At 67.9% G+C, this 115,343-nt stretch carries 98 protein-coding genes and 2 pseudogenes (2 of these 100 cut by a window edge); 86 read left to right on the top strand and 14 right to left on the bottom strand.

Translation table 11 applies throughout. The features are described from left to right. The 4 genes from IB227_RS00500 to infA all read left to right on the top strand — a co-directional run. Window positions 1-425 carry the 3' portion of a metallophosphoesterase gene (locus IB227_RS00500; RefSeq protein WP_192285777.1) on the top strand. The gene continues 469 nt to the left of window position 1, outside the view, so 425 of the gene's 894 nt are visible here — the last part of the coding sequence; the start codon falls outside the window, past its left edge; its stop codon occupies window positions 423-425. Continuing rightward, window positions 422-1,558, top strand: coding sequence for a GNAT family N-acetyltransferase (locus tag IB227_RS00505; RefSeq protein ID WP_192285779.1), 1,137 nt, complete (start codon window positions 422-424; stop codon window positions 1,556-1,558). The genes IB227_RS00500 and IB227_RS00505 overlap by 4 nt, the downstream gene beginning before the upstream one ends. After that, window positions 1,555-2,304, top strand: coding sequence for a leucyl/phenylalanyl-tRNA--protein transferase (aat, locus tag IB227_RS00510; protein WP_192285781.1), 750 nt, complete (start codon window positions 1,555-1,557; stop codon window positions 2,302-2,304). Before IB227_RS00505 ends, aat begins: the two co-directional genes overlap by 4 nt. A gap of 85 nt (window positions 2,305-2,389) precedes the next feature. Beyond that, window positions 2,390-2,608 (top strand): translation initiation factor IF-1, encoded by a 219-nt coding sequence (infA, locus tag IB227_RS00515; RefSeq protein WP_005409596.1) that lies wholly within the window; start codon window positions 2,390-2,392, stop codon window positions 2,606-2,608. A gap of 263 nt (window positions 2,609-2,871) precedes the next feature. Here the strand turns inward: infA and clpA are convergent, their stop codons facing one another. Then, complete coding sequence (gene clpA / locus IB227_RS00520; RefSeq protein ID WP_192285783.1) at window positions 2,872-5,154, bottom strand: ATP-dependent Clp protease ATP-binding subunit ClpA; 2,283 nt, start codon at window positions 5,152-5,154, stop codon at window positions 2,872-2,874. Between the two features lie 277 nt (window positions 5,155-5,431). Further along, entirely contained in the window at window positions 5,432-5,752 is a 321-nt protein-coding gene (gene clpS / locus IB227_RS00525) for an ATP-dependent Clp protease adapter ClpS (protein ID WP_132863519.1), read from the bottom strand. A gap of 103 nt (window positions 5,753-5,855) precedes the next feature. On the opposite strand from clpS, the gene IB227_RS00530 reads away from it, so the two are divergent. From IB227_RS00530 to IB227_RS00555, 6 genes are all read left to right on the top strand, one after another. Next, a complete protein-coding gene (locus tag IB227_RS00530) occupies window positions 5,856-6,332 on the top strand; it encodes a YbjN domain-containing protein (RefSeq protein WP_192285785.1) in 477 nt (158 codons plus the stop codon). Next, window positions 6,329-6,796: an NUDIX hydrolase gene (locus IB227_RS00535; protein WP_132866088.1), complete on the top strand. Its 468-nt coding sequence runs from the start codon at window positions 6,329-6,331 to the stop codon at window positions 6,794-6,796. The genes IB227_RS00530 and IB227_RS00535 overlap by 4 nt, the downstream gene beginning before the upstream one ends. After that, window positions 6,793-7,914, top strand: a complete 1,122-nt coding sequence (mnmA, locus tag IB227_RS00540) for a tRNA 2-thiouridine(34) synthase MnmA (RefSeq protein WP_192285787.1) — start codon at window positions 6,793-6,795, stop codon at window positions 7,912-7,914. The genes IB227_RS00535 and mnmA overlap by 4 nt, the downstream gene beginning before the upstream one ends. Window positions 7,915-7,923: 9 nt before the next feature. After that, window positions 7,924-8,538 carry a high frequency lysogenization protein HflD gene (gene hflD / locus IB227_RS00545; RefSeq protein ID WP_132863515.1) on the top strand — a complete coding sequence of 205 codons (615 nt, stop codon included), beginning with the start codon at window positions 7,924-7,926 and terminating at the stop codon, window positions 8,536-8,538. Between the two features lie 124 nt (window positions 8,539-8,662). Beyond that, complete coding sequence (locus IB227_RS00550; protein WP_132863514.1) at window positions 8,663-9,853, top strand: methyl-accepting chemotaxis protein; 1,191 nt, start codon at window positions 8,663-8,665, stop codon at window positions 9,851-9,853. 85 nt (window positions 9,854-9,938) lie between these two features. Beyond that, on the top strand, window positions 9,939-10,130 hold the full coding sequence (locus IB227_RS00555) for a hypothetical protein (RefSeq protein ID WP_192285791.1): 192 nt from the start codon (window positions 9,939-9,941) through the stop codon (window positions 10,128-10,130). 397 nt (window positions 10,131-10,527) lie between these two features. On the opposite strand, the gene IB227_RS00560 is transcribed toward IB227_RS00555, so the two are convergent. Then, entirely contained in the window at window positions 10,528-13,287 is a 2,760-nt protein-coding gene (locus IB227_RS00560; protein ID WP_192285793.1) for an EAL domain-containing protein, read from the bottom strand. A gap of 404 nt (window positions 13,288-13,691) precedes the next feature. On the opposite strand from IB227_RS00560, the pseudogene IB227_RS00565 reads away from it, so the two are divergent. After that, window positions 13,692-14,657, top strand: a pseudogene (locus IB227_RS00565) (sensor histidine kinase); the annotation flags it as partial. A 24-nt stretch (window positions 14,658-14,681) separates the two neighbouring features. Further along, entirely contained in the window at window positions 14,682-16,412 is a 1,731-nt protein-coding gene (locus IB227_RS00570; RefSeq protein ID WP_132863507.1) for an EAL domain-containing protein, read from the top strand. Window positions 16,413-16,456: 44 nt separating this feature from the next. Here the strand turns inward: IB227_RS00570 and IB227_RS00575 are convergent, their stop codons facing one another. The 4 genes from IB227_RS00575 to flgA all read right to left on the bottom strand — a co-directional run bounded on the left by IB227_RS00575 (window position 16,457) and on the right by flgA (window position 19,135). Next, window positions 16,457-17,677, bottom strand: a complete 1,221-nt coding sequence (locus IB227_RS00575) for an ATP-binding protein (RefSeq protein ID WP_192285797.1) — start codon at window positions 17,675-17,677, stop codon at window positions 16,457-16,459. A gap of 110 nt (window positions 17,678-17,787) precedes the next feature. Beyond that, window positions 17,788-18,126, bottom strand: a complete 339-nt coding sequence (locus IB227_RS00580) for a flagellar protein FlgN (RefSeq protein WP_192285799.1) — start codon at window positions 18,124-18,126, stop codon at window positions 17,788-17,790. Next, on the bottom strand, window positions 18,123-18,425 hold the full coding sequence (flgM, locus tag IB227_RS00585; RefSeq protein WP_132863503.1) for a flagellar biosynthesis anti-sigma factor FlgM: 303 nt from the start codon (window positions 18,423-18,425) through the stop codon (window positions 18,123-18,125). Before flgM ends, IB227_RS00580 begins: the two co-directional genes overlap by 4 nt. Window positions 18,426-18,490: 65 nt before the next feature. Beyond that, the gene (gene flgA / locus IB227_RS00590; protein WP_132863502.1) at window positions 18,491-19,135 is read right to left on the bottom strand and encodes a flagellar basal body P-ring formation chaperone FlgA; all 645 of its coding nucleotides are present in this window, start codon (window positions 19,133-19,135) and stop codon (window positions 18,491-18,493) included. A 110-nt stretch (window positions 19,136-19,245) separates the two neighbouring features. Between flgA and IB227_RS00595 the strand changes: the two genes are divergently transcribed. The 72 genes and pseudogenes from IB227_RS00595 (at window position 19,246) to IB227_RS00950 (ending at window position 102,910) form a co-directional block, all read left to right on the top strand. Beyond that, a complete protein-coding gene (locus tag IB227_RS00595) occupies window positions 19,246-20,190 on the top strand; it encodes a chemotaxis protein (RefSeq protein WP_132863500.1) in 945 nt (314 codons plus the stop codon). Window positions 20,191-20,396: 206 nt separating this feature from the next. Then, complete coding sequence (flgB, locus tag IB227_RS00600; RefSeq protein ID WP_132863498.1) at window positions 20,397-20,795, top strand: flagellar basal body rod protein FlgB; 399 nt, start codon at window positions 20,397-20,399, stop codon at window positions 20,793-20,795. Window positions 20,796-20,806: 11 nt separating this feature from the next. Further along, the gene (gene flgC / locus IB227_RS00605) at window positions 20,807-21,214 is read left to right on the top strand and encodes a flagellar basal body rod protein FlgC (RefSeq protein ID WP_192285801.1); all 408 of its coding nucleotides are present in this window, start codon (window positions 20,807-20,809) and stop codon (window positions 21,212-21,214) included. A gap of 26 nt (window positions 21,215-21,240) precedes the next feature. Beyond that, window positions 21,241-21,912, top strand: coding sequence for a flagellar hook capping FlgD N-terminal domain-containing protein (locus IB227_RS00610; protein WP_132863495.1), 672 nt, complete (start codon window positions 21,241-21,243; stop codon window positions 21,910-21,912). A 29-nt stretch (window positions 21,913-21,941) separates the two neighbouring features. Then, window positions 21,942-23,162 (top strand): flagellar hook protein FlgE, encoded by a 1,221-nt coding sequence (gene flgE / locus IB227_RS00615; RefSeq protein WP_192285803.1) that lies wholly within the window; start codon window positions 21,942-21,944, stop codon window positions 23,160-23,162. Between the two features lie 133 nt (window positions 23,163-23,295). After that, window positions 23,296-24,045, top strand: coding sequence for a flagellar basal body rod protein FlgF (locus tag IB227_RS00620; protein WP_132863492.1), 750 nt, complete (start codon window positions 23,296-23,298; stop codon window positions 24,043-24,045). A 258-nt stretch (window positions 24,046-24,303) separates the two neighbouring features. Next, window positions 24,304-25,089 (top strand): flagellar basal-body rod protein FlgG, encoded by a 786-nt coding sequence (gene flgG / locus IB227_RS00625; protein WP_132863491.1) that lies wholly within the window; start codon window positions 24,304-24,306, stop codon window positions 25,087-25,089. 23 nt (window positions 25,090-25,112) lie between these two features. Then, window positions 25,113-25,802, top strand: coding sequence for a flagellar basal body L-ring protein FlgH (flgH, locus tag IB227_RS00630; protein WP_132863489.1), 690 nt, complete (start codon window positions 25,113-25,115; stop codon window positions 25,800-25,802). A gap of 8 nt (window positions 25,803-25,810) precedes the next feature. After that, on the top strand, window positions 25,811-26,923 hold the full coding sequence (locus tag IB227_RS00635; protein ID WP_225591547.1) for a flagellar basal body P-ring protein FlgI: 1,113 nt from the start codon (window positions 25,811-25,813) through the stop codon (window positions 26,921-26,923). Window position 26,924: 1 nt separating this feature from the next. Beyond that, window positions 26,925-28,115 (top strand): flagellar assembly peptidoglycan hydrolase FlgJ, encoded by a 1,191-nt coding sequence (gene flgJ / locus IB227_RS00640; protein WP_192285805.1) that lies wholly within the window; start codon window positions 26,925-26,927, stop codon window positions 28,113-28,115. Window positions 28,116-28,126: 11 nt separating this feature from the next. After that, window positions 28,127-30,004: a flagellar hook-associated protein FlgK gene (flgK, locus tag IB227_RS00645; RefSeq protein WP_192285807.1), complete on the top strand. Its 1,878-nt coding sequence runs from the start codon at window positions 28,127-28,129 to the stop codon at window positions 30,002-30,004. Further along, window positions 30,004-31,206 (top strand): flagellar hook-associated protein FlgL, encoded by a 1,203-nt coding sequence (gene flgL / locus IB227_RS00650; RefSeq protein ID WP_132863484.1) that lies wholly within the window; start codon window positions 30,004-30,006, stop codon window positions 31,204-31,206. Before flgK ends, flgL begins: the two co-directional genes overlap by 1 nt. A 79-nt stretch (window positions 31,207-31,285) precedes the next feature. Then, window positions 31,286-32,500 carry a flagellin gene (locus IB227_RS00655; RefSeq protein WP_132863483.1) on the top strand — a complete coding sequence of 405 codons (1,215 nt, stop codon included), beginning with the start codon at window positions 31,286-31,288 and terminating at the stop codon, window positions 32,498-32,500. A gap of 275 nt (window positions 32,501-32,775) precedes the next feature. Then, a complete protein-coding gene (locus tag IB227_RS00660; protein ID WP_192285809.1) occupies window positions 32,776-34,008 on the top strand; it encodes a flagellin in 1,233 nt (410 codons plus the stop codon). A 228-nt stretch (window positions 34,009-34,236) separates the two neighbouring features. After that, window positions 34,237-35,601: a flagellar filament capping protein FliD gene (gene fliD / locus IB227_RS00665; RefSeq protein ID WP_192285811.1), complete on the top strand. Its 1,365-nt coding sequence runs from the start codon at window positions 34,237-34,239 to the stop codon at window positions 35,599-35,601. A gap of 90 nt (window positions 35,602-35,691) precedes the next feature. After that, on the top strand, window positions 35,692-36,111 hold the full coding sequence (gene fliS, locus IB227_RS00670) for a flagellar export chaperone FliS (protein ID WP_132863479.1): 420 nt from the start codon (window positions 35,692-35,694) through the stop codon (window positions 36,109-36,111). 4 nt (window positions 36,112-36,115) lie between these two features. Continuing rightward, on the top strand, window positions 36,116-36,427 hold the full coding sequence (locus IB227_RS00675) for a hypothetical protein (protein ID WP_192285813.1): 312 nt from the start codon (window positions 36,116-36,118) through the stop codon (window positions 36,425-36,427). Further along, on the top strand, window positions 36,424-36,990 hold the full coding sequence (locus IB227_RS00680) for a PilZ domain-containing protein (RefSeq protein WP_192285815.1): 567 nt from the start codon (window positions 36,424-36,426) through the stop codon (window positions 36,988-36,990). Before IB227_RS00675 ends, IB227_RS00680 begins: the two co-directional genes overlap by 4 nt. Window positions 36,991-37,068: 78 nt before the next feature. After that, window positions 37,069-37,701 carry a response regulator transcription factor gene (locus tag IB227_RS00685; protein WP_132863474.1) on the top strand — a complete coding sequence of 211 codons (633 nt, stop codon included), beginning with the start codon at window positions 37,069-37,071 and terminating at the stop codon, window positions 37,699-37,701. 263 nt (window positions 37,702-37,964) lie between these two features. After that, window positions 37,965-39,374, top strand: coding sequence for an RNA polymerase factor sigma-54 (rpoN, locus tag IB227_RS00690; protein ID WP_192285817.1), 1,410 nt, complete (start codon window positions 37,965-37,967; stop codon window positions 39,372-39,374). Window positions 39,375-39,387: 13 nt separating this feature from the next. Beyond that, window positions 39,388-39,768, top strand: a complete 381-nt coding sequence (locus tag IB227_RS00695) for a response regulator transcription factor (protein WP_192285818.1) — start codon at window positions 39,388-39,390, stop codon at window positions 39,766-39,768. Continuing rightward, window positions 39,761-41,218, top strand: a complete 1,458-nt coding sequence (locus IB227_RS00700; protein ID WP_192285819.1) for a sigma-54 dependent transcriptional regulator — start codon at window positions 39,761-39,763, stop codon at window positions 41,216-41,218. Before IB227_RS00695 ends, IB227_RS00700 begins: the two co-directional genes overlap by 8 nt. A 5-nt stretch (window positions 41,219-41,223) precedes the next feature. Then, a complete protein-coding gene (locus IB227_RS00705; RefSeq protein ID WP_192285821.1) occupies window positions 41,224-41,928 on the top strand; it encodes an acyltransferase in 705 nt (234 codons plus the stop codon). Between the two features lie 60 nt (window positions 41,929-41,988). Next, window positions 41,989-42,441 (top strand): adenylyltransferase/cytidyltransferase family protein, encoded by a 453-nt coding sequence (locus IB227_RS00710; protein WP_192285823.1) that lies wholly within the window; start codon window positions 41,989-41,991, stop codon window positions 42,439-42,441. Then, a complete protein-coding gene (locus IB227_RS00715; protein ID WP_192285824.1) occupies window positions 42,441-44,951 on the top strand; it encodes an FkbM family methyltransferase in 2,511 nt (836 codons plus the stop codon). The genes IB227_RS00710 and IB227_RS00715 overlap by 1 nt, the downstream gene beginning before the upstream one ends. Next, entirely contained in the window at window positions 44,948-46,228 is a 1,281-nt protein-coding gene (locus tag IB227_RS00720; RefSeq protein ID WP_192285826.1) for an ATP-grasp domain-containing protein, read from the top strand. The genes IB227_RS00715 and IB227_RS00720 overlap by 4 nt, the downstream gene beginning before the upstream one ends. Then, window positions 46,225-47,739: a glycosyltransferase gene (locus IB227_RS00725; RefSeq protein WP_192285828.1), complete on the top strand. Its 1,515-nt coding sequence runs from the start codon at window positions 46,225-46,227 to the stop codon at window positions 47,737-47,739. Before IB227_RS00720 ends, IB227_RS00725 begins: the two co-directional genes overlap by 4 nt. 84 nt (window positions 47,740-47,823) lie before the next feature. Continuing rightward, window positions 47,824-48,954: a DegT/DnrJ/EryC1/StrS family aminotransferase gene (locus tag IB227_RS00730; protein ID WP_192285830.1), complete on the top strand. Its 1,131-nt coding sequence runs from the start codon at window positions 47,824-47,826 to the stop codon at window positions 48,952-48,954. 16 nt (window positions 48,955-48,970) lie between these two features. After that, window positions 48,971-50,233: a CDP-glycerol glycerophosphotransferase family protein gene (locus tag IB227_RS00735; protein ID WP_225591548.1), complete on the top strand. Its 1,263-nt coding sequence runs from the start codon at window positions 48,971-48,973 to the stop codon at window positions 50,231-50,233. A gap of 47 nt (window positions 50,234-50,280) precedes the next feature. Continuing rightward, window positions 50,281-53,751, top strand: a complete 3,471-nt coding sequence (locus IB227_RS00740; protein ID WP_192287230.1) for a glycosyltransferase — start codon at window positions 50,281-50,283, stop codon at window positions 53,749-53,751. A gap of 226 nt (window positions 53,752-53,977) precedes the next feature. Then, complete coding sequence (fliE, locus tag IB227_RS00745) at window positions 53,978-54,334, top strand: flagellar hook-basal body complex protein FliE (protein ID WP_192285834.1); 357 nt, start codon at window positions 53,978-53,980, stop codon at window positions 54,332-54,334. Window positions 54,335-54,346: 12 nt separating this feature from the next. Beyond that, a complete protein-coding gene (fliF, locus tag IB227_RS00750; protein ID WP_192285836.1) occupies window positions 54,347-55,993 on the top strand; it encodes a flagellar basal-body MS-ring/collar protein FliF in 1,647 nt (548 codons plus the stop codon). Window positions 55,994-56,003: 10 nt separating this feature from the next. After that, window positions 56,004-56,990, top strand: a complete 987-nt coding sequence (gene fliG, locus IB227_RS00755) for a flagellar motor switch protein FliG (RefSeq protein WP_132866087.1) — start codon at window positions 56,004-56,006, stop codon at window positions 56,988-56,990. Window positions 56,991-57,094: 104 nt separating this feature from the next. Then, window positions 57,095-57,634: pseudogene (locus tag IB227_RS00760) on the top strand (FliH/SctL family protein); the annotation flags it as partial. Continuing rightward, window positions 57,631-59,016 carry a flagellar protein export ATPase FliI gene (fliI, locus tag IB227_RS00765; RefSeq protein WP_192285838.1) on the top strand — a complete coding sequence of 462 codons (1,386 nt, stop codon included), beginning with the start codon at window positions 57,631-57,633 and terminating at the stop codon, window positions 59,014-59,016. The pseudogene IB227_RS00760 and the gene fliI, both read left to right, overlap by 4 nt. Beyond that, window positions 59,013-59,465, top strand: a complete 453-nt coding sequence (fliJ, locus tag IB227_RS00770) for a flagellar export protein FliJ (RefSeq protein WP_132863452.1) — start codon at window positions 59,013-59,015, stop codon at window positions 59,463-59,465. The genes fliI and fliJ overlap by 4 nt, the downstream gene beginning before the upstream one ends. Next, entirely contained in the window at window positions 59,462-60,517 is a 1,056-nt protein-coding gene (locus tag IB227_RS00775) for a flagellar hook-length control protein FliK (protein ID WP_192285840.1), read from the top strand. The genes fliJ and IB227_RS00775 overlap by 4 nt, the downstream gene beginning before the upstream one ends. 214 nt (window positions 60,518-60,731) lie before the next feature. After that, window positions 60,732-61,247, top strand: a complete 516-nt coding sequence (locus IB227_RS00780; protein ID WP_132863447.1) for a flagellar basal body-associated FliL family protein — start codon at window positions 60,732-60,734, stop codon at window positions 61,245-61,247. Window positions 61,248-61,256: 9 nt separating this feature from the next. Next, complete coding sequence (fliM, locus tag IB227_RS00785; protein ID WP_132863445.1) at window positions 61,257-62,273, top strand: flagellar motor switch protein FliM; 1,017 nt, start codon at window positions 61,257-61,259, stop codon at window positions 62,271-62,273. Further along, window positions 62,266-62,613 (top strand): flagellar motor switch protein FliN, encoded by a 348-nt coding sequence (fliN, locus tag IB227_RS00790; RefSeq protein ID WP_132863443.1) that lies wholly within the window; start codon window positions 62,266-62,268, stop codon window positions 62,611-62,613. The genes fliM and fliN overlap by 8 nt, the downstream gene beginning before the upstream one ends. Then, window positions 62,610-63,020, top strand: a complete 411-nt coding sequence (fliO, locus tag IB227_RS00795; protein WP_192285845.1) for a flagellar biosynthetic protein FliO — start codon at window positions 62,610-62,612, stop codon at window positions 63,018-63,020. The genes fliN and fliO overlap by 4 nt, the downstream gene beginning before the upstream one ends. 2 nt (window positions 63,021-63,022) lie before the next feature. Continuing rightward, window positions 63,023-63,805, top strand: a complete 783-nt coding sequence (gene fliP, locus IB227_RS00800; RefSeq protein ID WP_192285847.1) for a flagellar type III secretion system pore protein FliP — start codon at window positions 63,023-63,025, stop codon at window positions 63,803-63,805. 819 nt (window positions 63,806-64,624) lie between these two features. Beyond that, window positions 64,625-64,894, top strand: a complete 270-nt coding sequence (locus tag IB227_RS00805) for a flagellar biosynthetic protein FliQ (RefSeq protein WP_132863169.1) — start codon at window positions 64,625-64,627, stop codon at window positions 64,892-64,894. A 6-nt stretch (window positions 64,895-64,900) separates the two neighbouring features. Continuing rightward, window positions 64,901-65,692 (top strand): flagellar biosynthetic protein FliR, encoded by a 792-nt coding sequence (gene fliR / locus IB227_RS00810; RefSeq protein WP_192285849.1) that lies wholly within the window; start codon window positions 64,901-64,903, stop codon window positions 65,690-65,692. Between the two features lie 166 nt (window positions 65,693-65,858). After that, complete coding sequence (locus IB227_RS00815) at window positions 65,859-67,979, top strand: EAL domain-containing protein (protein WP_192285851.1); 2,121 nt, start codon at window positions 65,859-65,861, stop codon at window positions 67,977-67,979. A 129-nt stretch (window positions 67,980-68,108) separates the two neighbouring features. Then, window positions 68,109-69,239, top strand: coding sequence for a flagellar biosynthesis protein FlhB (gene flhB, locus IB227_RS00820; RefSeq protein ID WP_192285853.1), 1,131 nt, complete (start codon window positions 68,109-68,111; stop codon window positions 69,237-69,239). Further along, the gene (flhA, locus tag IB227_RS00825; protein ID WP_192285855.1) at window positions 69,236-71,344 is read left to right on the top strand and encodes a flagellar biosynthesis protein FlhA; all 2,109 of its coding nucleotides are present in this window, start codon (window positions 69,236-69,238) and stop codon (window positions 71,342-71,344) included. The genes flhB and flhA overlap by 4 nt, the downstream gene beginning before the upstream one ends. 151 nt (window positions 71,345-71,495) lie before the next feature. Continuing rightward, window positions 71,496-73,286, top strand: coding sequence for a flagellar biosynthesis protein FlhF (gene flhF, locus IB227_RS00830; protein ID WP_192285857.1), 1,791 nt, complete (start codon window positions 71,496-71,498; stop codon window positions 73,284-73,286). Beyond that, a complete protein-coding gene (locus tag IB227_RS00835) occupies window positions 73,273-74,157 on the top strand; it encodes a MinD/ParA family protein (protein WP_132863163.1) in 885 nt (294 codons plus the stop codon). Before flhF ends, IB227_RS00835 begins: the two co-directional genes overlap by 14 nt. After that, window positions 74,154-74,900: an RNA polymerase sigma factor FliA gene (locus IB227_RS00840; protein WP_132863162.1), complete on the top strand. Its 747-nt coding sequence runs from the start codon at window positions 74,154-74,156 to the stop codon at window positions 74,898-74,900. The genes IB227_RS00835 and IB227_RS00840 overlap by 4 nt, the downstream gene beginning before the upstream one ends. 13 nt (window positions 74,901-74,913) lie before the next feature. Beyond that, complete coding sequence (gene cheY / locus IB227_RS00845) at window positions 74,914-75,306, top strand: chemotaxis response regulator CheY (RefSeq protein WP_165931126.1); 393 nt, start codon at window positions 74,914-74,916, stop codon at window positions 75,304-75,306. Continuing rightward, entirely contained in the window at window positions 75,306-75,926 is a 621-nt protein-coding gene (locus IB227_RS00850) for a protein phosphatase CheZ (protein ID WP_132863161.1), read from the top strand. The genes cheY and IB227_RS00850 overlap by 1 nt, the downstream gene beginning before the upstream one ends. Window positions 75,927-75,929: 3 nt before the next feature. Further along, entirely contained in the window at window positions 75,930-77,765 is a 1,836-nt protein-coding gene (locus IB227_RS00855) for a chemotaxis protein CheA (RefSeq protein ID WP_192285859.1), read from the top strand. A 261-nt stretch (window positions 77,766-78,026) separates the two neighbouring features. Beyond that, window positions 78,027-78,767: a flagellar motor protein gene (locus tag IB227_RS00860; RefSeq protein ID WP_132863159.1), complete on the top strand. Its 741-nt coding sequence runs from the start codon at window positions 78,027-78,029 to the stop codon at window positions 78,765-78,767. A 3-nt stretch (window positions 78,768-78,770) separates the two neighbouring features. Continuing rightward, entirely contained in the window at window positions 78,771-79,715 is a 945-nt protein-coding gene (gene motD / locus IB227_RS00865) for a flagellar motor protein MotD (protein WP_192285861.1), read from the top strand. Continuing rightward, a complete protein-coding gene (locus IB227_RS00870; protein WP_132863157.1) occupies window positions 79,715-80,503 on the top strand; it encodes a ParA family protein in 789 nt (262 codons plus the stop codon). The genes motD and IB227_RS00870 overlap by 1 nt, the downstream gene beginning before the upstream one ends. After that, window positions 80,500-81,642, top strand: coding sequence for a chemotaxis protein CheW (locus IB227_RS00875; RefSeq protein ID WP_192285863.1), 1,143 nt, complete (start codon window positions 80,500-80,502; stop codon window positions 81,640-81,642). Before IB227_RS00870 ends, IB227_RS00875 begins: the two co-directional genes overlap by 4 nt. Before the next feature lie 203 nt (window positions 81,643-81,845). Further along, on the top strand, window positions 81,846-82,154 hold the full coding sequence (locus tag IB227_RS00880; RefSeq protein ID WP_132863155.1) for an STAS domain-containing protein: 309 nt from the start codon (window positions 81,846-81,848) through the stop codon (window positions 82,152-82,154). Further along, a complete protein-coding gene (locus IB227_RS00885; protein ID WP_087922463.1) occupies window positions 82,151-82,516 on the top strand; it encodes a response regulator in 366 nt (121 codons plus the stop codon). Before IB227_RS00880 ends, IB227_RS00885 begins: the two co-directional genes overlap by 4 nt. 36 nt (window positions 82,517-82,552) lie before the next feature. Further along, window positions 82,553-84,514: a chemotaxis protein CheA gene (locus IB227_RS00890; RefSeq protein WP_192285865.1), complete on the top strand. Its 1,962-nt coding sequence runs from the start codon at window positions 82,553-82,555 to the stop codon at window positions 84,512-84,514. Between the two features lie 411 nt (window positions 84,515-84,925). Beyond that, the gene (locus IB227_RS00895) at window positions 84,926-87,184 is read left to right on the top strand and encodes a methyl-accepting chemotaxis protein (RefSeq protein ID WP_192285867.1); all 2,259 of its coding nucleotides are present in this window, start codon (window positions 84,926-84,928) and stop codon (window positions 87,182-87,184) included. A gap of 130 nt (window positions 87,185-87,314) precedes the next feature. Next, window positions 87,315-89,948: a methyl-accepting chemotaxis protein gene (locus tag IB227_RS00900; protein WP_192285869.1), complete on the top strand. Its 2,634-nt coding sequence runs from the start codon at window positions 87,315-87,317 to the stop codon at window positions 89,946-89,948. A 323-nt stretch (window positions 89,949-90,271) separates the two neighbouring features. Beyond that, window positions 90,272-92,509 carry a methyl-accepting chemotaxis protein gene (locus tag IB227_RS00905; protein WP_192285871.1) on the top strand — a complete coding sequence of 746 codons (2,238 nt, stop codon included), beginning with the start codon at window positions 90,272-90,274 and terminating at the stop codon, window positions 92,507-92,509. 150 nt (window positions 92,510-92,659) lie between these two features. Continuing rightward, complete coding sequence (locus IB227_RS00910; protein ID WP_192285873.1) at window positions 92,660-93,523, top strand: alpha/beta hydrolase; 864 nt, start codon at window positions 92,660-92,662, stop codon at window positions 93,521-93,523. A 213-nt stretch (window positions 93,524-93,736) separates the two neighbouring features. Continuing rightward, window positions 93,737-94,507 carry a flagellar brake protein gene (locus tag IB227_RS00915; RefSeq protein ID WP_192285875.1) on the top strand — a complete coding sequence of 257 codons (771 nt, stop codon included), beginning with the start codon at window positions 93,737-93,739 and terminating at the stop codon, window positions 94,505-94,507. Window positions 94,508-94,645: 138 nt separating this feature from the next. Next, window positions 94,646-95,140: a chemotaxis protein CheW gene (locus tag IB227_RS00920; RefSeq protein WP_132863148.1), complete on the top strand. Its 495-nt coding sequence runs from the start codon at window positions 94,646-94,648 to the stop codon at window positions 95,138-95,140. A gap of 208 nt (window positions 95,141-95,348) precedes the next feature. Beyond that, entirely contained in the window at window positions 95,349-95,654 is a 306-nt protein-coding gene (locus IB227_RS00925) for a hypothetical protein (RefSeq protein ID WP_132866075.1), read from the top strand. An 82-nt stretch (window positions 95,655-95,736) separates the two neighbouring features. Continuing rightward, a complete protein-coding gene (locus IB227_RS00930; RefSeq protein ID WP_192285877.1) occupies window positions 95,737-98,112 on the top strand; it encodes a methyl-accepting chemotaxis protein in 2,376 nt (791 codons plus the stop codon). 124 nt (window positions 98,113-98,236) lie between these two features. After that, a complete protein-coding gene (locus IB227_RS00935; RefSeq protein ID WP_192285879.1) occupies window positions 98,237-100,402 on the top strand; it encodes a methyl-accepting chemotaxis protein in 2,166 nt (721 codons plus the stop codon). A gap of 17 nt (window positions 100,403-100,419) precedes the next feature. Continuing rightward, window positions 100,420-101,265 carry a CheR family methyltransferase gene (locus tag IB227_RS00940; RefSeq protein ID WP_192285881.1) on the top strand — a complete coding sequence of 282 codons (846 nt, stop codon included), beginning with the start codon at window positions 100,420-100,422 and terminating at the stop codon, window positions 101,263-101,265. Continuing rightward, window positions 101,262-101,861 carry a chemoreceptor glutamine deamidase CheD gene (cheD, locus tag IB227_RS00945; protein WP_132863144.1) on the top strand — a complete coding sequence of 200 codons (600 nt, stop codon included), beginning with the start codon at window positions 101,262-101,264 and terminating at the stop codon, window positions 101,859-101,861. Before IB227_RS00940 ends, cheD begins: the two co-directional genes overlap by 4 nt. Continuing rightward, complete coding sequence (locus IB227_RS00950; protein WP_192285883.1) at window positions 101,858-102,910, top strand: chemotaxis response regulator protein-glutamate methylesterase; 1,053 nt, start codon at window positions 101,858-101,860, stop codon at window positions 102,908-102,910. Before cheD ends, IB227_RS00950 begins: the two co-directional genes overlap by 4 nt. A 46-nt stretch (window positions 102,911-102,956) precedes the next feature. Here IB227_RS00950 and IB227_RS00955 read toward each other — a convergent pair whose 3' ends face one another. From IB227_RS00955 to IB227_RS00970, 4 genes are all read right to left on the bottom strand, one after another. Next, window positions 102,957-103,856, bottom strand: coding sequence for a hybrid sensor histidine kinase/response regulator (locus IB227_RS00955; protein WP_192285885.1), 900 nt, complete (start codon window positions 103,854-103,856; stop codon window positions 102,957-102,959). Between the two features lie 265 nt (window positions 103,857-104,121). Beyond that, a complete protein-coding gene (gene acnB / locus IB227_RS00960) occupies window positions 104,122-106,713 on the bottom strand; it encodes a bifunctional aconitate hydratase 2/2-methylisocitrate dehydratase (RefSeq protein WP_192285888.1) in 2,592 nt (863 codons plus the stop codon). A gap of 39 nt (window positions 106,714-106,752) precedes the next feature. Continuing rightward, window positions 106,753-107,151: a type II toxin-antitoxin system VapC family toxin gene (locus tag IB227_RS00965; RefSeq protein ID WP_132863140.1), complete on the bottom strand. Its 399-nt coding sequence runs from the start codon at window positions 107,149-107,151 to the stop codon at window positions 106,753-106,755. After that, the gene (locus IB227_RS00970; RefSeq protein WP_192285890.1) at window positions 107,148-107,381 is read right to left on the bottom strand and encodes an AbrB/MazE/SpoVT family DNA-binding domain-containing protein; all 234 of its coding nucleotides are present in this window, start codon (window positions 107,379-107,381) and stop codon (window positions 107,148-107,150) included. The genes IB227_RS00965 and IB227_RS00970 overlap by 4 nt, the downstream gene beginning before the upstream one ends. A 283-nt stretch (window positions 107,382-107,664) precedes the next feature. On the opposite strand from IB227_RS00970, the gene acnA reads away from it, so the two are divergent. After that, window positions 107,665-110,427 (top strand): aconitate hydratase AcnA, encoded by a 2,763-nt coding sequence (gene acnA, locus IB227_RS00975; protein ID WP_192285892.1) that lies wholly within the window; start codon window positions 107,665-107,667, stop codon window positions 110,425-110,427. 267 nt (window positions 110,428-110,694) lie between these two features. On the opposite strand, the gene IB227_RS00980 is transcribed toward acnA, so the two are convergent. Beyond that, window positions 110,695-111,042, bottom strand: coding sequence for a hypothetical protein (locus tag IB227_RS00980; RefSeq protein ID WP_192285894.1), 348 nt, complete (start codon window positions 111,040-111,042; stop codon window positions 110,695-110,697). A 216-nt stretch (window positions 111,043-111,258) separates the two neighbouring features. Between IB227_RS00980 and IB227_RS00985 the strand changes: the two genes are divergently transcribed. Beyond that, window positions 111,259-112,941, top strand: a complete 1,683-nt coding sequence (locus IB227_RS00985) for a long-chain fatty acid--CoA ligase (RefSeq protein ID WP_192285896.1) — start codon at window positions 111,259-111,261, stop codon at window positions 112,939-112,941. Window positions 112,942-113,188: 247 nt separating this feature from the next. Here the strand turns inward: IB227_RS00985 and lysS are convergent, their stop codons facing one another. Further along, window positions 113,189-114,700, bottom strand: coding sequence for a lysine--tRNA ligase (gene lysS / locus IB227_RS00990; RefSeq protein ID WP_192285898.1), 1,512 nt, complete (start codon window positions 114,698-114,700; stop codon window positions 113,189-113,191). Window positions 114,701-114,812: 112 nt separating this feature from the next. After that, window positions 114,813-115,343 carry the end of an acetolactate synthase large subunit gene (locus IB227_RS00995; protein ID WP_192285900.1) on the bottom strand. 1,113 nt of this gene lie beyond the right edge of the window, so the window shows 531 of its 1,644 coding nt (coding positions 1,114-1,644); its start codon lies beyond the right edge, outside the window; its stop codon occupies window positions 114,813-114,815.

Raw genomic sequence — 115,343 nt, forward strand, 5'->3', positions numbered from 1 at the left:
CGGCCCTGCGCCACCATGGCGTGCAGGTCATCGAAGGCCAGATCATCACCGACCGCCAGGGCCGCCAATGGGCGGGGCTCGGCGATCGCTGGGCCGGAAAGGACGACCCCGCATTCCTGCGCGTCGCCGACGCCATCACCCGTCCGGCCATCGTCATCGCCCACAACCCTGACAGCGCCATGGGATTACGTCCGGCCGATGCCGCCATCGTGCTTGCCGGCCACACCCATGGCGGACAGATCCGTATCCCGTGGCTGTACCGCCGGGTCATCCCGACCCAATACGACTTTGATCGCGGCGAACAGATCGCGCGCGCACCTGCCGGCCCGGTGCGGGTATTCACCACCCGGGGCCTGGGGGAGATCGGCCTGCCCCTGCGCCTGTTCAACCCGCCCACCATCGACGTGCTGCAGCTCCAGCCATGAGCCTGCAACTGCGCGCCATTTCCGCGCTGGACGCGATTGACAAGGCCGCGTGGGATGCCCTGCACGACGGCGGCAATCCGTTCATCAGCCACGCGTTTCTGAGCGGCCTGGAACAACACGGCTGCCTGCGCCCGGATTGGGGCTGGCAACCCGAGCACCTGACCCTGTGGCGTGATGGCGCACTGGTCGCTGCCGCACCGGGCTACCGCAAGTACAACTCACACGGCGAGTTCGTGTTCGACCACGCCTGGGCCAATGCCTATGCGCGCAATGGCCTGGACTATTTCCCCAAGTGGCTGGGCGCGGTGCCGTATTCGCCGGTGACCGGGCCGCGGCTGCTAGCGCGCAATGACCAGGACCGCTGCGCCCTGCGCGATGCCATCGTCGCGCACGTGCAGGCCGAACAGCTTTCCTCCGCGCACATCAACTTCCACCTGCCCGGGGAGACGGCGTGTTTCGACGGGCAATGGCTGCTGCGCACCGACGTGCAGTTCCAGTGGCAGCGCGAGCCGGGCTGGCAGGCCTTCGATGACTTCCTTGCCGCGATGGACCACAAGCGACGCAAGAACATCCGCCAGGAGCGCGCCAAGGTCGCCCGCGCCGGGATCACCTTCGTGACGCGTCACGGAAACGAAGCCAGTGCCGACGAGCTGCGTGCCATGCACGGCTTCTACCTGCAGACCTTTGCCGAGTACGGCAACGCGCCGGCGCTGACCCTGCCCTTCCTGCGCCACCTGGCCACGCAACTGCCGCGCCAGTTGGTGCTGTTCCTGGCCCTGCAGGATGGCGAACCGGTGGCCGGCGCGCTGTGCCTGCGCGGCGGCGACACCTTGTACGGGCGCTACTGGGGCGGCGCGGCCCTGCCCGGGCTGCATTTCGAAACCTGCTACTACCAGGGCATCGAATACTGCCTGCGCGAAGGCCTGCAGCGCTTCGAGCCGGGCGCGCAGGGCGAACACAAGCTGGCCCGTGGCTTCCTGCCCACGCAAGTGCGCAGCCACCACTGGATCGCCCACCCGCAGTTCCGGCAGGCCCTGCGCGACTGGTGTGCCCGCGAGCGCGAGGATGCTGCCCGCTACGCGCAGGCGCTGCAGCATCACTCACCGTTCAAGTCCGACGAGCCCCGGCCATGACCCCGAAAGGCCCCTACCTGCTCGACGAGGCCAGCGATTCGCCGTTCCCCCCGGCCGAGCTGGCGTTGCGCGAACCCGACGGCCTGCTCGCCGTCGGCGGTGACCTGAGCCCCATACGCCTGCTCAACGCCTATGCGGGCGGGATCTTCCCGTGGTTTTCCGACGGCCAGCCGCTGCTGTGGTGGTCGCCGGACCCGCGCATGGTGTTCCGTACCGACGGGGTCCATTTGTCCTCGCGCTTCCGTCGCGCACTCCGCGGCAGCGACTGGCGGGTCCGCGCCGATACCGCGTTCCCCGAGGTGATGCAGGCCTGCGCGCAGGCGCCCCGCCCGGGCCAGGACGGCACCTGGATCACCGACGACATGCTCGCGGCCTACCTCCAGTTGCACCGGCTGGGCTACGCGCACTCCGTGGAGGTCTACGACGGGGATGCCCTGGTCGGTGGTATCTACGGCGTGGCGATCGGGCGGATGTTCTTTGGCGAAAGCATGTTCAGTGGTCGCAGTGGCGGCTCCAAGATTGCCCTGGCCGCGCTGGCCCGGACGCTGTCCGGCTGGGGCTGGCCACTGATCGACGCCCAGGTCGAGAACCCGCACCTGGTGCGGATGGGCGCCGAACGGCTGGAACGGGCGCCGTTCCTGGCCCAGGTGCGGCGACTGGTCCGCGAACCGGCCGATGTTGGCCCGTGGACACGTGGCTTCGGGGAATTCCCCGCCAGCACGCTGGCTGAACCGGCCGGCGTTTAACGCAAACTTTGCATGAATCCGCCCGCCGGCGTAAAATGCCCGCCCTTAGGCCCTCGGGGCCGTCCGCAGAACCGCACAGGACTACATGTCGAAAGACGACTCCATCGAGTTCGAAGGCACCGTCAGTGAGACGCTGCCGAACACCACTTTCCGCGTTCGCCTGGAAAATGGGCATGAAATCATCGCCCACATCTCCGGCCGCATGCGCAAGAACTACATCCGCATCCTGACCGGCGATCGCGTCAAGGTCGAGATGACGCCGTACGACCTGACCAAGGGCCGTATCACCTACCGCATGAAGTAATGCGGTAAGCCGGGCGTTATGCCAGGAAAGCCAGCCCGCGCGCTGGCTTTTTTGCGTGGCGAAATTCCGCCGGAATGGCCCCGGCCGCGGAGCGGGCAATGCCTGGCCCCGCCTCAGGTTAGCCGCGGAAAGCAGGCCGAGGATCGGCGTGCAGGACCTTCCTGCGGTGATGCATTCAAGGCTTCGCGGCCAAGGCCACCCCTGCCCGTCCCACAAAAATGCCCGCATCGTTGGATGCGGGCATCGGGTGTCAGCCGCCCGGCTTACTCGACCGTGGCCGGCAGCAGGTGCTCCGGCTCGGCTTGGGTCTCGACGATCAACTCGCCGTCGCGCACGTCGATGCTGACCTTTCCGCCGTCCACCAGCTTGCCGAACAGCAGCTCGTCGGCCAGCGGACGCTTGATCTTGTCCTGGATCACGCGACTCATCGGGCGGGCACCCATCTCCGGGTCGAAGCCGTGCTGGGCCAGCCAGTCGCGGGCGGCCGGGGTGGCCGACAACGAGACGTGCTTGTCCTGCAGCAGCATCTCCAGCTCGATCAGGAACTTGTCCACCACGCGCAGGATGTGGTCGAAGCCCAGCGGCTGGAACTGCACCACCGCGTCCAGGCGGTTGCGGAACTCCGGCGTGAAGCTCTTGCGGATCACTTCCATCGCATCGGTGGCATGGTCCTGCTTGGTGAAGCCGATCGAGCGACGTGCCGCCTGGGTGGCGCCGGCATTGGTGGTCATCACCAGGATCACGTTCTTGAAGTTGGCTTCACGGCCGTTGGTATCGGTGAGGATGCCGCGGTCCATGACCTGCAACAGGATGTTGAAGATGTCCGGGTGCGCCTTCTCCACCTCGTCCAGCAACAGCACGCAGTGCGGCGTCTTGACGATCTTCTCGGTCAGCAGGCCGCCCTGGTCGAAGCCGACGTAGCCCGGGGGCGCACCGATCAGGCGGCTGATCGAATGCGGCTCCATGTACTCGCTCATGTCAAAGCGCACCAGCTCGATGCCCAGCTGCAGCGCGAGCTGGCGGGTGACCTCGGTCTTGCCCACGCCGGTCGGGCCGGCGAACAGGAAGTTGCCGATCGGCTTGTCCGGGTTGCCCAGCCCCGAGCGCGACAGCTTGATGGCCGAGGCCAGGCTGTCGATGGCAGGGTCCTGGCCGAAGATCACCATCTTCAGGTTGCGCTCCAGGTGCTTGAGCACGTCCTTGTCGGTGGCGGTGACCTGCTTGGCCGGGATGCGCGCCATCTTGGCGATGATGGTCTCCACTTCCTCGATGTCGATGTGCGACTTGCGCTGCCCTTCCGGCAACAGGCGCTGGCGGGCACCGGCCTCGTCGATCACGTCGATGGCCTTGTCCGGCAGCAGGCGGTCGCCGATGTGCTTGACCGACAGGTCCACCGCGGCCTGCAGCGCGTCATCGCCGTAGGTCACGCCGTGGTGCGCCTCGTACTTCGGGCGCAGCCCCTTGAGGATCTCGTAGGCCTCGCCCACCGTCGGCTCGACGATGTCGATCTTCTGGAAGCGACGGGCCAGGGCGCGGTCCTTCTCGAAGATGCCGCGGTATTCCTGGAACGTGGTCGAACCGATGCAGCGCAGCTCGCCCGAGGCCAGCGCCGGCTTGATCAGGTTGGAGGCGTCCATGGTGCCGCCCGAGGCCGAACCGGCACCGATGATGGTGTGGATCTCGTCGATGAACAGCACCGCGTTGGGGATCTTCTTCAGTGCGCCGATCACGCCCTTCAGGCGCTTCTCGAAGTCGCCGCGGTACTTGGTGCCGGCGACCAGCGCGCCCAGGTCCAGCGAATAGATCACCGCGTCGGCGAGCACCTCGGGCACCTCGCCATCGACGATGCGCTTGGCCAGCCCTTCAGCGATGGCGGTCTTGCCCACGCCGGCCTCGCCCACGTACAGCGGGTTGTTCTTGCGGCGGCGGCACAACACCTGGATGGTGCGCTCGATCTCGTCGCGCCGGCCGACCAGCGGGTCGATGCGACCGGCCTTGGCCTGCTCGTTGAGGTTGCTGGCGAACTCGGTCAACGAATCGCCCTTGGACTCGCCCTCACCGCCCTCGGCACGGCCCTCGCCTTCCAGCGGCGAGGACATGTCCGACTCGTCGCCACTCTTGGCCACGCCGTGGGACAGGTAATTGACCACGTCCAGCCGGGTAACGTCCTGCTGGTTGAGGTAGTAGACGGCGTGGGATTCCTTCTCGCCGAAGATCGCCACCAGCACGTTGGCGCCGGTGACCTCCTTCTTGCCCGAGGACTGCACGTGGTAGACGGCACGTTGCAGGACGCGCTGGAAGCCCAGGGTGGGTTGCGTATCGCGGCCATCGTCTTCCGCCAGCAGCGAGACCGAGGCGTTGATCGCCTTCTCCAGTTCGCTGTGCAGGCGCTCAAGGTCGGCTCCGCAGGCCTTCAGGACGGCCTGGGCGGATGCATTCTCAAGCAGGGCCAACAACAGGTGCTCCACCGTCATGTATTCATGACGGGCTTCCCGGGCGCGCTTGTAGCACTGACCAATGGTCTGCTCGAGGTCTTTACTGAACATGAGGCACTCCGGTTCCGGTTGCTGACAATATGCGGCCTGACTGCACGTTTTCCAGCACCCTAGCGGCGTTCATGTAGAGGCCACGTCAGCAGGAAGTGGGGATTCGTTCACCCGGTGAATCCGGCATTCAGCTTCAAGAGCAAGGCGTGACGGCCGTTGCGCCCCGAGGGGCGGCCAACGGTGGTGCAGGCGGGAAAGTGTTTCCCATCGGGGACACAGCCGGCGCCCTGGAAAACCGGCCCGGCAGGCAGGTGCGCGATCGGCGACGGCGGGCGGCTCAGGCGCGCTCCATCGTGCACAGCAGCGGATGCTGGTTCATCCGCGAGAACTCGTTGACCTGGGCGACCTTGGTCTCGGCCACCTCACGGCTGTACACCCCGCAGATGCCGCGGCCGCGGGTATGGACGTGCAGCATCACCTGCGTGGCCTTGTCTAGGTCCATCGAGAAGAAGTTCTGCAGCACCGTCACCACGAAGTCCATCGGGGTGTAGTCGTCGTTGAGCAGCATCACCTGGTACTGCGGCGGCGGCGCGATCTCGGGCTTGCCGGGGGCAACCAGCAGGCCGTGCTCGTTGTCATGTTGGGGCTTCTGGGGCATCGGGCAATTATAGCGGTTTGCCGGCTTCGACCTTCAGCCATTGGACGACACCCCCCTGCCCCCCGCACAATTTGCAGGTCAACCAACCACTGACGGGGAAAACATGAAGAAGTCTGTAACCGGCATCGTCATCGCAGCACTGATGACCGCAGCCGCAGGAAGCGCAGTCGCCGGTGAACCGGACCGTGCCATCGGTCGCCTGCTGGATTCACTGGAGTACAAGTACGAGGTCGACGAGGACGGTGACTACCGGCTGGTGTTCGAGCTGGACAACGACCGTACCCAGCTGGTCTACGTGCGCTCCAACGTCGAGTCCTACGGCACCCACAACGTCCGCGAGATCTGGTCGCCCGGCTACAAGTCGCCGAGCCCGGACTTCCCGGCCAGCGTCGCCAACCGCCTGCTCGAGGACTCCAATGCCTCCAAGCTGGGCGCCTGGGTGAAGCAGCAGGACCTGGCGGTGTTCGTGGTCAAGATCGACGCCGACGCCACTGCCAAGCAGCTTTCCGATGCCATCGACGCGGCCTCGGCCAGCGCCGACGAGATCGAGCTGGAGCTGACCAAGGCGGACGAATACTGAGCGTGGACACCGCGCAGCCCCCGCGCTGGTCGCCACGCGTGACCGTGGCCACCGTTGTCTCCCGCGCGGGGCAACTGCTGCTGGTGGAAGAGGAAAAAGGCGGCCGGCGGGTGCTGAACCAGCCGGCCGGCCACCTGGAGGCCGGTGAAACCCTGCTGGAAGCCGCCATCCGCGAAACCCGCGAGGAGACCGGCTGGGAGGTGAAGCTGACCGGCTTCATCGGCACCTACCAGTGGGTGGCCGGCGATGGCACGCCGTTCCTGCGTTTCGCCTTCGCCGCCGAGCCGTTGCGCCACCACCCGGAACAGGCGCTGGACGACGGCATCGTGCAGGCGTTGTGGCTCACCCCGACCGCGCTGCAGGCCGACATGGCCCGCCTGCGCAGTCCGCTGGTCTGGCAGACCGTTTCCGATTGGCTGGCTGGCCAGCGTTATCCGTTGTCGATGTTGAGGCAGGTGCAGTGAGTAGTCCCGGTGTAGTCGTAGGGGTGTCCGGCGGCGTGGATTCGTCCGTCGCCGCGTTGACCCTGGTCCAGAACGGCCTGGACGTGGCCGGCCTGTTCATGCAGAACTGGGCCGATGACGGCAGCGGCCATTGCCGCGCCGAGGAAGATCGCCGCGACGCGGTGGCGGTGTGTGGCCGGCTGGGCATCCCGTTCCACTTCCGTGATTTTTCCAACGAATACTGGCAGGGCGTGTTCGAGCACTTCCTCGCCGAATACGCGGCCGGCCGCACGCCCAACCCGGACGTGCTGTGCAACCGCGAGGTGAAGTTCAAGCACTTCCTGGACGCGGCCCGCGAGCTGGGCGCCGAGCGCATCGCCACCGGCCACTATGCCCAGGTGGTGGAGTCCGGCGGCCGTTGGCGGCTGCTGCGCGGCGCCGACCGTGGCAAGGACCAGAGCTACTTCCTGCACCAGTTGGGCCAGGACCAGCTGGCGGCCACGCTGTTCCCGATCGGCCACCTGGAGAAGAGCGCACTGCGCCGCATCGCCCGCGAGGCCGGCCTGCCTACCCATGCCAAGAAGGACTCCACCGGCATCTGCTTCATCGGCGAACGCGATTTCCGCGAGTTCCTGGGCCAGTACCTGCCCGCCCGCGAGGGCGAGATCCAGGACCCGGACGGCCAGGTCATCGCCCGTCACCCGGGGGTGTTCTACTTCACCCTGGGCCAGCGCGAAGGCCTGAACATCGGCGGCGTGCGTGGCCGTCCGGCCGCGCCGTGGTTCGTGGTCGGCAAGGACGTGGCGCGCAACGTGCTGTACGTGGACCAGGGCCATGACAGCCCGTGGCTGCAGTCCAACTGGCTGCGCAGCGAGGCCATGCACTGGATTGCCGGCGCGCCCCCGGCGCGGCGCTTCGACTGCACTGCCCAGACCCGCTACCGCCAGCCGGACGAGCCCTGTACCGTCCAGGTACGTGACGATGGCACGCTGGACGTGCATTTCACCCGCCCGCAGCGAGCGGTGACGCCCGGCCAGTCGCTGGTGCTGTACGACGGCGCCGAGTGCCTGGGCGGCGCCGTGATCGCCGCCACCGATGCTCCCTTGGAACGCCGGCTTGGCGCTCCCGTTTCCCCTTGAGAGGTAACCATGAGTTTTTCCATCGATGACCGCGTGCTTGCCGTGGCCGGCATTGCCCAGGCGCTGCAGCAGGTACGTCGCATCGCCGAAACCGGCCATTCGGACAACGCCATCGTGCGGACCGCGATGGACAGCGTGATGCGCATCGACGCGGCCTCCCCGGCCGCCGTGTACGGCAGCGTCACGCAGGTGGAGCCGGGCCTGCGCCTGGTGCGCGACTACTTCCGCAACCAGGGCAAGGACGACCTGCTGCCGCGCCTGGCGCTGTCGGTGATGCAGCTGGAGCGCCGCTTCGTCCGCGAGGACGCGGCCGTGGACAAGGTGACCGCCGGCATCCGCCGCACCGCCGACCGCGCCCTGGAGCTGGGCGACAGCAGCCACCCGGACGTGTTGATGGCCATGGGCACCCTGTATGCCGACACCATCAGCCAGCTCAAGCCGCGGATCATGGTCCAGGGCAACCCGCACTACCTCGGCCAGGCCGCGGTGGTCTCGGAGATCCGGGCGCTGCTGCTGGCGGCGGTGCGCTCGGCGGTGCTGTGGCGCCAGTTGGGCGGCACCTACTGGGATTTCCTGTTCTCGCGCCGGAGCATGCTCGAAGCCATCGAGCGCCGCGTGCGTTGAGGCAACGGCCTGCCGCCCTCCCCGGCCGCAGGCCTTCACGCCGATGTCCCCGGATTGCGCGCGCAGGGCTAAAGACACCCTGCCCACGGCCGATACAGCAACCGTGACTCTCCCGAGAACGTCCATGTACGCACGTATTGCAATCCGCCTGGCCGCCCCCCTGGTCCTTACTTTCCTGCTGCCGCTCGCCGTGGCATTCACCTGGCCCGCCGCGGTGCTCTGGGCAATCCTGACCACCATGGTGCTCAGCTGGCTGGTGTTTGCCTGGTGGAGCGTGCATTCGCAGACCCAACGCTCGCCCGAGCATGCCCGCGTGATGCGCGAACAGGACATGCTGCTCAACGAGCTGCGCAGCTTCGTCAGCAACGAGATCGAAGGCTCGCGCAATGAAGTCGAGCGCGCCCGCGAACTGATCCGCCAGGCCGTCGCCGGGCTGGGCAGCAGCTTCGATGCGATGAACCGCAAGTCGCGCCAGCAGAGCCAGGCCCTGGCCCGCGTGGTCGACCGTGCCGGTGAAGACGGCAGCGCCGGCGTGGACGTGGCCCGTTTCGCCCAGCACGCCAGCCAGCAGATGGAGCAGCTGGTCGAGGCGCTGGAGGAAGTCAGCGGCCAGAGCAGCACCACCGTGCAGCACATCGACCAGATGGCCCAGCACCTGGATGGCATCTTCTCGCTGCTGGAGGACGTGAAGTCCATCGCCGACCAGACCAACCTGCTCGCCCTCAATGCCGCGATCGAAGCGGCCCGCGCCGGCGAAGCCGGCCGAGGTTTCGCCGTGGTGGCCGACGAGGTGCGCAACCTGTCCGAGCGTTCGACCACCTTCAACGAGCAGATCCGCAAGTTGGCCCACAGCTCCAAGGACGCCATCGCCAAGGTGCGCGAGACCGTCTCGCACATGGCCTCGCGCGACATGGACCGCTCGCGTGAAGCCCGCCACGAAGCCGCCGCCATGCTCGACAACGTGGCCGCGATCAACGCGTCGCTGGGCGACGGCATGCGCGAGATCTCCGAGTGCGGCCGCGCCATCGACGGCAGTGTCGCCGAAGCGGTGCGTGCACTGCAGTTCGAGGACATCGCCACCCAGACCCTGGGCGGCGTGCACACCCACCTGGACCGCCTGGGCACCATCAACCGCGAAGCCGTGGCCCTGCAGGAGCTGCTGCATCGCAATGGCGGCGTGTTCGATGGCGAACTGGTCAACGCCCTGCAGCGCACCGGCAGCCGCCTGCGCGAGCTGCGCAGCGAGTGGGAACGCCCGCCGCACAAGCCGGTGACCCAGCAGAGCATGGGCGCAGGTACGGTTGAGCTGTTCTGATACCCCACCAGGCGTCCAGAACCCGGCCCCGGCGAAAGCCGGGGCTTTGTCATGTCCGTCGCTGGGCGGATCACGGGAGACCCGGATGAGCCACCAAGCAGCCGATGACGGGGCGGTCTTGGCCGCCCCCTCCTGCCTGAGCCGCGCCGAACAGTTGCAGCGACTGGAGCAGTCCAGCCGCGACGAGCTGATGGCGCTGTACCGCGATGCACGGATTGGCGTGGCAAGCGAGGAGTGGCTGGTGACCAGCATCCAGTGGGACCTGGCGGTGGTCTAGGCGACGGACGCGATGCGTCGTCGCCATGGCTGCGGGACTTGCCGCTGCCCTGGGGCAGTTGGCCGGGGAAGCCGGAAGCGCGCCTGGACTTTGGTCGCAGCCGTGGTTTCGCCCCCGAGGGCGCTCCTAGCGCGTCAGTGCTGTTGGAGCGGTCTTGGCCGCGAAGCTGGTGTTGGTGCAGACCGCGCGTGTCGGGAATGCAATGCAATTACCGGCTCCGGTGGCAGTCGTGGTTTCGCGCCCGAGGGCGCTCCTACCGGGCCGGTGTTGTTGGAGCGGCCTTGGCCGCGATGCCGGTGTTGATGCAGACCATGTGCGTCGGTAACGCAATGCGGCTACCGGCTCCGGAGGCAGTCGTGGTTTCGCGCCCGAAGGCGCTCCTACCGGGCCTGCGCGCTCACAGGGTGGCGGTGATCCGGCTGTGTTCGGCCGGAGGAGGCGTGCTGGTGTCGCAGCCCCCCTCGCGCAGCCAGCGCATCATCTCGCGTGAACGCAAGGGCTTGGAGTACAGGTAGCCCTGCAGCTCGTCGCAGCCCTGCCGGCGCAGCATGGCTTCCTCGGCGGCGGTTTCCACGCCTTCGGCCACCACCCGCATGCCCAGCGCGTGGCCCAGGTGCACGATGGCCTGGGTGACCTCGGCGGTACCGGCGTCATGCAGCATGCCCTGCACGAAGCTGCGGTCGATCTTCAGCCGCTGCACCGGGAACCGGTTGAGGTAATGCAGGTTGGAGAATCCGGTGCCGAAGTCATCCACCGCCAGCGGCACGCCATGCTGCTCGAACACGTCGAAGCACTGGCGCAGGGCCTCGGTGTCGCGGATCAGGGCCGACTCGGTCAGCTCCAGCTCGAGGCGCCGCGGCGACCAGCCGTGACGGTCGCAGATCGCGATCACGCGCTCGGCGAAGCCACGCTCGCGCAACTGGATGGCCGAGACATTGACCGCGATGCGGTCAAAACGCAGCCCGGCCTGCTCCCAGACCACGGCCTGGCGGCATACCTCGTTCAGGACCCAATCGCCGATGCGGATGATTTCCCCGCACTTCTCCGCGATCGGGATGAATTCGGCCGGACTGCACGGACCGATGCGCGGAGTGTTCCAGCGCAGCAGTGCCTCGATGGAAGGCGCATGGCCTTCGCGGGTGTGAATCAGCGGCTGGTAGGCCAGGCTGAACTCGTCCCGGTCCAGTGCACCGTTCAATGCGTGCTCGATCTCGAGCAGCCGCTGGGTGCGCGCCAGCGCATCCTGGCTGTAGTACTGGTAGGTGTTGCGGCCGGCTTCCTTGGCGGCGTGCATGGCCGCATCGGCCGCGCGCAGCAAGGTGTCGAAGTCGTTGCGGGTCTCGTCCAGCAGGGCGATGCCCACGCTGGCGCCCACCTTGAGGGTGGCGTCCTCGCGATACAGCGGCTCGGCCAACGAGGCGATCAGCTTGCGGGCCACGTGGCCGGCGTCCTCCGGCTCGGCCAGGTTGCGCAGCACGACGATGAACTCGTCGCCGTTGAAGCGGGCGAACAGGTCGGCGTTGCGCAGATTCTGGTGCAGGCGCGAGGCCGCGGCCTTGAGCAGGATGTCGCCGGTGGCATGGCCGAAGGTGTCGTTGATGCCCTTGAAGCCGTCCAGGTCGACGAACAGCATGGCCAGTATCGCGCCGCGCTCGCGCGCTTCGAGGATGGCCTCGGAGGCCTGCTCGCGTAGCAGCATGCGGTTCGGCAGACCGGTGAGCAGGTCGTAGTGGGCCAGCAGTTCCAGGCGCTCATCGGCCTCGCGCTCGCGGGTGATGTCGCGGAACAGCACCACGTGGCGCTCCGGCAGGCCGTCGCGGCGGTCCAGCTCGATCAGCACCTGCACCCAGACACGTTGTCCGGAGGGACGATAGAAGCACAGGTCCAACTGCTCGGGCAGCCCGCCCTGGGCGATGCGCGCCAGGGCCGCCTCGAAGCTGTCGCGCGAGTCCGGCGTGTACAGGGCCAGCGCCTGGTCCAGCGTGACCGGTGCCTTGCGCAGGCCATGGATGCGGTAGCACTCCTCGGTCCATTGCATCTCGCGGGTGCTGGCCTCGATCTCGCAGCCCCCGATCCTGCCCAGCGCGGATACGCGGTTGAGCAGCTCGGTACGCCAACGGATCAATGCGTCGGTACGGTGCTGGCCGCTGATGTTCTGTACTTGGCCAACCACGCGCCGCAGCCGCCCGGACGCATCGTGCTCGGGCTCCAGCCAGACCCGCAGCTGCTGTTGCAGCACCGGCTCGCGGCCCCAGCACACTTCGAACTCGGTGGCCTGCGGGTCGGCATGCAGGCGTCGCCAGACCGTCAGCAGGTGGCGACGGGCGTCGCGCCCGAGCTGCCGCATCCAGCCCCAGCCCGATGGCAGGGAGCCTGCCTCCACGCCGATCGCGGCGTGGCTCTCGGGCGACCATTGCATCCGTTGCCGGCCGCAATCCCAGCTCCAGCTGCCCATGCCGGCCACGCGCTGGGCGCGGCACAGCAGCGCGTGCTGCGCACGCAGGTCGTCTTCCAGCGCCTTCAGCGGCTGGATGTCGGTGTAGGTGCCGGCCATGCGCAGCGGCTGGCCGTCGGCCGCGTGCGCCACCACCCTGCCGCGGTCCAGCACCCAGCGCCACTGGCCCTGGGCGTCACGGATGCGGAACTGGCAGGCGAAGGGCTGCGCGGGGTCGTGCAGGTGCGCGGCGATGGCCTGGCGCAGCAGCGGCTGTTCGTCCGGATGCACGCTGTCCATCAGCCGCAGCTCGGTGTGGGTTCCGTGCGGTCCACGGCGGGTGAGCCGGTCGGCGGCCACGTCCCAGTCCCAAGCGACGTTGCCACCGGCCTCCATGGCCACCAGCCATTGGGCGGCGTGCGCGGAGGCGTCGGTGGAGTACGAATACAGGTAGCCGAGCAGGCTCCCGCCCGGATCGTGGATGGCGCTGAGCCAGCCATCCAGCCGCGCCTGGCCATCCGGCAACGGGCAGCTGACCGCCTTCTGCCCGGGCGCCTGCGCCCGACAGCCCGCCAACTGCGCGCAATAGCGCGACAAGCGTTCGTGCAGGCGCAATTCCCTGGCCTTGGCGTTGGCCGCCAGGGGCTGTCCATCCACGTCCAGCAGCACCAGGGCCGCGTTCAATGGGTGGTTAAGCAGGCTTGCGATTACCCCGCGATCCACGCGCTCTTTCTCCTGCCCGGGAATCCGGGGACAGGAGTGATAACGGCAGCAATCCGGTGGAATTGAGCATTACGTCGCGCGGCACCCGGACAACTCGTTAAGATGACATCACGCAATCCATACCCAGCATGTCGAACATGGAAGCCGGCAAGGCCCCCATTCCACCCGCGTCCGTGCCTGTCCGTCGCCTCCAGCGACAGCACCGCGTGCTTTTGCGGGTGGTCGGGTTGTGTGGGCTGGTGCTGGCCATGGCATTTCTGTTCATGCGGCTGCTCGCCGGCAGCCCTTCAGAAAGTGTGATGTTCATCGCAGTGGCGTTGACCGTCAGCGGGATCCTGATCGGCTGGCTGTGCCGTCCGTCCGGCATGCGGCAGGCCCTCACCCCACCGGCGGCGCCCTCGTCCTTCAGGCAGATCAGTGACAACCTGCCCGATGCGGTGATCATCGCCGGCGCCGACCAGGTTCTGTACGCCAACGCCTCTGCCGGGCGCATGCTCGGGATCCGCACCGGGATGCCCGCCACCGCACTGTCCGAACTGCGCGCCGCGCGCACCCAACAGCCCTCGCTCGCGCGCCTGCTGCTGCATCATCCCTGCGGCGGCGCGTTCCAGGCCTCGCTCAGCGCGGGCCCGGTGGTTCATGAAGGCCTGGCCGCCGAGCGCTTCGTCATCCGTGACCTGAGCGAGCTGGAACAGGGACGCGCCGCGCTGGCAGCCAGCAATGCCGAACTGCAGGCCATGGCCGGGCGGTTGTTCTCGCTGCAGGAGGACGAACGCCGCTCGATTTCCCGTGACCTGCACGACGACATCGGCCAGGCGATCACCGCGATGAAGCTGGCTGCCTTCGCCGCCCGCGAGGAAGACCTGGCCGAACGCCGCCGCGAGGACATCGACCAGATCATCGAACTGGCCGACAGCACCGTGATCCGGTTGCGCAACCTGTCCATGCTGTTGCGCCCGCCGCAGCTGGACGCGCTCGGACTGGAGGCTGCCTTGCGCTGGCAGGCCGGCATGCTGTTCCGCTCCACGCCGGTGGAGCTGCTGCTGGACGTGCGCACGCTCAGCCAGCGCCCGGGCAACGAGGTGGAGCAGGCCTGCTTCCGCATCGCCCAGGAAGGCCTGACCAATGCGCTGCGCCATGCCCGTGCCAGCCAGGTCTCGCTGTTGCTGCAGGACGCCCCCGAAGGCGGCCTGCACCTGCGGGTGATCGACGATGGCGAGGGATTCGACCCCAACGGACCGCGCGGATTGGGCATGATCGTGATGCGCGAACGCGCGCAGAGTGCCGGTGGCCGCCTGCGCATCGAAACCGCGCCGGGCGAAGGCACCTGCATCGACCTGCACCTGCCCTGCCCCGCGCTCCCGCATTAACCGATTTTCCAGGACCCCCCGCCGATGTGGAATTCCCCCGCCGCCGTGCTTGCCGATCGCAACGATGTGCGCCCCGTGCGCCTCGGCGCCGGCAATCCCGAGTTCGCCGCGATGGTCGAGTCCGCTCGCCGCAACGGCCCGTCGATGATGCTGTTGCACCTGGACATCGACCACTTCGCCTCGGTCAACGAGAACATGAGCGCCGAAGTGGGCGACCAGGCACTGGTGCTGATCGCCGACCGGCTGCGCAACTTCCTGGATGGCCGCGGCAAGCTGTGGCGGCATGGCAGCGATGAGTTCCTGATCGCGGTGGAGCGCGGCGGTAATGTGCCGCCACCGGAGGAACTGGCCGAACAGCTGCGCCAGCAGATCGAGCTGCCCCTGTCGGTGTTGCCATACACCCTGTTCCTGACCGGCAAGATCGGCGCGGCGCTGTGCCCCGAACATGCCACCAACCCCACCACCCTGCTGGACCTGGCCGAGGATGCGCTGCACCAGGCCGCGCGCGAGGGCGGCAACGCGGTGCACGTGCACGTGCTGCACAAGCCCAGCAGCGCGCACAGCGAGAGCATCATTTCGCGGCAACTGGTGGATGCCATCGACAACGGCGAGCTGCGCCTGCGCTACCAGCCGCTGGTGAGCGCGCGCGACGGCCACGTGGTCGGCATGGAAGCGCTGCTGCGCTGGCAGTCACCCACCCTCGGCATGCTGGTGCCCGAGCGTTTCATGCGCACCGCCGAGCGGCTGGGCATCATCGTGCAGATCGGCGCGTGGGTACTGGAGATGACCCTGCGCCAGGCCCGGCTGTGGCGCGACCAGGGCTTCGAGGACTTCAACGTCGCCGTCAATGTCTCCACCCTGCAGCTGCTGCGCCCGAACTTCTTCACCGAGGTGATGGCACTGCTGCAGGGTATCGGCGTCCCCCCGCGCATGCTGACCCTGGAGATCAACGAAAGCGCGCTGACCAACAACGTCAACTTCGTCCACGAGACCCTGGCCAACCTGCGCAACGAAGGCATCAGCCTGTGCCTGGACAACTTCGGCACCGGTGATTCCAGCCTGAGCGCGCTGGTCCGCTATCCGGTGGACAAGCTCAAGATCGACCGCAGCTTCATCAAGAGCGCGCCGGCGGCCAACCGCGAGGCGGCCATCAGCCGCGCCATCATCGCCATGGGCCACCAGCTGGGCATGACCGTGATCGCCAATGGCGTGGAATCGCAGGCACAGCTCGGCTTCCTGCGCCGCAATGACTGCGATGTGTTCCAGGGCTACCTGTTCGGCGAGCCGATGTCCTCCGACGCGGCCGGCATGACGTTGCGCCGTCGCTACCTGCGCCCGGAAGCCTTCGCCGAGACCCGCCCGGACCGCACCCTGCTGCTGCTCGACGACGAGGAGAACGTGCTGCGTTCGCTGGTGCGCCTGTTCCGCCGCGACGGCTACCGCATCCTGGCCGCCGGCAACGTGCGTGACGCCTTCGACCTGCTGGCGATCAACGACGTGCAGGTGATCCTGTCCGACCAGCGCATGAGCGACATGAGCGGCACCGAGTTCCTGGGCCGGGTGAAGATGCTCTACCCGGACACGATCCGGCTGGTGCTGTCCGGCTACACCGACCTGAACACCGTCACCGACGCGATCAACCGCGGCGCGATCTATCGCTTCCTGACCAAGCCGTGGAACGACGACGAACTGCGCGAGCACATCCGCCAGGCCTTCCGCACCCACGACGAGAAGCGCGGCGGGATTCCGACGTAGCGCCGGCGTGGACGGACGGTTCGGCTTCGCGCCCGGGGGTGCTGCTACCTGGGCTGGCGGACCGGCAGCACGATGCGGAAGCGCGAACCTTCGCCAACCGTGCTCTCCACGTCGATGCGGCCGTGGTGCTTGTTGATGATGCCGTAGGAGATCGACAGGCCCAGGCCGGTACCGCTGCCGACCGGCTTGGTGGTGAAGAACGGGTCGAAGATGCGCTGGCGCAGTTCCGGCGAGATGCCGGCGCCGTCGTCCTCGAACTGCACCCAGACCTCCTCGCCCTCCACCCCGGTGCTGACGATGATGTTGCCGCGCTCGGCGATGGCGTGGCCGGCGTTGAGCAGCAGGTTCATGTAGACCTGGTTCAACTCCGACGGCAGGCACTCGATCATCGGCAGCTCGCCGTAATGGCGCTCCAGCGTGACCTTGTACTTGAGCTCGTTCCAGATGATGTTGATGGTCGACTCGAGGCCGGCGTGCAGGTCGGCCAGCTTCCAGGACTCGTCGCGGCCGGAGTACGAGAAATCCTTCAGGTCGCGCACGATGCGGGTCACCCGCTCGATGCCCTCGCGGGATTCGGCCATCAGCTGCGGCAGGTCGCGGCTGATGAAGTCGATGTCCAGACGGTCGCGGATGTCGTCGATCTCGGCGATCAGCGCCTTGGGGTCCGGCGCGCGCAAGGCGCGCTCGTAGGCCTCGATGACGGTGAACAGGCTGCGCAGGTATTCCTGCAGGCTGCCCAGGTTGGAATGCACGTAACCGATCGGGTTGTTGATCTCGTGGGCCACACCCGCGGCCAGCTGGCCGATGGAGGCCATCTTCTCCGACTGCAGCAGCTTCTCCTGGGCGCCGTTGAGGCGCAGGTAGGCCTGGCGCAGCTCGGCGTGGCGTTGCTGCAGCTCGCGCTCGTAGTCCTCCGGGCCATCCACTTGCTGGAACAACGCCAGGAAGGATTCCCCGGCCGCGTCGGCGTGGTGATGCAGGTGCACGGTGATCACGCGCTCGCCGATCGGCAGGCTGCCATTCCAGTTGCCGCTCTCGCGGACCTGCGGGATCGCGAAGGACGGCAACAGCCGTTCCAGCTCGCGGGCCAGGCCGCTGCTGCCGGCTTCATCGACGCCGAACAGCTCACGCACCAGCGCATTGGCGATGCTCACCTCCAGCCGGTTGTTGAACACCAGCAGGCCATGCTTGACCCGCTCACCGAGGGCGCGCAGGGCGGCCGACGACGGAAGGGGGGCCAGGGAAGGGGTATCGATCTGGGTCACGGCGGTACGGCACTGAAACGGGGCCGTCACTATAGCCGGATGCCGGCAGGCGTTTGCTGCCGGACTGCGCGTTTGCGCGCTTCAACAGCCGCCGCAGCGGGCGGCCGGACTCAGGCCACTGCCAACGGTCGGCGTGCCTGCAGGGTTTCAGTCTGGCCCTTGGCGTCGTATGCCGGGGCGTCCTCGCTGCGTCCGAGCTGGCGCAGGGTCCAGTTGACCTCGCGGCGGCGGCGCGACAGCAGTACGCCGTTGGCCTGGTTGCGTTCGGCCAGTTCCTTCAGGCGGCCGGCATCGTTGAGCGGCGGATTGCGTTCCAGTTCACGCAGGGCTTCCAGCTTCCGGCCGGTCGCGGCGACCAGTGCCGGCACGTCATGCTCGACCAGGGCACGCTGCTCGCCTTCCAGCGCCTCGCTCAACCGCTGCAGCGGATCGGCCATGGTGAGGTTCATCCCTGCAGCTGCCGGTCCAGGTCCAGCATGCGCGAGGCAATGGCGTCGGGGTTGATCCGGTAGCTGCCGTTCTCCAGGGCCTGGCGCACGGCCTGCACGCGGGCCGGGTCGATGGCCGAGGCGTTGCTCAGCTCGCGCTGCATGGCCTGCAACTGGGTAGCCTCACCGGTCAGGCGGACGCTGTCGGCCGCCTGCACCGCCTGGGCCTTGGACTCGCCGGCCGGGGCGACCCGGGTGTTGACCGCAATACTGCGCATCTGCGCCGCTGCTGCGATTCCGCCGTCGATTTTCTGGCTCATGTGATGGGATTCCTGATTCGGTTCGAAAACGATAACGGCAGCGGCCGGGGGTTCTTTAGGGAAATTTACCGGCTGACCAGCACATCGCCGGCCGCCGTGGTGACACCCTGCATCACCCGGCGTGAAGACAGGTTCTCGACCGACACCCGCTCGCCCTCGCCGGCGTCGCCCAGGGCACGGCCCGCCATCCGGACTTCCACCCCGCCCCGCCGCGAGACCAGGGCGACGCTATCGCCCCGACGGACGATCCGCTGGGCCACCAGGTCGCTGGACGAGAGCAGGCTGCCGGCACTCAAGGTGCGCCGCGCGACCCGTCCCACCGCCAGTTCAGGCGCCGAGAGTACCGCGCCGGCGATCCGCGCGGTGTCGCGCCGGACCGTACTGATATCGGCCGCGGCCAGGGTTTCTCCGGCAGCCACGCCGCGTGCCAGCACCAGCACGGCCTGCTCGCGGCGCACCTTGACCGGCACGAACAGGCGCCAGCCACCGGCGTCCGGGCAACTCACCTCCACCGTGGTGTTGGCTGTGGCCTGGGCCCGCAAGCCCTGCGCGCAGCGCGGCATGCGCAGGCCGGCGTCGACCCCGGCCTCGCCCTGCTCCCCGGTCGCCAGGGTCGACAACGCCGCCACACGGATGCTCTCCACCGGCTGGAACTCGGTGGCAAGGGCACTCAGCGGCAGCAGCAGGCTGGCCAACAGGAACAGGCGCATGGATCTGGGCTCCGGACAAACGACTCCAGCCCGGTCACAGGCAAGCGGCGTGCCAGAACCCGGCCCAGGCCGGCCTCAAGTTGTCCCCGACCCCCGCCGATACAGGCTGCATGTCACAAGACCTGCTCAATCGCATCGACCAGCGCACCCGGCTGGCCGGCCACAATCGCCTCGCGCTGCTGCTGTTCCGCCTTGGCGGCCGTCAGCTTTTTGGCGTGAACGTGTTCAAGGTGCAGGAAGTGCTGCGGCGCCCGGCGTTGTTCCAGGTGCCCGGCCTTCCCGGCCAGTTCGCCGGCGTGGCCGACGTGCGCGGGCGCTCGGTGCCGGTGTTGGACCTGGGCCTGGCGATCGGCCACCCCGAGCGCGAGCCGGAAGCCGATACTGCCCCGGGCTACCTGGTGGTCACCGAGTTCAACCGCTCGGTGCAGGGCTTCCTGGTCAGCGGCGTGGAGCGGATCGTCAACATCGCGGTGGAGGACATCCAGCCGCCGCCGGAGCTGGGTGCCGAGTCCACCTACCTGACCGCGGTGACGCGCTTCCAGGGCGAGCTGATCCAGGTCATCGACGTGGAAAGCGTGCTGGCCGACATTGCCCAGGTCCGCGGCGAAGCCGTGCTGGATCCATCGATGGCGCTGCCAGCCGACGCCCCGCCGATGCAGGTACTGGTCGTGGATGACTCGCGCGTGGCCCGCCAGCAGATCCGCAGCGTGCTGGACCAACTGGGGGTCACCGCCACCCTGCTGTCCGACGGCAAGCAGGCGCTGGAGCACCTGCTGCAGATCCAGGCCGCCGGCGAAGACCCGGCGCAACGCTATGCCATGGTCATCTCCGACATCGAGATGCCGGCCATGGACGGCTACACGCTGACGACGGAAATCCGCCGCCATCCAGGCCTGTCGGGCCTGTACGTGCTGCTGCACACTTCCTTGTCCGGCGTATTCAACAACGCCATGGTCGAGCGCGTCGGGGCCAACGCCTTCGTCGCCAAGTACAGCCCGCACGAACTGGCCGACTTCGTGCTGCAGCGCCTCCGGCACGTAGCTGAAGCGGCCTGAGCCGGGGCCGGAAGCGCGCCCCTGCCGCCCTTCGGGCACCTTCCCCCGCTGGCGGGGGAAGGGAACGGTTTCCTGCCTTTCCCCGCAACCTGGCTGACCTGCTGCCCGATAGGTGACTGAGGCGGGCCGAGCCGGAGCGGGCCCGAGCCGGGCGTTCTGGCACGCGGCTTGCAGCTTCCCCGGCAACGTTCCGTGGGAGCCACCACATGGCCAACCTGATTTCCGACTATCTGGGCATCCATGCCCAGGCCATGCCGTTGCGCGAGCAGCGCATGAAGCTGATCGCCAGCAACCTGAGCAATGCCGACACGCCGGGGTACAAGGCGCGTGACATCGACTTCGATGCCGCCCTGCGCCACGCCCAGGGCATGGCCGGCAATGGCCAGCTGGCCGCCACGGCCGAACAGCACTACGCCATCGGCGGGGACGGGCTGAACCCGTTCCAGATCACCCGCGAGGCGGCCCAGCCCAGCCTGGATGGCAACACCGTCGACCCCGACGCCGAGCGCGCCGCCTACGGCCGCGCCGCGCTGGAATACCGCGCCTCGCTGAGCTTCGTCGAATCGAAGGTGCGCACGATGCTCACCGCCATCACCGGCCAGTAAGGGACGATGCCATGAGCAACCTGCCGATCTTCGACATCGCCGGCTCCGCGCTGCAGGCGCAGTCGGTGCGCATGAGCACCATCGCCTCCAACCTGGCCAACGCCGATTCCATCGCCGGTTCGCCGGAGGCGGTGTACAAGCCGCTGGAACCGGTGTTCCAGGCCGTGACCAGCCGCACCGATCCCAACCTCACCGGTGTGCAGGTCAAGGAAGTCACGCAGAGCGATGCGGCGCCGATCAAGCGGTATGAACCCAACCACCCGCTGGCCGACGGCGACGGTTACGTCTACTCGCCCGACGTCGATCCGGTGGCGCAGATGGTCAACCTGATCTCGACTTCCCGCAACTACCAGGCCGGCGTGGAGATGCTCAGCACCGCCAAGGAACTGGCCCTGGCCACGCTGACGATGGGCCGTTGACGCCCGCCCAACCGGAACCCACCGACATGACCACCAGCGTCTCCTCCGATATCTACGGCTCGCTCGGCCTGAACGCCACGGCCAATGCCAAGACCAAGAAGAACGACAGCCTCGACCAGGCCGACTTCCTGAAGCTGATGACCACCCAGCTGCAGCACCAGGACCCGACCAAGCCGATGGACAACAGCCAGATGGTGTCGCAGATGGCCCAGCTGTCCACCGTGCAGGGCATCACCGACCTGAACACCACCGTCAAGACCTTCCAGTCGGCGATGTCCAGCGACCAGATCCTCAAGGGCGCCTCGCTGGTCGGCCACGAGGTGATGGTGCCTTCGACCAAGTTCAGCCTCGAAGGCGAAGGGGGTACCAGCGGCACCGTGGCGGCCCCATCGGCCGGCACCGTCACCGTCGAGATCACCGATGCGAACGGCCAGAAGGTCACCACGCTGAGCGTGCCGGCCGACGCCGCCGGCGAAGTCAACTTCCAATGGGACGGCACCGACGCCAGCGGCAACCGCATGCCCGCCGGCAGCTACACCATCGCCGCCACCCACTCGGACAGCAGCGGCGCCTCGACCAAGCTGAACACCTACGTGCAGGCCGAGGTGGAAAGCGTGACCGTCGGTTCCGACGGCCTCTACCTGAACCTCAAGGGCCTGGGCACTGCCCCGCTCGACTACGTGCTCCGCGTCAGCTGAGCCCCCCGAACCCGCCAGGAGTTACCACCATGGGCTTCAACGTATCGCTGTCCGGCATCAACGCCGCCAACGCCGACCTGAACGTCACCGCCAACAACATCGCCAACGTCAACACCACCGGCTTCAAGGAGTCGCGTGCGGAGTTCGCCGACCTGTTCAACTCGACCAGCTACGGGCTTTCGCGCAATGCGATCGGTTCGGGCGTGCGCCTGAGTGGCGTGGCGCAGCAGTTCTCGCAGGGCAACATCGACCAGACCGGGCGCAGCCTGGACATGGCCATCGAGGGCGAAGGCTTCTTCACGCTAAGCATGAACGGCACGCGCGTGTACTCGCGCGCCGGCAATTTCCAGACCGACAAGAGCGGCTATGTCGTCAACCCGCAGGGCGCACGCCTTCAGGTCTACGCGCCGAGCGCCGATGGCACCCGCTTCGACGGCACGCTGACCGACCTGCAGGTGCTGGCCACCGACAGCGCGCCCAAGCAGACCGGCCTGGTCAACCTGGCCTTCACCCTGCCGGCCAACGCCAGCGAACCGACCATCGCAACGTTCGACCCGAGCAACTCCAACAGCTACAACCAGTCCACCGGTGGCGTGACCGTGTACGACTCGCTGGGCGTCAGCCACACCCAGACGTCCTACTTCGTCAAGGGTGCCAACGCCAACGAGTGGCAGGTCTACAACTATGTCGACGGCCAGTCCGTCGGTGCGCCGACCACGCTGGAGTTCTCCAACAGCGGTGCGCTGCTGAATCCGGCCAACGGCCAGATCACGCTGGATCCGTTCACGCCCGCCACCGGCGCCGGCGTGCTCAACCTGACCTTGGACGTGAGCGGCTCCACGCAGTACGGCGAGAAGTTCGCGCTGCGGGACACCCGCCAGGACGGCTACGCCTCGGGCAAGCTGACCGAAATCAGCATCGACACCACCGGCGTGGTCTACGCGCGTTACTCCAATGGTGCCGACACCGCGCTCGGCCAGGTTGCCCTGACCAACTTCAACAACCCGCAGGGCCTGCAGAGCATGGGCAACAACGTGTGGACCGAGACCAATGCGTCCGGCATCGCACGCACCGGCGCACCGGACACCTCCGACCTGGGCCAGATCCAGTCCGGCTCGCTGGAAGCCTCCACGGTCGACCTGACCGAACAGCTGGTCAACATGATCGTGGCCCAGCGCAACTTCCAGGCCAATGCGCAGATGGTCTCGACGCAGGACCAGATCACGCAGACCGTCATCAACATCCGTTAACCGCCGGATCGGGAACAGGACGTGGTGGTGGGTTGAGGGCCTCAGGTATCGCCTGGAGCCACCGCCCACCCGCCTTTCCCGTTGCCGGTGACGCACCGCCTCCCCTTCCCTACTTCCTGTTCCCCGCCCCCAAATGGACAAAGCCCTTTACGTCGCCATGACCGGCGCCCGCGCCTCGCTGCAGGCGCAGGGGACCGTGTCGCACAACCTGGCCAATGCCGACACGCCGGGCTTCAAGGAAGCGCTGGCCAACACCGAGGCATTCCGCATCCAGGGCCCGGGTTACGCCTCGCGCGTGGACGCACTGCACGTGGATGCCGGCTTCAATCGTCGCATCGGCGCGCAGCAGATCACCGGCAACGCGCTGGATCTATCGCTGCAACCGGGCAGCTGGCTTGCGGTGCAGTCCAACGACGGCAGTGAGGCGTACACCCGCGCTGGCGCGTTGTCGATGACACCCAACGGCCAACTGGTCACCGCCGAAGGCAACACCGTGCTCGACGACAACGGCAACCCGATCGCCATTCCGCCGCACCAGGCGATGGAGATCGGCCACGACGGCACCGTGTCGATCATCCCGTTGGGCGAAGGCCCGCAGACGATGGCGATGATCGGACGATTGAAGGTCGTCGAGGCGCCCGACGAACGCCTGGCCCGCGGCCTGGACGGGCTGATGCGCAACACCGACCCCACCCAGCCCTTCGCGCAACGCCAGGGCAAGGCGCTGGACAGCGGCATGCTGGAATCCAGCAACGTCGATGCCGCCGGCGCGCTGGTGCAGATGATCCAGCTGCAGCGCCAGTTCGAAATGCAGGTGAAGGTCATCAAGCACGGCGACGAGAACGCGCGCAGCGCGAACACCCTGCTGCGCTTGAACGGTTGATCGGGCCATTGGCTCCTGCGGCCGGGATCTGATCCCGGCCCCGGTCGATCACGTCGTCGTTGTTCCCTGTCGCCCGGGCGCGCAGATCGCGTCCGGGCGTTTTCATGCGTACGGTTTGGCGGCTCCCTGCTTCGCGGCCCAGGCCGCTGCCACCGGTGATCTGCTCGCGACGGCATCCCGTCGCCGGTTTTGGCACGGCCCATGCATTGAACCTGGCAAGGGCCGCATCGGCCGGCATCAGCAGCAGAGGAACGCGTCATGAATCAGGCATTGTGGGTCGCCAAGACCGGGCTGGATGCGCAGCAGACGCGCATGTCCGTGGTCTCCAACAACCTGGCCAACACCAACACCACCGGCTTCAAGCGCGACCGTGCCAGCTTCGAGGACCTGCTTTACCAGCAGGTTCGCCAGCCCGGCGGTTCCTCTTCGGCGCAGACCCAGCTGCCCACCGGCCTGCAGCTGGGCACCGGTGTGCGCGTGGTCGCCACGTCCAAGAACTTCGACCAGGGCACGCAGCAGCAGACCGGCAAGGCGCTGGACGTGATGGTCAATGGTCGTGGCTTCTTCGAGGTGATGATGCCCGACGGTACCTCCGCCTACACGCGCGACGGCAGCTTCCAGATCAACGCGCAGGGTGAGCTGGTCACCAACAGCGGCTACCCGGTGCAGCCGGGCATCCAGGTTCCCGAGGGGACCCAATCGTTGACCATCGGCAGCGACGGCACCATCAGCGTGAAGATGGCCGGCGAGGCCGCATCGGTGGAGATCGGCTCGCTGACGTTGACTGATTTCATCAACCCGGCGGGCCTGCAGGCCAAGGGCGAGAACCTGTACGTGGAGACCACGGCCTCCGGGCCGGCGCAGAACGGCACGCCTGGCCTAAACGGGCTGGGCACCGTGGTGCAGGGTGCACTGGAAGGCAGCAACGTCAACGTTGTGGAAGAACTGGTGGCGATGATCGAGACCCAGCGCGCCTACGAGATGAACGCCAAGGCCATCTCCACCACCGACGCCATGCTCGGCTACCTCAACAGCAACGTCTGACCGGTCGCCACAGGATCAATGCCATGAGCCGCACCCCATTCTTCCGTCAGCTTCCCGTCGCCTTGTGCGCCGTGCTCAGCGCCGGCTGCACGCTGGCCGGCGACGTGCGCCCCTACGCGCCGATGGCGCCGATCCAGCCGGTCATCGCCCCCTCCGCGGCCCCCACCGCCGGCGCCATCTATGCCGCTGGCCCGGGACTGAACCTGTACGGCGACCGGCGTGCACGTGACGTCGGCGACCTGCTGACCATCACCCTGATCGAGAACACCACCGCCACCACCACGGCCAGCACCGCCATCCAGAAGGATTCCAAGCTGGACGTCGGCACGCCGACCCTGTTCGGTGCCCCGGTCACGCTGGGCGGCAAGGACATCCTGGGAGCCTCGGCGGAAAGCTCGCGCGACTTCAACGGCAAGGGCAACAGCGCGCAGAGCAACCGCCTGCAGGGCAGCCTGACGGTGACCGTCATCCAGCGCCTGCCCAACGGCAACCTGGTGGTGCAGGGCCAGAAGAACCTGCGCCTGAACCAGGGCGATGAACTGGTGCAGATCCAGGGCGTGGTCCGCGCCGCCGACATCGCGCCGGACAACACCATCGCCTCGAGCAAGGTCGCCGATGCACGCATCGCCTACGGCGGTCGCGGCGCGGTTGCCCAGTCCAACGCCATGGGCTGGCTGGGCCGCTTCTTCAACTCCGCCTTCGCGCTGTTCTGAGCATGACCATGCGAACCGTTTCCCTCTTCCGTTGCCTGCTCCTCACCCTGGTGGTGGGCTGTGCCCTGCCCGCCCACGCCGAACGCATCAAGGACCTGGCGCAGGTCGGCGGCGTGCGCGGCAATGCCTTGGTCGGCTACGGCCTGGTCGTCGGCCTGGACGGCAGCGGCGACCGCACCAGCCAGGCCCCGTTCACCGTGCAGAGCCTGAAGAACCTGCTGGGCGAGCTGGGCGTCAACGTGCCGGCCAACGTCAACCCGCAGTTGAAGAACGTCGCCGCGGTGGCGATCCACGCCGAACTGCCGCCGTTCGCCAAGCCCGGCCAGACCATCGACATCACCGTGTCCTCGGTGGGCAACGCGGTCTCCCTGCGTGGTGGCTCGCTGCTGATGGCGCCGCTGAAGGGTGCCGACGGCCAGGTCTATGCGATCGCGCAGGGCAACCTGGTGGTGGGCGGCTTCGGCGCACAGGGCAAGGACGGCTCGCGCGTGTCGGTGAACATTCCCAGCGTTGGGCGCGTGCCCAACGGCGCCACGGTCGAACGCGCCCTGCCCGATGTGTTCGGTGCTTCCGGGGAGATCACCCTGAACCTGCACCAGAACGATTTCACCACCGTCTCGCGCATGGTCAGCGCCTTGAACGCCACCTTTGGCGAAGGCGCGGCGCGCGCGGTCGACGGCGTCACCGTGGCGGTGCAGGCCCCCACCGATCCGGGCGCGCGCATCGGCATGCTGGCGCGCATCGAGAACGTGGAACTGTCGCCCGGCACCGCGCCGGCGCGCGTGGTGGTCAACTCCCGCACCGGCACCGTGGTCATCGGCTCGCAGGTGCGCGTCAGCCCGGCGGCGATCTCGCACGGCTCCTTGACGGTGACCGTCAGCGAATCGACCCAGGTCAGCCAGCCCAATGCGTTCGGCAACGGCCAGACCGTCGCCAGCCCGCAATCGACCATCACCGCCAGCAACGAAGGCAGCCGCATGTTCCGCTTCGACGGCGGTGCGACGCTGGACGAAATCGTGCGAGCCGTGAACGAGGTGGGTGCGGCGCCGGGTGACCTGATCGCCATCCTGGAAGCCCTCAAGCAGGCCGGTGCATTGAGCGCCGATCTCGAGGTCATCTGACATGCGTATCGCTCCTGCGCCGTTCGAGCTGAATCCGGCCACGGCCAACGATCCGGCCAAGATCGACAAGGTCGCGCGCCAGCTGGAAGGCCAGTTCGCGCAGATGTTGATCAAGAGCATGCGCGAGGCCAGCTTCGGCGACTCGCTGTTCCCCGGCGAGAACCAGATGTTCCGGGAGATGTACGACCAGCGCATCGCCGAGGCGATGACGCGGGGGCGCGGCCTGGGCCTGTCGGCGATGATCGCAAGGCAGTTGGGCGGCGGACAGCAGGCCACCGCGGCGCCGGTGGATCCGGCGATCACGCCTGCCGCGGCGGCACGCGCCTACCAGTTGGCCGCACCGGACATCCGCCCGCCTGCCCTGCCCTTGCAGCCCGGCCCCGGCGAAGACCCGTTCGCCGCGCTCGACGCCAGCGAACGCGCGGCCTATCTTGCCCCGCAATCGCAAGCGTTGGACCTGATCGCCGGGCGTGACACCGGCGAGCTGCACGCCGCGTTGGGCAGCGCCCATCCGTACGACGGCAGCGGCATGCCGGCGCAGGCCGAATGGGCAATGGCCGATGACCGCTGGAGCGCGGTGACCGCCGCCGAACGCGGTGACGCCGTGGACACGACGCAAGCCAACCTGGCTGCCAGCAGCCTGGGCACGCATACGCCGGAGGGGTTCGTCGCCAGCATCTGGCCGCACGCGCAGCGCGCCGCGCAGGAGCTGGGCGTGAACCCGCGCGCCCTGGTCGCGCAGGCGGCATTGGAGACCGGCTGGGGCAAGCGCCACATCAAGCGGGAGAACGGCCAGAGCAGCCACAACCTGTTCGGGATCAAGGCCACCGGCTGGAGCGGTGAGCGCGCCAGCGCCGGCACGCATGAGTACGTGGACGGCCAGCGCCGCTCCGAACGCGCCAGCTTCCGTGCCTATGGCTCGGTGGCCGACAGCTTCAACGACTACGTACGGATGCTGAAGAACAGCCCGCGCTACCAGGCCGCGCTGAAGGCCGGTGGCGACGTGCGTGGTTTTGCACAGGGCTTGCAGCGTGCCGGTTATGCGACCGACCCGTCCTACGCCGCCAAGATCGCCGCCATTGCCGCCGGCCCGACCATCGACCGCGCGGTCGGTGCGATTGCCGAGGTCGGCAACCGCTTCGGCCAGACCCTCGCTTCCGCCGCCGGGTTGACCGGCCTCACCCGTCGTTGAGATAGACGTCCATGTCCAGTGTTCTTTCCACCAGCACCAGTGCCCTGATCGCGTTCCAGCGCGCCCTGGCAACGGTCAGCAACAACGTCGCCAACATCAAGACCGACGGATACAGCCGGCAGACCGTGGACTTCGCCACGGCGCCCTCGGTCAACGTCGGCTATGGCGATGTGGGCACCGGTACCCGCATCGTGGACATCCGTCGCGTCGCCGACCAGCTCGCCATTTCGCGGCTGCTGGACAGCAGCGGCGAACTGGCGCGGCTGGAAAAGCTGTCCACGCTGTCCGATCGCGTCGATGCGCTGCTCTCCGATACCGCGACCAACGTCACCGGGGTCTGGTCCAAGTTCTTCGATGCCGTCAACGGCCTGTCCTCCAACGCTGCGGCCACCACCGAACGCCGCGACATGCTCGACAGTGCGTCCACCCTGGTCGATCGCTTCAAGCAGCTCAACAACAGTCTGGACAGCCTCAACAGCGAGGTGAACAACGGGCTGCTGGCCGCGACCACCGAGGTCAACCGGCTGGCCGCCGAGATCGCCCAGCTCAATGGTGCGATCGGCAGCAAGGGCAATGCCGCCGCGCCGGACCTGCTGGACCGCCGCGACCAGCTGATCACCCAGCTGGTCGGCTACACCGGGGGTACGGCGGTGATCCAGGATGGCGGCATCACCAATGTCTATTCGGCCGGCGGCCAGGCGCTGGTGGTCGGCTCGACCGCCTCGCAGATCACCACCGCCGCCGACCCCTACCAGCCCGAGCGCCTGCAGCTGGCGATCAAGACCCAGGGCATGACCATCGTGCTGGATGGCAATGCGCTCGGTGGCCAGATCGGCGGCATGCTCGAGTTCCGCGACCGCGTCCTCACCCCTGCCCAGAATGAACTGGGCAGGATTGCCGTCGGCATGGCCACCACGTTCAACCAGGCCCACGCCGAGGGCATGGACCTGTACGGGGACATGGGCACGGACTTCTTCAACCTGGGCGCGCCCAAGGTCAGCGCGCACAGCGGCAATACCGGCAGCGCCACCCTGACCGCCAGTTATGGCGACCTGGCCGCCCTGGATGGCCAGAACATCCTGCTCAAGTACAACGGCACCGGTTGGGAGGCCACCCGCGCCGACACCGGTGCCAGCGTCGCCATGACCGGCACCGGCACCGCAGCCGACCCGTTCGTGGTCAATGGCGTGCGCTTCGAGGTGGGCGGTACCCCGGGATTGAATGATCGCTTCCTGCTGCAGCCCACCGGCGCGGCGATCACCGGGTTGTCGGTGGCCATCACCGATCCCTCGCGCATCGCCGCGGCCAACCCGGTCAAGGCCGGAGCGGACCTGGCCAACACCGGCACCGGCGTGCTGGGCAAGCTGGATGTGCTCGACGCCTCCGACCCGGCCCTGCTCAACCCCGCCAGCATCGAGTTCATCGACGCCAACCAGTACACCATCGACGGCGCCGGTCCCTTCACCTACACGCCAGGCCAGGCCATCAGCGCGAACGGCTGGAGCCTGGTGCTGGACGGCAAGCCCGCCGCCGGTGACACCTTCACCATCGGCAAGACCGGCCCCGGCTCCAGTGACAACGGCAACGCCTCGCGCCTGGCCGGCGTGGAGGATGCCAAGGCGCTCAGCGGCGGCACCGTCACCCTCAACGGCGCCCTCGGTGGCCTGACCACCCAGGTCGGTGCGGCGGCACGTTCGGCCGAATACTCGCTGCAGGCCCAGCAGGTCATCAACGACAACGCGCAGGCCGCGCGCGACTCGGTGTCCGGGGTGAACCTGGATGAGGAAGCGGCCGACATGCTCCGCCTGCAACAGGCTTACCAGGCTGCTTCGCAGCTGATCTCCACGGCAGAAAACATGTTCCAGACAATCCTCAGGGCGGTGGGCTGATGAATACCCGCATCTCCAGCAGCATGATCTACGACCGCTCGGTGGCGCTGATGCAGTCCAAGCAGAGCAAGCTGTCGCACCTGGAGCAGCAGCTCTCCACCGGCAGCAAGATCGTCACCGCCAAGGACGACCCGGTCGGCGCCGGTACCGCGGTCGGCATGGACCGCATGCTGGCCGAACTGGAAAAGCTCGGCGCCAACGCCAACACCGTCCAGAACCGGCTGGGCCTGCAGGAGAACGCCCTGGCCCAGGCCGGCGAACTGCTGCAGCGCATCTCCGACCTGACCATCCAGGCCAACAACGCCTCGCTGTCCAGCGATGACCGCAAGGCTGTCTCCAGCGAGCTGAAGTCGATCAAGCAACAGATGCTGGCGCTGGCCAACACCACCGACGGCAATGGCCGCTACCTGTTCGGCGGGGCCTCCGATGGCGATGCCCCGTTCACGCTCAGCAATGGCGTGGTCACCTACAACGGCGACCAGATCCAGCGCAAGGTCGAAGTGGCGCCGGGCACGTTCGTCAGCGACGCACAGCCCGGCAGCGAGATCTTCCTGCGCATCCGCACCGGCGACGGGACGGTCGACGGCAGCGCTGCGGCCACCAACACCGGCAAGGGCGTGCTCACCGACCTGAGCCGCGACGGTTCCGGCAGTTGGGACGGCAGCAGCTATACCGTTCGCTTCACCGCCGCCGACAGCTACGAGATCGTCGACGCGAGCAACACCGTGGTCAGCACCGGCACGTACACCAGCGGCGACGACATCACCTTCGGGGGGCTGCGCATGCGCATCGAGGGCGAGCCTGCGGCGGGCGACGAGTTCAGCGCCGGGCAGGCCCAGAGCCGCGACGTGTTCTCCACCATCGACCGGCTGGTACAGGCACTGGACATGGACGTGTCCACCGAAGCCGGCCGTACCGCGCAGCAGAACGGGCTGCAGGCGAGCCTGCGTGATGTCTCGCGCGCGGCCGAGGCGATGATCGATGCACGCGCCGCCGGCGGCGCGCAGTTGAAGACCATCGACGACGCCGCCTCGCTGCGCGAGGCCAACACCGTCACCCTGAAAAGCTCGCTGTCGCAGTTGCGCGACGTCGATTACGCCGAGGCCATCGGGCAATACAAGCTCGAGGGTGCGGCGCTCCAGGCGGCCCAGACCATCTTCACCCAGATGCAGTCGATGTCGCTGTTCAACATGATCCGCTGACCCACCTGACGGCAGCCGCACTGCCAAACCGAATCACCGCATCGCCTGATGCAGGCATAGAACACAACGGAGAAGTCCCATGGCACAAGTCATCAACACCAACATCATGTCGCTGAACGCCCAGCGCAACCTGAACACCAGCGGCACCAGCCTGGCGACCAGCATCCAGCGCCTGTCCTCGGGCCTGCGCATCAACAGCGCAAAGGATGATGCGGCCGGCCTGGCCATCTCCGAGCGCTTCACCACCCAGATCCGTGGCCTGGACGTGGCCGTGCGCAATGCCAATGACGGCATCTCGCTGGCCCAGACCGCCGAAGGCGCGATGGTGGAGATCGGCAACAACCTGCAGCGCATCCGCGAGCTGGCCGTGCAGTCGGCCAACGCCACCAACTCCGACACCGACCGCGAGGCGCTGAACGCCGAAGTGCGCCAGCTGCTCTCGGAGGTCGACCGCGTCGCCAACCAGACCAACTTCAACGGCACCAAGCTGCTGGATGGCAGCTTCGCCGGGGCCCTGTTCCAGGTCGGCGCCGACGCCGGCCAGACCATCGGCATCAACAGCATCGTCGACGTCAACACCGACACCATCGGCACGGCCGGCTTCGCCGGTGACATGACCGGCATCGGCGCGGTGCCCTCGGCCGCCTCCGGCACCGCCGTCGGCAAGGTCTCCGGGATCACCATCAGCGTCCAGGCCGCCGGTGCCAGCAGCGCCACCCAGATCAAGATCGACGACATCAAGGTCGACGTGGGTGACACCGCCGCCGACATCAACCGCAAGCTCACCCAGGCCATCAACGACAAGCTGGACCAGACCGGCCTGTACGCCTCGGTGGACGGCACCACCGGCGAGCTCACCTTCCAGTCGCTCAAGGCCGGCCAGACCATCACCGCCGCCAACCTCGGCACGCTGACCGGCGGCACCGGCCTGACCTACACCGGCGGTGCCTTGACGGTGCCGACCACCATGTCCACCCAGCATGCCGAGGACCTGGACATCCGCGACTTCACCGGCGCGCAGCGCGCACTGGAGATCGTCGACAAGGCCCTGACCGCTGTCAGCAACTCGCGTGCGGAGATGGGCGCGATCCAGAACCGCTTCACCTCCACCATCGCCAACCTCACCACCACCTCGGAAAACCTGTCGGCCTCGCGCAGCCGCATCCGCGACACCGACTACGCCAAGGAAACCGCCGAGCTGACCCGCACGCAGATCCTGCAGCAGGCCGGTACCGCCATGCTGGCACAGGCCAACCAGCAGCCGCAGAGCGTGCTGAGCCTGCTGCAGCAGTAACCGTTGCAGCGAGGCAAACAGGAAAGGCCCCGGCATGCCGGGGCCTTTTCGTTTGGGGGCGACCATGCCGGGGCACCCGCTTGCCGGCGCTGCCGGCTGCTTTTCCGGCGCCCTGCCCGGCGGAAAAAAAACCTTGTCGTCGGGGCCTAAAGCTGCCGGGGTGTGTGCCGTTATTGATATCAGCAGCGGTACTGCGGCGCCCTACGCCACCCCCACTGCATCCAGTACCGGTCAGGTTGAGCTGCCGGATCAAACGCCAAAAAGGAATCCGAATCATGGCACAAGTCATCAACACCAACATCATGTCGCTCAATGCTCAGCGCAACCTGAACACCAGCGGCACCAGCCTGGCCACCTCGATTCAGCGCCTGTCCTCGGGCCTGCGCATCAACAGCGCCAAGGACGACGCCGCCGGCCTGGCGATTTCCGAGCGCTTCACCACCCAGATCCGCGGCCTGGACGTTGCCACCCGCAACGCCAACGACGGCATCTCGCTGGCCCAGACCGCCGAAGGCGCGATGGTCGAGATCGGCAACAACCTGCAGCGTATCCGCGAGCTGGCCGTGCAGTCGTCCAATGCCACCAACTCGACCACCGACCGCGAAGCGCTGAATTCGGAAGTGAACCAGCTGCTGAAGGAAATCGACCGCGTCGCCAACCAGACCAACTTCAACGGCACCAAGCTGCTGGACGGCAGCTTCTCCGGCGCGCTGTTCCAGGTCGGCGCCGACTCCGGCCAGACCATCGGCATCAACAGCATCGTCGACTCGAACATCGACACCCTGGGCAAGATGAACTTCGCCGCCGACACCACCGCCGTCAGCGTGGTTGCCTCCGGCGCCGCCGCCACCGCCGCAGGCAAGATCTCCGGCATCAAGGTCAGCGTGCAGGCCGTTGGCGCGAGCAGCGCCAAGGACATCACCATCGAGGACGTGAAGTTCGAAGCCGGTGAAAGCACCACCTCCATCAACAAGAAGGTGGCTGCCGCCATCAACGACAAGATGGACCAGAGCGGCGTCTACGCCGAAGTCGACAGCAACGGCGCTATCAGCCTGAAGGCGGTCAAGGGCAACCAGTTCACCACCGGCTTCACCTTCGGCACCATCAGCCCGGCCACCACCGGCCAGACGACCGGCCTGACCTCCGGCGGCACCGCCTTCACCGCCCAGGACGCCACCGCCGTGTCCAGCCAGAAGGTCGCCGGCACCCTGGACATCTCCACCTTCATCGGTGCCCAGCAGGCGCTGGAAGTGGTCGACAAGGCCCTGACCGCGGTCAACAGCTCGCGCGCCGACATGGGTGCGATCCAGAACCGCTTCAGCTCGACCATCTCCAACCTGTCCACCACCTCGGAAAACCTGTCGGCCTCGCGCAGCCGCATCCGCGACACCGACTACGCCAAGGAAACCGCCGAGCTGACCCGCACGCAGATCCTGCAGCAGGCAGGCACCGCGATGCTCTCCCAGGCCAACAGCTCCACCCAGAACGTGCTGAGCCTGCTGGGCTGATCCCCGCCGGCGCCGCCGCAAGGCGGCCCTGGAGGCAGCAACAAACGCAGACCCCCGCCGCAAGGCGGGGGTTTGTGCGTTGGTGGCGCCGGGCCGGCCTGCGGCAACGGCACGCCACTTGCATCCACACGGGGAGCCCTGCGCGCGCCCGCCTAAAGAAACGGCCCGGGCGTGCCGATACCGAGGATGCCTGTACGGGCGTCCGCACGCCACGACCAAGGAAACTACATGGCCTCCTCATCCCTCGCTGCCGTCGGCTCCGGACTGGACATCCCGACCCTCGTCGCCCAGCTCGTGGCTGCCGAACGCAAGCCGGCCGAGACCCGCATCAACAACCAGGGCACGAAGGCGACCACCCAGTTGTCGGCGCTGGGCAACATCAAGAACTCGCTGAGCAGCCTGCAGTCGGCGCTGGAAGCGATGGCCAAGAGCGCCACCAACGGCGCCTACAAGACCAGCATCAGCGATACCGCCACCAGCTTCAGCGCCACGGTGGTGACCGACTCCAACGGCAAGACCAACGCCACCGCCGGCACCTACGAGGTCGAAGTGGTGCGGCTGGCGCAGAGCCAGAAGCTCAGCTCCGGCGCGTTCGGCGCCGATGCCAAGGTGGGCGACGGAAAGCTGACGTTCGCCTGGGGCGAAGAGACGCTGGACGTGGACATCGCCGAAGGCAGCACGCTGACGCAGATCGCCGCCGCCATCAACAAGGCTGCTGGCGGCAAGGGGGTCAACGCCACCATCATCACCGCCAACGACGGCCAGCACCTGGTGATGAACGCGGTCAATGGCGGCACCGAAGGCGCACTGACGGTCACCGCCAGCGGCGGCAACGGTGGCTTGTCGGCGCTGACCTGGGATGGCACCAGCGGCGGCATGACCGAGAACATCGCACCGGCCAACGCACTGGTGCGGGTGGACGGCTTCGAGCGCGAGTCCAGCAGCAACACCATCACCGACCTGCTGCCGGGCGTCACGCTCACCCTGAACAAGGCCGAGGAAGGCACCAAGCGCACGCTGACGGTGGCTGCGGACAACTCCGGCCTGAAGATCAACACCCAGGCCTTCGTTGCCGCCTACAACACCACGGTCGGCCTGCTCAAGAGCAGCAGCGCCTACGACGCCACCAACGACAAGGCCTCCGCGCTGACCGGTGACTCGCTGGTACGCGGCCTGCAGCAGCAGCTGCGCGGCGAAGCCAGCGCCAGCATGCTCGACCTCAAGGCCCTGGGCGTGACCGTCAACAAGGACGGCACCCTGGCCTTCAGCACCACCACGTTCGACGCGAAGGTCGCCGAGGACCCGTCCGCCGCCCGCAAGCTGCTGGGCAGCGACGGCTCGTTCACCTCCAGCCTCAGCGCCATGCTCAAGACCAACCTGGGCAGCAACGGCACGCTGACCCTGCGCACCAACTCGCTGACCAAGCAGATCAGCAAGCTGGAGAAGGACCTGGACGACCTGGATGCGCGGATGGAAAAGGTCTCCGCGCGGTATACCGCCCAGTTCACCGCCATGGACACGGTGGTGGCGAAGATGCAGAGCACCAGCGATTACCTCAGCCAGCAGATCAGCGCGCTCAACAAGAAGAGCTGACCGGCCGGCAGCGCCCTTCCCCACGCACACCAATACGACCACTTTTCGCCAGCGCCGGCCCGGCCATGACGAAGCCCCAAGGAGAACCCCATGTACGGTGCCAACCGCCACTATGCCGAGCAGTACCGCAAGGTCGGCGTCACCAGCCGCGTCGTCGACGCGGACCCGCACCGCCTTGTCGCCCTGCTGCTTGAAGGCGCGGGCGAGCGCATCCGTCGCGCCGAAGCCTGCCTGGCCAACGGCGACCAGGCATTGAAAGGCAAGGCGATCGGTGAAGCCTGTGCGATCATCGGGCACCTGAATGGTTCGCTGGACCACGAAGCCGGCGGCGAGATCGCCGGCAACCTGTCGGCCCTGTACGACTACGTCATGCAGCGCCTGACCGAAGCCAACCTCAACAACGACGCGGTACCGCTGCAGGAGTCGCTGTCGTTGATCGGCGAGATCGAGAGCGCATGGAACGCCATTCCCCAGGAACAGCGCACCCTGCCTACCGCACCTGGAGCCTGATGCCATGAACAACGACGCGAGCGCCCTGCTGCAGGCGCTGCACGTGGACCTGGACCTGATCAAGAACGCGATCGAGGCCGAGGACCATGCCACCACCGAGCGCATCGTCGGCGAACACGACCAGCGCGTGCGCGACTACCTCCACGCCCATGGCGCCCACAGTGCTCCGCAGGCGCTGCAGAACCTGCTCGAACAGCAGCTCTCGCTGACCACGCGCATGCGCCAGCTACGCGATGAAGCGGCCCAGTACCTGCGTGCCGAGCGGCAATCCACCCGCGCGGCGAACGCCTACCTGCAGGCCGGTACGCTGGCATGAGCCACGATGGCGCCGCCGCTGCCGAAGGCACCCTGTTCGACGATACGCTCAGCTGCGATGTCGTCGTGCCGGTGCAGTTCACGGCCGGAGCACGCGTCGCCCGTCCGGGCACCTCGGAGATGCTGCTGCGCAGCGTCGCGCTGGTCGAGGATTCGCGCAGCAGCGACGACGGCGACGAGCGCAGCGACACCAGCGCGCAGCTGCAGCGCCTGGAGGCCCGCATGGACCTGGCGTTGGTCCTGCTCGGTCGCCTGCTGCAGCAGGCCAACCCGGCCCTGCCAGTCCGGGCGGTGCGCTGGTCACGGCATGGCCTGCGCCTGGATCTCGAGCAAACCACCGCACTGGCACCCGGCAGCGCCGGGGTGATCCAGCTGCAGCCGGCCGACTGGTTGCCCGACCACATCGAACTGCCCGCCACCGTGCTGGCCGAGGCCCCCCAGGAGGGCGGCAGCCGGTTGTGGCTGGGCTTCACCGGCCTGGGCGACAACCTGAACGCAGCGGTCGAACGGCACCTGTTCCGCCTGCATCGGCGGCAGATCGCCGACAGCCGCCGCAATCGTTGATTGCCCTCCTTTAGTTGACTGGCGTCACACGTCGCGCTCGGCTAAGGTGAGGGACTTCTAGGGGGAAGACCGTTCCACGTGCGCGTTCTCATTGTCGATGACCACACCCTGGTCCGGGCGGGACTGAACCGGCTGCTGCAGAGCTTCGAAGGCGTGCAGGTGGTCGCCGAAGCCAGTGACGCCGCGCAGGCCCTGGACCTGGCCCTGCTGCACGTTCCCGACCTGATCCTGATGGACCTGTCGCTGCCGGGCCGCACCGGTCTGGAAGCGCTCAGTGACATCCGTGCCCGCCAGCCGCAGGCGCGGGTGGTGATGATGTCCATGCACGACGATGCCGGCCACGTCCGCGACGCCCTGGACCGCGGTGCGGTCGGCTTCGTGGTCAAGGACGCCGCTCCGGCCGAACTGGAGCTGGCACTGCGCGCCGCGCACGCCGGACAGGTGTTCCTGAGCCCGCACATCTCGGCCAAGATGCTGGCCCCGCTGATCAACCGCGAGCGGCCCACGGGCATCGCCGCGCTGTCGCCACGGCAGAAGCAGATCCTGCGTCGGCTGGGCAGTGCCCAGACCACCAAGGAGATCGCCGCCGAGCTGGGCATCAGCGTCAAGACGGTGGAAACCCACCGCGCCCGCATGATGGAAGCGCTGGGCTGCCGGCGCGCGAATGACCTGTTGCTGTTCGCCGTGCGGCACGAGAAGGATCTTGGCTGACGTCAGGTCACTGACCGAGCATGTTCGTTGTCACAGATTCGAATTTCCGTCGCCACTTACTGGAACTACGATAAGAATCAATGACCTATCCGGAATTCCGCGGCTCGCCGCGCCAGAAAAATGACGATTTGTAAGGTTTTCCCCTACGCAAAGTGGGGGCAATCAGGACAGCCCTCAGGGCTTCCCTGATTTCAGCGTCGGCACTCCGCCACGCAAGATGCGTTCCACAACGCGGCCTTCACACAGCGCCGCCGGGGAATCGCATGAAAGCCACACTCTCTGCCCAGTTGGGCCAGCAGCTCCATCTCACGCCTGCCCTGCTGCAGTCGATCCGCCTGTTGCAGCTCAATGGCATGCAGCTGGAGCTGGAAGTCCGCCAGGCGCTGGAAAGCAATCCGTTGCTGGAGCTGCAGGACGAGCAGGAAGAGAGCCCGGCCACGGCCAATGGCAACGACGCGCGGGTGGAAACGGCCGCGTTCGACGAACTGCCGGAGAGCTCGATGTGGGACGTGGCCGGCGGCGGCTGGAATGACGGCGAGGATGACCGCATGGCGCGCATCGCCGCCGGCGAGTCCACCGACCCGCAGCTGCGCGTGCTCAATGCACTGGCCCTGGAGCTGGACGCATCCGACCTGGCCATCGCCAGCTTCTGGCTGGAGCACTGCGATGACGCCGGCTACCTGCAGGGTGCCCTGGCCGAGCTGACCCGCCTGGCCAGTGCGCGCCTGGACCGCACCGCCAGCGACGTGGAAGCCGTGCGCCAGCGCCTGCTGCACGGCGAGCCGGCTGGCATGGCCGCGACCGATCTGCGCGAGTGCCTGCTGGCACAGTTGGCCGCGCTGCCCGGCGTGGTGCCGGCGCGCCACCTGGCCGCGCGCCTGCTCGATGCCGACCTGCAACTGCTGGCCAACCATGACTACGCCGCCCTGGCCGTTGCACTCGATGCCGAGCAGGACGACGTCCTCGAGGCGTTCCGGCTGATCCTGTCGCTGCAACCGCGGCCGGGGGACAGCCTGCAGCCGCAGCAGGACGAGGCCATCCTCCCCGACGTGGTGGCCTGGCACGCGGACGGGCAATGGCGCGTCGCGCTGAACCCCGCCACCACCCCGCGCATCGCCATCAACGCTGGCTACGAACGCGCCCTGGCCGACAACGGCAGCGAGGCCGCGCAGCCCTTGCGCGACATGCTGCAGGAAGCCCGCTGGCTGACCCGCGGCCTGTCCATGCGCTACGACACCCTGATCCGCACCGCCCGGGTGATCGTCGAGCGCCAGGCCGCGTTCCTGGTCCAGGGCGATGAAGCAATGGCGCCACTGACCCTGAAGGAAGTGGCCGACAGCATCGGCATGCACGAGTCCACGGTCTCGCGCATCACTTCCGGCAAGTACCTGCAGACGCCGCGCGGCACCTTCGAACTGAAGCATTTCTTCGCCGTCCGCCTTGAGGGCGCCAGCGTCTCCGGGCAGGCGGTCAAGGCCATGGTCAAGCGCCTGATCGACGCCGAGCCGGCCGGCCGGCCGCTGGCCGACGAGGCCATCGCGGGCCTGCTCTCGCGCCAGGGGGTAAACATCGCACGTCGTACCGTCGCAAAATACCGCGAACAACTCGACATCGCCCCGGCACGCGAACGCCGCCGCCAGGGCACCAAGCCGCTGCTGGCCCGCGTGGGCTGAACAAAGGAATTCCATGAGCAAGCTCACCGTACTGCTGGTTGATGACCACGAAGGCTTCATCAACGCCGCCATGCGCCACTTCCGCCGCATCGAATGGCTGGAAGTGATCGGCAGCGCCGCCAACGGCCTGCAGGCCATCGAACGCTCCGAGGCGCTGCGCCCGCGCGTGGTGCTGATGGACCTGGCCATGCCGGAGATGGGCGGGCTGCAGGCCACGCGCCTGATCAAGACCCAGGATGACGCGCCGTACATCGTCATCGCCAGCCACTTCGACGATTCCGAGCACCGCGAGCACGCCCTGCGCGCCGGCGCCGACAACTTCGTCAGCAAACTCTCTTACATCCAGGAAGTCATGCCGATCCTGGAGGCCCTCAAGGAGCAAGGCGATGAGTGAGTCACGCATCCTCGTCATCGATGCCGACGCGGTTCGCGCCGAACGGACCCTGTCCCTGCTGGAGTTCATGGACTTCACCCCGCGCTGGGTCAGCGACGCGCAGGACATCGACACCAGCCGCCACCGCAGCAATGACTGGATGGCCGTGGTGGTCGGCACGCTGGAAGACGCCGACCTGGCCGCCGGCTTCTTCAACTGGCTGGCCGCCGCGCCGCTGCCGCCGCCGGTCCTGCTGGGCGAAGGTGACCCGCTGGCGTTCTCGCGCCACTACGGCCTGCACGAAGCCAATGTCTGGCCGCTGGAGCAGCCGATGCGCCTGGCGCAGGTGGAAGCCCTGCTGCGCCGTGCCAGCCTCAAGCGGCTGGACACCGAGCACCAGTCCAGCGCCATCGACGACAACGGCCCGACCGGCACCAGCCCGGCCGTGACCGAGCTGCGCCAGCTGATCGAGCAGGTCGCCAACTTCGACACCACCGTGCTGGTGCTGGGCGAATCGGGTACCGGCAAGGAAGTGGTCTCGCGCTCCATCCACCAGCGCTCACCGCGCCGTGATGGGCCGTTCGTGGCGATCAACTGCGGCGCGATCCCGCCGGACCTGCTCGAAAGCGAGCTGTTCGGCCATGAGAAAGGCGCTTTCACCGGTGCGCTGACCGCGCGCAAGGGCCGCTTCGAGATGGCCGAGGGTGGCACCCTGCTGCTGGACGAGATCGGCGACATGAGCCTGCCCATGCAGGTCAAGCTGCTGCGCGTGCTGCAGGAGCGCAGCTTCGAGCGTGTCGGTGGCAACCAGACCATCCGCTGCAATGTGCGGGTGATCGCCGCGACCCACCGTGACCTGGAAACGCGCATCAGCGAAGGCAAGTTCCGCGAGGACCTGTTCTACCGCCTGAACGTGTTCCCGATCGACGTGCCCGCGTTGCGCGAGCGTACCGCCGACATCCCGGCACTGGTGCAGACCATCGCGGCCCAGCTGGCCCGCACCGGCCGCGGCGAAGTCCGCTTCGCCGACGAGGCCCTGCTGGCGCTGGCCGGTTATCCCTGGCCCGGCAACGTGCGCGAACTGACCAACCTGGTCGAGCGCCTGGCCGTCCTGCACCCGGGCGGGCTGGTGCGGGTGCAGGACCTGCCCAGCCGCTACCGCGGCGACGGCACCATGGCGGCCTCGGCCAACCCGGTCGACGAGCTGGCGGTACAGGCGGTGCTGGCGGCAGCCCGTGCGCCGACCGCCACGCAGGCCAAGGCGGCGGCGTTCAAGCCGGCCAGCCTGCCCAGCGAGGGGCTGGACCTGCGCGACCACATGGCCGGCATCGAGCTGACCCTGATCAACGAGGCGCTGGAACGCACCCAGGGCGTGGTCGCCCACGCCGCCCAGCTGCTGGGCCTGCGCCGCACCACCCTGGTGGAGAAGCTGCGCAAGTACGGGATCGAGCGGGAACAGGTAGCAGACTGATCGTGATGGATTCCAGGCAAGCAACACTCGCCGCGCCCGAACGCAGTGAGCTGCGCGATGAACGTGGCAACCGCGTCATCGCACCGGTCGGGCTGAACAGCCTGACCACCGTGTTCAAAGGCCACAACTGCACGCTGGAAATCGACCCGCGTGCGCGCCTGGTGAACACCGCCGTCGAGTTCCACGGCTCCAATGCACACTGCCGGATCGGCGCCGCCGGCCCCGCCGGCAGCCTGTCCGCGCTCATCCGCCTCGGTGAGGATTGCGTCATCACCATCGGTGCCGGGGTGACCACCACGGCGCGGACCTTCATCGCCACCAGCGAAGGCGGCCGGGTGACGGTGGGGGACGACTGCATGCTGGCCTCGGAAGTACAGTTGCGCGGTGACGATGCCCACCCCATCTTCGATATCCACACCGGCCTGCGCATCAACCCGGTCGAGGACATCGTCATCGGCGCCCATGTCTGGCTGGCGTTCGGAGTGTGCTGCCTGGGCGGTGCACGGATCGGCGATGGCAGCGTGATCGGCATGGACAGCGTGGTCACCGGGCCCATCCCGAACAACTGCGTGGCCGTGGGTGCGCCGGCACGGGTGGTGCGTCGCGACGTCGCCTGGGAACGTCCGCACCTGTCGATGGCGCAGCCGCCCTACAAGCCCGATGGGGACAGCGTCCCCCGCTCTGCCTACTGGAACGCCACCCGCGATTGAGGCCCACGGCACGGATCTTGCCTGTCACAAGGCAATCATGGCCGTCTGGAATCGCACATCATGGCGCTTGTTCTGACCTACGGGACGTTCGATCTTCTGCACGTGGGGCACGTGAACCTGTTGCGTCGTGCCCGTGAGCTGGGCGACCACTTGCTGGTCGGCCTGTCCTCGGACCGGTTCAACGCCATCAAGCGCAAGACCGCAACCCAGTGCTACGCCGACCGCGAGGCCGTGCTGCGTGCGATCCGCTATGTCGACGATGTCTTCCCCGAGGACAGTTGGGAGCAGAAGGCCACCGACATCCAGCGTTACGGCGCGGACATCCTGGTGATGGGCTCGGACTGGACCGGGCACTTCGATGCGCTGGCCCGCCATTGCCAGGTCCGCTATCTGCCGCGCACCGAGGACATCTCCAGCTCCGCCCTCAAGGCACGCATCCGCCTGGATGGCTTGGACCCACCACCTGCCGACAATGCACCGCAGGCCACTGCCCTGCTCGCCGGAGTGCGCTGATGCTGCCTGTCTTCCATATCCACGCCCTCGCCGGCGAGGGCCGCGACCTGTGGCTCCACCTGCAGCCGGCCCCGCGTGGCATCAGCGCCCTTCGCCTGCGCCGCCGTGACGGCAAGCGCTGCGTGCCGCTGGACGTCCTGCTCGAAGGCGATGCCGCGCGCACGCGCTTGCCCGGCCCGGCACTGCTGGAAGACACCCCCCAGCGCTGGGATGTGCAGATCGAAGTGGGCAATACGGGTCAGTTCCAGCAGTTGATCGGAACCACCGCTGATGGCGCGGACCGCCACTTCTTCCGTGATGCCGTGCAGGCCCATGGGCTGTCGGCCTACCTGAGCGACAGCGCCAGCTCGCTGGCCTTGTTCACCGCGCCGCTGGAGCAGCACGCGATGACCGTCGAAGCGGAGAACCTGCGCGCTGCGTTTCCCTCCCTGCTCGAACAACTGCCCTTGCAGGAGGACCTGGTCCTGTTCGAGAGCTTCTTCGGCAGGGCATACGCCGGCAACCCCCGCTATATCTACGAGGCGCTGCGCCGGATGCGCCCGGACCTGCGCTGCGTCTGGGCCTACAACGGAGACGAGCAGATCCCGGGAAATCCGCAGCGGGTGATCCGCGGCTCCGCCGAGTACCTCCGCCTGCTCGCGCAGGCCAAGTACCGTGTCAACAACATCCTGTTCACCGCGCACGGGCGCAAGCCGCAGACGCGCTACCTGCAGACCTGGCACGGCACGCCGTTGAAGCGGCTGGGCTACGACATCACGGTGACCGGGCCGGAAGTGGAGGCACGCGACAACCTGTACCGCGAATCCCGTGCCTGGACGTTGCTGTTGAGCGAGAACCGCTATTCCAGCGATGTGCTCCGGCGGGCCTTCCGTTACGACGGCCCGATCCTGGAAGCCGGCTACCCCGTGGCCGATCCACTGGTAGCCCCGGTCAGCGCACGGGAGGACACCCTCGCCCGGCTGGCGCTGCCGTCCGGTCATCGTTTCGTGCTGTATGCCCCCACCTGGCGCGACAGCCAGCAGGTGGGGCATTGGCAGTTCGACTTCGACCTGCAGCTGGATCTGGTGAAGGTCGCCGCGGCCCTGGCACCGGACCAGATCCTGCTGCTGCGCGGCCACCACCTGGTCAGCACGGGGCTGCAGGACCTGGCGCTTCCGGCCAATGTGCGCGATGTATCGCACGTGGACGATGCCAGCGAGCTGTGCGCGATCGCCGACGTGCTGATCACCGACTACTCCTCGATCTTCTTCGACTACGCCACCACTGGCCGGCCGATCCTGTTTTATTGCTACGACCTGGAGCATTACGCCGAACAGGTCCGCGGCTTCTACCTGGACATGGCCCAGGACCTGCCCGGGCCAATCGCACGCAGCACCGAGGAGCTGGTGGCCTTGTTGGCGGACCTGCCCGCCGTCCAGGCTACCCACGCGGACCGCTACGCGGCTTTCCGGGAGCGCTTCTGCGCGCTCAACGACGGCAGCGCCGCCGAGCGCGTCGTCGATGCGTTCTTCGGCCCGTTCCCGTCACCCAGTCGGTTCCTGTCCGACCTGGTGGCACTGGCTGGCAACGGCCCGGCAGAAGACGATGCGCGCCTGCGAGGCCTGATCCAACGCTATCTGGCGGACGCCGAGGCAATCTCAACGCTGCTGTACGAGCGGCTGAGCCCTCCCGAGCAGGAGCGCTTCCTGGTCTGGTTCCTCAAGCGCTGGGCCGGCATCGACCGCGTTGCCCCGGGGGAACTGGCGCACTACCTCGCCGAGGTCGATCGCATCCGCGCCGAGCCCCGCCCGCCGATCACCATCGGTGACGGCCAGTACGTGCTGCAGGACCTGCGCCCGCAGGGCCATGACTTCCGCCTGGCCAGCTATGCGTGGGCATTGAGCATCCACGACATCCTGTTCGACCAGTACCAGAGTGAGGATTTCCGCGTCCGCCCGGGCGAGGTCATCATCGATGCCGGCGGGTTCATCGGCGACACCGCCGTCCTGTTCTGCGCCAAGACCGGCAACGATTGCCAGGTGCACGCCTTCGAGCTGCTGGACGAGAACATCGCCCTGTTCGAGCACAACCTGCAACTCAACGGCGTGGCCGACCGGGTCGTGCTCAACAAGCGGGCGTTGTCCGACCACAGCGATGGCTCGCTGCTGATCAGGCAGGCCAGGCTGCAAGGTGCCACATCGGTCGGTGCCGGGGACGGCCCGGGCGAACGCATCGCCACCATCACCCTGGACGACTATGTCGCCCAGCACGGGCTGCAGCGCGTGGACCTGATCAAGATGGACATCGAGGGATCGGAGATCCCCGCGCTGCTGGGGGCCGTGCAGACCATCCGCCGGTTCCGCCCCAAGCTGGCGCTGTGCCTGTACCACAAGTGGGACGACGTGCTGACCATCCCCCGCTTCATCGCCGGACTCGGCATCCCCTACCGCTTCAACTTCAAGTGGGTGCAGCTGCCACAGGGCTGGGAAGCCGTCCTGCTGGCACAGCCCTGCGAGGAAGCACGGCCATGACGGTGAACGTGCTGGTCTTCCCCTGTGGCTCGGAGATCGGCCTGGAGATCCATGCTGCCCTGCGCCATGCCAAGGACGTCAGCCTGCACGGTGCTTCGTCGGTACCGGACCATGGCGAGTTCGTCTATGCGCGGTACCGCCAGATCACGGCACAGGCCGACTCGGCCGAGCTGGTTTCCCAGCTCAACGCACTGATCGATGCATGGAGCATCGACCTGGTGGTGCCGGCGCATGACAGCGTGATCCCCGTGCTCGCCGACAACCAGCAGCGGCTGCATGCCCCGGCGATGGTGCCCGAGCCGGCCATGGCCGCGACCTGCCGCAACAAGAACCTGACCTACGGGCGGTTGCAGGGCTTGGGCATCGTGCCGCGCCGCGTCGAACTGGGCAGCGCCGACTACCCGATCTTCGCCAAGCCGGCAGTCGGCCAGGGCAGCCAGGGCGCCGAGCGGGTGGATAACGACGAACGCCATCGGCTGCTGGCCGGCAGTGGCATCGAGTACGTGTTCAGCGAATACCTGCCCGGCACCGAGTACACCGTGGACTGCATCTCCAGCGCCGACGGCACCCTGCTGCATGCCGCTGCGCGGGTACGCGGGCGGGTCAAATCCGGGATCAGCGTGCGCACCGAGCCGGTGGCCACGGCCCCCGAGCTGGAGGCGATGGCACTGGCCATCGCTGCGGAACTGCGCCTGAAGGGCGCCTGGTTCTTCCAGGCCCGACGTGACCGGCAGGGCGTGCCCAAGCTGCTGGAAGTCGCCCCCCGCATCGCCGGCTCGATGGCGTTGAACCGCATGCGCGGCATCAACTATCCGTTGCTGGGCATCTACGCCTACCTGGGAAAGCCCTTCACGGTGCTGCCCCAGCACTACCCGCTGGTCATGGACCGCGCGCTCGGCAACCGCTGGCGGGCGGAGCTGGCCTATGAGCGTGTCTACCTGGACCTGGACGACACCCTGCTGGTGCGGGGCGCGCCGGAGCCGCAGGTGATGGCGCTGCTGTACCAATGGAACACGCGGGGAATCCCGGTGGTGCTGGTGACCCGGCACGCCACCGAGCCGGTGCAGACGCTCGCACGGCATCGCATCTGCGCAGATTTGTTCGAGCGGATCGTGCACCTGCGCGATGGCTCGCCCAAGAGCGCCGTGATCCCGCCAGGCGAATCCGCCATCTTCATCGACGACGCCTACCGCGAGCGCGCCGACGTGGCTTCCACGCGCGGCATCCCGGTCTTCGATGTGGATGCAGTGGAGCAGCTGAGGGAGGTTCGTGCATGACTCAGGCTGCCCTGCCCCGCGTCGACGGGACACCGCTGCTGTCGATCGTGGTGCTGGTCTACAACACCGCCCCGTTCCTGCGGGAGTGCCTTGATTCGCTGCTGGAACAGGACTATCGCAACATCGAGGTCATCGCCATCGATGATGCCAGCTCCGACGACAGCCTCGCGATCTGCCGGGAGTACGAGGCGCGCCACCCGAACTTCCGTTGCATCAGCAAAAACAACGAAGGTGGCGCGGTTTCAGGCAACCTCGGCGTGTCGCTGGCGCGTGGTCGTTACGTGGCGCTGGTTGACTCCGATGACGTGGTCACCGGCGATGGGTACCGCCTGCTGATGGAACAGGCCATGCAGGCCGACGCCGACATCGTCATCGGCCGGGCGGCACGACTGCAGGATGGCAAACTCTCGTCGGTGGCATTCCTGTATGAGCCGTATGTCTGGTCGCGGCGCCGCAGCTTCGACTCGGTGGACGGATTCCCCGACGTCATCCACGACTGCTTCTACTGGAACAAGGTGTTCCGTACCGATTTCCTGCGGGAGAACGGGCTGGGCATGGTCCCGGGCCTGCTCTACGCGGACCGCCCGTTCGTCCACCGCGCGTACTGGTACAGCCAGCGTACGGTGATCATCCCGGACCTGGTGTACCACTGGCGCCGGCGCCCCGAGGGCGCCATTGCGTCCATTTCGCAGAACATCCGCCAGGCCGACAACTTCATCGACCGCATCCGCTCGATGCAGCTGGAGTGGCAGGATTTCGATGACGTTCCCGCAGCGGCCGGCTACCGGCGCGCGATCGCCGTGGCCAACCTGCAGCGTGCCCTGCACGCCGCGCCTGGCATCGTGGCGTCTCCGAGCTTTCGCAAGGTGTTCATCGCGCAGATGCAGGAACTACTCGCACTGTATGGCGAGCTGGACTGCAGGGCGCTCGGTGCCAGGCGCTGCCTTTACCTGGAGCTGATCAGGCGCGGCGAGGTCGAAGCCCTGTGCTTCCTGCTCGGCGTGACCAGTGAACGGGGCTGGATCGCGGAAATCGAGGGTGCCTGCTATTGGAAGCAGCCCTTCCTGGACAACCCGGAGATCGCCCTGCCGCGCAGTGCCATGCGCCTGGAGTTCCCCAACATCGGCTTCTTCCGCCTCCGGGACATCTCGCTGGACGAGGACAGCCTGGACCTGACCCTGGACCTGCACGACCGGATCATGGCCGGTTGCCATGTCTGGTTCGAGCTGCATGCGATCCAGGGCGAAGGCAGTTGGGAGTTCCAGCCCGAAGGCAGGACCGCCGAGCACCGCTGGCGCTACCGGCTGGACATGCGGGCGCCGGACTGGAAGCCCGGCAACCTGTACGGGCTGGTCCTGCACTATCGCACCGCTGACGGCATCCACGGCCGCTACCGGATCGGCCCGGCGATGGTGCCGCCCGGATGGCCTGCCTCGCTCCCGTTGCGCTCGTCGCTGGGCAGCCTGCTGTTCTCGGCCGAGGCCGGTGGCATGGGACTGGCCGTCAACTGACCGGCGCCGCCCCCGCAGGCACGGGAGTTGCATGTCCCTGCTCGCCGGCACTCCGCCGAAGCCATGCCCCCGGGCCCGCCTGCGATGACGACCAAGAAGCCGATCCCGGTCACCAGCCCCCTGCTGCCCCCGCTGGAGGAATTCGTTCCCTACCTGGAACGGATCTGGGAAAGCCGCATCCTGACCAACGGGGGCAGCATGCACCAGGCGCTGGAAAAGGCCCTGTGCGCCTACCTCGGGGTCGAGCACATCGCGCTGTTCGCCAATGGCACGCTGGCGCTGGTCACCGCGCTGCAGTCGCTGCGCATCACCGGCGAGGTGATCACCACCCCGTATTCGTTCGTGGCCACCGGCCATTCGCTGTTGTGGAACGGCATCAAGCCGGTGTTCGTGGACGTGGACCCGGTCACCTTCAACCTGGATCCGGCCCGGATCGAGGCGGCGATCACGCCGCAGACCACTGCCATCATGCCGGTGCATTGCTACGGCACGCCCTGTGACGTGGATGCCATCGGCCGCATCGCCGACAACTACAACCTGCGCGTGATCTACGACGCCGCGCATGCCTTCGCCGTCGGCGATACCCGTGGCAGCGTGCTGCGGCACGGCGACCTGTCGGTGCTCAGCTTCCATGCCACCAAGGTGTTCAACACCTTCGAAGGCGGCGCCATCATCTGCCCGGATGCCCGCACCAAACAGCGCATCGATCACCTGAAGAACTTCGGCTTCGTCAACGAGACCACCGTGGTGGCGCCCGGCATCAACGGCAAGATGAACGAGGTCAGCGCCGCGTTCGGCCTGCTCCAGCTCAAGCACATCGACCGGGCGCTGGAACGACGCGCGGCCATCGATGCGCTGTACCGTCAGCGCCTGGCGGGGATCGCCGGCATGAAATGCCTGTCCCGGCCATCGGACGTGCGCCACAACCACGCCTACTTCCCGGTGCTGGTCGGCGACGACTACCCGTTGCAGCGCGACGAGCTGTACCACCTGCTGCGTGCCGAGAACATCCTGGTACGACGCTACTTCTACCCGCTGATCAGCGAGTTCCCGATGTACCGCGGCTTTCCGTCCGCAGCACCGGACAACCTGCCGGTGGCGCACACCGCCGCCCGCCAGGTGCTGTGCCTGCCGATCCACCCGGACCTCCCGGACGCCGAGGTGGACCGGATCTGCGACCTGCTGACCGCACATGCGCGGGTCCGCGCCGCGTGATGGAAGCTTGGCCGTGATGCCCGCATGGCTGGGGAAGCCGCTGCTGCTGGCGTGGCGGCTGCTGGACCTGCTGGTCCCCAAGCGCAGCGATCACTGGGCATTCTTCGACCATCCGCTCAAGCCCGGCCAGTTCATCGAGAACGCGCGCGCGGTCTTCGAGCAGGTGAAGGACGACCCGCGCGTCCATTGCCGGGTGTTCGTGCGCGGCGGCCAACGGCCGCCGGACGTACACGATGATGCGCACGTCCGCGTGGTCCGGCTGGACTCGCTGGCCGGCCTGTGGTCGCTCGCCCGCTGCGGCGTGTTGCTGCTGACCAACTCCACCGCCCTGGACATGTCACTGCCGTGGCGCAATGGTCGCTACGCTGCGCCTCGGCCCTGGCTGCACCGGCGCGTCACCATCAACCTCTGGCACGGCATTCCGCTCAAGCGGCTGTTCGCGCTGGCCAACCCGGACCAGCGCCAGCACGGCGACCGTGACCGGCATCGGCGCCGCGAACGCCGTTTCTACACCGGGCTGGTGGCCTCCTCGGCCATCGATGCCTATGCGATGGCGGCGATCTTCCATCCGCTGCCGCCGACGCATGTCTGGGTCACCGGGCTGCCACGCAACGACTTCCTGCGCATCGCCGAGGACGCCTTGCCGGTCGGCCTGCGCGAGGAAGCCAGCCGGGTACGGGCGCTGCGCGGCGAACGGCGCCTGGTGCTGTACGCGCCTACCTACCGTGATGCCAGCGTCGCCACCGAGCGTGCATACCGTTTCAGCGATGACGAGGTCGCGCAGTTGAAGCAGGTACTGCGCCGCCATGACGCGGTGCTCGGCCTGCGCGGCCACTATCTGGTCAACGCGCCGGCGCCACTGGACCCGGCCCGCCATCTCGATGGTGATGTGCTGCTGGACCTGGGCCATGCGCACTTCCAGGAAATTGCACCGCTGCTGCGCGAAAGCGCGCTGGTGATCACCGACTACTCGTCGGTCTACATCGATGCGCTCTACCTGGACCTGCCGGTGCTCGGCTTCGCCTATGACCTGGAGCACTACCGCACCCGCCAGAACGGGCTGCTGTACGACCTGGAGCTGGCGTTCCCAGGGCCGATGACCACCACCTTCCCGGCCCTGCTCACCGCGCTGGACGCCGCACTCGCACAGCCGCAGCACCCACCGGACGAGCGCTACCTCACCGCCCGTCGCCTGTTCTTCCAGCACCTGGATGCCAACAACTCCCACCGCGTGGTGCAACGGATCCACGCCGCGATCGCTGCAAACAGCCCTGCCTGATGCCAATGAACCCGTCCCCCTCCGCCGCTCCGCTGGTCAGCGTGGTGATCCCGGCCTACAAGGCCCGCTGGCTGCTGCAGGCCCTGGAAAGCGTGCGCCGGCAGACCCATCGCCCCTTGGAGATCGTGGTCTGCGACGATTCGGCTGCCGGTTACGTACAGACGGCCGTGGAGGCCTTCGCTGCACGGGTGGACTTCCCGGTGCGCTACTCGCGCAACCCCACCCGCCTGTGGGAGGTGCGCAGCACCGCGCGTGCGATCAGCCTGGCCGAAGGCGAGTACATCAAGTTCCTGCACGATGACGACGTGCTGCACGAGGACTGCATCGCAACCCTGCTGGAGTCGTTCGAGCGCGTTCCGGGCCTTGCGCTGGCAACCGCCCGTCGCCGGCTCATCGACGAGGCCGGGATGCCGCTGCCCGATGAGCTTCCCACTGCTTTCCCGGCCAACCATGACGTATGCATCGACGGCCGCGACCTGATCGACTTCTTCGGTGAGCATACCCTCAACTTCCTCGGCGAGCCCAGCGTCGCGCTATGCCGGCGCGCCCCGTTGCTGGCGATGGGCGAGCAGCTGGCCACGCTCGACGGCACCCACATTGCCTGGCTGGCCGACGTGGCCATGTACGTCAAGCTGCTGCATCAGGGCCCGGTGGCGATCAGTGCGCGCCCGTTGGTCGACTTCCGTATTTCGCGCCACCAGTTCAGCCAGCGCGGACGGGATCGCCCCGGTGTCGCCGAGAACTGGCACGAGGCATTCCGCCAGGCGCTGCGCAATCTTGGCTGGTATCGCGGCGGCGACACCCGTCAGGTAACCATTGCACCGCTCGACGGGCACCGGCCGGCGGAAAAGGTGGACCTGGTCTCGGCGCTGGAACAGGCGTTGCTGATCGCGCAGGCACGCTGGCCGCTGCACGACTGGCAGGCTCGACGCCAGCTCAACCCCGCGCAGCGCCAGGCGCTGGACACCGCGCTGCAGCAGCTTCCACGCAACAGCGTGGAGATCGTGATCCGCGCGGACGGCCAACCGGCCAGTGCCCTGCGCAGGACGCTGGGCAGCCTGCCACTGCAGGCCCGCACCGCCGAGGTGGTCTGCCGCTGCATCCTCGGCGCCGGGCACGCGCCCGATGGACTGGACCCGGCGTACCGCCGGCTCGCTGCCGGGACCACGCTGGACGAAGCCCTGCGCACCAGCCCTGCCGACTGGGTGCTGTTCGTGGAGGCCGGCGCAGAGTTCCATGTTGCCGGCCTGCGACGGCTGCTGGCGGCGCTCGCCCACGATGATGCCCCCGCACGCGCCCTGTACTGCGACGAGTGGCATGTGGATGCGCAGCACAACCTGGCACCCTCGCTGCGGCCAGGAATCAACCTGGACCTGCTGCTGGAAAACCCGACGCAGTTGGCGGGGCACTGGTTGTTCCGCCGGCATGCCGCGCTGGCCATCGGCGGGCTGGATGCCGATGCAGGTGCTGCAGCCGAACTCGACCTGATCCTGCGCCTGGTCCAGCACGGCGGGCTGGAAGGCATCACGCATATCCCCGAACCCCTGCTCAGCTGCGCCCCGCCCCGTGCCGACGACGCTGCCCGGCAACAGGTCATCACCGCGCACCTGCACGCGCGGGGATACCCCGATGCAGTGGTCACCCCGCGCGGCAACGGCCTGTACCGGGTCGACCATGGCCACCGGGCGCAGCCGCCGGTCACCCTGATCCTGGTCGTTTCCCGGGACACCGTGCTGGCGTCGCTGGAGCGCTGCGTGGTCTCCCTGCTGGAGAAGACCGCCTACCCGCATTACGAGCTGCTGTTGATCGACAACGGCGCCGGGCCCGACGCCAGCCAATGGATGCAGCAGGTCGAACCATTGGCCGGGGGTCGCATCCGCGCCTTTGCCTTCGATCCACCGTTGCCGCACGCGGCCGCCTGCAATGTCGCCGCCGGGCAGGCGAGCAGCCCGTTCCTGCTGTTCCTGCGCGCCGACGTGGCCGCGTTGCAGCCGCACTGGCTGGACGCGCTCCTGAACCATGCACTTCGCCCCGAGGTGGGCGTCGTCGGCGGCAAGACCATCGCCGCCGATGGCAGCATTACCCACGCAGGCCTGGTGCCTGGCCTGCTCGGCAGCGGCGGGCGGGCCTTCGCCGGCATGCCGATGGACGCGCCGGGCTACATGCACCGCCTGCAGGTCGCGCAGGACTACACGGCCGTGTCCGACAGTTGCCTGTTGATCGGCGCGGAGCTGTTCGCCGGGCTGGACGGCTTCGACCACGGCACCTTCGCCGATCACGGCGCCGACGTGGACCTGTGCCTGCGCGCGCGTCAACGCGGCTACCTGACCGTATGGACGCCCGACGCCCTGCTGCTGCATTCGGTCCAGGCCGCGCCGTTGCCGGAACCCGCCGAGTCGGCCTTGTTGGAGCGCTGGCTCCCCGCACTCGCCCACGATCCGGCCTACAACCCCAGCCTGCGCCTGGACGTCCCGGGCGGCTTCCGCCTCGGCGAATCCGACTTCTCCTGGCAGCCCCTGCCCTGGCGCCCGCTGCCACGCCTCCTCGCGCAGCCAGCCGACCCCTGGGGCAGCGGCCACTACCGCGTGATCCAGCCATTGGAGGCACTGAAGCAGGCCGGCCTGGCCGAGGGTGCCCTGTACGCCACCGTGCTGGATCCGGTCGAACAGGCGCGCATCGATCCGGACGTGGTCGTCCTGCAGCGCCGCATCAGCGACGCGGACCTGGCCGGCATCCAGCGCATGCGCCGCTTTTCGCGGGCCTTCACTGTCTACGAGATCGATGACTACCTGCCCAACCTGCCGCTGAAGAACATCCATCGCGAGCACATGCCCAAGGATGTCCTGCGCAGCATGCGCCGGGCGCTGGGAATGGTGGACCGCTGCGTGGTGTCCACGCCGCAGCTGGCCGAGGCGTTGCACGGCCTGCACACTGATATCCGGGTGGTACGCAACCTGCTGCCACCTGCATGGTGGACGGCGCTGCCTCATCCGCCGCGTCCCGCCCCAGGCAAGCCCCGGGTCGGCTGGGCCGGTGGTGTCGGCCATACCGGCGACCTGGAACTGGTCGCCGATGCCGTCATCGAACTTGCCGCGGACGTGGACTGGGTGTTCTTCGGCATGTGCCCGGAACGCCTGTTGCCGTACGTGGCCGAGTTCCATTCCGGCGTGGACATCCGTCTCTACCCGCGTGCGCTGGCCGGCCTGCAGCTGGACCTGGCGATCGCTCCGCTGGAGGACAACCGCTTCAACACCTGCAAGAGCAACCTGCGCCTGCTCGAGTACGGTGCCTGCGGCGTGCCGGTGGTGTGCAGCGACGTCGGACCGTACCGGGACCCATCACTGCCGGTCACCGGCGTGCGCAACCGTCACCGCGAATGGGTGGCGGCCATCCGCGACCATCTCTCCGACCCCGCTGCCAGCGCGCAGGCGGGTGCCCGGTTGCGCGAGGCCGTGCACCGCGACTGGATGCTGGAAGGGGCGAACCTGCAGGAATGGCGCAACGCCTGGCTGCCCTGAGCCGCGCGCTTGGAACCCGTCGCCGCCCCGACGCCCGCCCCGCGCGGGCGTTCGTCGTTATGGCGGCATCCACGCCCAGTCGGCCAGTCGGCGAACCGTCGTGCGCCATCAGCCCGTCGGTTTCCCGACGCCGCGCCATCCTCATTCACGTAGATCAAGGCCTCCGGGTTCCGGCACGCAACTTGCAACCTCCCCTGCAGATCGACTGCTACCGGAACCCGTTTCGATGTCCCACTCCATCACCTCCGTCCTTTCCCAGATCCGCAGCCTGCAGAACCAGGTCGGCCAGGTGGCGCCGACTGGCGACCTGCCGCGCAGCAACGCCATCGAGGGATTGACCGGGGGCAACGCCGTCAATGCAACGTCGTTCAGCCAGACCCTGCAGGGCGCACTGAAGAGCGTCAACGAAACCCAGCAGAAGTCCGGCCAGCTGGCGGCCGCCTTCGAACGCGGTGAGCCCGGCACCGATCTGGCCAAGGTGATGGTCGCCGCCCAACAGTCCCAGCTGGCGTTCCGCGCCACCGTGGAAGTCCGCAACCGTCTCGTCCAGGCTTACCAGGACGTGATGAACATGCCGCTGTAAGGATCCAGACGCATGGCATTCGCGCTGTCCAAAGAGTCGTTGAACACCGAGCAGGCCGGGGCCTGGTTCGACCGTCTGCAGAGCCTGCAGATCACCCGCCGGCTGGGCCTGATGGCCATGATCGCCGTTGCCGTGGCGGCGGGCCTGTTCGTGTTCTTCTGGTCGCAGAAGGCACCGATGGTGCCGCTGTACACCGGCCTGGATGACAAGGCCACGGCCCAGGCCACCGACCTGCTGCGGGCGGCGCAGATCCCTTTCAAGCTCGATGCGGCCACCGGCGCCATCACCGTGCCGGAAGCCAACGTGCACGATGCGCGCCTGAAGCTGGCCGGCTCCGGCCTGACCGACAGCGGGCGGCTCGGCTTCGAGCTGATGGAGCGCGACCCCGGTTTCGGCGTCAGCCAGTTCGTGGAGAACGCCCGCTACCAGCACGCGCTGGAAACCGAGCTGGTCCGCACCATCACCAGCCTGCGCCCTGTACGTGACGCCCGCGTGCACCTGGCCATTCCCAAGCCCAGCGCGTTCACCCGCCAGCGCGACGTGGCCAGCGCCTCGGTGGTGCTGGAACTGCGTGGCGGCCAGCAGCTGGAACGCAACCAGGTTGACGCCATCGTGCACATGGTGGCCTCCAGCATCCCGGACCTGGCCCCGGAACGGGTGACCGTGGTCGACCAGAGCGGCCGCATGCTCACCATCGCCGACCCCAACAGCGATGCAGCGCTCAACGCCGCCCAGTTCGACCAGGTGCGCCGCCTGGAGAACTCCTACAACCAGCGCATCCGTGAGCTGCTGGAGCCGATGACCGGTGCCGGCCGGGTCAACCCGGAAGTCAGCGTGGACATGGACTTCTCGGTCACCGAGGAGGCCCGTGAGCTGTACAACGGTGAGCCGCAGAAGGTGCGCAGCGAACAGATCAGCGAGAACACCAGCAACGTGGCCGGCCCGCAGGGCGTGCCCGGCGCGGCCAGCAACACCCCGCCCGGCCCCGCCGCCGCGCCGGCGCCCACCGCCGCCGCACCGACCGAAACCTCCAAGAACGCCACCCGCAACTACGAGCTGGACCGCACCCTGCAGCACACCCGCCAGCCGGCGGGCCGGGTCAACCGCGTGTCCGTCGCCGTGCTCGTCGACCACGTGCCGCGCGTCGGCAGCAACGGCAAGACGGTCGACCAGCCGCTCAGCGCGGCCGAGCTGACCCGCGTGGAGGCGCTGGTGAAGCAGGCGGTCGGCTTCAGCGCCGAACGTGGCGACACCGTGTCGGTGATGAATGCCCCGTTCGTGCGCGAGGCCCTGCCGGTGGAAGAACCCAAGCTGTGGGAGAACCCGCAGCTGCGCGACTGGCTGCGCATGGGCCTGGGCGCGATCGTGGTGCTGGCATTGCTGTTCGGCGTGCTGCGCCCGGCCCTGCGCCAGATCTCCAGTCCCCCAAAGGCGCTGGCCAGGAACGAGGACCCGCTGCGCGCCGACGTGCAGGTGATGGACGATGACCTGCGCATGCCCGATGCCCTCGGCAACGACCGCCTGCAGCTCGACGGCTCCGCGCCGCTGGCGCTGCCGGTGGATGCCTACGAGGAACGCCTGCGCATGGCGCGCGAGGCCGTCCGCTCCGACTCCAAGCGCGTCGCCCAGGTGGTGAAGGGATGGGTGGCCAATGACTGACACCCTGCAGATGTCCGGCGTGCAGCGCGCCGCCGTGCTGTTGCTCTCGCTGGGCGAGGCCGACGCGGCCGAGGTATTGCGCCACATGGAGCCCAAGGAGGTGCAGAAGATCGGCATCGCCATGGCCACCCTCAGCGACGTCACCCGCGAGCAGGTGCAGCAGGTGATGGACGACTTCGGCGCCGAGCTGGGCAACAAGACCTCGCTGTCGGTGGGCTCGGACGACTACATCCGCAACATGCTGGTGCAGGCGCTGGGCAGCGACAAGGCCAGCAGCCTGATCGACCGCATCCTGCTCGGCCGCAACACCACCGGCCTGGATGCGCTGAAGTGGATGGACCCGCGCGCGGTGGCCGACCTGGTGCGCAACGAACACCCGCAGATCATCGCCATCGTCATGGCCCACCTGGAGAACGACCAAGCTGCCGATGCGCTCAAGCTGCTGCCCGAGCGCACCCGCGTGGACGTGCTGCTGCGCATCGCCACCCTGGACGGCATCCCGCCCAATGCGTTGAACGAACTGAACGAGATCATGGAGCGCCAGTTCGCCGGCAACCAGAACCTGAAGTCGTCCAGCATCGGCGGCGTGCAGTGCGCGGCCGACATCCTCAACTTCATGGACAGCGGCCAGGACCAGGTGATCCTGACCGAGATCGCGCGCGTGGACGCCCCGCTGGGCAGCCGCATCCAGGACCTGATGTTCGTGTTCGACGACCTGGTCGACCTGGACGACCGCGAGATGCAGCTCGTGCTGCGCGAGGTCAGCGGCGAGCGCCTGGGCCTGGCCCTGCGCGGCGCCGACATCAAGGTGCGCGACAAGATCACCCGCAACATGTCCCAACGTGCGGCCGAGATCCTGCTCGAGGACATGGAAGCACGCGGCCCGGTGCGCCTGTCCGACGTGGAAGGCGCGCAGCGCGAGATCCTGGCCATCGTCAAGCGCATGGCCGATGAAGGCACCGTCACCATCGGCGGCAGCGCGGAGGCCATGCTGTGAGCAACGTCGTGCGCTGGCACGCCCCGGACCTCACCCGCGGCTCGGCGCCCCTGCAGCCGGCGCCCATGGGCGTGCCGGACGAGATCGAGACCATTACCGCGCACGAGCCGGCACCGCCGCCGCTGCAGTTGCCGACCCTGGAGGAAGTGCAGGCCATCCGCGACGCCGCGCAGGAAGAAGGCTTCCAGCAGGGTCACGGCGAAGGCTACGCCCAGGGACAGGCCGAAGTGCGGCGCCTGATCGCCCAGATCGAAGGCATCCTGGACAACTTCAGCCGGCCGCTGGTGCGGCTGGAGAACGAAGTGGTCGGCGCGCTCGGCGAACTGTCGGTGCGCATCGCCGGGGCGCTGATCGGCCGGGCCTATGAAGCCGACCCGTCGTTGCTGGCGGCGCTGGTCAACGAAGCACTGGAGACCGTCAGCGGCGCCCAGCGCGAGGTCGAGGTGCGCCTGCACCCGGACGACATCGCCGCCATCAGCGCCCTGCTGGCGCTGCCCGAGGGCCAGCGCCTGGCCCCGGATACCAGCCTCAGCCGCGGCGACCTGCGCGTGCACGCCGAGTCGGTGCGCATCGACGGCACCCTCGACGCGCGCCTGCGCGCCGCGCTGGGCACCGTGCTGCGCCGCGCCGGAGCCACCCCATGAGCGCGTCCCCGGCCCCGGCCGAATGGGCGGCCGCACGCAACCTGCGTCTGGCCGCGCGCCTGGATGGCATCACATTGGATGGCACCGGCGGTGCCGGCCATGGCCTGGTGCGCGAAGGCATCCTGCGCCGGGCCATCGGCCTGACCCTGGAAGCGGTCGGCTGCGAGGCGCCGATGGGCGCCAGCTGCAAGGTCGAGGTCATCGACGGCGGTTGGGTCGACGCCGAAGTGGTCGGCTTCTCCGGTGACCGCACCTACCTGATGCCCAGTGCCGAACTGCACGGCCTGCTGCCCAATGCGCGCGTGGTGCCCTCCTACAAGCGGGGGGGCGTGGAGGTGGGCGAAGGCCTGCTTGGCCGCGTCATCGACAGCGATGGCGTGCCGCTGGATGGCAAGGGCCCGATCCGGGCCGAAGGCAACGTCGGCATGGCCGGCGTGGCGATCAACCCGCTGGCGCGCGAACCCATCATCCAGCCGTTGGACGTGGGCGTGCGCGCGATCAATGCACTGCTGCCGATCGGCCGCGGCCAGCGCGTCGGCCTGTTCGCCGGCTCCGGCGTCGGCAAGTCGACGCTGCTGGGCATGATGACCCGCTATACCGCCGCCGACGTGATCGTGGTCGGCCTGATCGGCGAGCGCGGCCGCGAAGTCCGCGATTTCGTCGAAACCACGCTGGGCGAAGAAGGCCTGCGCCGCGCAGTGGTGGTGGCCAGTCCCGCCGACCGGCCGCCGCTGGCCCGCCTGCATGGCGCCTACCGTGCCACCGCCATCGCCGAGTGGTTCCGCGACCAGGGTTTGAACGTGTTGCTGCTGATGGATTCGCTGACCCGCTTCGCCCAGGCCCAGCGTGAAATCGGCCTGTCGGTCGGCGAGCCGCCGACCACCCGTGGCTACCCGCCATCGGTGTTCGCCAAGCTGCCGGCGCTGGTCGAACGCGCCGGCAACGGTGCCAAGGGCCGCGGCTCGATCACCGCCTTCTACACCGTGCTGACCGAAGGCGACGACCCGCAGGACCCGATCGCCGATGCCGCCCGCGCCATCCTCGACGGCCACATCCTGCTGTCGCGGCGGGTTGCCGACAGCGGCCTGTACCCGGCCATCGACGTGGAGTCCTCGGTCAGCCGCGTGGTGCAGGACATCGCCGACGATGTCTGGCGCGCGCGCATCCGCAAGCTCAAGCGACTGGTCTCGGCCTACTCGGCCAACCGCGACCTGATCGCCATCGGCGCGTACCAGCGCGGCAATGACCCGGTCACCGACGAGGCCCTGGACCGCTGGCCGGAAATCATGGAATTCCTCGGCCAGGACGTGCACGCCTCGGCCGACCTGTCCCACAGCCTCAATGCCCTGCAACAACTGGTAGATAGCGAGAAGCCCGCATGAGCCCGTCCCGTCGCCTGGACCCGTTGCTGCGCCGCGCGCAGGACAAGGAAGATGAAGTCGCCAAGGCCCTGGCCGAGCGCCAGCAGGCCCTGGACATGCACCAGAGCCGCCTGGCCGAGCTGCGCCAGTACGCCGACGAGTACGCCTCGGCGCAGCTGGCCACCACCAGCGCCGCGCAGCTGCTCAACCGCCGCGCCTTCCTCGACCGCCTGGACAACGCGGTGCAGGCGCAGAGCCGCACCGTGGACAGCAACCGCGAGCGCGTGGACGCCGAGCGCGCCCGCCTGCTGCTGGCCAGCCGCGACAAGCAGGTGCTGGAGCAGCTGGCGGCCAGCTACCGCGCGCAGGAAAAGCAGGCAGAGAACCGCCGCGACCAGCGCGAGATGGACGATCTCGGCGCCCGCCGCGCCCGCGAAGCCAGGAACGGCGATGACGGGAGCGGCGCATGAACGTGCTCGGCACTGCCTCACTGGTCAGCAGCGACGCTGTCAGCGGCACCGGCAGCAGCCGCGCCAGTGGCGGCAGCGACGGCGGCAAGCCGTCCCGCTTTGATGCCTTGCTGCAGGAAAAGCCCGCCTCCGCGCAGGCATCCAACAGCGGCGTCGCTGCCGAGGACGGCAACACCGGTACGGCCCCCGCCAAAGGCAACGACGACACAGCCACCGAGGCGGAAAACCCTGCGGCCGAGGCCGGCCGGGCGACCGACACACCCGCGACGTCCGACAAGGAGGCCCCGGTGGAAGATGCGCCCTGGCCGCCACCGGGACTGACCGCCCTGCTGGCCGCGCCGCTTGAACCGGCCCCCGTCCCGGCACCGGTCCAGCCCCCCGCTCCGGCGCCGGCCAACGCTGCGCCGACCGCCACCCTGCCCGTCACCGCCGCCAGCATCGCGGCGACGCCGGCAGCGGAGAGTGCCGAGCTCACCGCAACGCTGGAACAGGTCGAGCAGACCCTCATCGGCGACAAGACCGGCGGCGACAAGGGCATCGACGCCGACATCAACGTCGATCCCAAGTCCACCGCCTTCAACCAGCTGCTGCAACTGCAGAACGGCCCGGACCTGCGCACCAGCGCTGTCCGGCTGGAGGCGCCCACGCCCACCCCCGACCTGCAGGGCGACGACTTCGACGACGCCATCGGCGCCCGCGTCAGTTGGCTGGCGGAGCAGAAGATCGGCCACGCGCAGATCCGCATCACACCGCACGACCTGGGCCAGGTGGACGTGAAGCTGCAGCTGGACGGCGACCGCGTCCATGCCAGCTTCACCAGCGCCCATTCGGAAGTGCGCCAGGCGCTGGAGAACAGCCTGCCGCGCCTGCGCGAGATGCTCGGCGAGCAGGGCCTGCAACTGGCCCATGCCGACGTCGGCCAGCAATCCCGGCAACAGGAAGGCCAACACGGGAGCGGCGGTGAGCCCGGCCATGCCCAGGACAGCGCGGACCTGCCCGCCGCCCGGCCGCAGACCCTGCGTCTGCGCGGCCTGCTCGACGCCTACGCGTAAAGCCCGCGCCTGAAGCCGCCCCACCCCCTCGGCAGGAGCGCCTTCAGGCGCGGCTTGTAATGCCTGTCGCCCAGGCCGCCCCGGCTTCGCGGCCAAGGCCGCTCCTACGGTGGGGCGCCTTCCGGCGTGCAGCCGACGACGCGTCAAGGTCCTGACGCCCGGGCTACGGCACGCTGCTTGCATGTATGGACTCAGCATTCCTGAGGAGTTCAACGTGGCGGCTGCTGCAGACAAAACCCGTAAACCCGAAACCGCCAAGGACGCCCCCGGCAAGTCCAAGCGTCCGCTGCTGATCACCGCGCTCATCGCCGTGATCGCCGCCGGTGCCGCCGGCGGCGGCGTCTGGTACTACACCCGGGACAACGCGCCTGCCAGCACGCCGAAGGTGGAAACCCCGGCCCTGCCCGCCCCGGCCCAGTACTTCGCGCTGGACCCGGCCTTCGTGGTCAACCTCAACGGTTCCATCGACGGCCCGCGCTACCTGCAGGTCGAGGTGCAGCTGATGACCCGCGACCCGTTGGCCCTGCAGGCGCTGCAGACCCACGCCCCGGCCATCCGCGCCAAGCTGCTGATGCTGTTCTCCCAGGTCGAGCCGGCGCAGATCGCCGACCGTGCCGGCAAGGAGAAGCTGCAGGCCGCCGCGCTGGTCGAGGTGCAGAAGCTGATGAAGGCCGAGACCGGCAAGAACAGCGTCGACGAACTGCTGTTCACCAGCTTCGTCACCCAATAAGGCGCCGCCATGAGCATCAACGACCTGCTGTCCCAGGACGAGATCGATGCCCTGCTGCACGGCGTCGACTCGGGCAGCGTCAACACCGTGGACCCCGGCCCGGCGCCGGGCGAGGCCCGCTCCTATGACTTCGCCAGCCAGGACCGCATCATCCGCGGCCGCATGCCGACCCTGGAGATGGTCAACGAGCGCTTCGCCCGCCTGTGGCGGATCGGCTTGTTCAACCTGATCCGGCGCTCGGCCGAGCTGTCGGTGCGCGGCATCGAGCTGATCAAGTTCGGCGACTACCTGCATTCGCTGTACGTGCCCAGCAACCTCAACCTGATCCGCTTCAAGCCGCTGCGCGGCACCGGGCTGATCGTGTTCGAGCCGACCCTGGTGTTCGCCATCGTCGACAATTTCTTCGGTGGCGATGGCCGCTACCCCACCCGCATCGAGGGCCGCGAGTTCACCGCGACCGAGATGCGCGTGATCCAGCTGATGCTCAAGCAGACCTTCGCCGACATGCGCGAGGCCTGGGGTCCGGTGATGAACGTCGACTTCGACTACATCAACTCCGAGATCAACCCGCACTTCGCCAACATCGTAAGCCCGCGCGAGTATGTGGTGGTCAGCCGTTTCCACGTGGAGCTGGACAGCGGCGGCGGCGACATCCACATCACCCTGCCGTACTCGATGCTGGAGCCGATCCGCGAACTGCTCGACGCCGGCATCCAGAGCGACCGCAACGACCGCGACGAGAGCTGGGCGGTGATGGTGCGCGAGCAACTCGATACCGCCGAAGTGGAGCTGTCCAGCGTACTGGCCAGCCGGCGCATGAGCCTGCGCGAACTGACCAAGCTGAAGATCGGCGACATCCTGCCCATCGACATGCCCAAGCAGGTGCCGCTGTGCGTGGAAGGCATCCCGGTGTTCACCGGTGAGTTCGGCGTGGCCAACGACCGCAACGCGATCAAGATCATCGCCACCCATCCCCCGGGCAAGCGACCCAACGTTCCAGTGATCCAGGAAACATCCAATGAATGACATCGAATCCAACGCGACCGGCAACACCGCCACCCCGGCGCAGTTCGCCAACCTGCAGGCCGACGGCGGCAACGGCACCGACCTGGACCTGGACGTGATCCTGGACGTTCCGGTCACGCTGTCGCTGGAAGTGGGCCGCGCGCGCCTGCCGATCCGCAACCTGCTGCAGCTCAACCAGGGTTCGGTGGTGGAGCTGGAGCGTGGCGCCGGCGAATCGCTGGACGTGTTCGTCAACGGCACCCTGATCGCACATGGCGAGGTCGTGGTCATCAACGACCGCTTCGGCGTGCGCCTGACCGACGTGGTCAGCCCCAGCGAGCGGATCCGGAGACTGCGTTGATCGCATTGCTCGCTGCCGTCGCACCGGCCGCCGGCAAGCTGGCCACGCCGGTCGGCCAGCATGCCGCGACCACGCCCAGCCTGTTTGGCGCGGTGTTCATGCTGCTGATGGTGCTCGGCCTGATCGTCGGCCTGGGCTGGCTGCTCAAGCGCCTGCCCGGCGGCCAGTTCCGCCCGGCCGAAGGCCTGAAGGTGGTCGCCAGCCTCAACGTGGGCGCCAAGGAGCGCGTGGTGGTGGTCGACGTCAACGGCCAGCAGCTGCTGCTGGGCGTGAGCCCCGGCGGCATCAGCACCCTGCACGCCTTGCCCGAGCCGTTGCCGCAGGCACCGGCACCGACGCTGCCCAACCTCAAACAACTCCCGAATTTCGCCCAGCTGCTGTCACAGAAGCTGCGCAAGGACTCCTGATCATGCCGGTCCACCGCTTCAACTCCCGCACCTGCTGGCGACTGTTCGCGCTGCTGGCGCTGCTGGCACTGCCGCTGTTCGCCTGGGCAGCGCCCGCCGCGCCGCAGCTGCCGTCGCTTCCGGACGTGAACGTCGGCAAGGTCGGCGGTGCGCCGGTCAGCCTGCCGCTGCAGACGCTGCTGTTGATGACGGCGATCACCCTGCTGCCGTCGATGCTGCTGGTGTTGACCGCCTTCACCCGCATCATCATCGTGCTGGGCCTGCTGCGCCAGGCGCTGGGCACCGGGCAGACGCCGTCCAACCAGATCCTGCTCGGCCTGTCGCTGTTCCTGACCGCGATGATCATGATGCCGGTCTGGGACAAAGCGTGGTCCACCGGCATGGCGCCGTACCTGGATGGCCAGATCGACTTCCAGACCGCCTGGACGCTGACCACCGAGCCGCTGCGCGCCTTCATGCTGGCGCAAATCCGCGAAACCGACCTGATGACCTTCGCCGGCCTGGCCGGTCATGGCGCCTATGCCAGCCCGGATGCGATCCCGTTCCCGGTGCTGGTCGCCTCGTTCGTGACCAGTGAGCTGAAGACCGCCTTCGAGATCGGCTTCCTGATCTTCATCCCGTTCGTGATCATCGATCTGGTGGTGTCCAGCGTGCTGATGTCGATGGGCATGATGATGCTCTCGCCGATGCTGGTGTCGGCGCCGTTCAAGATCCTGCTGTTCGTGCTGGTGGACGGCTGGGTGCTGGTGGTCGGCACGCTTGCCGCGAGCTTCAACGCCGTTTGAGCCACCGCTCATGGAGTCATTGCACGAAGCCGCGATCACCTCGCGGCTTCGTTGTTTCCGGCCCAGCAACCGACGGCGGCTTCTTGGGTTTGAGTTTGGCTTCGGCCGTTCCGTTGCCGTTGCCGTTGCCGTTGCCGTGGATTTTGACGTGCCGGGTTCCCTTCCGTAGCGACGAAGCTGACGGACAAGACCCCGCAGGGGCGACGTGCATGGATGCACGTCGTTTTTCGACGGGACAGGGACGTCTCGTCGAAAAATCCCGACAGCGCAGTGGACCTGGAGCGCGCAGCGCGGAAGGCGCGTAGGCAGGGCATGCTTTCTTTTGGTTAGCTTTTCTTTGCACGAGCAAAGAAAAGTAACTCGCTCCCCGAAGGGGAGTGAAAGCCTTTGCTCTTGCTTGTTGCTTTCAACGTCACTTGGAAAAGCTAGGGGCAAGAGCTTTCGCCCCCTGGAGGGGGCGAGCACACCTTTCTTTGCTTGTGCAAAGAAAGGTGGCCCAAAGAAAGCACACCCTGCCTCCGCGCCCACGATGCTGCGCATCGCGGGTCCACTCCGCCGGCAGGATTTTTCGACGAGACGTCCCTGTCTCGTCGAAAAACGCCGCACATCCTTGTGCGGCGCCCCGTTCGGGGTCTTGTCTGCCAGCTCCGTCGCTATGGAAGGGAACCCGGCACATCAAAATCCACTGCAACAGCAGCATCAAGAGCAACATCAAGAGCAAGAGCAAATGCAAGGCAACACATTAAGCACCAGCAACGTCGGAAACCTGGCACCCGGCCGCTGACCTTCGTCTGGCACCAACCTTGCATCCACCCCCGCATGAGCCCCGAACTTGCCCTGACCGAACTGCGTGGTGGCCTGGTCGCCACCCTCTGGATCGCTGGCCCGCTGCTGCTCACCGTGCTGGTGGTCGGCGTCGTGGTCGGCATCATCCAGGCCGCCACCCAACTCAACGAACCCACCATCGCCTTCGTCGCCAAGGCCGGTGCGCTCACCGCGGCGCTGTTCGCGCTGGGCAGCCTCCTGCTCGGCCACCTGGTCGAGTTCACCATCCTGCTGTTCCAGCGCATCCCCCACCTCATCGGGTAGCGCTGCATGGATTCGGCAACCGGGACGATGATCGACGGCCAGCAGGCCTTCGCCATCATCGGCAACACGCTCTGGATCATGCTGCGCATCGGCGCCATGCTGATGGCCATGCCCATGGTCGGCAGCCGCGCGGTGCCGGCACGGGTCCGCGTCCTGCTGGGCATCGCCCTGTCGGTGGCGCTGGCACCGATACTGCCGCCGGTGCCGCTGTTCTACGGCTTCGACTCGGTCACCGTACTGACCATCGCCCGCGAGCTGGCGGTCGGCATCTGCATGGGCTTCCTGCTGCGGCTGATCTTCGAGGCCGGCGCCATGGCCGGCGAAATGATCGCGCAGAGCACCGGCCTGGCCTTCGCGCAGATGACCGACCCCCTGCGCGGCGGCAGCTCCGGCGTCATCGGCCAATGGTTCTACCTGCTGTTCGGCCTGCTGTTCTTCACCACCAACGGCCACCTGGCGGTGGTCTCGCTGCTGGTGGACAGCTACAAGGCGCTGCCCATCGGCACCGCCCTGCCCGATCCGCACGCGATGGCCGCACTGGCGCCGACGCTGGCGGTGCAGATCTTCCGTGGTGCGTTGTCGCTGGCCCTGCCGCTGACCGTGGCCATGCTGGCCATCAACCTGGCATTCGGCGTGTTGGCCCGTGCCGCGCCGGCCCTGAACCCGATGCAGCTCGGCCTGCCGGTGGCCTTGCTGCTGGGCCTGTTCCTGCTGACCCTGCTGGCCGGGGAGATGGGCCCGCCGGTGCAACGCCTGTTCGATTCGGCCTTCGATGCGGCCCGGCAAGTGACAATGTGACGGACTGCGCAGCTCCCGCTTCTGCCACATGCTTGGCCGGAACGCCCCCTTGCCGCCTGTCGGGGACCCGTGGATAGTCTTGACCGAAGCATGGCCGGGGGATGGAGCGTCCATGCGGTTTGCCGCGGCGGCATGCCGACGGCCTGATCAACTAGGGAGGGGTTTGATGCTCGCAGGCAGCTACAACCCGTTGTTCGTGGTGCTTTCCATCCTTGTCGCCATCCTGGCCTCGTTCACGGCCCTGGACATGGCCTCGCGGGTATCGGCATCCCAACCCCGCCGTACCGCGGCGCGCTGGCTGATCGCTGGCGGCGTGGCGATGGGCGCCGGCATCTGGTCGATGCACTTCGTCGGCATGCTCGCCTTCCGCCTGCCGATCCCGCTGGGCTACGACCTGTGGCTGACCCTGCAATCCCTGCTGGTGGCCATCGCCGCATCGCTGTTCGCGTTGTGGCTGGTCTCGCAACCGACCCTGCCGCACCTGCGTCTGGCGCTGGGGGCGCTGCTGATGGGCCTGGGCATCGCCTGGATGCACTACGTGGGCATGGCCGCCCTGCGCATGCAGCCGGATATCCAGTACGACCGCCTCTGGTTCGTGCTTTCCATCGTCATCGCCGTGGTGGCCTCGTGGAGCGCGCTGTACATCGCCTTCCGCCTGCGCACCGCAGAGCAGGCCCTGCCTCCGCGGCTGATCGCCTCGGTGATCATGGGCCTGGCCATCGTCGGCATGCACTACACCGGCATGGCGGCGGCCAACTTCCCCGCCGGCTCGGTCTGCGGCGCGGCCCGCAGCGGTGGCGTACCCACCGAGTGGCTGGCGGCCTGCGTGGTGCTGCTCACCGTCGGCGTGATGGCGATCGTGTTGACCTTCTCGCTGCTGGAGCAGCGCATGCAGTCGCGCCTGCTGCACCTGCGCAACTCGATGCTGGTGGCGTCGCTGGACGATGCCCGCAAGGAGCTGTTCCACGCCAGCCAGCACGACTCGCTGACCCGCCTGCCCAACCGCCAGCTGGCACATGACCGCATCGAGCAGCTGCTGGAAGCCGGCCAGGCCTGCGCGGTGATGTCCATCGACCTGGATGGCTTCCGCCACATCAATGGCGCCTACGGCCCCCAGGCCGGCGATGCCGCGCTGGTAGACGTGGCCGAACGCCTGCGCCAGCTGTTCCCCAACGAGGAGCTGGTGGGCAGGCTCGGCGGCGACCAGTTCGTGATCGCCATGCCGGTCACCGACGGCAAGGACATCGAAGCCCAGGCCGAGCGCATCATCCTGGCGGTCAACTCGGTGCGGGTCGGCGGCCGTGACATGCGCATCACCGGCAGCCTCGGCATCGCCCTGTCCCCCGAGCACGGCCAGTCCGCCCCGCCACTGGTCAACATGGCCGAGATCGCCATGCGCTACGCCAAGCAGGCCGGGCGCAACGGACACACATTGTTCGCCGAATGGATGAACGACAACGCCGAGCAGGACCGGCGCCTGCTCGAGGACCTGCGCAAGGCCATCGGCGGCCCGCAGCTGTCCCTGCACTACCAACCGCGCGTGCATGCCGAGACTGGCCGGATCAGCGGCGCGGAGGCATTGATCCGCTGGCGCCACCCCGAACACGGCTACGTCCCGAGCGAACGCATCATCCGCCTGACCGAGCTCAACGGGCTGATGGAAACGCTCGGCAACTGGGTGCTCAACGAGGCCTGCCGGCAGATGCGCAGCTGGCATGACGCCGGCAACACCGAGTGGAGCATCTCGGTGAACCTGTCCGGGCGCCAGCTCGGCTCGCCGCAGCTGCTCGATGAGGTCCGCAACGCGCTGGAGCTGCATGAGCTGCCGCCCTCGCGCCTGATCCTGGAGGTCAGCGAGAGCGCGGTGATGCGCGACGCCGACAACGCCATCAACGTGCTGCGTAGCGTCGCGGCGCTGGGCGTGGGCATCTCCATCGATGATTTCGGCACCGGCTTCTCCAGCCTGCTGCACCTCAAGCGGGTCCCGGCCACCGAGATCAAGATCGACCGCGCCTTCGTGGTGGCGCTGGAGGAGAGCGACGAGGACGTGGTGATCGTCTCGGCCATCGTTGCGCTGGGCCACGCACTGAACCTGTCGGTGGTGGCCGAGGGCATCGAAACCCCGGGCCAGCGTTCCTACGTCGAGCGGCTGGGCTGCGACCACCTGCAGGGCTACCTGCTCGGCCGCCCGGTCAGCGCCGAGAACTTCATGCGCCTGCATGGCGGCGATTCGCGGCAGGCGGCGCTGGACGCCCGCCTGTCCGCCTACCAGAACCACCAGGCCTGACACCGGCACCGGTGGCCAACGGCCGCCGGCTTCCCCGCCGCCACGGACGGGCCATGTCTTCAAGGGCAGCGAGACCGCGCGGAACGGTTCTTGCACGGCACGGGATGAATCCTTCATCCAGACCGTGCAATGTCCGAGAACGAACAGGCCGGGGAAAAGACCGAACTCCCGACTGAAAAGCGCCTGCGCGAGGCCCGCGAGAACGGCAACATCCCGCGTTCGCGCGAACTGGCCACGGCTGCCGTGTTCACCGCGGCCGTGCTCGGCCTGCATGCCAGCGCCGGGTCCATGGCGGCCTCGGCACGGCAATGGATGAAGGCGGCCCTGGCGCCCGAGCCGGCCCTGCTCCACTCCACCGACGCCCTGTTCGGCCATGCCGGCTGGATGTTGCTGCGGTTGATGCTGGCGTTCTGGCCGCTGCTGCTGGTCTGCATCCTGGCCAGCTTCATCGGCCCGGTGCTGATGGGCGGCCTGCGCTTCTCCAACAAGGCGCTGATGCCCGACCTCAACCGGCTCAACCCGCTCACCGGCTTCAAGCGCCTGTACGGCGCCGAGGCGGTGGCCGAGCTGGTCAAGTCGGTGCTGCGCGTGCTGTTCGTCGGTACCGCCGGCGGCCTGTGCATCTGGCACGGCATCGACCTGCTGCGCGGGCTGCTGCACCAGCCGCTGGAGAGTGCCACCGGCAACGGCCTGGGCTTCACCATGAAGCTGCTGCTGGCCACCGCCGGTGCCATGGCCCTGCTGGCGGCCATCGATGCGCCTTACCAGAAATGGAACTGGCTGCGGAAGCTCAAGATGACCCGCGAGGAGCTCAAGCGCGAGCTCAAGGAAAGCGAGGGCAGCCCGGAGGTCAAGGGCCGCATCCGGCAGATGCAGATGCAGCTCTCGCAGCGACGGATGATGGAAGCGGTGCCCAGCGCCGACGTGGTGGTGGTCAACCCCACCCACTACGCCGTGGCCCTGAAGTACGAGGGCGGCCGCATGAACGCCCCCACCGTGGTCGCCCGCGGCGTGGACGAGCTGGCCCTGCGCATCCGCCAGGTGGCCGACGGCAACCGCGTCACCATCGTCTCGGCCCCGCCTTTGGCACGCGCCTTGTATCGGGAAAGCCAACTCGGCAAGGAAATCCCCGTGAGACTGTATTCGGCCGTCGCCCAGGTCCTCTCTTACGTCTACCAGCTGCGCCAGTGGAACACCGGCCCGATGCCGCAGCTGCCGCCGCTCGAAGTGGATGAATTTGGTCCGGAGGGCCGCCCATGAGCGCGCAGCTGACCACCTCGCCGGGCCGCCGCCTGCTGGACATGCTCCGCCACGGGCTCGGTGCGCCGCTGATCGTGCTGGCGCTGCTGGCCATGGTGGTGGTGCCGTTGGCCGCGCCGGTGCTGGACGCGCTGTTCACCTTCAACATCGCCATCTCGCTGATGGTGCTGCTGGCGGTGGTGTACGTGAAGCGCCCGCTGGACTTCACCATCTTCCCGATCGTGCTGCTGGTCACCACGATGCTGCGGCTGGCGCTGAACGTGGCCTCCACCCGCGTGATCCTGCTCAACGGCCAGAACGGCCATGAAGCCGCCGGCAAGGTGATCGCCGCGTTCGGCGAGTTCGTGATCGGCGGCAACTACGCGGTCGGCATCGTGGTGTTCGCGATCCTGACCATCATCAACTTCGTGGTCATCACCAAGGGTGCCGGACGCGTGTCGGAAGTGACCGCGCGCTTCACCCTGGACGCCATGCCCGGCAAGCAGATGGCCATCGACGCCGACCTCAACGCCGGTTTGCTGACGCGCGAGGAAGCCAAGCTGCGCCGCGAGGAGGTCCGCGAGGAAGCCGACTTCTACGGTGCGATGGACGGTGCCAGCAAGTTCATCCGCGGCGACGCCATCGCCGGCATCCTGATCCTGTTCATCAACCTGCTCGGTGGCCTGGCGGTCGGCGTACTGCAGCATGGCATGCCGGTCGGCGACGCCGCCGCCACCTACACCCTGCTGTCCATCGGTGACGGCCTGGTGGCGCAGTTGCCGGCGCTGCTGGTGTCCAGCGCGGTGGCGATGCTGGTCACCCGCGCCTCGCGTTCGCAGGACATGGCGCAGGCAATGACCGGCCAGGTGTTCGGCCAGTACCGCGCCCTGGCCATCACCGCAGGCATTCTCGGCCTGGTCGGCCTGGTGCCGGGCATGCCCAACCTGGCCTTCCTGACCCTGGCGTCGGTGCTCGGCTTCGTGGCCTGGAAGCTGTGGAAGCGCGAGATGGCCAACGCCGGCAAGGAAAAGTCCGCCGCCGCGGACGGCGGCGACGGCGCGCTGGCCGGGTTGTCGGCCACCCAACCCTCGCCCACCGCCGAGCTCAGCTGGGACGAACTGCGCCCGGTCGACCCGCTCGGCCTGGAGGTCGGCTACCGGCTGATCCCGCTGGTGGACAAGACCCAGGGCGGCGAGTTGATGGCCCGCATCAAGGGCGTGCGCCGCAAGCTCACCCAGGACCTCGGCTTCCTGATCCCGCCGGTGCATATCCGCGACAACCTGGAGCTGCCGGCCACCGCCTACCGCCTGTTGATCCATGGCGTGCCGGTCAGCACCGCCGACATCCACCCCGACCGTGAGCTGGCGCTGGACCCCGGTAGCGCGATGGGCAAGCTGGAAGGCATCGCCGGCAAGGATCCCGCCTTTGGCCTGGATGCCACCTGGATCCAGCCACACCAGCGCGCCCACGCCGAATCGCTGGGCTACACCGTGGTCGACCCGGCCACCGTGGTGGCCACCCACCTCTCGCACCTGATCCGCGAACACGCACCCGAACTGCTGGGCCACGAGGAAGTGCAGCAGCTGCTGGCGACCCTGGCCAAGAGCGCGCCCAAGCTGGCCGAGGACCTCTCGCCCAAGGCGCTGCCGTTGTCCACGATCGCGCGCGTGCTGCAGAACCTGCTGGTCGAGCGGGTGCCGATCCGCCAGCTGCGCAAGATCGCCGAGGCGCTGGTGGAAACCGCGCCGGTCACCCAGGACCCGACCGCGCTCACCGCGGCGGTGCGCAACGCGTTGGGCCGTTTCATCGTGCAGGAGATTGCCGGGATGTCGCCGGAGCTGCCGGTGTTCACCCTCAACCCGCAACTGGAACGGGTCTTGCAGGAGTCCACCCAAGGCAATGGTGCCGCACTGGAACCCGGTCTCGCCGAACGCCTCCACCAGAGTCTTGCCGATTGCGTCGGCAAGCAGGAGGCCCGCAACGAGCCCGCGGTCGTGCTGGTACCGGCGCCGGTCCGCGCCGCGCTGGCGCGCCTGGTCCGCCACAGCGTTCCCTCGCTGTCGGTCCTGGCCTACAGCGAGGTGCCGGAGGACAAGCGCCTGAAGCTGGTCGGCACGATCAGCTGACGGCGCCCGGAAGCCGGCTCCCCGAAAGGGCCGGCGACGGAAATCAGACACCCAACCGACCGAAACACCCGCGCACGAAGGAGCCCGCAACGCCATGCACGACATCGCCAACGCCACTCCTTCGCGGCAGCCCCACTCCCGGTACCAGAACATGAAGATCAAACGTTTCGTCGCCGCCGACATGCGCACCGCCATGAACCTGGTGCGCAAGGAGCATGGGCCGGACGCGGTCATCCTTTCCAACCGCCGCATCGAGGAAGGTGTCGAGATCGTGGCGGCCGCCCATTACGACGAAGCCGTGGTGCAGCAGGCGCTGGAAGCCAGCCGCCCGGCCCCGCCGGCCCCGAGCAAGCCGCGCAGTGCCGCTGAAGCGATCATGGCCGCGGTCACCCGTCGCCGTACCCCGGAGCCGGAACCGGTCGCCGTCACCACGTCCGCGGTCGCCGCCCTGGCCCGCTCGGCCGTGGGTGCCACTGGCCGCTCGATCGACACCAGCGTGGAACTGGCGCCGGGCAGCCGCTTCGCTTCGTTGCTCAAGCAGCCGGCCGCCGAAGCCCCGGTCATCCCCGCCGCCATCGTCCCGGCGGCGGCCATGCCCGCCGCATTCGCCTCGATCGCACCGGCGGCCGTGGCGACGCAGCACTTCGCCACCCTGCTGGCTGACGAACCGCCGGTGGTGCCGGCTTTCCGTCCTGCCGGCAGCGTCGCCGCCAAGGTCCCGGCAGCCAGTCAGGAGCCGTCCCAGGCCGCGACGGTCGACGCGGTGCCGCCGGTGCAGCGCGCCCAGTTCCAGATCGATCCGCCGCAGCCGGAGCCGCCCCCGGTACCGGCAGTGGCCGAACTGCCGGCCGCAGCGCCCGTGGCTGCTGCCCCGGTGGTCGCCGTAACCGCACCGGTTGCCGCGGCCACGACCGAAGCTGTCGTGCCCGTTGCGCCGGCCGTACCGGCCGTGACTGCAGCGCCGGCGGCACCGGTCGCCATCCCGGTCACCCCGGAGACCGCCGCGGCGCTGAGCGTGGTGGCCTCCCGCCGCGACGACGAACAACTCATCCAGCTGCGCCAGGAAATGGCCGGCATGCGCCAGATGATCGAGCGCGAGATGCACCGCTTCACCGACGAGCGCCTGCGCGGCAGCGCAGTGCGTGCCAATGCGCTGGACCTGATGGACGAGTACGGCTTCGACGCCGGCCTGGCCCGCGATGTGGTCCTGCAGATCCCGGCCGACACCGACCCCAGCCGCGCCCGCGGGCTGATGCTGGGCCTGATCTCGCGCAAGCTGCCGATCGCCCCGGTCGACCCGATCGAGACCGGCGGCGTGATTGCCCTGGTCGGCCCGACCGGCGCCGGCAAGACCACCACCATCGCCAAGCTGGCCTCGCGCTTCGCCGAGGCCCACGCCCCGCGTGACGTGGCGCTGGTCACCACCGACACCCAGCGCATCGGCGCGCGCGAACAGCTGTATGGCTTCGGCCGCCAGCTCGGCATCGCCGTGCACGAGGCCAACAGCGGTACCGACCTGAACCAGCTGCTGCAGAAGCTGGCCGACTACAAGCTGGTGCTGATCGACACCGCCGGGCTGGGCCAGCGCGACCGCGCCCTCACCGCCCAGCTGCAGTGGCTGCGCGCCGCCGGCCAGATCCGCACCCTGCTGGTGCTGCCGGCCAACACCTCCTTCCAGGACATGGATGAGGTGGTGCGCCGCTTCAGCGCCGCCAACCCGCAGGGCGTGGTGCTGACCAAGCTGGACGAGACCGGCCGCTTCGGCTCGGCCCTGTCCATCGCCGTGGACCACTGCCTGCCGGTGACCTGGGTCACCGACGGCCAGGACGTGCCGGAGGACCTGCACCGGGCCTCGGCGGCCAATCTCGTACTTCGCCTTGAAGATTTGCGCCGCGCGGCCGATATGCCCTGCAACCCGGAGTTCAACAATGCAGTCGCGTGAGTACGCCAAGCTGACCCACACCTTCCCGCTCGCGGCCACCCGGCGCGAGCCCGCAGGACCGGTGCGCACCATCGCCGTCACCGGCGGCAAGGGCGGCGTCGGCAAGACCAATGTCTCGGCCAACCTGGCCGTGGCACTGGCCGGCATGGGCAAGCGCACCCTGCTGCTGGACGCCGACCTGGGCCTGGCCAACATCGACGTGGTGCTGGGCCTTCAGCCCAAGCACACCCTGGCCGACCTGGTCGCCGGGCGCTGCACGCTGGAGGAAGTGATCATCGAGGGCCCGAACGGGGTGCTGGTGGTGCCGGCCGCGTCCGGCCGCCGCCACATGGCCGAACTGGCGCCGGCCGAGCACGTGGGCCTGGTCAACGCGTTCTCCGAGCTGGAACGCGACCTGGATGTGATGATCATCGATACCGCCGCCGGCATCACCGACAGCGTGCTGACCTTCTGCCAGGCCGCGCAGGACACCGTGGTGGTGGTCTGCGACGAGCCGGCCTCCATCACCGACGCCTACGCGCTGATCAAGGTGCTCTCGCGCGAGCGCGGCGTGGACCGCATCCAGGTCGTGGCCAACATGGCCCGTGATCCCAACGAAGGCCGCGCCCTGTACGAGAAGCTGGTGCGCGTGTGCGAGAAGTTCCTGATCGACGTCTCGCTCAACTACCTGGGCTGCGTGCCGCAGGACGACTGGCTGCGCGTGTCGGTGCAGCGTCAGCAGCCGGTGGTGAAGCTGTACCCGTCGGCACCGGCCGCCCTGGCCATCCAGGAGATCGCCCGCCGCACCGCGCGCTGGCAGGCCCCCACCACCCCGCGCGGCGGCGTCGAGTTCTTCCTGGAACGCATCATCCAGCAGAAGGTGAGCGCATGAACGCAACGGCCCATTACCGTGAAGTCCAGCGCAATGCGGCCAACGAGTGCATTGCCCAGCACGCCGACCTGGTGCGCCGCATCGCCCACCACCTGGCCGCGCGCCTGCCCGCCAGCGTGGAGGTCGACGACCTGATCCAGGCCGGCATGATGGGCCTGATCGAGGCCTCGCGCAGCTATGACGCCGAACAGGGCGCCTCGTTCGAGACCTATGCCTCGATCCGCATCCGAGGCTCGATGATCGACGAGATCCGGCGTGGCGACTGGGTGCCGCGCTCCGTGCACCGTCGCGCCCGCGATGCCGCGGCCACCATCCGTCGCCTCGAGCAGGCCAGCGGCCGTGCCGCCAGCGCCACCGAGGTGGCCGAGGCGATGGAAATGCCGCTGCCCGAGTACATGCGGCTGGTCGAGGATGCCTCGCGCGGCCAGGTGCTGAGCCTGGAGTCGCGCATCGAGGACCAGGGCGAGCTGGACACCCCGGCCACCGGCGGCCCCACCCCGCAGCAGATGCTCGAGCGCAGCCAGTTCGGCGCCGAGCTGGGCAGGGCCATCAGCCAGCTGCCCGAGCGCGAACAGCTGGTGCTCTCGCTCTACTACGAGCAGGAACTGAACCTGAAAGAGATCGGCGCGGTGCTCGGTGTCAGCGAGTCGCGCGTCTGCCAGATCCATGGCCAGGCCACGCTGCGCCTGCGTGGTCGGCTGAAGATTTTCGAGTCGGCCGACGCCGGCTTCGAGGAACCATGAAGAGGAATTCCTTTTGAACAAGAACATGCGCATCCTGATCGTCGACGATTTCTCGACCATGCGTCGTATCGTCAAGAACCTGCTCGGCGACCTGGGCTTCACCAACACCGCTGAAGCCGAGGACGGGCATGCCGCGCTGGCCATGCTGCAGAGCCAGCCGTTCGATTTCGTGGTCACCGACTGGAACATGCCGGTGATGACCGGCATCGAGCTGCTCAAGGCCATCCGCGCCGATGCCAAGCTCAAGACCCTGCCGGTGCTGATGGTCACCGCCGAAGCCAAGCGCGAGCAGATCATCGAAGCCGCCCAGGCCGGCGTGAACGGCTACATCATCAAGCCGTTCACCGCGCAGACCCTGGAAGAGAAGCTCGGCAAGATCTTCGAACGACTGACGGCGAGCGCCTGATGGACCTGCCTGTCGAGACGCTGAGCGACAAATCGGCCCTGATCCAGCGCCTGCAGGATGCGCTGGCCGCGCTGGAAAACGGCGATGAAACCCGTTGGCGCCAGGAAATCGACGCCCTGGCCGCGCTGCGCGCGCAGCCGATGGTGGCCGGGCTGGGCCGGTTGGCCCGTGAGCTGGGCCAGGCACTGGGCGAGCTGCCCAGCGTGCCCAGCGAAGCCGGCGAGCTGGACGATGCCTGCGCGCGCCTGGACCACGTGGTGGAGATGACCGAGAAGGCCACCCACCGCACCCTGGACCTGGCCGAGGAATGCCGCGAGCTGACCGAACGCCTGCGCGCCGAAGGCCTCAACGCCGACCAGGACCAGCTGCTGGACCGCATCCGCCACAACCTCACCGAAGTAGCGCTGACCCAGAGCTACCAGGACCTGACCGGTCAGATCATCCGCCGCGTGGTGGGCATCGTCCGCCGCGTGCACGAGGGCTTTGGTGCGCTTGGCCTGCCCCCGGCCGAGGAAGACGTGCGCAACGCCGGCCTGGCCGGTCCGGCGGTCAATGGCCTGGACCGCCACGCGGTCAGCCAGCATGACGCCGACGACCTGCTGTCGGACCTGGGGCTGTAAGCCATGAGTGCCTTCGCCGACGACATCGCCGCCGATTTCATCATCGAAGCCCAGGAGATCCTCGATCGCCTGGGCGAGCAGCTGGTGACGCTGGAGCAGGCACCGGAAGACGCCGACCAGCTCAACGCGGTGTTCCGCGGCTTCCACACGCTCAAGGGCGGCGCCGGCTTCCTGTCGATCACGCCGATGGTGGAGCTGTGCCATGCCGCCGAGGAAACCCTGGGCATGGCCCGCTCGGGCAAGGCGCAACTGCTGGCCCATCACTTCGATGCCGCCCAGCAGTCGCTGGACTGGCTGCAGTCCATGCTCGACGCGGTGTCCTCCGGCACCGAGCCGGGCCACGCGCCGGCGGCATTGATCGCGCAGTTCGACGTCGGTACCGCGCCGGTACCGGTCGCGGCAGCGGTCGCGCCGGCCGGTGACCTGATCACCGAGGACGAGTTCGAGGCCCTGCTCGACAGCCTGCACGGCAAGAGCGCGCCGTCGGCGGTGGCCGCCAAACCCGCCGATGACCTGATCACCGAAGACGAATTCGAGGCGTTGCTCGACACGCTGCACGGCAGTGCCGCGCCCGGCACGTCCGCCGCTCCGGCAGTGGCACCGGCAGCGCCCCGCCCGGCGCCTGCCCCGGCCGCGCGCCCCACCGCCGCGGCCAAGCCGGCGGCCGCACCGGCCAAGGCCAGCGAGCCCGAGCACACCGTGCGCGTGGACACCAAGCGCCTGGATGCCATCGTCAACCTGATCGGCGAACTGGTGCTCTCACGCAACCGCCTGAAGACCCTGCGCAGCCGGCTCAAGGACGAGGAACTCGACCGCGCCGTCTCCACCCTGGACATCGCCACCGCGCGGCTGCAGTCGGCGGTGATGCGCACCCGCATGCAGCCGGTCGGCAAGGTGTTCTCGCGCTTCCCGAAGGTGGCGCGCGACGTCGCGCGCTCGCTGCAGAAGGAAGTGGACCTGGAACTGATCGGCGCCGACACCGAGCTGGACCGCAACCTGGTCGAAGCCCTGGCCGACCCGCTGGTGCACCTGGTCCGCAACGCCATCGACCACGGCGTGGAGATGCCCGACCTGCGCGAGGCGCAGGGCAAGCCGCGGATGGGCCGGGTGCGGCTGTCCGCCCAGCAGGAAGGCGACTACGTCAGCATCGAGGTGCAGGACGACGGCGCCGGCATCGACCCCGAACGCCTGCGCGCCAAGGCCCGCGAGAAGGGCTTGATCGACCCGGAGGCCGCCGCCCGCCTGACCAGCGAGGAATGCCTGCACCTGGTGTTCCTGCCCGGCTTCTCCACCAAGCAGCAGGTCACCGACATCTCCGGCCGCGGCGTCGGCATGGACGTGGTGCAGTCGCGCATCCGCGAACTCAGCGGCCAGATCCAGATCCAGTCCGAACTGGGCCGTGGCAGCCGCTTCCTGATCCGCGTGCCGCTGACCCTGGCGATCCTGCCGACCCTGCTGGTCCAGGCCGGTGAGGACGTCTATGCGCTGCCGCTGGCCCGCGTGATGGAAGTGCTGCACGCCCCGGCCACCTCGCTGGGCTGGTTCGACGGCCGCGCGGTGCTGGACCGCAAGACCCACACGCTGGCGCTGGTGGACCTGCGCCAGTGGCTGGGCGTGACGCCGACCCTGTCGCCGCTACTGACCATCGTGGTGCTGCAGGTCGGCGAAGCCCGCTTCGGCCTGGTCGTGGACCAGGTCCGCGGCCGCGAGGAAGTGGTGATCAAGCCCCTGCCGCGCGCCCTGCGCGGCCTGCGCGGCTACGCCGGCGCCACCCTGATCGGCGACGGCCGCATGGCGCTGATCCTGGACGTGGATGGGTTGCGTGGTGGGCAGGACTGACAGGCACAGCCAACTGTCTGCACTCCCCTCTCCCGCCTGCGGGAGAGGGTGCCCGCAGGGCGGGTGAGGGCCGCTTTGCGCTGCACCGGGTGACGCTTCCCCCACCCCAACCCCTCCCCCGCAGGCGGGAGAGGGGCTAAAGCAAAAGCCTCCCCCGCGCGCGGGAGCGGGGCTGAAGCAGGCAGCTCCCCCGTACGCCGGAAAGGAGCGAACGCAACACCCCGATTCAAGACTGTCTTCACAAGGCCGATATCCAACACCATGGACCGACTCAGCATCATTGGACTCTTCCTCGCCCTCGCTTCGCTGGTGGGCGGCAGCATCCTCAAGGGTGCGGGCCTGTCGTCGCTGTGGTCGCCGGCCGCGTTCGTGATCGTGATCGTCGGCACCATCGCCGCGATCCTGCTGCATACCTCGCCGGCGGTGTTCAAGCACGCCTTCAGGATCGTGCGCTGGGTGATCCGCCCGCCGGCCAGTGACCGCCGCGCGCTGGTCCAGCAGATCGTGGACTGGAGCAACATCGCCCGCCGCCAGGGCCTGCTGGGCCTGGAGCCGCAGGTGGAGCAGCAGGACGACCCGTTCATCCGCAAGGGCCTGCAACTGGTGGTCGACGGCGTGGAGCCGGACACCATCCGCCACATGATGGAAATCGAGCTCGGCAGCCAGGAACAACAGGACCTGGCGGCGACCAAGGTGTTCGAAGGCATGGGCATCTACGCCCCGACGCTGGGCATCATCGGTGCCGTGCTGGGCCTGATCGCGGTGATGAAGAACCTGGCCGACCCGAGCAAGCTCGGCCATGGCATCGCCGCCGCGTTCACCGCCACCATCTATGGCATCGCCTCGGCCAACCTGCTGTTCCTGCCGGTTTCGGCCAAGCTCAAGAGCGTGATCGCCTCCAGCACGCGCGAGCGCGAGATGGTCATCGAGGGCCTGATCGCCATCGCCCAGGGCGAGAACCCGCGCAACATCGAAAACAGCCTGGCCGGGTTCGTGAACTGAGCCATGGCACGTCGCAAGCACCACGAAGAGCACGCCAACCATGAGGCATGGGCCATCCCCTATGCCGACCTGATGACGCTGCTGCTCGCCTTCTTCGTGGTGATGTACGCCATCTCCTCGCTCAACGAGGGCAAGTACCGGGTGATGGCCGACTCCCTGTCCACCGCTTTCGGCGGCGCACCGCGCACCATCAGCCAGGTGCAGGTGGGCAACATGCAGATCCAGGGCGGCGGCCACGACACCCCGTCGGTGATCCGCTCGCCGAGCATGACCGGCGGCGCCATGGCCGACCCCACCCAGCTGCCGTCGATGGCATCGCACATGCGCATGCCGGTCTCCACGCGCAACCAGGAACAGCTGCAGCGCGCCGAGCGCCAGTTGAACCAGATCGCCGACCGGCTCAGTTCCGCGCTGGCGCCGCTGGTCAAGCAGGGCGTGATCACGGTGCGCCGCACCGAGCTGTGGCTGGAAGTGGAGATCAACAGCGACATCCTGTTCGCCACCGGTTCGGCCTCGCTCGATGCCGGCGCCCGCGACACCCTGGGCAAGCTGGCCGACGTGCTGCTCGATGCCCCCAACGGCGTGCGCGTGGAAGGCCACACCGACAACGTACCGATCGCCACCACGCAGTTCCCGTCCAACTGGGAGCTGTCCGCCGGTCGCGCCGCCAGCGTCGTGCACCTGTTCGCCGACCATGGCGTGCAGCCGGCACGGCTGGCGATGGTGGGCTATGGCCAGTTCCGTCCGCGCGAAAGCAACGACCTGCCGGAAGGCCGCAACCGCAACCGGCGGGTGATGGTCATCATCCTGGCCGACTCGGCCGCAGCGGCCGACCTGCCCGGCGTGGGTACCACCACCGCCGGCACCAACGGCACCGACGCCCCCCGTGGCGACAGCTCCCCCGCTGCCGCCGCCTCGGTGCCCGCTGTCATCGAAGGAGTTCACTGATGCGTATCTGGGCCATTGCCAACCAGAAAGGTGGCGTCGGCAAGACCACCACCACCCTGTCACTGGGGCGCGGCTTGGCCGCGCGCGGGCACAAGGTGCTGCTGATCGACCTGGATCCGCATTCATCCCTCACCCGCGCCTTCGGCGTACCGATCGAACCGGTGCCGCAGGGCGTGCAGGAACTGTTCGCCACGCCGCCGCACGACATCGCCGCGCTGGCGCGCGCCAGCGACATCCCGGGCCTGGACTACCTGTGCGCGCAGGCGTCGTTGGCCACGCTGGAACGCCGCAGCGCCAACCAGCCCGGCCTCGGCCTGGCGCTGCAGCAGGCCTTGGCCCGCCACGGCGACCGCCATGACTACATCCTGCTCGACTGCGCGCCCACGCTGGGCCTGCTGATGATCAACGCGCTGGCCGCGGCCGACCGCCTGGTCATCCCCACCCAGGCCGAGCCGCTGGCGCTGCACGGTCTGGACGGCATGGTACGCACCGGCGAAATGGTCGAGCGCTCACGCAAGCGGCCGCTGCCCATCTCGGTGCTGCCGACCCTGTTCGACCGCCGCACCCGCGCCGGCAACGAGTCGGTGCGCGCGATGCAGGACCGTCACGGCGAGCGCGTCTGGGAAGATGCCATTCCGCTGGATACCCGCATCAGCCAGGTCGCCGGTCTGGTCCAGCCGATCCAGGGCGACGACTACCCCGGCCGCGGCCATGCCGCCTATCGCCGCGCGCTGGACTGGCTGTTGGCCGAAGAGGCACGCGTGCGGCCAGCGCAGGAGGCGGCATGAGTACCGTCGGCGCACTGGACGACTACCTGGACGAACTGCTCGGCGGCGGCATGCCGACGGCGGTGACCGCCACTGCACCGGCCGCGCCGGTGAAAATACCGGGTGACAGCGCCGAGCTGGAAGCCGCCTTCGAAGCCGCGCTGGCCGAGGTCCAGGCACAGGCCAATGCCGTGCCCGTAGACGCCCCCGTCGCCGCTGCGTCCACCGTTCCCGGTGACAGCGCCGAACTGGAAGCCGCCTTCGAGGCCGCGCTTGCCGACGTCCAGGCACGGGCCAATGCCGTGCCCGTGGAGGCCCCCATCGCCGCTGTATCCACCGTTCCCGGCGACAGCGCCGAACTGGAAGCCGCGTTCGAGGCCGCACTGGCCGCCGCCGCGGCTTCACGCGCGAGCGCCATGGCTGAACCCACCTGGGCCGACGTGCCTGCTGAGCCGGTCGCCGCCGCGCCGGCGCCGGAGCCCACCTGGGACGACCTGCCGGACGAGGTCATCTACGAAACCGACGCGGCCGAAAGCGCCCGGCTTGCCCATGCCGACAGCCCCGGCCTGCAGGCCGCCTTCGACGTGGCCGCAGGCGTGGCCCCCGCACCGCCACCGCCGGCCCGCACCGCGCGACCGGCCCCTGCGCCCGCCCCTGCCGCACCCGCCGCCGTACCGAACACGTGGCAGGAACTGCAGGCGCAAGCCGCACGGCCACCGCAGCAACGCCGCGCCAGCGAGCGCACCTCGCGCTGGCTGCGCCTGCGTTGCGGTGCGCAGGCCTATGCGCTGGAGCTGTTGAAGGTGCAGGAAGTGGTCCTGCCGGTACCCTTGCTGGCGCTGCGCGGTGCCGCGCCGTCGATGCTGGGCATCATGAACTTGCGCGGCCAGGTGGTCCCGGTGCTGGACCTGTGCCGGCACCTTGGCGTCCCGGTCACCGAAGACTCCGCGCAGACCCGCATCGTGGTGCTGGAGGAGAACGGCGAAACACTTGGCCTGCGCGTCTCCGCCGTGGAGGACGTGGCCAACCTGACCGACTCGCAGATCGAACCCCCGGACACCGCGCGCATCTGCCAGATCTCCAACGAGCTGTTCAAGGGCATTGCCCGCATCGGCAGCCAGCCGATGATCCTGCTCGATGCCACCCGCCTGCTCCAGTAGGCGCGCCTTCCGGCGCGAAGCAGGAACCACGTCCCTACCGAGAGTGCATGCAAGCCCCGGATGCATCGGTTTCGCGCTGGAAGGCGCTCCTGCCGGGCAAACCGCGCAATTCATCACATTCCGCGCCGCACCAGGTCACCTGCCCTAAAGAACCCCGGTGCAATGCCGCTACCCCTCCCAGTAACGTTTGTCCCGGAGCAACGATGAGCACTGTGGCGCTGTCGCAGGATCTCGGAATCGAATCCACCAGCGAGCTGAAACAGCAACTGGCCGCGCATCTCGGCCAGGGCGGTGAACTGCGTGTCGACGCCAGCGAGGTGGCCCGCGTGCACACCGCGGCCATGCAGGTGCTGTGCGCCTTCGTCGTGGCCCGCCAGCAAGCCGGGCACGGCACCGTGTTCGACAACGCTACCGACACCTTCCGTGACGCCGCGCGCCTGCTCGGTGTCCTCCGGACCTTCGGTCTGGAAGCAACCCCTGACACAACGAAATCTGTGGAGAACGCTGCATGAGCGCACGAATCCTGGTGGTGGACGACTCGGCGTCGATGCGCCAGATGGTCTCTTTCGCCCTCACCTCGGCCGGCTTTTCGGTGGAAGAAGCCGAAGACGGCGCCGTCGCCCTCGGCCGTGCCAAGGGCCAGCGCTTCAACGCGGTGGTCACCGACGTGAACATGCCGAACATGGACGGCATCGCGCTGATCCGCGAGCTGCGCCAGCTGCCAGACTACAAGTTCACCCCGCTGCTGATGCTCACCACCGAATCGGCCGCGGACAAGAAGTCCGAAGGCAAGGCCGCCGGCGCCACCGGCTGGCTGGTCAAGCCGTTCAATCCCGAACAGCTGGTCGCCACCGTCCAGAAAGTCCTGGGCTGATACGCCCCGCCTGCACCCCTCACGGATACCGCGCCAATGAGCATGGACCTGCAACGTTTCCACGCCACCTTCTTCGAGGAAAGCCGCGAAGGGCTGGATGCGATGGAAGCCGGGCTGCTGGCGCTGGAAGACGGCCAACGCGACCCGGAGGTCATCAACTCGGTGTTCCGCGCCGCCCATTCGATCAAGGGCGGCGCCGGTACCTTCGGCTTCGATGCCATCGCCGGCCTCACCCACGTGCTGGAAACGCTGCTCGACGAGCTGCGTGCCGGCAAGCGTGCGCTGGAAGGCAACGCGGTCGATGCGATGCTGGCCTCGGTGGACGTGCTGCGTGCGCTGCTGCGCGAGGTCGAGCACGGCCAGGCCGCCGACCCGGCCGCGGTCAAGGCGGTGACCGATCGACTGCAGGCGGTACTGGCCGGAACGGCGCCGGTCGCCGTCGCAGCCGCGAAGCAGGAAGAAACCCCTGACGCCTGGCAGATCGGCTTCGTGCCGGCGCCGTCGCTGTTCATGAGCGGCAACGACCCGCTGCGCATCATCCGCGAGCTGGAGACGCTGGGCTCGCTGCACGTCGAACCGCGCATGCAGCGCCTGCCGGCGTTCGAGCAGCTTGATCCGCTGGAAGCCTACCTGGCCTGGGACCTGGGCCTGGTCGGCAAGGTGCCGCGCAGCCGCATCGAAGACACCTTTGCCTGGGTCGTGGACGACTGCGAGCTGGACATCCGTCCGGCCGCGCCGCCCAGCCTGGCCACCGAGGCGCCCGCAGCGGCCGCCACGCCCGCCGCCGTCGACGCCGGTAAGCCCGCCGCGGCCAGCGGCACGCATGAGGCGGAGACCTCCATCCGCGTCAGCGTCGACAAGGTCGATGCACTGATCAACCTGGTCGGCGAACTGGTCATCACCCAGGCCATGCTCAAGCAGGTCTCCGGCGGGTTGGACCCGGTCCACGCCGAACGCCTGTTCGCCGGCCTGGACCTGCTCGAGCGCAACACCCGCGACCTGCAGGAAGCCGTCATCGGCGTGCGCATGCTGCCGGTGGATGCGGTGTTCCGGCGTTTCCCGCGCCTGGTCCGCGACCTGTCCAGCCGCCTTGGCAAACAGGTGCGCCTGCGCACCGTCGGCGAAGGCACCGAACTGGACAAGGGCCTGATCGAGAAGATCGCCGACCCACTGGTCCACCTGGTCCGCAACTCGATCGACCACGGCCTGGAGATGCCCGACGTCCGCCGCGATGCCGGCAAGGACGAGACCGGCACCATCACCCTGGCCGCGTCGCACCAGGGCGGCCATATCGTCATCGAGGTCAGCGACGATGGCCGCGGGCTGAACCGCGACAAGATCCTGGCCAAGGCGCTCGAGCGCGGGCTGAGCGTGCCGGACAATCCGACCGACGCGCAGGTCTGGGACCTGATCTTCCAGCCGGGCTTCTCCACCGCCGACGCGGTCACCGACCTGTCCGGGCGGGGCGTGGGCATGGACGTGGTCCGCCGCAACATCCAGGCGCTGGGCGGCGAAGTACAGCTGGAAAGCCGCACCGGCCACGGCACCCGCGTGCTGATCCGGCTGCCGCTGACCCTGGCCATCCTCGATGGCATGACCGTCTCGGTGGCCGGCGAAACCCTGATCCTGCCGTTGGCCTACGTGCTCGAGGCACTGCAGCCACAGGCCGACGACATCCGCACCATGGCTGGCGAAGGCCGCGTGCTGCGGGTGCGCGGCGAGTACCTGCCGATCCTGTCGCTGGGCCAGTATTACGGCTACCGCGATGACCGCCATGCCGACCCGCTGGTGGTGGTGGTCGAAGGCGATGGCCAGAAGATCGCGCTGGAAGTGGATGAACTGCTCGGCCAGCAGCAGGTGGTGGTCAAGAACATCGAGAACAACTACCGCCGCATCGGCGGGGTTTCCGGCGCCACCATCCTCGGCGATGGCCGCGTCGCGCTGATCGTCGACATCGGTGGGCTGGTGCGCTCGCTCCGGATCCCGCAGGCCGCCTGATCCCGGCCCCGCGCCCACATCGCGCACCGGTTGGCGGGATGCCGACCGGCCGCTGACCGGCCGTCCATGACGGCACCCGGCGCCTTCCCCGCCTGCCATCGCGCAGGCGGGAATGGCGTCCCTGCCCCTCTCCACAGGCGACCACCGCGACCGCACCCGATGCCATCGGGCGCCCCGCCCTGCGACGGTCGACGGCCCGATGCGGCCGGTGTCATTCCCCACCGCATTCACCTGAACACCGTCAGCAAGCGTTCGGCGGCGGCTGTCAAGAACCCCTCGGCAGTGCCGATACCGCAGCACATCGTGGTGCCAGCACCACACGGGCGCTTCGCCGCCCGCCTACTTCCCCGTTACCTGCGCAGGCGCGAAGGGCCTGCGCGTAGCACGCAATGCCAAACGGAGGCATCTGCAATGAAATGGTTCCAGAACCTGTCGATCACGCGGAAGCTGTTGCTGGCGTTCTGCACCACCGGTCTGCTGACCCTGCTGTTGGGCCTGTTCTCGGTGTGGCGCATGGATGTCGCCCAGCAGCAGATCCGCCAGGTCAACGAGAACTGGATGCCTGCCGTGCAGCATCTGGGCGAGATGCGCGCGCAGCTCGGTGAGTTCCGTACGTTCGAGCAGGCGCAGCTGGCCTACCAGGGCAACCCCGAGCAGCTGGCCGATTACGACAAGCGCATGGCCGATACGCGCGCGGTGATCGAGGCCGAGGAAAAGGCCTACGACGACATCGACACCGACTACACCGCCGAGGAAAAGGCGATGTACGACCAGCTCAAGGACTACCGGGCCGCGTACTTCCAGGCGCATGAACGCATCGCCGCGGCCATCGCCGCCGATGACTTCGCCACCGCCTCGGCCATCTCCAGCTCCGACTCGCGCAAGATGCGCCGCGCGCTGTTCGACCACCTCAAGAAGCTCTCCCAGTACAACCAGGAACAGCTGGCCAGGGAGACCGCGATGTCGCGCGAAGCGCACACGCGCTCGCTGCTGGCCGTGTTCGGCATGCTGGCGGCGGCACTGGCGCTGGCCGCGCTGCTGGGCTGGGCCATCATCCGCGCGATCATGGCGCCGCTGGGCGAAGCTGTGCGCGTGGCCGATGATGTTTCCGCCGGCAAGCTCGACCGCCGCATCGACGCCTCGCGCCGCGACGAAGTGGGCATGCTGCTGTCCTCGATGCAGCGCATGCAGGCGCAGCTGCAGTCGGTGATGGCCGCGCAGGGCGAGATGGCCCGCCAGCATGACGCCGGCTCGCTCAGCTACCGCATGGACGAGAGCGCCTTCCCCGGCGACTACGGGCAGATGGTGCGCGCCACCAACGGCCTGGTCGCCGGCAACGTGGCCACCATCGGTGACACCCTGGACATCCTCAAGCGCTATTCCGTCGGCGACATGAGCGTGGACATCGAGCGCCTGCCCGGCGAGAAGGCGGTGATCACCGAGACCGTGGACACCATCAAGGCCAACCTGTCGGCCATCAACACCGAGATCCGGCAACTGGCCACCGCCGCCGCCGCCGGTGACTTCACCCAGCGCGGCGACGTGGACGGCTACCAGCACGACTTCCGTGACATGGTCGCCGGCCTGAACCACCTGATGGAAACCGCCGACGGCAACCTGGCCAAGGTCTCGCAGGTGCTGCAGGCACTGGCCCAGGGTGACCTCACCGTGCGCATGGACGGCCAGTTCAACGGCGTGTTCGCACAGATGCGCGACGACGCCAACGCCACCGTCGACCAGCTGACCGCCATCGTCGGCCGCATCCAGAACGCGGCCTCCAGCATCAACCTGGCTTCCAGCGAGATCGCCACCGGCAACAACGACCTGTCGCGCCGTACCGAGCAGCAGGCCGCCAACCTGGAAGAGACCGCTGCCTCGATGGAGGAACTGACCTCCACCGTGCGCCAGAACGCCGAGTCGGCCCGCCAGGCCAACCAACTGGCCATCGGTGCGCACGGCGTGGCCAGCCAAGGCGGCAACGTGGTCGCCCAGGTGGTCAACACCATGGGCGCCATCGAGGCTTCATCCAAGAAGATCGCCGAGATCATCTCGGTCATCGATGGCATCGCCTTCCAGACCAACATCCTGGCGCTCAACGCCGCGGTGGAAGCCGCGCGTGCCGGCGAGCAGGGCCGCGGCTTCGCCGTGGTCGCCTCGGAAGTGCGGACCCTGGCCCAGCGCTCGGCCGGCGCGGCCAAGGAGATCAAGGGCCTGATCGAGGACTCGGTGGACAAGGTCGGCGAAGGCTCGGTGCTGGTGCACCAGGCCGGCACCACCATGGGCGAGATCGTGGCCTCGGTGCAGCGCGTGACCGACATCATGGCCGAGATCTCCGCCGCCTCGCAGGAGCAGAGCGCCGGCATCGAGCAGGTCAACCAGACCGTGATGCAGATGGACGAGACCACCCAGCAGAACGCCGCGCTGGTGGAGGAAGCCACCGCCGCGGCCCGGGCGATGGAAGAACAGGCACTGCTGCTCAACGAAGCGGTGGCCGCCTTCCACATCGCGTCCAAGGCGGGCACCGCCAGCGTCGCCAGCCCGCCGCGCAGCCTCCCGGCCAGCCCGGCACCGGCCAGCCCGGCACCGGCCAGCCCGCGCATCGCCCGCGCGCCGGCGGCACGCCGGATCGAACCGATGGTCGCCAATGGCGAGGACTGGCAGGAGTTTTGATGTCCCCGCGCCGCCGCCCGTCCCATGGGCGGCGGCAGGCACCGCCAGCCGCTGCCGTTTCCCTCAAGCAACACCCAGGCAAGCCGATTTACTGATCAATCCCCTCCTTCCACCCGGCCGGTAGTCGCCAATGTCCACTTCCCGACGTTCCTTTACCCGCAGCATCGCGATGCGCCTGATGCTCGGAACCGCTTTGGTTGCAACATTCGCCTTCGGCCTCACCGCGATGATCATCTACCTGCGCAGCAGCGACGCGCTGATGTCGGTCTCGCGTGCCAACCTGGAGAACATGGCCAACCTGGAAGCGCAGCGCATCTCGGCCGAGATGGGGCTGGGCTTCGAATCCAACGACACGCTGGCCAGCAGCTTCCTGAGCCTGCGCCAGTCCGGCGCACTGACCCGCCAGAATGCCTCCAGCGTCCTGCAGCAGAAGCTGCTGGCCAACCCGCAGTGGATCGGCGTCGGCACGTTGTGGGAACCGGACGCCTTCGACGGCAAGGACGCCGAGTTCGTCGATACCGACGGCCACGATGCCAGCGGCCGCTTCATGAGCTACTGGGCCTGGCAGGACGGCACGCCCGTGCAGGAAGCCCTGCGCGGCTACGACATGCCCGGCGATGGCGACTGGTACCTGCAGCCACGTGCCTCGAAGAAGCCGGCCGTGCTGGAACCGTACAGCTACGAGATCGGCGGCCGTCGCATCCTGATGACCACGCTGGCCACGCCGATCGTGGAGGGCGACCATTTCCTCGGCGTGATGACCGTGGACTTCGCCCTGCAGTCGCTGCAGGAGCGCCTGAGCACGATGCACCCGATGGAACAGGGCTACGTGCGGCTGCTGTCGCCGGGCGGCACCATCATCGCCGACCGCGACCCGGCCAAGGTCGGCAGCAAGGTCGACGATGCCGCGACCAAGGCGATGCTGGCCGGCACCGCCAAGGGCCAGGTCGTGTTCGGGCAAAGCCGCGATGCCGTGCTGGGCGAGGACGTGGTGGAAACCTATGTCCCGCTGAAGATCGGCAATGCCGGCCAGAACTTCGCCTTCGGCGTGGTGGTACCGCGCTCGCTGCTGATGCAGCAGGCCCGCGTGTTGCTGTGGACCATCATCGGCGTCGGCGTGGCGGCGGCACTGCTGCTGTGCTTGGCGCTGTACGTGCTGCTGCGCAGGCTGGTGTTCCAGCCTCTGGGGCAGGCCGTGAACGTGTCCGACCAGATCGCCGCAGGAAAGCTGGACAATGTCCTGCGCGCCCAGCGCGATGACGAACTCGGCATGTTGTTGTCCTCGATGCAGCGCATGCAGGCGCAGCTGCAGTCGGTGATGGCCGCACAGGGCGAGATGGCCCGCCAGCACGACGCCGGCTCGCTCAGCTACCGCATGGACGAGAGCGCCTTCCCCGGCGACTACGGGCAGATGGTGCGCGCCACCAACGGCCTGGTCGCCGGCAACGTGGCCACCATCGGCGACACCCTGGACATCCTCAAGCGCTACTCCGTCGGCGACATGAGCGTGGACATCGAGCGCCTGCCCGGCGAGAAGGCGGTGATCACCGAGACCGTGGACACCATCAAGGCCAACCTGTCGGCCATCAACACCGAGATCCGGCAGCTGGCCACCGCCGCCGCGGCCGGTGACTTCACCCAGCGCGGCGACGTGGACGGCTACCAGCACGATTTCCGTGACATGGTCGCGGGCCTGAACCACCTGATGGAAACCGCCGACGGCAACCTGGCCAAGGTCTCGCAGGTGCTGCAGGCGCTGGCCCAGGGTGACCTCACCGTGCGCATGGACGGCCAGTTCAACGGCGTGTTCGCACGGATGCGCGACGACGCCAACGCCACCGTCGACCAGCTGACCGCCATCGTCGGCCGCATCCAGAACGCGGCCTCCAGCATCAACCTGGCTTCCAGCGAGATCGCCACCGGCAACAACGACCTGTCGCGCCGTACCGAGCAACAGGCCGCCAACCTGGAGGAAACCGCCGCCTCGATGGAGGAACTGACCTCCACCGTGCGCCAGAACGCCGAGTCGGCCCGCCAGGCCAACCAGCTGGCCATCGGCGCGCACGGCGTGGCCAGCCAGGGCGGCAACGTGGTCGCCCAGGTGGTCAACACCATGGGCGCCATCGAGGCCTCGTCCAAGAAGATCGCCGAGATCATCTCGGTCATCGACGGCATCGCTTTCCAGACCAACATCCTGGCGCTCAACGCCGCGGTGGAAGCCGCGCGTGCCGGCGAGCAGGGCCGCGGCTTCGCCGTGGTCGCCTCGGAAGTGCGGACCCTGGCCCAGCGCTCGGCCGGCGCGGCCAAGGAGATCAAGGGCCTGATCGAGGACTCGGTGGACAAGGTCGGCGAAGGCTCGGTGCTGGTGCATCAAGCCGGCACCACGATGGGCGAGATCGTGGCCTCGGTGCAGCGCGTGACCGACATCATGGCCGAGATCTCCGCCGCCTCGCAGGAGCAGAGCGCCGGCATCGAGCAGGTCAACCAGACCGTGATGCAGATGGACGAGACCACCCAGCAGAACGCCGCGCTGGTGGAGGAAGCCACCGCCGCGGCCCGGGCCATGGAAGAACAGGCACTGCTGCTCAACGAGGCCGTGGCCGCCTTCCACATCGCGTCCAAGGCGGGCACCGCCAGCCTCGCCAGCCCGCCGCGCAGCCGCCCGGCCAGCCCGGCACCGGCCAGCCCGCGCATCGCCCGCGCGCCGGCGGCACGCCGGATCGAACCGGTGGTCGCCAATGGCGAGGACTGGCAGGAATTCTGATTTTCCCGCGGTTTCCGGCTTCCCCCCCACGACGACCACGGCCTGCCCGTGGTCGTCGTGTTTTGGGACATCCAACCCACTTTCCGCGTAGCCAGGATTACAGATAACGCCCTGAATCGTAAGAGTTTCATCACGATCCTCACGACTTCATCACATGCCCTTTCAGTTCATAAAACGCCCCCTGTTCAGCCATCAAGCCGCCTCCGGATCGCGCCGCTATCCGCTGAACAGCCGGCAATGAACGCCGGCCTTATCCGCGCCAACGCGCCGGCAACATCCTCGGGCGAGGGCGTCACCCGCAAAGTCGATCCGGAGAGAAAGAGATGGAGTTCTTCCGCAACCTCACGATCGCCCGAAAGCTCGCGATCGCGTTCACCCTCACCACCGTCGCCACCGTTGGCATGGGCGCGTTCGCGGTGGTCCGCCTCAAGCAGGCCACCACCCAGTTGAACGAGATGAGCCAGCGCTACATGCCGGCCGTCCAACACCTGGAGAGCATCCGCGCCGACCTGGCCGAAATCCGCATCGCCGAGCTGTCACAGTTGTCCCACCTGCACGAGCCGGCGTTCGTCGCCGAGTACAACCAGCGCATCGCCGACCAGCGCGCCAAGCTGGCCGAGCACCAGAAGCGCTATGAGGCCCTGCCCGCCAGCGATGAGCAGAAGCGCCTGTACGGCCAGATGCTCAAGACCCTGGAGCAATACCTCAGCGCCCACGCGCAGATGGAAAAGGCCGTGGCCGATGGCCAGTTCGAGCTGGCCCAGCAGATCTCCAACGAACACTCGCGCGTCAGCCGCCGCGACCTGTTCAGCGACGTGGAGAAGCTCAGCAGCTACGTCGTGTCGGCCCTGGACAGCGAGGTGGCGCTCGCCGATGCCACCCAGGCGCGCAGCACCAACGCATTGTTCGCCTGCATGGCCTTGCTGGGCCTGCTGTCGGTCGCCCTCGGCGTGGTCATCGTGCGCGCCATCGTACGCCCGCTGAAGGACGCCCTGCGGGCCGCCGACGAGGTCGCCACCGGTCGCCTGGACGGCACCATCGACGCCGGACGCGGTGACGAGGTCGGCCAGTTGCTGGCTTCGATGCAGCGCATGCAGCACCAGCTCAAGGCGGTGATCGCCGCGCAGTCGGACATGGCGCGCGAGCACGACCAGGGCCAGATCAGCTACCGCATCGACGAATCCCGCTTCCCCGGCGAGTACGGGCGCATGGTGCGCGAGGTCAATGCCCTGGTCGCCCAGCACATCGGCGTGAAGATGCGGGTGGTCGAGGTGATGCGCCACTACGCCCGTGGCGACCTGTCGGTGGACATGGACCGCCTGCCCGGCGAGAAGGCCGCCATCACCGACGCGATGGACGGCACCAAGGCCAGCCTGTCGGCCATCAACAACGAGATCAAGCGCCTGTCGCGCGCCGCCGCCGCCGGTGATTTCAGCCAGCGTGGCGACATCGACCGTTACGAACACGACTTCCGCGAAATGGTCGGCGGGCTCAACGCGCTGATGCAGACCACCGAGGACAACCTCGGCCACATCTCGCGGCTGCTGCAGGCCATTGCCGAGGGTGACCTGACCCGTCGTGTCGAAGGCGACTTCCACGGCATCTTCGCGCGCATGCGTGATGACGGCAACGCCAGCATCGACCAGCTCGCCAGCATCGTCTCCGGCATCCAAGCCGCCAGCGGCAGCATCAGCCTGTCGGCCAGCGAGATCGCCACCGGCAACAGCGACCTGTCGCGCCGCACCGAGACGCAGGCCGCCAACCTGGAGGAAACCGCCGCCTCGATGGAGGAACTGACCTCGACCGTGCGCCAGAACGCCGAGCATGCCCGCCAGGCCGACCAGCTGGCGCGCGGTGCCGCCGACGTGGCCGCGCAGGGCGGCGAAGTGGTCGGGCGCGTGGTCAACACCATGAGCTCGATCGAGCAGTCCTCCCAACGCATCGCCGACATCATCAGCGTGATCGACGGCATCGCCTTCCAGACCAACATCCTGGCCTTGAACGCGGCGGTGGAAGCGGCCCGGGCCGGCGACCAGGGCCGTGGCTTCGCGGTGGTGGCTTCGGAAGTGCGCACCCTGGCGCAGCGTTCGGCCGCCGCGGCCAAGGAGATCAAGGGATTGATCGACGACTCGGTCGGCAAGGTCAGCGAAGGCTCGCAACTGGTCCGCCGTGCCGGCAGCACCATGGACGACATCGTGGCCTCGGTGCAGCGCGTGACCACGATCATGGCCGACATCGCCGCCGCCTCGCAGGAACAGACCGCCGGCATCGAACAGGTCAACCAGACCGTGATGCAGATGGACGAGAGCACCCAGCAGAATGCCGCGCTGGTCGAGGAGGCCTCCGCGGCGGCACGCTCGATGGAAGACCAGGCGCGCCAGCTGACCGATGCGGTGGCCCAGTTCCGCCTCTCCGACGCCGTCAGCGCATCACTGGCCCGCGTTGCCGCCAGCGTACCGCCGCCGGCCGCCCCGCGGCCACGCCCCACCCTGCGTGCCATCCCGGGCAAGCCGGCAGCCCATGCACCGGTCAGCAGTGGCGAGGACTGGCAGGAGTTCTGATCCGTTGCTTGCTGGCGGTGGTCGGGAACTCTCCGGCCTGTCCACCGCCGGCCTCTTTGGCTTCATCCAGGGTCATCGTGTGACGCCTCGTGGACATGGGCCGGCGAAAGGATTGAAGATCCCAGGACGGTCCCTCCCACGCGACGTCCCATGCCCCGCATCACGCGCATTCTCATCGGGCTTGCCGCCCTGCTAATGGTCGGCGTGACCGGCAGCCTGCTCATCGGTCAGGCACTGATCACTCCGGTGCCGCGCACCATAGGGCCCCCGCCGGCCTCGCTCGGCGCCCGTCCGGTGCGCATTGATTCGGCTGCTGGCCCGGTCTCTGGATGGTTTGTCCCTGGTCAGGCGGACAAGGGCAGCGTGCTCCTTCTGCACGGCGTGCGCTCGGACCGGCGCCAGATGCTCCCTCGCGCGCAGTGGCTCAAGCAGTTGGGCTATTCCGTGCTGCTCATCGACCTTCCGGCGCATGGACAATCCCCCGCCGCGCACATCACCTTCGGCGCCAACGAGTCCAAGGCGGTCGACGCGGCAGTCGCGTTCCTTGACCAACAGGCGCCGGGCCGGGCCGTCGCGGTGATCGGGGTGTCCCTGGGGGCCGCATCCACAGTGCTGTCCGCTTCCACGCGACAACTGGCCGCCATTGTCCTGGAATCGATGTACCCCAGCCTCGACCAAGCCGTCGCCGACCGCCTGGCCATCCGTCTGGGCGCCCCCGGACGTCCGCTGGCGCCGCTGCTGCTGTGGCAGCTGCCGTTGCGCCTGCAGCTCTCGGCCGACGACCTTCGGCCCATCGATCACCTGGCCGCAATCGGCGCCCCGGTATTGATCGCGTCCGGTTCACGGGACCGCCACACCCCCATCGACGAAGCCCGCGCGCTCTATCGTGCCGCCGCCGCGCCCAAGCAGTTCTGGGAGGTACCCGGCGCGGCCCATGTCGACCTCTACGCACATGACCCCGCCGCATACCAGCGGGTGGTCGGGGCGTTCCTCCAGTCGCGCCTGCAGCAATAGCCGCGCCTCTTCCAAGGCCGAAACGGCCCTCTACGTACCCCGCCGGCCAGTGACGGAATTCCGTCTCCGGAATCGCCAACTGGTGCCAACGGCCACCTGCTTCACAAAAGGCTCGTAACAGTGCGCCTAAAGAGTTAGAAAGAGCGGCCGATATCACAGTTTCCAGGAGACCGATTGCGGGTTCCCTGGCTTCGACCCTCTGCAAGCGCCTCCATGTCCGTACCCGAATCCTTCGAGTCGAGCCCGTCCACCGTCGCCGGCAACCTGTATGCCGATGAACGCTACATGGTGCGCAGCCCGCACCAGATCCGGCACCTGCTGCAGCAGATGATCGACCAGCGGTCGATGGTCAACGCGCACCCGGATGGACGCGACCAGTCCTTCCCCAGCGCCGTGCTGGAAGTGGACGAGGACGGCCTGCTGCTCGATGCCAGCCCGCTGCCGGCGATCAACCGCAGCGCGGAGGTCGCCGCTTCCCTGCTGTGCTTTGGCCAGGTCGACAAGGTCACCGTGCGCTTCCAGCTGCACGGCCACCGCCGCATCGAACAGGACGGCCGGGTGGCATTCCGGGTACCGCTGCCGGAGGAGGTCTACCACCTGCAGCGCCGTGAGTTCTACCGGCTGGAAACCCCGGTGGGCGACTCACCCTATTGCCTGATCCCCGACCCGGACGGCGGCGAGCCCAGCCGCTGGCGGGTGATCGACATCAGCGCCGGCGGCATGGCGCTGATGCTGCCCTCGCCGCAGGACCTGCTCGCCCTGCAGGGCCGCTATCGCGGCTGCGGGCTGCTGATCCCCGACGCGCCGCCGGTGACCACCACCCTGGTGGTCTGCAACCTGCGCCAGCAGAAGCAGGCCAACGGCATGGAAACCATCCGCGCCGGCCTGCGTTTCGACGACCTGCCACGCGGTGCCGACACGCTGATCCAGCGGTACATCTTCCGCATCGATCGGCTGCGCAAGGCGCGCAGCAACGGCGACTGACCCGGCCCGGGCGCCATCGTGCGCCCCACCTGGCCGAACGCGCCCCGCCCTCTGTGGCCGTCCGTCGCTAAAGTCCCGCCTCCTGGCGCCGATACCGGTGCAACAGCCACCGGCGCCACGCCAGGACCAGGACCTGCCATGAACGATACGCGTACCACTTCCGCCGAAGGCACCGGCGGCGAGTACCTCAGCTTCACCCTCGGCGCAGAGCACTACGGCGTCGACATCCTCAAGGTGCAGGAGATCCGCGGCTACGACGCGGTCACCCGCGTGCCCGATGCCCCGGACTACATCAAGGGCGTCATCAACCTGCGCGGCACCATCGTGCCGGTCATCGACCTGCGCCTGAAGCTGCGCCTGGACGAGGCACGCTACGACGCCTTCACCGTGATGATCGTGCTCAACGTCGAGGACCGCGTGGTCGGCATCGTCGTGGACAGCGTCTCGGACGTGATCCCGCTGTCGGCCGAGCAGATCCGCCCGACCCCGGAATTCGGTGCCGCGGTGGACACCCGCTTCATCTCCGGCATCGGCACCCAGGACGACCGCATGCTGATCCTGCTGGACATCGAAACCCTGCTCGACACCGCCGACCTCGGTCAGGCCGCGGTGACCGAAGAAGCCGCGGCCTGACCCAGCCAACCGGGAGGCGCATCACATTTCCGAACATGCGCCCTCAGCCGCCTGCCCTGTCGGCCGATAGCCCATTGCATGCCCGTCCTCCCCGACTGGCGCCCTCTCGTCATCCCCGGAGATTTTGATGTCCAAGCACCTGATTTGCCTGCTGTCGGCAGCCGTCCTGGCCACCGCCTCGTTCCACGTCGCCGCCGACCCGGCCGAGATGATCCCGCCGGAAAACGCCGCTCGCTTCGCCGGCAAGGACGGCATGGTCTGCGGCAAGGTCGAGAAGGCCCGCTACGCCGAAGGTTCCGAAGGCCAGCCGACCTTCCTGCACATGGGTGGCCAGTTCCCGCGCCACACCTTCTCCGCGCGCATCTCCGGCGCCAACCGTGGCAACTTCGGCTTTCCGCTGGAGTCGCTGGAAGGCAAGACCGTCTGCGTCATCGGCAAGATCCAGCGTGACTCCTCGCGCGCCGAGATCGAAGTCAGCTCGCCGGCCAGCCTGAAGCTGGCAAACATCAAGTAATCCCAGCCTGGTGCCGCGCCGGCCCCGCCGGTGCGGCGCACGCTGCCCGTGCGCGCGCGGGACGTCACCGGAGATCTCCAAGATGCAGTGGGTCAACTCGCTCAAACTCAAGCCGAAGCTGATGCTTACCTTCGGCGTCGTGCTGTTCGTCATGCTGTTGCAGGGCATCGTCGCGTTCCGTGGCCTGTACACCCTCAATGAAGCCACCACCGACCTGGCCGACAACCGCATGCCCAGCCTGCGCGCGACCGGTGAACTGAGCGGGATGGTCAGCGAGTACCGCAACGCGTCCTACCAGGGCCTGGTGCGTGCCAGTGACGAGGTCAAGGCCGACGCCAAGCGCCGCGCCGAGGAGCTGCGCAAGGAGATCGACGCCACCATCGCCAGCTATCCCAAGCTGATCGACAACCCCGAGCAGAAGAAGCTGTTCGACGCCTTCGCTGCCGACTGGAAGGCCGCCACGGTGTCCTACGACTCGGTGACGGAGATGCTGTCGCTGGACCTGCCCGATGACGCCATCGACACCTTCGTCGGCGAAACTCGCAACCTGCACCGCAAGGCCTACGTGTCGCTGGAGGCACTGGCCGCCAACGACAATGCCCGCGCCCAGGCCGGTGCCAAGGCCGCTGCGGAGACCTACACCACCTCGGCCATCCTGACCGCCATCGCCATCCTGGTCGGTGCGGCCGGCGGCGTGCTGCTGGTATGGCTGTTCGCCCGCTCGCTGGTCGGCTCGGTGCGCGGCGCCGTGGACGTGGCCAACGAAGTGGCCAGCGGCAAGCTCGACGGCCATATCGACGTCAACCGCGCCGATGAAGTCGGCGACCTGCTGCGCGCCATGCAGCGCATGCAGCGCGACCTGCGCGAGCGCATCGAGCGCGACCAGGCCGTGGCCGCGGAGAACCTGCGCATCCGTACCGCGCTGGACTACTCCTCCACCGGCGTGTACCTGACCAACGAAGACCTGGAAATCGTCTACGCCAACCGTGCCCTGCTGGACACGCTGGCCCAGTACAACGACGCGCTGACCGGCGCCCTGTCCCACTACGACGCCAGCATCGCCCTGGTCGGCCAACCGGTCACCGCGCTGGAGCACAACGGCCAGGTCGACAACAAGGTGCTCGAAGCACTGGAAAAGAACGGCGTGGCCCGTCGCCAGATGAGCTTCGGCGATGCCCAGTTCGCGCAGGCGATCTCGGTCATCCGCAATGACGGCGGCGTGGCCGTCGGCCACGTGGTCGAATGGCGCGACCGCACCACCGAAGCGCTGGTGGAGAAGGAAGTGGCGCGCGTGATCGAAGCCGCCGCCGCCGGCGACCTCAGCGGCCGCATCGAGACCAGCGACAAGGACGGTTTCTTCCTGCAGCTGGCCGGCCAGATCAACAGCCTGCTCGACGCCAACGCCAGCAGCCTGGAACAGATTTCCGCGCTGCTCTCGGCGCTGTCGCGCGGCGACCTCACCGTGCGCATGCATGGCCAGTACCAGGGCGTGTTCGCCACCATGCGTGACGACGCCAACGCCACCGCCGAGCAGCTGACCGGCATCGTTGGCCGCATCAAGCAGTCCTCGGTTGCCATCAATGCGGCCGCCACCGAGATCGCCAGCGGCAACAACGACCTGTCGCGCCGTACCGAGCAGCAGGCCGCCAACCTGGAGGAAACCGCCGCCTCGATGGAGGAACTGACCTCCACCGTGCGCCAGAACGCCGAATCGGCCCGCCAGGCCAACCAGCTGGCCATCGGTGCCGCCTCGGTGGCCTCGCAGGGTGGCGAGGTGGTCAGCCAGGTGGTGACCACGATGAGCGCCATCGAGGCCTCGTCCAAGAAGATCGCCGAGATCATCTCGGTCATCGACGGCATCGCTTTCCAGACCAACATCCTGGCCTTGAACGCCGCGGTGGAAGCCGCGCGTGCCGGCGAGCAGGGCCGCGGCTTCGCCGTGGTCGCCTCGGAAGTACGTACGCTGGCCCAGCGCTCGGCCGGTGCGGCCAAGGAGATCAAGGGCCTGATCGATGACTCGGTCGGCAAGGTGTCCGACGGCTCGGCGCTGGTCCGCAAGGCCGGCACCACGATGGGCGAGATCGTGGCCTCGGTGCAGCGCGTGACCGACATCATGGCCGAGATCTCCGCCGCCTCGCAGGAACAGAGCGCCGGCATCGAGCAGGTCAACCAGACCGTCACCCAGATGGACGAGACCACCCAGCAGAACGCCGCGCTGGTGGAGGAAGCCACCGCCGCGGCCCGTTCGATGGAAGAACAGGCCGGCCACCTGGCCACCGTCGTGTCGGTGTTCCGCCTCGATGACAGCCAGCCGGAAGAACCCATCGCCGCGCCACCGCTCGCCAGCAAGCCCGAGCCGCGTCGCCCGGCACTCGCACCGGAACCGGTACGCCGGCGGGTGGCCGGCAACCGGACCGCGGTTGCCGAGCTGGCCGATTCGGACTGGCAGGAGTTCTGACCCACACGACCCCGGCCCCGGCCGGGGTCGTGCGTTATGCGCCGGCTAAACATTCGGCTCCCGCGGCCGATACACCCGTAACTTCCCCTTTCCCGCTCGCCCCCCACGGGCGCTGCCCTTTGCCATGAATCCCTACCGTCTCTGGTCGAACTACATCAGCAACATCTCCGTGCGGCGCAAGCTGAACCTGTTGACGGTGCTGATCGCGCTGGGCGTGATCGCGCTGTCGGTGATCGCCGCCCGCATGCAGTACGTGGATCTGTACGAAACCCGCAAGGAGTCCCTCAAGGCCCAGGTGGAGATGAGCCAGGGCGTGCTGGACTACTACGCCAACCGCGCGAAGGCCGGTGAGTTGTCGCTGCACGACGCACAGCAGCAGGCGCTGGCCGCGCTGCAGAACATGCGCTCCAACGCCGACGTCAACTACCTCAACGTCTACAACACCGACTACGTGCTGCTGATGCATCCGTTCCGCGCCGACCTGGTCGGCAAGGACATGAAGGACTTCCGTGGCGAGGACGGCGTACGCCTGTACTACGACCAGGTCGAGGCCGCGCGCCGCGGTGGCGGCTACGTCGGCTACACCTGGGCCAAGCCCGGCACGCAGGGCCCGGTCGCCAAGCTGGCCTACGCCGGCCTGTACGGCCCGTGGAACTGGGTGGTGTCCAGCGGCGTCTACATGGACGAGGTGCAGGGCCAGGCGCTGAAGTTCACCGCCATCATGACCGTCGCCGGTGGCGTGCTGGTGCTGCTGGTGGTCGGCCTGAGCTGGGTCATCGGCAGCCGCATCGTCACGCCACTGCGCAACGCCACCGCGGTGGCCAATGCCATCGCGCGCGGCCGCATGGACAACACCATCCCCGCACCCAGCCGCGACGAGACCGGGCAGCTGCTCACCAGCATGCAGCGCATGCAGGACCAGCTGCGCGCGGTGATCGAGGCCCAGAATGAAATGGCCCGCCAGCACGACGCCGGCATCATCAGCTACCGCATCGACGCCGAGGCGTTCCCGGGCGACTACGGCGTGATGGTGGCCGAAACCAACGTGCTGGTGGCCAACCACATCGACGTGAAGATGCAGGTCATCGCCATCGCGCAGCGCTACGCGGTGGGCGACCTCACCCCGGACATGCCACTGCTGCCGGGCGAGAAGCACGTCATCACCGAGACCATGGCCACCATCAAGCAGAACCTGTCGGCCATCAACAGCGAGATCAAGCGGCTGGGCAACGCGGCCGCCGCCGGCGACTTCAGCCTGCGCGGCGACGAGCAGCGCTTCGAGCACGACTTCCTGGACATGGTGCGCAGCCTCAACGCGATGATGCGCACCAGCGACCACAACCTGGAACAGATCTCGCAGTTGCTTCGCGCCCTGGCCCAGGGTGACCTGACCGCCACCATGCACGGTGACTTCCAGGGCGTGTTCGCCCGCATGCGCGAAGACGCGGACAGCACCATCGCCCAGCTTTCGGGCATCGTCTCGCGCATCCAGTCCGCCGCCGACAGCATCAACCTGGCCGCCGGCGAGATCGCCACCGGCAACAGCGACCTGTCGCGCCGCACCGAAGTGCAGGCGGCCAACCTGGAGGAAACCGCGGCCTCGATGGAAGAACTGACCTCCACCGTGCGCCAGAACGCCGACTCCGCCCGCCAGGCCAACCAGCTGGCCATCGGCGCGGCCGGCGTCGCCGCGCGCGGCGGCAACGTGGTCGAGGAAGTGGTGGTCACGATGGGCCAGATCGAGCAGTCCTCGCGCCGCATCGCCGACATCATCTCGGTGATCGACGGCATCGCCTTCCAGACCAACATCCTGGCGTTGAACGCCGCGGTCGAAGCCGCGCGCGCCGGCGAACAGGGCCGCGGCTTCGCCGTGGTGGCCAGTGAAGTGCGTACCCTGGCCCAGCGCTCGGCGGCGGCCGCCAAGGAGATCAAGGGCCTGATCGATGACTCCACCCAGCGTGTCTCCGAAGGCTCGCAGCTGGTGCACCAGGCCGGTGCGACCATGGGCGAGATCGTCACTTCGGTGCAGCGCGTGACCGACATCATGGCCGAGATCTCCGCCGCCTCGCAGGAACAGAGCGCCGGCATCGAGCAGGTCAACCAGACCATAGTGCAGATGGACGAAACCACCCAGCAGAACGCCGCCCTGGTCGAGGAAGCCAGTGCCGCGGCGCGCCTGCTGGAAGAACAGGCCATCCAGCTCGACCAGGCCGTGGCGGTGTTCCGCATCGAGTCCACCGGCGCCGGCGCGCCGGCCGAGGTCCCGGCCGCGCTGGCGTTGGCCAGTTGAACGGAGCGCCTGCCAGCATGTCCAGCCTCGACACCACCCAGCGCGATTTCGAGTTCAACGACCGCGACTTCCGCCGCGTCTGCGAGCTGATCCATGCCCGTGCCGGGATCGCGCTGGCACCGGCCAAGCGCGACATGGTGTACGGCCGGCTGTCGCGCCGGCTGCGCTCGCTGGGCCTGCAGTCATTCAAGGACTACCTGGACCAGCTCGAGCAGCACGGCGGCGAGGAATGGCAGGCATTCACCAACGCCCTGACCACCAACCTGACCTCGTTCTTCCGTGAGCCGCACCACTTCGACAAGCTGCACGAGGAACTGCAGCAGCGCGCCTCGCATGCGCCGATCAAGCTGTGGTCGTGCGCCGCTTCCACCGGTGAAGAGCCCTACTCCATGGCCATCACCGCCTGCGAGACGTTCGGCACGATGACCCCGCCGGTACGCATCCTCGCCACCGACGTGGACACCCAGGTGCTGGCCACCGCCAGCCAGGGCGTGTACGCGATCGAACGCGTCGCCGGGCTGGATGCGGAGACCAAGCGCCGCTATTTCCAGCGCGGCACTGGCCCGAACGAGGGCAAATGCCGGGTGGTGCCGGCGCTGCGTGCGCTGGTGGAGTTCCGCCAGCTCAACCTGCTCAGCTCCCGCTATGACGTCGGCGGCCCATTCGACGCGCTGTTCTGCCGCAACGTGATGATCTACTTCGACAAACCCACCCAGCGCGCCATCCTGTCGCGGCTGGTCGAGCACATGGGCGACGACGGGCTGCTCTACACCGGCCATTCCGAGAACTACCTGCATGCGGCCGACCTGATCCAGCCATGCGGCCGCACCCTGTACCGCCGTACCCGCCGGAGCGGTGCATGAAGCCTTCCCAGTCCTATCCCGACGAGGTCATGCGCTACCGCGACAGTCGCTTCCAGACCGTCGCCGCCAAGCTGCTGCCTACCCAGTACCTGGTCGTGGACGATGACACCGCGCTGACCACCACGCTCGGCTCCTGCGTGGCCGCCTGCATCCGCGACCCGATCCTCGGCATCGGCGGCATGAACCACTTCCTGCTGCCGGACGGCAACGTCGGCGACGGCGCGCCCGCACGCTACGGCAGCTACGCGATGGAACTGCTGATCAACGACCTGCTCAAGCGCGGCGCGCACCGCAAACGCCTGGAAGCCAAGGTCTTCGGCGGTGCCAACGTGCTCAAGGGCTTCACCAGCAACCCGGTCGGCACCCGCAACGCCGAGTTCGTGCGCCAGTACCTGCAGGCCGAGCACATCCCCATCGTCGCCGAGGACCTGTGCGGCATCCACCCGCGCAAGGTGTGGTTCTTCCCGACCACCGGCCGGGTCGTGGTGCAGCGCCTGCCGCATGCGCACGATGCCGAAGTGCTGGCCGCCGAAACCGCGGTGCGCGCCAAATTGTCGCGCACGCCGGTCAGCGGCGGCGTGGAGCTGTTCGAATGAGCCTGGCCTCGCCTTGCCGCGTGCTGGTGGTGGACGACTCGGCGCTGGTGCGCCAGGTCCTCACCGAACTACTGGCCGCCGACCCCGGCATCGAGGTGGTCGGCACCGCCGCCGATCCGCTGCTGGCGCGCGAGAAGATCAAGCGCCTGAACCCGGACGTGCTGACCCTGGACGTGGAAATGCCACGCATGGACGGGCTGGCCTTCCTCGAGAACCTCATGCGCCTGCACCCGATGCCGGTGGTGATGGTGTCCTCGCTGACCGAGCGCGGCGCCGATACCACCCTGCAGGCCTTGGCCCTGGGCGCGGTGGACTTCGTGGCCAAGCCCAAGCTGGACATCGCCCGCGGCCTGGAAGCCTATGCCGACGAGATCCGCGCCAAGGTCAAGATGGCCGCGCGCTCGCGCGTACGTGCCTCGGCGTCGCCGCTGCGCCGCCTGCCCGTGCAGAGCGCTTCCAGCCACATCGGCTTCCGCACCACCGACCGGTTGATCGCCATCGGTGCCTCTGCCGGCGGCACCGAAGCACTGCGGACCGTGCTGGAGACCCTGCCCGCAGACGCGCCGGCCGTGGTGCTCACCCAGCACTTGCCTGCGGCCTTCAGTGCGGCCTTCGCCGAGCGCCTGGATCGCCATTCGGCCATGTCGGTACGCGAGGCCAGCGACGGCGAAGCCATCCTGCCTGGCCATGCCTACCTGCCGGCCGGCGGCAAGCACCTGCGCATCATCCGCGACGGTGCCCGCTGGCGCTGCCGTGTGGACGACACCGCGCCGGTCAACCTGCACAAGCCGGCGGTGGACGTGCTGTTCCGTTCGGTGGCGCAGAACGCCGGCGCCAACGCCATCGGCGCCATCCTCACCGGCATGGGCGAGGACGGCGCACGTGGCCTGCTGGAGATGAAGCAGGCCGGTGCCGCCACCCTGGCACAGGACGAGGCCACCAGCGTGGTCTGGGGCATGCCCGGCAGCGCGGTGCGCCTGGGCGCGGTGGACGAAGTGCTGCCGCTGGAACGCATCGCCGAGCGCCTGCTGGCGCTGGCGCGGGCCTGACCACCCGCCTGCGCGGCCTGGTTGCGCCGCGCTCAACCTGCCGAAGCTAGGCGCATGCCGCAGCAGGGCACCTGCCGTTGCACAGCACCTCGCGCAGTGCGATGGCCTGCGCCGTCGTGGTTTCCAGCCGGGCTGCCAACTCCGCCACCGCCGTCTCCAGCAGCTGCGGATGGAGCGGGTACTGGCAGGCTTGCTCCACATGCTCGCAGGCGTGCACCACCTCGCCGGCGTCCACCATCCGTGCACCGCCCTTGATGCCATGCGCCAGCGCCGCCAGGGCAGGCACCTGCGGATCTTCCCTCCAGGCCAGCACCGCGGCCAGATCGTGACGGAAGCTGTCGATCGCTTCATCCAGGAACACGCAGGCCAGCCTATCGTCGTCGCCGGTCAGCGCCCGCACCATCGCCATCATCGAACCATCCACTGCGGCGGTAGTGCCGTCATCGTCCATGCCGCTGCCCTGCAGCGATGCCAGCCGCGACGACAGCGCCGACAAGGTCAGCGGCTTGAACAGGCAGTCGTCCATCCCCGCGTCCAGGCAACGGATGCGCTCCTCCGGCAGTACGTTGGCGGTGTAGCCGATCAACGCACAGGGCGATGCACCGCGTGCGCGTTCGTCCTCGCGGATGCGACGGCTCAGCGTGTAACCGTCCATCACCGGCATGCAGCAGTCGGTGATCACCATGTCGAATCCATGCGTTCGCCATAGCGCCAGCGCCTCCTCACCGTTCTGTGCACTGACCACGCCCTGCCCGAGGAATGACAGTTGTTCCACCAGCAGCACCCGGTTGGCCGAGCGGTCGTCCACCACCAGGATCCGCCATTTGCGCAGTGCCAACTGTACGTGCGGGCGCGGCGGGTCCGCCGGCTGCCCATCCGCCGGCTCCAACACCTCCAGCGGCAGCCGCAGGGTCACGCGGGTGCCCTCGCCCGGACGGCTGCTCACCGCGATATCCCCATGCTTCCCCACCGCGCGCCGTCAACGCTGCTGCGTCAAGCCAGCAGCGCAGCCATCCCGCGGCTCGGGGGTTTCATCTGAAATCAACGCGTCGCGAAGGCCGGCATTCTGGTGAGCGCCCCGGTAGCCGTATATGAGATTCACCTCAAACATCACCTTCCGCCCCGCAGCTTCGACAACGTGGCGACAGGCAACAAAAAACCCCCGGCTTGCGCCGGGGGTTTCCTTCAACACTCAACTACCGTGATCGAACTCAGGCGTTGACCGAATCGGCCACGTCCTTGTAGTCGGCGATCTGGTCGAAGTTCATGTAGCGGTAGATCGTGTCGCCATTGGCGTTGATCACGCCGATGTCCGCCATGTACTCCTCCTTGGTCGGGATGCGACCCAGGCGCGAGCAGATCGCGGCCAGCTCGGCCGAACCCAGGTACACGTTGGTGTTGCGGCCCAGGCGGTTCGGGAAGTTGCGGGTCGAGGTCGACATCGCGGTGGAGCCTTCGCGGATCTGCGCCTGGTTGCCCATGCACAGCGAGCAGCCCGGCATTTCCATGCGCGCGCCGGCGGAGCCGAAGGTGCCGTACACGCCTTCCTTGGTCAGCTCGGAGGCATCCATCTTGGTCGGCGGGGCCACCCACAGGCGGGTCGGGATGTCACGCTTGCCTTCCAGCAGCTTCGCAGCGGCGCGGAAGTGACCGATGTTGGTCATGCACGAACCGATGAACACTTCGTCGATCTTGGCACCGGCAACTTCAGACAGCGTCTTCACGTCGTCCGGGTCGTTCGGGCAGGCCACGATCGGCTCGTGGATGTCGGCCAGGTCGATCTCGATGACGGCGGCGTACTCGGCGTCGGCATCCGGCTCCAGCAGCTGCGGGTCGGCCAGCCAGGCTTCCATCTTCTCCACGCGACGGGCCAGCGAACGGGCATCGGCGTAGCCTTCGGCGATCATCCACTTCAGCAGCGTGATGTTGCTGTTGAGGTACTCGATGATCGGCTCCTTGTTCAGGCGCACCGAGCAACCGGCGGCCGAACGCTCGGCCGAGGCGTCGGACAGTTCGAACGCCTGCTCCACCTTCAGGTCCGGCAGGCCTTCGATTTCCAGGATGCGGCCGGAGAAGATGTTCTTCTTGCCCGCCTTGGCCACGGTCAGCAGACCGGACTTGATCGCGTACAGCGGGATCGCGTTGACCAGGTCACGCAGGGTCACGCCCGGCTGCATCTTGCCCTTGAAGCGCACCAGCACCGACTCCGGCATGTCCAGCGGCATCACGCCGGTGGCCGCGGCGAAGGCGACCAGGCCCGAACCGGCCGGGAACGAAATGCCCACCGGGAAACGGGTGTGCGAGTCGCCACCGGTGCCGACGGTGTCCGGCAGCAGCATGCGGTTGAGCCAGCTGTGGATCACGCCATCGCCCGGACGCAGCGAGACGCCGCCACGGGTGGAGATGAACTCCGGCAGGGTGTGGTGGGTCTTCACGTCCACCGGCTTCGGGTACGCGGCGGTATGGCAGAACGACTGCATCACCAGGTCGGCCGAGAAGCCCAGGCAGGCCAGGTCCTTCAGCTCGTCGCGGGTCATCGGGCCGGTGGTGTCCTGCGAGCCCACCGAGGTCATCTTCGGTTCGCAGTAGGTGCCCGGACGCATGCCCTTGCCTTCCGGCAGGCCACAGGCGCGGCCCACCATCTTCTGGGCCAGCGAGTAACCCTTGCCGGTATCGGCCGGCTGCACCGGCAGGCGGAACAGGTCGGTCACCGGCAGGCCCAGCGCTTCACGCGCCTTGGCGGTCAGGCCACGGCCGATGATCAGCGGAATGCGGCCGCCGGCGCGCACTTCGTCGAACAGCACGTCGCTCTTGACCTGGAATTCGGCGATCACTTCGCCGTTCTTCAGGGCCTTGCCGTCGTACGGACGCAGCTCGACGACATCGCCGTGCTCCATCTTCGACACGTCCAGCTCGATTGGCAGCGCGCCGGCATCTTCCATGGTGTTGTAGAAGATCGGGGCGATCTTCGAACCCAGGCAGACACCGCCGAAGCGCTTGTTCGGGATGAAGGGGATGTCTTCACCGGTGAACCACAGCACCGAGTTGGTGGCGGACTTGCGGCTGGAACCGGTACCGACCACGTCGCCGACGTAGGCAACCAGGTTGCCCTTTTCCTTCAGCGACAGGATCTCCTGGATCGGGCCACGCTTGCCGTCTTCTTCCGGCACGAACGGGGCATCCGGACGCTTGTTCTTCAGCATCGCCAGCGCGTGCATCGGGATATCCGGGCGGGTGGTCGCATCCGGGGCCGGCGACAGGTCGTCGGTGTTGGTTTCGCCCGGCACCTTGAACACGGTGATGGTCAGGCTCTGCGGCACTTCCGGCTTGCTGGTGAACCACTCGGCATCGGCCCAGCTCTGCAGCACGCCCTGTGCATTGGCGTTGCCGGCCTTGGCCTTTTCCTGCACGTCGTGGAAGGCATCAAACACCAGCAGCGTGTGCTTCAGGCCGTTGGCGGCGATGGCACCGACTTCGGCGTCGTCCAGCAGCTGGATCAGCGGGGCGACGTTGTAACCGCCGAGCATGGTGCCCAGCAGTTCGGTGGCGCGCGCGCGGCTGATCAGTGCGTTCTTTTCGGTGCCGAAGGCAATGGCAGCCAGGTACGAGGCCTTGACCTTGGCGGCGTCGTCCACACCCGCCGGCACGCGGTGGGTGATCAGGTCGAGCAGGAACTCGGCCTCACCGGCCGGCGGGTTCTTCAGCAGCTCGATGACGTCGGCCGTCTGCTGTGCGGTCAGCGGCAGCGGCGGGATGCCAAGCGCTGCGCGCTCGGCTACGTGGTGGCGGTAGGCTTCCAACATGACAACTCCCGGGTGTTACGGTTTGAGTAATGGATGGGCTCAGGCTTGCGGCACGATCAGCTTCAGGCCCTTGAAGTAGTCGCGATAAAACGTGTCGTTCCAGGTGATCAGGCCGTCGCACTGCAGCAGTGCGTGGGCGCCCACCATGAAATCGTCGATGCGGCGGGTCTCGCCGCTGCGCTGGCGGTGACGGCGGTGCATCTCGCCGGCGCGCAATGCGGATTTGGCTTCCAGCGGATTGAAATGGACGCCCATTTCCTCCAGCGCCTCCTGCACTTCGGCACCGCCGCGCAGCGAGGCGCAGACCTCGGCCAAGGTCGTACCGCAGATGACCACCCGGCCACCGACCAGCGCCTGCCGCAGGCAGGCCTCCACCGCGTCGGCACGCGGGCCATCGCTGAGCAGTTCGATCAGGACCGGGGAGTCGACGGCGATCATGCGTCGTCGGCCTCGTCACGCACGGTGCGCACGGCCTGCTCGGCCGAGTCGAAGCCGTCCAGCGCGAACTTGCCGCGCGCACGGGAAATGGCGTCGTCCACGCTCTTGCGCAGGATGATCCGGCTGCCTTCCAGCTCGACCTTCAGCAACGTGCCCTTGGTCAGGCCCAGCGCGTCACGTACGGCCTTGGGCAGGGTGATCTGCCCGCGTTCAGCTACGGTGGCTTCCATGGGACCTCCAATGAAGTATGCACGAATTATACATACTTCCGCCGGCATACCCCACCCCGCCGCTGACCCGCCAGGCCCCGCCCCGCCTGGCCTCCCCGGCAAAAGCACCGTTACACAACCGCAACACGCCGTTGTCTAAACTGGCCCGGACCGCCATGCGCCCAAGTACGCGTGCATCGTCCATACTCGGACCTGCATTCAGTGACAGGGCCCACGGCCCTGAAAGCCCGCGCGGCGCCGCACCGGCACCGTGGCAAGCCATCTGTAAAGAGGAGTCAGCTGTATGAGCGATACCTTCTCCACCCGCAGCCAACTGGAAGTTGGCGGCCAGCAGTACACCTACTGCAGCCTTCCCAAGCTCGGCCAGAAGTTCGACATCTCCCACCTTCCCTACTCGATGAAGATCCTGCTGGAGAACCTGCTCCGGCACGAGGACGGCGGCCAGACCGTCGGCCCGGAGCACATCGAGGCGGTGGCCAAATGGAACCCCAAGGCCGAGCCGGACACCGAAATCGCCTTCATGCCGGCCCGCGTGGTGCTGCAGGACTTCACCGGCGTGCCCTGCGTGGTGGACCTGGCCGCCATGCGCGACGCGGTGACCAAGCTCGGCGGCAAGGCCGAGCAGATCAACCCGCTGATCCCTTCCGAACTGGTCATCGACCACTCCGTGCAGGTGGACGTGTTCGGCCGCGCCGACGCGCTTGACCTCAACGGCAAGATCGAGTTCGAGCGCAACCGCGAGCGTTACAGCTTCCTGCGCTGGGGCCAGAAGGCCTTCGAGAACTTCAAGGTGGTTCCGCCCAACACCGGCATCGTCCACCAGGTGAACCTGGAAAACCTCGCCCGCGTGGTGATGGAACGTGACGTCGACGGCACCCGTTGGGCGTTCCCGGACACCGTGTTCGGCACCGACTCGCACACCACCATGATCAACGGCATCGGCGTGCTGGGTTGGGGCGTGGGCGGCATCGAGGCCGAGGCCGCCATGCTCGGCCAGCCGTCCTCGATGCTGATCCCGCAGGTGGTCGGCTTCAAGCTCACCGGCAAGCTGCCCGAGGGCACCACCGCCACCGACCTGGTGCTGACCGTCACCCAGATGCTGCGCAAGCACGGCGTGGTCGGCAAGTTCGTCGAGTTCTACGGCGACGGCCTGCAACACCTGCCGCTGGCCGACCGCGCCACCATCGCCAACATGGCCCCGGAGTACGGTGCCACCTGCGGCATCTTCCCGATCGACGCCGAGTCGCTGAGCTACCTGCGCCTGTCCGGCCGCAGCGAGGCGCAGATCGCGCTGGTCGAAAGCTACGCCAAGGCCCAGGGCCTGTGGCACGAGCCCAGCAGCCCGCACGCGCACTACAGCGCCACGCTGGAACTGGACATGGGTGACGTCAAGCCGTCCATGGCTGGCCCCAAGCGCCCGCAGGACCGCGTCCTGCTCGGCGATGTGCATGACAACTTCACCGAGGCGCTCAAGGGCCTGACCGTCAACCGCGACCAGCGCAACGGCGACGTCGCCGACTTCATCAATGAAGGAGGCGGCGCGGCGGTCGGCAACGAGCAGTTGGCCAAGGGCCACGCCGACGTGGTCATCGACAACCAGTCCGTGCGCCTGAAGGACGGCGCGGTGGTCATCGCCGCCATCACCTCCTGCACCAACACCTCCAACCCGGCGGTGATGCTCGGTGCCGGCCTGCTTGCGCGCAATGCCGCGCGCCTGGGCCTGAAGGCCAAGCCGTGGGTGAAGACCTCGCTCGGGCCGGGCTCGCGCGTGGTCACCGACTACCTGGAAAAGGCCGGCGTATTGACCGACCTGGAGAAGCTCGGCTTCTACGTGGTCGGCTACGGCTGCACCACCTGCATCGGCAACTCCGGCCCGCTGCCGGTCGAAGTCAGCGCCGGCATCGCCGCAGGCGACCTGGTGGTGGCCTCGGTGCTGTCGGGCAACCGCAACTTCGAAGGTCGCGTGCATCCGGAAGTAAAGGCCAACTACCTGGCCTCGCCGCCGCTGGTGGTGGCCTACGCCATCGCCGGCACCGTGCGCATCGACCTGACCAAGGAGCCGATCGGCCAGGACAGCAGCGGCAAGGATGTGTACCTGCGTGACATCTGGCCGACCAACAAGGACATCGGCGACATGATCGCCGCCACCGTTGGCCCGGAGATGTTCAAGCAGAACTATGCCGACGTGTTCAAGGGCGACACCCGCTGGGCGCAGATCGCATCGCCGGAAGGCCAGGCCTACCAGTGGAACGGCGACTCCACCTACATCAAGAACCCGCCCTACTTCGACGGCATGACCATGCAGGTCGGCAACATCAGCGATGTGCACGGTGCGCGCGTGCTCGGCCTGTTCGGTGACTCGATCACCACCGACCACATCTCCCCGGCCGGCAACATCAAGAAGGATTCGCCGGCGGGCCGCTTCCTGCAGTCGCGCGGCGTGCTCCCGGCCGACTTCAACAGCTACGGCAGCCGTCGCGGCAACGATGACGTGATGGTGCGCGGCACCTTCGCCAACATCCGCATCAAGAACCTGATGTTCGGTGGCGAGGAAGGCGGCAACACCCTGTACTACGCCCCGGGCAGCACCGACGGCGAGAAGCTGGCCATCTACGACGCGGCCATGAAGTACAAGGCCGACGGCGTGCCGCTGGTGGTGCTGGCCGGCAAGGAATACGGCACCGGCTCTTCGCGCGACTGGGCGGCCAAGGGCACCAACCTGCTGGGCGTCAAGGCGGTGGTCGCCGAGAGCTTCGAGCGCATCCACCGCTCCAACCTGGTCGGCATGGGCGTGCTGCCGCTGCAGTTCATCGACGGCCAGAACGCACAGTCACTGGGCCTGGATGGCTCGGAGACCTTCGACGTCACCGGGTTGGACGACGGCAAGGCCAAGACCGCCACCGTCACTGCGACCAAGGCTGACGGCAGCAAGCAGCAGTTCCAGGCCAAGGTGCTGTTGCTCACGCCCAAGGAAGTGGAGTACTTCCGCAACGGCGGCCTGCTGCAGTACGTGCTGCGCCAGTTGGCGGCGAAGAAAGCGGCCTGACGGATGGATTGACTTGATGAAGCAAAGAACGCCCCTTTCGGGGCGTTCTTTTTTACCCCTCCCCAGCCCTCCCCTTCGCGATGCGAAAGGGAGGGGGAAGAAGCCGGTTCGCTGCGATCTCGAACTCTAGTCGCCGCCGAGCAGCTCGATCGCGGTCTGACAGGTCAACGGAAACCGCCCCCTCCCTTTCGCATCGCGAAGGGGAGGGCTGGGGAGGGGTGACGCTCCCGCTCCTGCTCTTGCTTCTACCCCCACTCCCCCACCCGCTTACCCGCGCTCGCCACCCACCGGCCCCCAGCTGGCGCTGTACACCCGCCACTGGCCGTCCTCATCCCGCCAGCCGGTCTGGATCTCCTGCATGTCGCCGCGCACGGGCAGCAAGCCACCCGTACCCCCGACCAGCAGGGCACTGAAACGTACTGTCGCCGTCTTGTTGTCCGCTGCCATCTCGATGGCTATCGGACCAGTCTGCACCGACACCTTGCTGTTGAGCAGCAACTGCGCCTTGACCAGGCGCTCCAGCCCCGCCCGGTCCACGCCCTCGTTGCCCACGAACTCGGGCGAGACCGCCTCCATGAAGTCCGCGGGACTGCCCGACTCCACACCCTTCTGCATTGCAGCAATCGTATCGCGCAGCCGCTGTTCCGGCGGCGCGCGCTTGCAACCGGCGACGGAAAGCACAATCACCGCAATAAGCATGTATTTCAGAACCGTTCGGATCATCTGAACCCTTCGCCTTTTCCATTCTGGACGGTATGCTGGCATCAGCGGCTGTGGCGCCCCGGTGCCCCGCTCCCATCACTAGATCACATCCATTTCCTGGAGGGGAAGATGAATCAGGAACGTCCCTGGCTGCAGAGCTACCCGGCCGGTGTCCCGGCTGAAATCGACGTCAACGAATTCCGTTCCGTTGCCGCGGTGTTCGATACGTCCGTAGCCAAGTTCCGTGATCGCCCCGCCTACTCCAACTTCGGCAAGGTCCTCACCTACGGTGAAACCGACGCGCTGGTCACCCAGTTCGCCGCCTACCTGCTGGGCGAGCTGCAGCTGAAGAAGGGTGACCGCGTCGCGGTGATGATGCCCAATTGCCTGCAGTACCCGATCGCCATCTTCGGCATCCTACGCGCCGGCCTGACCGTGGTTAACGTCAACCCGCTGTACACCGCCCGCGAGCTCAAGCACCAGCTGGTCGATGCCGGCGCCAGCGTGCTGCTGGTGGTCGACAACTTCGGCGACACCGTGCAGCAGGTCATCGCCGATACCCCCGTCAAGCAGGTCATCACCACCGGTCTGGGCGACATGCTCGGCTTCCCGAAGGGGGGCATCGTCAACTTCGTGCTGAAGTACGTGAAGAAGATGGTCCCGGACTATGACCTGCCCAATGCGATCCGCTTCAAGGACGCGCTGAAGCTGGGCAAGCGCCACCCGATGCCGGTGGTGGACATCGACCATGACGACATCGCCTTCCTGCAGTACACCGGCGGCACCACCGGCGTGGCCAAGGGCGCGATGCTCACCCACCGCAACCTGATCGCCAACATGCAACAGGCCTCGGCCTGGATCAGTGGCTCCGGCGTCAAGCAGGGCGAGGAGGTGATCATCACCGCGCTGCCGCTGTACCACATCTTCGCCTTGACCGCGAACGGGCTGGTCTTCATGAAGATCGGCGCGCTGAACTACCTGATCACCAACCCGCGCGACATGAAGGGCTTCGTCAAGGAGCTGAAGAACAACCGCTTCACCGCCATCACCGGCGTCAACACGCTGTTCAACGGCCTGCTCAACACCGAAGGCTTCGACCAGATCAACTTCTCCGAACTGAAGGTGGCACTGGGCGGTGGCATGGCCGTGCAGCGCGCCGTGGCCGAGAAGTGGAAGAAGGTCACCGGCGTCACCCTGGTGGAAGCCTACGGCCTGACCGAAACCTCGCCGGCGGCCTGCATCAACCCGCTGGACCTGAAGGACTACAACGGCGCGATCGGCCTGCCGATCCCCTCCACCGATGCCTGCGTCAAGAACGACGAGGGCCAGGTGCTGCCGGTCGGTGAAGTCGGCGAGCTGTGCATCCGCGGCCCGCAGGTGATGAAGGGCTACTGGCATCGTCCGGACGAGACCGAGAAGGTGCTCGATGCCGACGGCTGGCTGCATACCGGCGACATGGCGCGCATGGACGAACAGGGCTTCTTCTACATCGTCGACCGCAAGAAGGACATGATCCTGGTGTCCGGCTTCAACGTGTACCCGAACGAGGTCGAGGATGTCATCGCGATGATGCCCGGCGTGCTGGAAGTGGCCGCGGTCGGCGCACCGAGCGAGAAGTCCGGTGAAGTGGTGAAGGTGGTCATCGTCAAGAAGGACCCCAAGCTCACCGAGGAAGACGTCAAGGAGTTCGCCCGCGCCAACCTCACCGGCTACAAGCACCCGCGCATCGTCGAGTTCCGCAAGGAGCTGCCCAAGTCCAACGTGGGCAAGATCCTGCGCCGCGAACTGCGCGACTCCAAGCCGGAAGCCTGATCCTCCCGGCCCCGGAATGACCCAAGCCCTCCCCTCACCGGGAGGGCTTTTTGTTTGTGCACACGCAGGCCAACAGGAGCGGCCTCGTCCGCGAAGCCGACGCACCCGGCCCGCCACGGAAACCGGCTGCAATCACGGCAACCCGCTGCACCTGTGCATCACCTGCTTCGCGGCCGGAGCTGCGCCTACCGCCATGCCCACGAAAAAGCCCCGCTTGCGCGGGGCTCTCGGCTCAATCCGGCGGGCCTCAGGCCTCCGGGCGCATGTACGGGAACAGCAGCACATCACGGATCGACGCACGGCCGGTCAGCATCATCACCAGGCGGTCGATGCCGATGCCCAGGCCGCCGGTCGGCGCCAGGCCGTATTCCAGCGCACGGATGTAATCGGAGTCGTAGTGCATGGCCTCGTCGTCGCCGCCGTCCTTCGCTGCAACCTGGGCCTGGAAACGCGCCGCCTGGTCTTCCGGGTCATTCAACTCGGAGAAGCCGTTGGCGATCTCCTTGCCGTTGATGAACAGCTCGAAGCGATCGGTGTAGCCGGGCTCGTTGTCGCTGGCGCGGGCCAGCGGCGAAACTTCCACCGGATGGTCGGTGATGAAGGTCGGCTGCACCAGGGTGTGCTCGACGGTGGCTTCGAAGATCTCCAGCAGCAGCTTGCCCCAGCCGTAGGACGGCTTGACCCTGATCTTCAGGCGCTCGCAATGACGCAGCAGCGCTTCGCGATCGGTGCAGTCGGCGACGCTGATCTCCGGATTGTGGTGGCGCACCGCCTCGTCCATGCGCCAGCGACGGAACGCCGGGCCCAGGTTGATACGTGCACCGTCCCATTCCACCTCGGTCGTACCCAGCACCTGCTGGGCGACGTCACGGATCACGCCCTCGGTCAGGTCCATCACTTCGTTGTACGTGGCATAGGCCTCGTACAACTCCATCATGGTGAATTCCGGGTTGTGGCGGGTGCTGACGCCTTCGTTGCGGAAGTTGCGGTTGATCTCGTAGACGCGTTCCAGGCCACCGACCACCAGGCGCTTGAGGTACAGCTCCGGTGCCACGCGCAGGTACAGGTCCAGGTCCAGCGCGTTGTGGTGGGTGGTGAACGGCTTGGCCGTCGCGCCGCCGGGGATGTAATGCATCATCGGCGTCTCGACTTCCAGGAAGTCACGGTTGTCCAGCCAGGCGCGCATCGCGCGGATGATGCGCGAGCGCTTGATGAACACTTCGCGCGACTCCGGGGTCACGATCAGGTCGACGTAGCGCTGGCGGTAACGCTGCTCCACGTCGGCCAGGCCGTGCCACTTGTCCGGCAACGGGCGCAGCGACTTGGTCAGCAGGCGGATCGACTCGGCCTTGATCGACAGCTCGCCGGTCTTGGTGCGGGTCAGCCCGCCTTCGACGGCGATGATGTCGCCCACGTCCCAGCCCTTGAAGGCGGTGTAGGCATCGCCCAACGTGGCACCCTGCAGGAACAGCTGGATCCGGCCGCTCTCGTCCTGGATCTGGGCGAAGCTGGCCTTGCCCATGATGCGCTTGGCCATCAGGCGGCCGGCCATCTTCACGCGGCGGCCATTGCCTTCCAGCGTTTCGGCGGTCCATTGCTCGGCGTCGGCGTACTCGGCCTGCAGCTTGCCGGCGAAGTCTTCACGACGGAAGTCGTTCGGATAGGCGATCCCCTGCCCGCGCAGCGCTTTGAGTTTTTCGCGACGCTCGGCAATCAACTTGTTTTCGTCGACGGGTGGGGTTTCGGTGGCTTCGCTCATGGATCTGCAGGTGGATAGTTGGGGGGATACGGCCGGCAATGCCGGTCGTACAGCATACCAAAACCACCCTCCCCCGGCCGGGCCGGTCGGCCCGGCCCCTGCCCCGCCGACGTCAATGGACGGCCGGCGGGAAGGCCTGGCGGAGCTCGTCCACCAGCACCCGCGCGTTCTCCGAGTAGTCCACCGGCACCGTTACCAGATGGATGCCGCCAGCGTTGAAGGCCGCTTCCAGGGTCGGGATGAACTGTCCGATCTCGCGCACCTCGTGCCCGGTGGCGCCATAGGCCTCGGCGTACTTGACGAAGTCCGGGTTGGTGAAGGTCATGCCATAGTCGGCGAAGCCGTCCACCGCCTGCTTCCAGCGGATCATCCCGTAGGCGTTGTCATTGAAGATCAGCACCACCAGGTTCAGGCCCAGCCGGCGGGCGGTTTCCAGCTCCTGGCTGTTCATCATGAAGCCGCCGTCGCCGCAGACCGCCAGCACCCGCCGCTGCGGATACAGGATGGCCGCGGTGATCGCCGAGGGCAGGCCCGCGCCCATGGTCGCCAGCGCGTTGTCCAGCAACAGGGTGTTGGCCACCTGGGTGCGGTAGTTGCGGGCGAACCAGATCTTGTACATGCCGTTGTCCAGCGCCACGATGCC

The organism is Stenotrophomonas sp. STM01, assembly GCF_014852135.1.
Taxonomy (GTDB): Bacteria; Pseudomonadota; Gammaproteobacteria; order Xanthomonadales; family Xanthomonadaceae; genus Stenotrophomonas; species Stenotrophomonas capsici.

Excerpts from the sequence above, each read along its gene's own strand:
- IB227_RS00505 (WP_192285779.1), top strand. The coding sequence starts at position 422 with ATGAGCCTGCAACTGCGCGCCATTTCCGCGCTGGACGCGATTGACAAG.
- aat (WP_192285781.1), top strand. The coding sequence starts at position 1,555 with ATGACCCCGAAAGGCCCCTACCTGCTCGACGAGGCCAGCGATTCGCCG.
- infA (WP_005409596.1), top strand. The coding sequence starts at position 2,390 with ATGTCGAAAGACGACTCCATCGAGTTCGAAGGCACCGTCAGTGAGACG.
- clpA (WP_192285783.1), bottom strand. The coding sequence starts at position 5,154 with ATGTTCAGTAAAGACCTCGAGCAGACCATTGGTCAGTGCTACAAGCGC.
- clpS (WP_132863519.1), bottom strand. The coding sequence starts at position 5,752 with ATGCCCCAGAAGCCCCAACATGACAACGAGCACGGCCTGCTGGTTGCC.
- IB227_RS00530 (WP_192285785.1), top strand. The coding sequence starts at position 5,856 with ATGAAGAAGTCTGTAACCGGCATCGTCATCGCAGCACTGATGACCGCA.
- hflD (WP_132863515.1), top strand. The coding sequence starts at position 7,924 with ATGAGTTTTTCCATCGATGACCGCGTGCTTGCCGTGGCCGGCATTGCC.
- IB227_RS00550 (WP_132863514.1), top strand. The coding sequence starts at position 8,663 with ATGTACGCACGTATTGCAATCCGCCTGGCCGCCCCCCTGGTCCTTACT.
- IB227_RS00555 (WP_192285791.1), top strand. The coding sequence starts at position 9,939 with ATGAGCCACCAAGCAGCCGATGACGGGGCGGTCTTGGCCGCCCCCTCC.
- IB227_RS00570 (WP_132863507.1), top strand. The coding sequence starts at position 14,682 with ATGTGGAATTCCCCCGCCGCCGTGCTTGCCGATCGCAACGATGTGCGC.
- IB227_RS00580 (WP_192285799.1), bottom strand. The coding sequence starts at position 18,126 with ATGAACCTCACCATGGCCGATCCGCTGCAGCGGTTGAGCGAGGCGCTG.
- flgM (WP_132863503.1), bottom strand. The coding sequence starts at position 18,425 with ATGAGCCAGAAAATCGACGGCGGAATCGCAGCAGCGGCGCAGATGCGC.
- flgA (WP_132863502.1), bottom strand. The coding sequence starts at position 19,135 with ATGCGCCTGTTCCTGTTGGCCAGCCTGCTGCTGCCGCTGAGTGCCCTT.
- IB227_RS00595 (WP_132863500.1), top strand. The coding sequence starts at position 19,246 with ATGTCACAAGACCTGCTCAATCGCATCGACCAGCGCACCCGGCTGGCC.
- flgB (WP_132863498.1), top strand. The coding sequence starts at position 20,397 with ATGGCCAACCTGATTTCCGACTATCTGGGCATCCATGCCCAGGCCATG.
- flgC (WP_192285801.1), top strand. The coding sequence starts at position 20,807 with ATGAGCAACCTGCCGATCTTCGACATCGCCGGCTCCGCGCTGCAGGCG.
- IB227_RS00610 (WP_132863495.1), top strand. The coding sequence starts at position 21,241 with ATGACCACCAGCGTCTCCTCCGATATCTACGGCTCGCTCGGCCTGAAC.
- flgE (WP_192285803.1), top strand. The coding sequence starts at position 21,942 with ATGGGCTTCAACGTATCGCTGTCCGGCATCAACGCCGCCAACGCCGAC.
- IB227_RS00620 (WP_132863492.1), top strand. The coding sequence starts at position 23,296 with ATGGACAAAGCCCTTTACGTCGCCATGACCGGCGCCCGCGCCTCGCTG.
- flgG (WP_132863491.1), top strand. The coding sequence starts at position 24,304 with ATGAATCAGGCATTGTGGGTCGCCAAGACCGGGCTGGATGCGCAGCAG.
- flgH (WP_132863489.1), top strand. The coding sequence starts at position 25,113 with ATGAGCCGCACCCCATTCTTCCGTCAGCTTCCCGTCGCCTTGTGCGCC.
- IB227_RS00635 (WP_225591547.1), top strand. The coding sequence starts at position 25,811 with ATGCGAACCGTTTCCCTCTTCCGTTGCCTGCTCCTCACCCTGGTGGTG.
- flgJ (WP_192285805.1), top strand. The coding sequence starts at position 26,925 with ATGCGTATCGCTCCTGCGCCGTTCGAGCTGAATCCGGCCACGGCCAAC.
- flgK (WP_192285807.1), top strand. The coding sequence starts at position 28,127 with ATGTCCAGTGTTCTTTCCACCAGCACCAGTGCCCTGATCGCGTTCCAG.
- flgL (WP_132863484.1), top strand. The coding sequence starts at position 30,004 with ATGAATACCCGCATCTCCAGCAGCATGATCTACGACCGCTCGGTGGCG.
- IB227_RS00655 (WP_132863483.1), top strand. The coding sequence starts at position 31,286 with ATGGCACAAGTCATCAACACCAACATCATGTCGCTGAACGCCCAGCGC.
- IB227_RS00660 (WP_192285809.1), top strand. The coding sequence starts at position 32,776 with ATGGCACAAGTCATCAACACCAACATCATGTCGCTCAATGCTCAGCGC.
- fliD (WP_192285811.1), top strand. The coding sequence starts at position 34,237 with ATGGCCTCCTCATCCCTCGCTGCCGTCGGCTCCGGACTGGACATCCCG.
- fliS (WP_132863479.1), top strand. The coding sequence starts at position 35,692 with ATGTACGGTGCCAACCGCCACTATGCCGAGCAGTACCGCAAGGTCGGC.
- IB227_RS00675 (WP_192285813.1), top strand. The coding sequence starts at position 36,116 with ATGAACAACGACGCGAGCGCCCTGCTGCAGGCGCTGCACGTGGACCTG.
- IB227_RS00680 (WP_192285815.1), top strand. The coding sequence starts at position 36,424 with ATGAGCCACGATGGCGCCGCCGCTGCCGAAGGCACCCTGTTCGACGAT.
- rpoN (WP_192285817.1), top strand. The coding sequence starts at position 37,965 with ATGAAAGCCACACTCTCTGCCCAGTTGGGCCAGCAGCTCCATCTCACG.
- IB227_RS00695 (WP_192285818.1), top strand. The coding sequence starts at position 39,388 with ATGAGCAAGCTCACCGTACTGCTGGTTGATGACCACGAAGGCTTCATC.
- IB227_RS00700 (WP_192285819.1), top strand. The coding sequence starts at position 39,761 with ATGAGTGAGTCACGCATCCTCGTCATCGATGCCGACGCGGTTCGCGCC.
- IB227_RS00705 (WP_192285821.1), top strand. The coding sequence starts at position 41,224 with ATGGATTCCAGGCAAGCAACACTCGCCGCGCCCGAACGCAGTGAGCTG.
- IB227_RS00710 (WP_192285823.1), top strand. The coding sequence starts at position 41,989 with ATGGCGCTTGTTCTGACCTACGGGACGTTCGATCTTCTGCACGTGGGG.
- IB227_RS00715 (WP_192285824.1), top strand. The coding sequence starts at position 42,441 with ATGCTGCCTGTCTTCCATATCCACGCCCTCGCCGGCGAGGGCCGCGAC.
- IB227_RS00720 (WP_192285826.1), top strand. The coding sequence starts at position 44,948 with ATGACGGTGAACGTGCTGGTCTTCCCCTGTGGCTCGGAGATCGGCCTG.
- IB227_RS00725 (WP_192285828.1), top strand. The coding sequence starts at position 46,225 with ATGACTCAGGCTGCCCTGCCCCGCGTCGACGGGACACCGCTGCTGTCG.
- IB227_RS00730 (WP_192285830.1), top strand. The coding sequence starts at position 47,824 with ATGACGACCAAGAAGCCGATCCCGGTCACCAGCCCCCTGCTGCCCCCG.
- IB227_RS00735 (WP_225591548.1), top strand. The coding sequence starts at position 48,971 with ATGCCCGCATGGCTGGGGAAGCCGCTGCTGCTGGCGTGGCGGCTGCTG.
- fliE (WP_192285834.1), top strand. The coding sequence starts at position 53,978 with ATGTCCCACTCCATCACCTCCGTCCTTTCCCAGATCCGCAGCCTGCAG.
- fliF (WP_192285836.1), top strand. The coding sequence starts at position 54,347 with ATGGCATTCGCGCTGTCCAAAGAGTCGTTGAACACCGAGCAGGCCGGG.
- fliG (WP_132866087.1), top strand. The coding sequence starts at position 56,004 with ATGTCCGGCGTGCAGCGCGCCGCCGTGCTGTTGCTCTCGCTGGGCGAG.
- fliI (WP_192285838.1), top strand. The coding sequence starts at position 57,631 with ATGAGCGCGTCCCCGGCCCCGGCCGAATGGGCGGCCGCACGCAACCTG.
- fliJ (WP_132863452.1), top strand. The coding sequence starts at position 59,013 with ATGAGCCCGTCCCGTCGCCTGGACCCGTTGCTGCGCCGCGCGCAGGAC.
- IB227_RS00775 (WP_192285840.1), top strand. The coding sequence starts at position 59,462 with ATGAACGTGCTCGGCACTGCCTCACTGGTCAGCAGCGACGCTGTCAGC.
- fliM (WP_132863445.1), top strand. The coding sequence starts at position 61,257 with ATGAGCATCAACGACCTGCTGTCCCAGGACGAGATCGATGCCCTGCTG.
- fliN (WP_132863443.1), top strand. The coding sequence starts at position 62,266 with ATGAATGACATCGAATCCAACGCGACCGGCAACACCGCCACCCCGGCG.
- fliP (WP_192285847.1), top strand. The coding sequence starts at position 63,023 with ATGCCGGTCCACCGCTTCAACTCCCGCACCTGCTGGCGACTGTTCGCG.
- IB227_RS00805 (WP_132863169.1), top strand. The coding sequence starts at position 64,625 with ATGAGCCCCGAACTTGCCCTGACCGAACTGCGTGGTGGCCTGGTCGCC.
- fliR (WP_192285849.1), top strand. The coding sequence starts at position 64,901 with ATGGATTCGGCAACCGGGACGATGATCGACGGCCAGCAGGCCTTCGCC.
- IB227_RS00815 (WP_192285851.1), top strand. The coding sequence starts at position 65,859 with ATGCTCGCAGGCAGCTACAACCCGTTGTTCGTGGTGCTTTCCATCCTT.
- flhB (WP_192285853.1), top strand. The coding sequence starts at position 68,109 with ATGTCCGAGAACGAACAGGCCGGGGAAAAGACCGAACTCCCGACTGAA.
- flhA (WP_192285855.1), top strand. The coding sequence starts at position 69,236 with ATGAGCGCGCAGCTGACCACCTCGCCGGGCCGCCGCCTGCTGGACATG.
- flhF (WP_192285857.1), top strand. The coding sequence starts at position 71,496 with ATGAAGATCAAACGTTTCGTCGCCGCCGACATGCGCACCGCCATGAAC.
- IB227_RS00835 (WP_132863163.1), top strand. The coding sequence starts at position 73,273 with ATGCAGTCGCGTGAGTACGCCAAGCTGACCCACACCTTCCCGCTCGCG.
- IB227_RS00840 (WP_132863162.1), top strand. The coding sequence starts at position 74,154 with ATGAACGCAACGGCCCATTACCGTGAAGTCCAGCGCAATGCGGCCAAC.
- IB227_RS00850 (WP_132863161.1), top strand. The coding sequence starts at position 75,306 with ATGGACCTGCCTGTCGAGACGCTGAGCGACAAATCGGCCCTGATCCAG.
- IB227_RS00855 (WP_192285859.1), top strand. The coding sequence starts at position 75,930 with ATGAGTGCCTTCGCCGACGACATCGCCGCCGATTTCATCATCGAAGCC.
- IB227_RS00860 (WP_132863159.1), top strand. The coding sequence starts at position 78,027 with ATGGACCGACTCAGCATCATTGGACTCTTCCTCGCCCTCGCTTCGCTG.
- motD (WP_192285861.1), top strand. The coding sequence starts at position 78,771 with ATGGCACGTCGCAAGCACCACGAAGAGCACGCCAACCATGAGGCATGG.
- IB227_RS00870 (WP_132863157.1), top strand. The coding sequence starts at position 79,715 with ATGCGTATCTGGGCCATTGCCAACCAGAAAGGTGGCGTCGGCAAGACC.
- IB227_RS00875 (WP_192285863.1), top strand. The coding sequence starts at position 80,500 with ATGAGTACCGTCGGCGCACTGGACGACTACCTGGACGAACTGCTCGGC.
- IB227_RS00880 (WP_132863155.1), top strand. The coding sequence starts at position 81,846 with ATGAGCACTGTGGCGCTGTCGCAGGATCTCGGAATCGAATCCACCAGC.
- IB227_RS00885 (WP_087922463.1), top strand. The coding sequence starts at position 82,151 with ATGAGCGCACGAATCCTGGTGGTGGACGACTCGGCGTCGATGCGCCAG.
- IB227_RS00890 (WP_192285865.1), top strand. The coding sequence starts at position 82,553 with ATGAGCATGGACCTGCAACGTTTCCACGCCACCTTCTTCGAGGAAAGC.
- IB227_RS00895 (WP_192285867.1), top strand. The coding sequence starts at position 84,926 with ATGAAATGGTTCCAGAACCTGTCGATCACGCGGAAGCTGTTGCTGGCG.
- IB227_RS00900 (WP_192285869.1), top strand. The coding sequence starts at position 87,315 with ATGTCCACTTCCCGACGTTCCTTTACCCGCAGCATCGCGATGCGCCTG.
- IB227_RS00905 (WP_192285871.1), top strand. The coding sequence starts at position 90,272 with ATGGAGTTCTTCCGCAACCTCACGATCGCCCGAAAGCTCGCGATCGCG.
- IB227_RS00910 (WP_192285873.1), top strand. The coding sequence starts at position 92,660 with ATGCCCCGCATCACGCGCATTCTCATCGGGCTTGCCGCCCTGCTAATG.
- IB227_RS00915 (WP_192285875.1), top strand. The coding sequence starts at position 93,737 with ATGTCCGTACCCGAATCCTTCGAGTCGAGCCCGTCCACCGTCGCCGGC.
- IB227_RS00920 (WP_132863148.1), top strand. The coding sequence starts at position 94,646 with ATGAACGATACGCGTACCACTTCCGCCGAAGGCACCGGCGGCGAGTAC.
- IB227_RS00925 (WP_132866075.1), top strand. The coding sequence starts at position 95,349 with ATGATCCCGCCGGAAAACGCCGCTCGCTTCGCCGGCAAGGACGGCATG.
- IB227_RS00930 (WP_192285877.1), top strand. The coding sequence starts at position 95,737 with ATGCAGTGGGTCAACTCGCTCAAACTCAAGCCGAAGCTGATGCTTACC.
- IB227_RS00935 (WP_192285879.1), top strand. The coding sequence starts at position 98,237 with ATGAATCCCTACCGTCTCTGGTCGAACTACATCAGCAACATCTCCGTG.
- IB227_RS00940 (WP_192285881.1), top strand. The coding sequence starts at position 100,420 with ATGTCCAGCCTCGACACCACCCAGCGCGATTTCGAGTTCAACGACCGC.
- cheD (WP_132863144.1), top strand. The coding sequence starts at position 101,262 with ATGAAGCCTTCCCAGTCCTATCCCGACGAGGTCATGCGCTACCGCGAC.
- IB227_RS00950 (WP_192285883.1), top strand. The coding sequence starts at position 101,858 with ATGAGCCTGGCCTCGCCTTGCCGCGTGCTGGTGGTGGACGACTCGGCG.
- acnB (WP_192285888.1), bottom strand. The coding sequence starts at position 106,713 with ATGTTGGAAGCCTACCGCCACCACGTAGCCGAGCGCGCAGCGCTTGGC.
- IB227_RS00965 (WP_132863140.1), bottom strand. The coding sequence starts at position 107,151 with ATGATCGCCGTCGACTCCCCGGTCCTGATCGAACTGCTCAGCGATGGC.
- IB227_RS00970 (WP_192285890.1), bottom strand. The coding sequence starts at position 107,381 with ATGGAAGCCACCGTAGCTGAACGCGGGCAGATCACCCTGCCCAAGGCC.
- acnA (WP_192285892.1), top strand. The coding sequence starts at position 107,665 with ATGAGCGATACCTTCTCCACCCGCAGCCAACTGGAAGTTGGCGGCCAG.
- IB227_RS00980 (WP_192285894.1), bottom strand. The coding sequence starts at position 111,042 with ATGCAGAAGGGTGTGGAGTCGGGCAGTCCCGCGGACTTCATGGAGGCG.
- IB227_RS00985 (WP_192285896.1), top strand. The coding sequence starts at position 111,259 with ATGAATCAGGAACGTCCCTGGCTGCAGAGCTACCCGGCCGGTGTCCCG.
- lysS (WP_192285898.1), bottom strand. The coding sequence starts at position 114,700 with ATGAGCGAAGCCACCGAAACCCCACCCGTCGACGAAAACAAGTTGATT.